Below are 112,385 nucleotides of genomic sequence, written 5' to 3'. Positions count from 1 at the left end.
GTTGAGCTGGTTGGCGGTGGTGCGCAGCACCTCGCCGGCGTAGCAGAGCCGCACGGGGCGCGGGGCGTTCTTCAGCCGGGTGGTGGCGATGCGGGCCGCCTGCGCCGTCATGTCGGCGCGCAGGCCCATCATGCGCTGGGAGATCGGGTCCATCAGCCGGAACACGCGCTCGGCGGTGGCGGCACCCGGACCCTGGAGCAGGCTGGTCTCGAATTCGATCAGCGGCGGCTTGACCCGCAGGTAGCCGTGGCCGATCGCCGTCGACATCATGCGGTCGATCAGCCGGGCCTCGTTGGCCGCGTTCGGGGCGAGGATGTCACGAAAGCCCGCCGGAAGCAGGGCGGTCTGGGCAAGATCCAGGACGGGATCGTCGGTCACGGGACGCAGATACCTTCGGGTCGTCTCAGTTCCACCGTCAGGTGGCGCCCTCTGTTAAAGGAAACGATCCGCCAGGGCAACGGGGGAGGCGGGATTCCGCCTCCCATGCATCTTTTATGCGCTGTTCCCTCTCCGGGAGGAGAGACGACGAGCGGCGGGCGCTCAGTCGACCCGCTTGCCGTCCTGGTAGCGGTACCAGCCGCGGCCGTAGCGGCGGCCGAGGCGGCCGGCGGCGTGGAGCTGCTTGATGGTCGGCCTTGTGTGCATCCGGTCGCCATAGGCGTCTTCCAGGATCTGGCTGACCTTCAGGGTCAGGTCGATGGTGATGTTGTCCATCAGCTCGAACGGGCCGACCGGGTGGCCGAGGCCGAGACGGCAGCCGGTGTCGATATCGGCCGGGGTGGCGGCCCCTTCCTCGACCAGGCGGATCGCCTCGTCCCACATGGCGAACAGGATGCGGTTGACCGCGAAGCCGACCACGTCCTTGACCTGGATCGGGGTCTTGCCCGGCAGCTCGACCATGGCGGTGGCGCGCTTCACCACCTCCGGATCGCTGTCCATGCCGCTGATCACTTCCACGAGCTTCATCCGGCTGACCGGGGAGAAGAAGTGCAGGCCGAGGAAATTGCCCTGGCGCTCTTCGGAGAAGTAGGAGGCCAGCACCGAGATCGAGATCGACGAGGTGTTCGACGCGATGATCGCGTCCTTCTTGCAGACCTTGTCGAGCTCCTTGTAGAGCGCGCCCTTGGCTTCCTGATCCTCGGTGATCGCCTCGATCACCAGGTCGCAGTCGCCATAGGTCGACACGTCGGTGAAGGTCTCGATATTGGCTAGCGCCCGGGGCTTGTCCTCCTCGGCGAAGAAGCCGCGGCCGATGCCGGAATCCAGCGTCTTCTCCAGCTTGGCCATTGCCTTGTCGACGTACTCCTGGCTGGCGTCCATCAGCCGGACCTTGACGTCGGCGAGCGCGAAGACCAGCGCGATTTCGGAACCCATCATGCCGGCGCCGCATACGCCGAGACGTTGGATGGTCATGGGATCGTCCTCCAGAACGGGTGAGCTATTGAGCGCTTGTATGTCCTAGAGCAAATTCACATTTGCTCTAAAGTTAATAGGTCAGAGGGCGATTCACGGATCAGACCGTTCCGATCTGATCCGATCGCACTCTAGAACCAGCTCTCTTGCACATCGACAAGCGTGGCGTCGAGAGATTGCAGCAGCCGGGCGCGCTGTTCGGCCCTAGGCAGCTCCCAGCGGGCGACGTAGCGGGCGGCGGCGAGCTTGCCCTGGGCGAAGTCGCCACCCTCCCGTGCGGCGGCCACCGCCTGGCGGGTCCAGATCCAGCCGAACACCGCCAGCCCGGCCAGATCCATATACGCCTCGGCATTGGCCAGCAGGTGGATCGGACCGATCTCCGGTGCGGCCTGGGTCAGCTCGCGGGTGGTGTCCACCAGCCAGTTGCGGGCGATGCGGGTGGCGTCTCGGATCTCGGCGGCTTCCGGGATTTCGGCGGCCTGGATGATCGCGTCGTCGATTTCCTGGATCACGGCAGAGAAGGCGGCCCCGTGATGGATCGACGCCTTGCGGCCCAGCAGGTCGATCGCCTGGATCGCGTTGGTGCCCTCGTGGATCGGGTTCAGCCGGTTGTCGCGATAGAACCGCTCGACCGGGAAGTCGCGGGTATAGCCGTAACCGCCGAAGATCTGGATCGCGTTGTGGTTCGCCACCAGCGCCTGGTCGGAGAACCAGGCCTTGATGATCGGCGTCAGGAAGTCGAGCAGCATGCCCTCGCGCCGGCGGATATCCGGGGCCGGGTCGTGGTTCATGCGGTCGATGCGCAGCGCCAGATCGAGCGCCAGCATCAGCCCACCCTCGGCCACCGCCTTCTGCTGCAGCAGCATCCGCTTCACGTCGGCATGCTCGATCAGGGGAAGCTGCGGCGTGGTCGGATCCTTATCGCCCGGATGGCGGCCCTGGGGCCGTTCGCGGGCATAGGCGAGGCTCTCCAGATAACCCTGATAGGCCAGCATGATGGCGCCGAAGGCCACGCCGACGCGCGCCTCGTTCATCATGTGGAACATCTGCAGCAGGCCCTTGTTCGGCTCGCCGACGATCCAGCCGATGCAGTCGTCCTCCTCGCCGAAGCTGAGCGCGGTGTTGACCGTGCCGCGATAGCCCATCTTGTGGTTCAGCCCGATCAGCCGCACCCCGTTCGGCGCCGCGGCCTTGCCGGCCTCGTCCAGCCGGTAGCGCGGCACGATGAACAGGCTCAGCCCCTTCACCCCGGCCGGTGCGCCCTCGATCCGGGCGAGCGTCATGTGGACGATGTTCTCGGAGATCTCGTGCTCGCCGCCCGAGGTCCACATCTTGGATCCTTTGATGGCATAGGTGCCGTCCTCGCGCAGCCGGGCGGTGGTGCGCACGTCGGACAGGGAGGAGCCGGCCTGCGGCTCGGACAGCGCCATGGTGCCGAGGAACCGTCCCTCCAGCATCGGCTGCATCCAGAGCCGCTGCTGCTCCTCCGAGCCGTGGGCGTGGATCAGGTTGGCGGCGGCGATCGTCAGGAACGGATAGGCGGCGGTCGGCACGTTGGCCGCCTTGAAATGGGCGAAGGCGGCCTGCTGGATGGTCCAGGGGAGCTGCATGCCGCCGCGGTCGGCATCGTGATGGGCGGCCATGAACCCGGCCTCGGCGAAGGCGCGGACCGCCTCGCCGATCTCCGGGATCAGCACGACCTTGCCGTTCTCCAGATAGGGCTCGTTGGCATCCGCCTTGGCGGCGTGCGGGCGGAACTTCTCCTCCGCGATGCGCCGGGCGGTCTCGATCACCGCCTCGAAGGTCTCGCGCCCGTGATCGGCGAAGCGCTCATAGCGGGTGAGCTGTTCGGCATCCAGGACCAGCCATAGGGCGAAGTCCAGGTCGCGCGGATCGATCAGGGGTGCTGCCATGGCTCAGGCCACCAGGAAGCCGCCGTCGACGGTCACCACCGTCCCGGTCATGTATTTGGACGCGTCGGAGGCGAGCAGCAGCAGGCCGCCGTCCAGATCCTCGGACTGGCCGAGCTGGCGCTGGGGGATGCCCTTGACCAGCTTCTCGCCGGCCGGGGTGTGGAAGAACTCGGTGTTGATCGGCGTCTCGATATAGCCCGGCGCCAGGGCGTTCACCCGCACGCCGACCCGCGCCAGCTCCAGGGCCATGGACTTGGTGAGCTGGATCAGCGCGGCCTTGGAGGTGCAGTAACCCGACAGGTGCCCGATCACGCTCTGGCCCAGCACGCTGGCGATGTTGATGATCGAACCGCCGTCGCCGCCCTCGCCGTGGCGGGCGGCCATCCGGCGCGCGGCCTCCTGGCCGGCCAGGAAACAGCCCTTCAGGTTGGTGTCGAGCACCGAGTCCCAGTCTTCCACCGTGACTTCCAGGAACGGCTTGGTGACCGCGATGCCGGCGTTGTTCACCAGGATGTCCACCACCCCGAGTTCGGCTTCCGTGGCGTCGAAGGCGGCGGAGACGGAGCCCGGGTCGGTCACGTCCATGGCGACGGCGGCGGCGGTGCCGCCGGCGGCCTCGATCTCGGCCTTCAGGGCTTCCAGCTTGCCGGTCTGACGGGCGGCCAGGGCCACCTTCGCGCCGGCCTCGGCCAGGGTCTTGGCGAAGCCGGCCCCCAGTCCCTGGCTCGCCCCGGTGACGAGGGCGGTCTTGCCGGTGAGGTCGAAACGGTTGGCCATGGACGGGCTCTCCTCGGTCGAAATGCTGGCCGACTCATAGCCGCCCCGCGATCGGCGCGCCACCCCACAACCGGACCGCGATCCCATCTGAGACAGCGAAAGCCCTGTGCGTTCATTTCTTGTTAACCGCGTGGCAAAGGCCACTGCCCCGCCCCCGCGGAAGGCGCAGAAGAACGCCGGATCTTGAGGGATCCAGGCGGGCGGGGAGCCGCCTCTTCGGCAGGGAAGAGGACATGGACATGCATATCAGCCACCAGGATGGCGGGGATTCCGAGGGACGGGCCGCGGGGTGCAGCCGTTTCGGTTATCTGTTCGAGGAGGCGGCCCGGTCGCCGGACTGCCTGCTGCCGGCCAGCGACGACACGGTCAACGCGCTGCTGGATCTCGGCGCCGCCATGGGCGACCCCGGTACCCGCACCGAGTCCGATATCCGCGCAGAGAGCGGCGTGCCGGCGATCATGACCTACTTCGCCCGGTTCATAGCCCACGACCTGGTCGCCCGGGTGGAGCGCGACAACGGTCCTGCTCCGCTCCCCGCGCGCCCGCAGGACGCGGTCTCGGACTGCACGCTGGTGCCGATGCCGCCGGCATCGCTGGTCGGCCGGATCGCGAATGCCCGGCAGCCCCGCTTCGACCTCGCCAGCGTCTACGGCGACGGCCCGAGCCTGGAGGCGGCCCCCGGCTGTCCCGAGCGCATCGGTGCCAGCGCCGACCGGCTGTATGACGGGCTGCGGCTGAAGGTGCGGTTCGACTGCGACGGGCTGCTCGACCTGCCCCGGGAGGTGGAAGGCATGGCCGAAGGCAGGGCGGTAGCCGGCGACGCCAGGAGCGACCGCTGCCTGATCCTGAGCCAGTTTCATGCGGCCTGGCTGCGGTTCAACAACGTGGTCTTCGAGAGCACCCACGGCTGTTCCGATCAGAGCCGGTGGAGCCAGACCCGCCGGCTGGTGCGCTGGACCTATCAGTATCTGGTGGCGAACGAGTTCCTGCCCGCGGCCTGCGATCCGCAGGTCCTGGCCGACATTCGCGCCAACGGTCCCCGCTTCTTCCGTCCGGATCCAGATGCCGTAACGCCGGCGATGCCGTTGGAGGCGGTGCTGGCGGCCATGCCCTTCTCCGAGTCGATGACCCGCCCGCTCTATCGGGTGAACGACCGGTCGAGCCTGACGGTCGACGAGATCCGCGATCCGGCGAGCGGTCTGCTCGGGTCCGACCGGCGGTTGAAGCCGGAGGCGGTGATCGCCTGGCGCAACTTTGTCGATCTGTCCCAGGACGGCGGTTGCGGCCCGCAGCGGGCGCGGACCATCGGCCCGCGGCTGACCCAGGGTCTCGCCCACGGCCTCGGCGGCCGTACCCCCGCGGTCCGGGCGATGACGGGCAATGCCCAGCGTCTGCTGGTCGAGGGGTATCTCAGCTGCCTGCCGACTGGTCAGGCCGTGGCCGCGGGCATGGGCCTTGCGCCGATGTCGGCGTCGCAGGTCGCGGGCGACGATCCGGTCCTGGCGCGGGCGGTTCGCGCCGGCGGTTTCGCCGCGCGCACGCCGCTCTGGTTCTATGTCCTGCGCGAGGCCGAACTGCACGCCGGCGGGCGCACCCTCGGCCCTGTCGGCAGCCGGCTGCTGGCGGAGACAATCGTCGGCCTGCTGCGGGCCGATCCCGGCAGCTACGTGAACCATCCAGGCAACCGGTCGATCACGGCTCGGGGGATCGAGATCACCTCAGGCTTCAACGCCACCACGATCGGCTCGCTAACCGATCTGGTGCGCTATGCCGGGCTGCGCCGCTGATCCGGTCCGGCGTCAGGAATTGGGGTGCGGTGCCGCCTGATTGTTGGCCGCCACGGCGGAGCCGTCCGACGCGTCGGGCGCCAGATCCTTCACGATCAGCGCGGTCTCTTCGGGCGTGCCGCAATTGGCGATGATCGTGGGGTAGGGGGCGTCCATCTCGGTCTCGATCGAGGAATCGATCTGGCGCTCGCAGGCCGCGCGGGACTGGAAGACCTCGGCGCGGGTGTCGAGCAGATCGCACTGGGTGCCCGCATCGGAGCAACCGAACATGCTGAGGATGATGAGAACCTTATCCATGTCGATAACCACCTTTCGGTCTGATAACGAGACCGGTGGGGGTGCGGTTCCATTCCTTCGGTCGTATCGTCGGGCGGTTCGGGAGTCTTTCCAGGGCGTTACCCGGCGCACACCGCAGTGCGGCATGACGGCATCGCTCCTTGATTTGGTCTCGGCGCCCGTCTAGTTTCCCGCACCCGCGAAATCCCGCGAGAGACGAGACATGCCCGACGGCGACAGGCCCGGCACTGCGCATCAGCCACGCACCGATTTTCAGTCCCTGATTCTGACGCTCCAAGCCTATTGGGCGAGCAAGGGCTGTGTGATCCTTCAGCCTTATGACATGGAAGTCGGGGCGGGTACGTCGCATCCGGCGACGACCCTGCGCTCGCTCGGTCCGGACGACGTATGGCGCACCGCCTATGTGCAGCCCTCGCGCCGCCCGACCGACGGCCGCTACGGCGAGAACCCGAACAGGCTGCAGCACTACTACCAGTTCCAGGTGATCGTGAAGCCGTCGCCGGTCGACAGCCAGGAACTCTATCTCGGCTCCCTGCGCGCCATCGGCCTCGATCCCATGGCCCACGACATCCGCTTCGTGGAGGACGACTGGGAGAACCCGACCCTCGGCGCCTGGGGACTCGGCTGGGAAGTCTGGTGCGACGGGATGGAAGTGTCCCAGTACACGTACTTCCAGCAGGTCGGCGGCATCGACTGCTCGCCGGTCAGCCTGGAGCTGACCTACGGCCTGGAACGCCTCGCCATGTACATCCAGGGCGTGGACGACGTGTACCATCTCGACTGGGACGGCATCCCGGAAGAGGAGGGCGGCAAGGTCTACGGCGACGTCTACAAGCAGGCGGAGCTGGAATTCTCGACCTACAATTTCGAATACGCCGATACCGACCAGCTCTTCCGGCGCTTCAAGGACTGCGAGGCCGAGTGCGCCAAGCTGCTCGAGGCGAACCTGCCGCTGCCGGCCTATGACCAGTGCCTGAAGGCCGGTCACTCCTTCAACCTGCTGGACGCCCGCGGCGTGATCAGCGTGACCGAGCGCCAGGCCTATATCGGCCGGGTGCGCACGCTGGCCAAGGGCTGCTGCGAGAAGTGGGTCGAGGTCAGCACCGCCTGGAAGGCGGATTGGGAAAAGAAGAAGGCGGAGGCCAAGCGCTCCGAGAAGAACCATGGCTGAACTGCTTCTGGAGCTGTTCTCCGAGGAGATCCCGGCGCGCATGCAGGCGCGCGCCGCCGAGGACCTCAAGGGGCTCGTCACCGGTAAGCTCAAGGCGGCTGGCCTGGAGTTTTCCAGCGCCGACGCCTATGTGACGCCGCGCCGGCTGACCCTGGTGGTCGACGGCCTGCCGGACAAGCAGCCCGATGTCAGCGAGGAGCGCCGCGGCCCGCGCGTGGACGCGCCGGAAAAGGCGATCCAGGGTTTCCTGGCCTCCACCGGCCTGACCCTCGACCAGTGCGAGAAGCGCGACACCGGCAAGGGCGAGTTCTGGTTCGTGGTGATCGAGAAGAAGGGCGAGGCGACCGCCGACGTCCTGCCGGAGATCATCCTGTCTTCGATCCGCGAGCTGCCCTGGCCGAAATCCATGCGCTGGGGCCGCAACACCTTCCGCTGGGTGCGCCCGCTGCACCACATCCTCGCCGTGTTCGACGGCGCGGTGCTGGACGGCGGCCTGGACCTGGGCGAGACCCAGCTCACCTTCACCGGCGAGACCCGGGGCCACCGCTTCCTGGCGCCGGACGCCGTCACCGTCGGCTCATTCCATGAGTACCGCACCGAGATCGGCGGCGCCTTCGTGATGCTGGACCGCGAGGACCGCAAGGAGACCATCCTGCGCGAGGCCAAGGCCCTGTGCGAGGCCGAAGGGCTGCTCCTGCGCGACGATCCGGGCCTGCTGGAAGAGGTCTGCGGCCTGGTCGAATGGCCGGTGCCGCTGATGGGCCGGATCGATGCCGAGTTCATGTCGGTGCCGCCGGAGGTGCTGGTCACCTCCATGCGCAGCCACCAGAAGTATTTCGCCGTCGAAACCAAGGACGGGAAGCTGGCCGACCGGTTCATCCTGGTCTCCAACATGGCGAGCGAGGAGACCCGCAACGCCAACATCACCGCCGGCAACGAGAAGGTCCTGCGCGCGCGGTTGAGCGACGCCAAGTTCTTCTGGGATCAGGACCGGGCGGTGAAACTGGCCGACCGGCGGGACGCCCTGCGCGACGTCAAATTCTATGACAAGCTCGGCACCATGGCCGACAAGGTCGAGCGTGTGGCGCAGCTCGCCGCCGAGATCGCGCCGATGGTCGGCGCCCATGCCGACACCGCCCGCCACGCCGCGACCCTGGCCAAGGCGGACCTGACCACGGGCATGGTCGGAGAGTTCCCCGAGCTGCAGGGCCTGATGGGCCGCTACTACGCGCTGGATGCCGGCGAGGACGTGCAGGTGGCCGACGCCATCGCCCAGCACTACTCGCCCGTCGGCCCGACCGACACCTGCCCGACCGCACCGGTCTCGGTCGCCGTCGCCATGGCCGACAAGATCGACACCCTGGTCGGTTTCTTCGCCATCGGCGAGACCCCGACCGGCTCCAAGGACCCGTTCGCCCTGCGCCGCGCCGCCCTCGGCGTGATCCGGCTGATCATCGAGAACGGGCTGCGTGTGCCTCTTGCAAGAGTTTTGGACGCTTCTCTAAGGATTTTTGTTGAAGCGATCCCAATCGAAACGGTCAGTGCTCTAACGAGTTCCGCACCCGCCGGATCACCTCACGACACGTTTCAACCTACCAATCGCTTTGGCGGCTTTACCTACGCTGTGGGACGAGATTTCATTCGCGACCGCGGATGTAGTGAGGCCGATTTCAACGCCGAGATGTTCGGGGATGAGGATGTGTTAGAGCGCATCCCTGCTCTGAAAAATGCTGCCCAACTTGTTGGCCTCTTATCGTCGAAGGCTGGGGGATACCGCGATGGTTTGGTGGGCAATCAGCCTAATGAGCTCGACGACGATGTAGAGAACTGTTGGGAAAACATGCGGGACTGGCGGGAGTGGCTTCAGTCTAAGCTCCTCGACTTCTTCGCCGACCGCCTGAAGGTCCACCTGCGCGAGCAGGGGGTGCGTCATGATCTGATCGCCGCCGTGTTCGAGCTGGGCGGCGAGGACGATCTGGTTCGTCTGTTGGCCCGGGTCCATGCGCTGAGCGACTTCCTCGCCACCGACGACGGGGCGAACCTGCTGGCCGGCTATCGCCGCGCCTCGAACATCCTGCGCGCCGAGGAGAAGAAGGACGGGCCGTTCTCCGCCTCCGATGCCGCCTTCGCCGACCGTATCGATCCGTCGATTCTCGCCCAGGCGGAGGAGACGACGCTGTATGATGCCGTGCGGGCGGCCGAGGCCGAGATCGGGAACCATTTGGCCGCTGAGGACTTTACCAGTGCAATGGCGTCCCTATCTCACCTACGGGGGCCGATCGACGCATTCTTTGATGCGGTCACGGTCAATGCCGATGACGCGGCACTGAGAACAAATCGCCTGCGCCTGCTCGACGCCGTCAGAATGGTGATGGGAAAGATCGCCGATTTCTCGCGGGTCGAAGGCTAGAGCAACAAGGAATCGGATGACGCCGTCCGATCCCGTGAGTTTGCTCTATCTGTAATAGGTCAGAGGACGATTGACGGTTCAGCTCGCTTTGATCTGAACCGCCCGTCTTCTAGAAGATCGAGGGAAAAGCAGCATGACACAGTGGGTCTACGGGTTCGGTGGCGGTTCGGCCGAGGGGCGCGCGGATATGCGCAACCTGCTGGGCGGCAAGGGCGCAAACCTGGCCGAAATGAGCTCCATCGGGCTGCCGGTGCCGCCGGGCTTCACGATCTCCACCGAGGTCTGCACCTACTATTACGATCACGGCGAGCAGTATCCCGACGATCTCTCCGACGCCGTCGACGTGGCGATCAAGAAGATCGAGGACGAGGTCGGCATGATGTTCGGCGATGCCGAGAACCCGCTGCTGGTCTCGGTGCGCTCCGGCGCCCGCGTCTCCATGCCGGGCATGATGGACACGGTCCTCAATCTCGGCCTCAACGACACCACGGTGGAAGGGCTGATCAAGCGCAGCAACGACGCGCGCTTCGCCTATGACAGCTACCGCCGCTTCATCCAGATGTATGCCGACGTCGTCATGGGCGTCGACCACGGCCATTTCGAGGAACTGCTGGAACTGGCGAAGGAGGAGAAGGGCGTCTCCCTCGACACCGAGCTCAGCGCCGACGACATGAAGAAGCTCGTCGACCAGTTCAAGGCCAAGGTGAAGGAGGAACTGGACGAGCCGTTCCCCGAGGATCCGCGCGACCAGCTCTGGGGTGCGATCACCGCCGTCTTCGGCTCCTGGCGCAACCAGCGGGCCAATGTCTACCGACGCCTGCACGCCATCCCGGAGAGCTGGGGCACGGCCGTGAACGTCCAGGCCATGGTGTTCGGCAACATGGGCGACGACTGCGCCACCGGCGTGGCCTTCACCCGGGATCCGTCGACCGGCGAGAACATGTTCTACGGCGAGTTCCTGGTGAACGCCCAGGGCGAGGACGTGGTCGCCGGCATCCGCACCCCGCAGAGCCTGACGGTCGCCGCAAAGCGCAAGCAGGGCTCCGACCTGCCAGCCATGGAAGAGGTCATGCCGGAGGTGTTCCAGCAGCTCGACGACGTGCGCATCAAGCTCGAGACGCACTATCGCGACATGCAGGACATCGAGTTCACCGTGCAGCAGAAGAAGCTGTACATGCTGCAGACCCGCAACGGGAAGCGTACGGTCCACGCCGCCCTGCAGATCGCCGTCGACATGTGCGAGGAGGGCCTGATCTCCGAGCGCGAGGCGGTGTCGCGCATCGAGCCCCAGGGCCTCGACCAGCTTCTGCACCCGACCCTCGATCCCGAGGCCGAGCGCAACGTCATCGCCAAGGGCCTGCCGGCCTCGCCGGGTGCCGCCTCGGGTAAGGTGGTGTTCTCCGCCGACAACGCCGAGGCCGCGGCCCGCGAGGGCGAGCGGGTGATTCTGGTCCGCATCGAGACCAGCCCCGAGGACATCCACGGCATGCACGCCGCGGAAGGCATCCTGACCACCCGCGGCGGCATGACCAGCCACGCGGCGGTCGTCGCCCGCGGCATGGGCCGTCCCTGCGTGTCGGGTGCCGGCAGCATCCGCGTCGACTACGCCAACAAGACGTTCTTCGTCGGCGGCACCGAGGTGAAGGCGGGCGACCGCATCACCATCGACGGCGGCACCGGCGAGGTCATGCTGGGCGAGGTCCCGACGATCCAGCCGGAACTTTCGGGCAACTTCGCCAAGGTCATGGAATGGGCCGACGCGGCGCGCCGCATGCGCATCCGCACCAATGCCGAGACCCCGGCCGACGCCCAGGTCGCCCGCGACTTCGGCGCCGAGGGCATCGGCCTGTGCCGCACCGAGCACATGTTCTTCGAGGGCGAGCGCATCGTCGCCATGCGCGAGATGATCGTCTCCACCACCGAGGCCGGCCGCCGCGCCGCCCTGGCCAAGCTGCTGCCGATGCAGCGCGACGACTTCATCGAGCTGTTCCGGATCATGGAGGGCCTGCCGGTCACCATCCGCCTGCTCGACCCGCCGCTGCACGAGTTCCTGCCGCATACGGAAGAGGAGATGGAGGAGGTCGCCAAGGCCGCCGGCGTCTCCGTGGAGACGGTGAAGCGCCGTGCGCTCGAGCTGACCGAGAGCAACCCGATGCTCGGCCATCGCGGCTGCCGTCTGGCGATCAGCTATCCCGAGATCTCCGAGATGCAGGCCCGGGCGATCTTCGAGGCGGCGACCGAGATCGCCAAGCGCGGCGAGGCGCCGCTGCCGGAGGTCATGATCCCGCTGGCCGCCACCGATGCCGAAGTCCGCATCATCAAGGCGATCATCGACCGGGTGGCCGAAGAGGTCGCCAAGGAAACCGGGATCAAGGTCGACTACCTGGTCGGCACCATGATCGAGCTGCCGCGCGCCGCGTTGCAGGCCGACAAGATCGCGGTGGAGGCGGAGTTCTTCAGCTTCGGGACCAACGACCTGACCCAGACCACGTACGGTCTGTCCCGCGACGATGCCGGCGCCTTCATCCACTTCTACGAGGAGAAGGGCATCATCGAGGTCGATCCGTTCGTCAGCCTGGACCAGCAGGGTGTCGGCGAACTGGTGAAGATCGCCGCCGAGCGCGGTCGCAAGACCCGTCCGAACATCAAGCTCGGCATCTGCGGCGAGCATGGCGGCGACCCGTCCTCCATCGCCTTCTGCGAGGAGGTCGGGCTGGACTATGTGAGCTGCTCGCCGTTCCGCGTGCCGATCGCCCGTCTGGCGGCGGCCCAGGCGACCATCGCCCAGGAGAAGGCGGCGGCCGAGTAGCAGCCGCCGAGTAGCGCGCGCCGGGTGAATAAGCGGATGGTCTGTGCCCGTGGTTCCGGTTAAACCGGTTCCATGGGCACGATCTCCTGCAATGTCGGGCTGAGCTTCACGGCCGATCCCGCCACCACCGCGCTGGTCGCCATCGACTTCCAGCGCGATTTCCTCGACCCCGGCGGCATGGTGGCCGCCCTGGGCGACGACATCGCGCCGATGCGCGCGATCATCCCCTACGCCGTGGCCCTGATCGCCGCGGCCCGGGCCGCCGGCCTGATGCTGGTCCATACCCGCGAGGGCTACGCCCCCGACCTCTCCGACATGCACGCCCTGAAGCGCGACCGAAAGGTGGCCGGCCGCGACGGCCCGCTCGGCCGCTTTCTCATCCGCGGTGAGCCCGGCCAGGACCACATCGCCGAATGCCGGGCCGCCGAGGGCGAGCTGGTGCTGGACAAGCCGGGCTTCGGCAGCTTCTACCGCACCGATCTGGAAGAGCGTCTGCGTGCCCGAGGGATTGAGGCGCTGATCCTGATGGGCGTGACCACCCAATGCTGCGTGGCCTCCACCCTGCGCGAGGCGGTGGACCGCGGGTTCCGCTGCCTGACGGTGGAGGACGCCTGTGCGGCGACCACGCCGGAACTGCACGCGGCGGCGATCTCGCTGATCTACGGCGAGAACAACCTGTTCGGTTGGGTCAGCGATACGCAGCGGGTGCTGGCGGGGCTGAGGGGGTAGTTGGCGGTTGACCCGATGTGCCACGGTCCTGGACAGCGCACCGGATCAGGTCCGGCACGCTTCCAGGAAATCGGTAAATCTTAAAAAGAACGACTTCCTGGACGCAGTCCCGGACTTGATCCGGGATGCGATCCAGGACCCTGACGCAGACGTCTCCCCCGCTCCGACCCCCGGCCGTCGAAAAAAGCGTTCTGGCCCTTCCATGACGCGGGCATACACCCCTGCGTCTACATCCTCGCCAGCCGGCGCAACGGCACTCTCTACATCGGCCTGACGTCCAACCTCGTCCGCCGCGTGCAGCAGCACCGCGAGAAGCTCATCCCCGGCTTCACGACCAAGTACGATGTGACGCGGCTGGTCTACTTCGAACCCTTCGAGACCCTCGAGGTCGCCCGCCTGCGGGAGAAGCGTCTGAAGGGCTGGCGCCGCGCCTGGAAGATCGCGCTGATCGAGGAGCGCAATCCGGACTGGCACGACCTCTGGTACGGATTGGTGAGTGGGGATGGGGCGGAGCACGGTCCTGGATAGCGTGCCGGATCAGGTCCGGCCCGCTTCCAGGAAGTCGGTTTATTTATCTCCAACCTTCATCGACTTCCTGGACGCCTCCCCGGACCTGATCCGGGGGGCGATCCAGGACCTTTATTCCGTCGGGTCCATCCGCTCCGGCCGTCCGCTCCGCAACCGAACTCCTGCGAGGCCAGTTCTACACAGTGTCGGCGCGACACCGGGCGCACAGTCTAAATCAACTGAAACACCCCGCCGCTCGCCTTGTAGCGCTGCAACGCCTCCAGGGTCCGCAGCACTGGCCTCGTGCGGTCTTCCGGCAGCGCATCCTGGGGGAAGAACCGGACGTCCAGGCTCTCGTGCCCATCGGCCCGCAGATCCCCGTCCCACTCGGTCGCGTGGAAGATCATGGAGAAGGCGTAGAGCACGTCGCCATGGGGGTACTCCACCCGATCCTCCACCGGATCGCTGGCGAAGCCCACCGGCACCAGGCTTCGGGCGGCGAGGCCGGTCTCCTCTTCCAGCTCCGCGCGGGCGGTGTCCTCGATCGTCTGACCCATCTCGGCCGAACCGGCAGGCCAGCCCCAGAGCTTGAAATCGCCGCGGCGGATCAGCAGCACCTCGCCGTCCGCGTTCTCGACGATCACCCGCGCGCCCGGCATCAGGACCGGGCGCGGGCCGATGATCTTGCGGAGTTGACCGAGATAGCTGTCGGTGAAGGATCCGCTCATGAAACCCCGGTGCGCCGGATCACATCACCGCGCCGATCTGCCACGGGATGAACTCGTTGTCGCCCATGCCCTGGGCCTCCGACTTGGTCGGCGACCCGGACGCCACGTCCAGCAGCCGGTCGAAGATCCGCTGGCCCATCTCCTCGATGGAGATGCCCTCGTCCAGCACCTCGCCGCAGTTGATGTCCATGTCGTCGGACATGCGGGTGTACATCGGCGTGTTGGTGGCGAGCTTCAGGGACGGTGCCGGCTTGCAGCCGTAGACCGAGCCGCGGCCGGTGGTGAAGGCGACGATGTTGGAGCCGCTGGCCACCTCGCCGGTGATCGAGCACGGGTCGTAGCCGGGGCTGTCCATGAAGACGAAACCCTTGGCGTCGATCGTCTCGCCGTATTTGTACACGCCGGTCAGGTTGGTGGTGCCGCCCTTGGCCGCCGCGCCCAGCGACTTCTCCAGGATGGTGGTCAGGCCGCCGCGCTTGTTGCCGGGGGAGGGGTTGTTGTTCATCTCGCCGCCGTTGCGCGCGGTGTAATCCTCCCACCACTTGATGCGCTCCACCAGCTTCTCGCCGACCTCGCGGCTGACCGCGCGGCGGGTGAGCAGGTGCTCCGCCCCGTAGATCTCCGGCGTCTCGGCCAGCACCGCGGTGCCGCCGTGACGGACCAGCAGGTTCGCCGCCTCGCCGAGGGCCGGGTTGGCGGTCATGCCGGAATAGGCGTCCGACCCGCCGCATTGTAGGGCCAGGGTCAGCTCGCTCGCCGGGCAGGTGCTGCGGCCGGCCTCGTTCGCCTTGGGCAGCATCTCCTTGATCATGCCCGCACCCCAGTCGACGGTCTTCCGCAGGCCGCCGGCATCCTGGATGTTCATCGTCTGGAAGCCGTCGCCCCGCTTGATGCCGTAGGCCTCAAGCAGAAAGTCGATCTGGTTGACCTCGCAGCCGAGCCCGACCATCAGCACGCCGGCGAAGTTCGGATGCCGCGCCATCCCCCACAAGACGCGCTGCAGATTGGCGTAGCCCTCGCCGTCTCCCGCCATGCCGCAGCCGGTGGAGTGGGTCAGCGCCACGACGCCGTCGACATTCGGATACTGCTCCAGGACCTGCGGGGTGATCGCCTCGGCGATGTATTTCGCCGCGGTGGCCGAGCAGTTCACGCTGGTCAGCACGCCGATATAGTTGCGGGTGCCGATGCGGCCGCTGTCGCGCTTGAAGCCCTGGAAGGTCGCCTGTTCGCTGTTGTTGAAATAGGCGGTCGGCTTCACGTCGGCGCCGAACGCGTAGTCGCGCTCGAAGTCCTTCATCTCGACGTTGTGCACATGGACATGGGCGCCGGGCTCGATCGCCTCGGTGGCGAAGCCGATGATCTGGTCGTACTTGCGGATCGGCTCGCCCGCCGCGATCGGCTGGGTGGCGATCTTGTGTCCGGCGGGGATTGCGGATTTCGTGGCCACGCCTTCGCCGGACAGCTCCACGCCGGGGGTCAGGTCGAATCGGGCGGTGATGACGTTGTCGGCCTTGCTCAGGCGCACGGTCAGGCGTTTGGCGTCCGAAGAGGCGGACATGGCGGGTTCTCCCTGGCGAAATCGATGGTCGTTTTTCGTTGGTCCGTCGCGGACGCGGCGAGCATAGCGCGGGCGGCGGCGGGCCGAAACGGGTGACATAAGTCCACACCTCAACCCTCCGCGTCATCCCGGCGAGACCCCGGGCTTGACCCGGGGCTCGGCCGGGACCCGGTCCAGGCGCCACGTGCAGGGTCCCGGTCGACCTCTGGATCGGGTCCAGAGGCCACCGGGATGACAAATTTGTATGTAATCAGCATGTAATTAAGTGCTACCGTCATCTACATGATCGATCCAGCCGCCACCCTCGCCCCCGAAGTCGCCGCGTTCCGCCAGTTCAGCCGGTTCTACACCGCCTATATCGGCGCCCTCGGACCGGATCATCAGGGCAGTGCCGTCTCGCTGACCGAGATGCGGGTGCTCTACGAGCTGGCCCATCGCGACGGCCCCACCGCCAAGGAGATCAGCGCCGACATCCGGGTCGATCCGGGCTATGTCAGCCGCCTGCTCAAGGGTTTCCGGGCCAAGGGCTGGGTGGCCACGACCCCGGACGCCGACGATGGACGGGTCCGGCGCCTGTCGCTGACCGAGGCCGGCCGGGCCGCCTTCACGCCGATGTACGACCGCGCCAATGTGGTGGCGGCAGAGGCGCTGGCCGAGCTGGCACCGGCCGACCGCGACCGGCTGCTATCGGCCATGGGCAGGATCCGCGCGATCCTCGATCCCCAGGCGGCCCCGGGCGAGCCCTATCTGCTGCGGCCGCACCGGCCGGGCGACATGGGCCAGGTGATCGCCGCCCATGGCCGGCTCTATGCCGCCGAATACGGGTTCGACATGAGCTTCGAGGCGCTGGTCGCCCGGATCGCCGCCGATTTCATCGACAAATTCGACCCGGCCCGCCATTGCTGCTGGATCGCCGAGCGTGACGGCGAGATGGTCGGCTCAGTCTTCGTGGTCGATGCGGACGAGACCACCGCCAAGCTGCGCATGCTGTTCGTGGACGAGCGGGCGCGCGGCCTCGGCATCGGCAAGCGGCTGACCGAGGAGGCGATGCGCTTCGCCCGCTCCACCGGCTATACCCGCATGACCCTGTGGACCAACGACATCCTCACCGCCGCCCGCGAGATCTACCGCAAGGCCGGGTTCGAGTGCGTCGCCGCCGAGCCGATGAACGCCTTCGGCGCGACCATGGTGGCCGAGACCTGGGAACGCGACCTGTGACGACCGCGCGATGAGCACGGGGCGTCCGCCCCTCGCGGTCATGACCGCGGCCTTCACGGGGGTGCAGGTCGGTCTCTCGATCGTCGCCAGTCGGGTGGCGGTCGACGATCTCGGGCCCACGGTGCTGGCGCTGTTCCGATACACTATAGGCGCCTCCATGATCCTGCCGTTGGCGGTGCATCTCGGCTGGCGCCGGATCCCGCTGCGCGATCTCTGGGTCATCGCCGCTCTCGGCATCGGCCAGTTCGGCATTCTGGTCGCCCTGCTGAATCTGGCGGTGGTGCATATCTCCGCCGGCCTGGGCAGCCTGATGTTCGCCACCATGCCGGTGCAGACGGTGCTGATCTCGGCTCTGCTCGGCCGTCAGGCGCTGACCTTGCGCCGGCTGGCCGGTGCCGTCCTGACCACCCTGGGGGTGGCGGCGGCGCTGAGCGACCGGCTGATCGGCGAGGCGGGAGGGGCGGGCTTGTGGATCGGCATCGCCGCCGCCCTGGCCAGCGCCTTCACCGGCGCGGTGTGCTCGGTGCTCTACCGGCCCTACCTGACCCGCTATCCCACGGTGCAGGTCAGCGGCCTCGCCATGGGGGCGTCGGTGCTGTTCCTGGCCGCACTGTCGCCCTTCGACGGTCCGCCGATCGGCTGGGACGCCCTGGGCGCCGCCCCCTGGGGGATCGTCGCCTTCATCGGCATCTTGAGCGGTATCGGCTACATCACCTGGCTGTATTCCCTGCGCGAGATGGCGGCGACCGAAGTCACCCTGTTCCTGGCGCTGGCGCCGATCACCGCGTCGGCCCTGGGTGCGCTGCTGCTGGACGAGACCCTGGGCCTCGGCCTGTTCGCCGGGCTGGCGCTGGTGATCCTGGGCATGCGGCTGGCACTGTCTCAAGCGTCCTCCTCTCCTTAACCGTCATCCCGGTGAGCTCCGGGTCGAGCCCGGAGCTCACCGGGATGACGTCGTTGGGAGTGGAAGGGAGGAGGGTGGCGGCCGCTTTTCCACGGGATGACGCGGAGGATCGGCGCGTCCTAGACTTCCGGGATAACTGCGCGCCCGTCCGGGAAAGCGCGGATCCATCCAGGAGGAAACGGATGTCCGATACGGATTTCACCGGTCAGGCTGTGCTCATCACCGGCGGGGCGAGCGGGATCGGCTTCGCCGCCGCCCAGGCCTTCGCCAAACGCGGCGCGCGGATCGCCATCGCCGACCTCAACCAGGACACCGCACAGGCCCAGGCGGCGACCCTCGGCGACGGCCATATCGGCCTCGGCGGCGACGTCTCCACCGAGGCGACGGCCGACCGGCTGGTCTCGAGCACCATGGACGCCTTCGGCCGGCTCGACGTGCTGATCAACTGTGCCGGCATGTCCGACACCTTTCTCGACACCATCGACCAGACCGCCGACCACTGGCAGCGGCTGATCGACGTGCACTTGACCGGCACCTTCGTCATGTCGAAGCGGGCCGCGCGGGAGATGATCGCCGCCGGGTATGGGGTGATCATCAACATCTCCTCCATCGCCGGCATCCTCGCCCTGCCGCGGCGCAACGCCTATACGGCGGCGAAGCACGGCATCGTCGGCCTGACCCGCAACCTTGCCTGCGAATGGGCGCAGAAGGGCCTCCGGGTCAACGCCATCGCCCCCGGCTATATCCGCACGCCGCTGGTCCAGAACCTGATCGACCAGGGAAAGATCGACGAGAAGAAGATCCGCCGCCGGACCCCGCTGGGCGAGATGCTGCCGCCGAGCGCCATCGCCGACGCCATGATCTTCCTCGCCTCGCCGCTCGCCCGCACGGTGACCGGGGTGAACCTGCCGGTGGATGGCGGCTACACGGTCTATGGCGGCATGGTCGATGCCGCCGAGATCGAGGAGTGAGGATGGCCGGCGAGACCCTGATCCCCGGCTTCCGGTTTCCCGAGGCCACCCTGTCCCGCGATCCGGCGGCCCAGGCGGAGGCGTTGAGCGCCTGCGCGCTCGATCCGGCCGTCTGGGCCGGGCAGACTGAGCCGACCCTGTGGGGCAATGACGGGTTCCGCGCCATGACGGCGGCGGGACAGGAGATCGACGGCTATATCCATGTTGAGCAGCGCCTGACCCTGTCCGGTGCGCTGGCCCTTGGCGAAGCGGTGCTGTTCTCCGGCGAGACCGTCTCGAACGAGGTGGTGCCGCGCGGCAGGCGCATCGTGCAGCGCTTCGAGGTCCGCCGGGCCGATCGCAGCCTGGCGGTGGTCTCGGAGCATATCCGCCTGCTGCCCGACCTGGAGAAGATGAAGGGGCGCTCGGGTGCGGCGTCCGCGCCGCCGGAGCCGGTGCCGGGCACGATCGTCGCCGAGAAGGTGATGCAGCCCCAGGACGTGGTCGCCTATTCAAAATCGGTCGGCAACGAGATCCATTTCGATCCGGAATTCGCCGCCCGCTACGGCTATCGCGCGCCGCTGGCCCAGGGGCTCATGACCATGACCTGGATGGCGGGGTATCTGGCGCAGCGCCTGCGGGCGGCGCCGATGGCGATCCTGATCGCCCAGTTCAAACGGCCGGTGTTCTGGGACGATCCGCTGACCCTGGTCGAGACCGCCGCGTCGGACCGCCGGCAGGCGCATCTCTGCGCGCTGAATGCCGAGGGCCGGGTGGCCTGCGACCTGCGGATGGAGGTGCTGTCCGGCTCAGCGTGAGCCGCGGGGCGGCGTCTCTTCGCCGAGGGCGAGGTCCTTGGGGACCTCCACACCGGTCAGATGGGCCATCAGGGTGCCGAAATCGGTCTCGATCTTCAGCGCCACCGGGATCGCCGGCCCGTCTCCCACCGGTTGCGCCACGTACACCACCCGGTCGCGGGCGGTCTTGCTGTATTTGTTGGGGGCCTTCCGGGCGCCGCCGAGCATCGCGTAGTCGATGCGGCAGCGCCGGGCTTCGCCGCTGAAGATCGAATAGCTGGTCGCCGGCAGGACTTCCGTGCCCCGGTCGCTGACCCGCAGGTCGTAGCGCCGGCGGCCGTCGAACACCGCGAATTCGCCGTCGCAGCTGCCGGTCCGGCTCATGGTCTGCGAGACCTGGGCGATGACGGTAAGCGGGTCGATGGTGCCCGCTTCCGCGTTCTCCGGCAGGGCGGTGACTTCCTCGGGATCGGGGGCCGGGTCGATCGCGGTCGAGATCACCTCGCCGTCGGGGCCGTAGGTCAGGATCACCGACCGGCGCTCGTCGCCTCGCCAGCCGAAATTGGTGTGCTTGTCCGGGACGGCGCGGTCGTTCTCGTACCGGCCGGCCGACCGGGTCTCCCCGCGCCAGCTGAAGAACACGTCCAGGATGCCGCGGGTCTGCGCATTGGCGGTGACCGCGTAGCGGCCGCGCTCCGGCGCGAATTCGGATTGCGCGCTGAGAATGTGCAACCCGCCGAAATAGACTTCGTAGGTCGCGCGCATCGGCCCGCCGGCGGCGACGGCCGGCGTGGCGCAGGTGATCAGGAGGGAGGCCAGAAGAAGGCGCTTCACGAATTTCTCCGGCGGCGACGTTAACCTTGTTTCTATAAAGATCGGTCGCAGCGGGCCGACGTCAATATCCCGCCGCACGTCTAAGGCTCTTCAGAAGATCGCCGCCGCCGTCTACATCTAGGACAGCGGACAGAGCAAGGCAGGCCGACCATGGGTGCGACGGACCCGACTGAGACCCCGGCGACCGGACCGATCCGCAGGCGGCACCGGCGGCGCACCAGGCCCGGATCGGCGCCGGGCACGCTGGTGGCAGATCCCGAGGCGCGGGGCTCCGCCGTCTCTGCCTTCGGCTATGGCGACGGCCAGTTCTTCGAGCGGCACGATCTATCTGTCGAGGATGTGGAAGCCCTCAAGGGCACGGTGCCGACCCTCTGGATCGACGTGACCGGCCTCGCCGATATCGGGCTCATCGAGCGGCTCGGCGCCCTGTTCGGGCTGCACGGACTGGCGTTGGAGGATGTGATCAACGTCCACCAGCGGCCCAAGCTCGAGGAATACGACGACCAGCTCTTCATCGTGACCCGCATGGCGCCGGAGACCCGCGGGGTGGAGACGCGGCAGATGGCCATGCTGCTGGGCGAGGGCTTCGTGCTGTCGTTTCGCGACGACCGGGCGGATTGCCTGGAGCTGGTGCGCGAGCGCCTGCGCCGGGAGAACGGCCGGATGCGCCAATACGGCGCCGGCTATCTCGCCTATGCGCTGATGGACGCGGTGATCGACGGGTATTTCCCGGCGGTCGAGATCCTGGGCGAGGACCTGGAGCATCTGGAGGAGGCGGTGACCCTGCATCCGCAGCAGGGGCAGATCCACGAGGTCTACCGCATCCGCCGGGACCTGCTCGACCTGCGCCGGTCGATCTGGCCGCATCGCGACCTGGTGAACGCTCTGATCCGCGACGACACCCCGCTGATCGACGGCCATACCCGGATCTTCCTGCGCGACTGCTACGACCACGTGGCGCAGCTCATGGACATCGTGGAGACCGAGCGCGAGATCGCCTCCAACCTGTCGGACGTCTACCACTCCAGCATGAACGCCCGGCTCAACGACATCATGAAGATGCTCACGCTGATCGCGACGATCTTCATGCCGCTGAGCTTCATCGCCAGCCTCTACGGCATGAACTTCGACCGGTCGGTCTCCGAATGGAACATGCCGGAGCTGGGTTGGCGGTACGGCTATCCCTACGCACTGGGGCTGATGGCGGTGTGTGGGCTGGGGATGCTCGTCTTCTTTCTGCGCAAGCACTGGATCAAGCCGCCGACGACCCGGCGCCGGCGGCGGAACCGCGACGGCGGTCCCTCGGGCGGCAGCGCCGGCTAGGCCGCGGACGGTCGGGCCGCCCGCCGGCCCGCTATCGGGCGCTTGAGCGAGACCCCGTTCGATGGCATGTATCGCGGCGCTGGCGGGGGCTCGATCAGACCCCGGTAATGGTGCGGCCCGCCCGCCAAGGTGCCGCTTCTCGTATTCGCAGGTCCTTCCATGCCCACTATCAATCGGCGTGACGTGGTTCAGGGTGCGGGTGCCGCGCTGCTGACCCTGCTCGCAAATCCTCATCTCGCCAAGGCCGCCGGCCCGACCCTGTCCTTCGGCCAGCCGTTCGAGTTCGGCTATGAGGCGCTGGTCGACCGCGCCCGCGACATGGCCGCCGCTCCCTATTCGGCGGCGCCGATCGTGGCGCCCGACGTGATCGAGGCGATCGACTACGACGCCCACGGCAAGCTGCGGTATCGGCCGGACGAGGCGGTGTTCGCCGACGGATCGGGAACCTACCCGGCCACCTTCTTCCATGTGGGCCGCTACTTCCCGCGCGGCGTGAAGGTCCACACCCTGCAGGACGGCTTCGCCCGGGTGGTGCGCTACAGCCCCGAGCTGTTCGATATGCCGGCGGACAGCGTCGCCAAGCAGCTTTCCGGCGACGTCGGCTTCGCCGGCTTCCGCTTCCAGGAGGCGCGGTCGCGCGACGACTGGAAGACTCAGGACTGGCTCGCCTTCCTCGGCGCCAGCTACTGGCGGGCGATCGGCGATCTCGGCCAGTACGGCCTGTCGGCCCGCGGCGTCGCCATCGACAGCGCCACCCCGGGCCCGGAGGAATTCCCGGAGTTCCGGGAGTTCTACCTGACCCCGGCGAAGGACAAGAACGACCCCAACGTCATCCTCGCCCTGCTGGACGGGCCGGGGATCACCGGCGCCTACAAGATCGCCGCGCGGCGTGGCAAGGGCGTGGTGATGGAGGTCGAGGCGCGGCTGTTCCTGCGCCGGGACATCGAGCGCCTGGGCATCGCCCCGCTGGTCTCCATGTACTGGTACAGCGAGACCAACGCGGACATCAGCAGCGACTGGCGGCCGGAGATCCACGATTCCGACGGTCTGGCGATCTGGACCGGCGGTGGCGAGCGGATCTGGCGCCCGCTGACCAACCCGCGCTTCCCGAACGTCTCCTCCTTCCTGGACGAGAATCCGAAAGGCTTCGGGCTGATGCAGCGCGACCGGAACTTCGAGCATTATCTCGACGGGGTGTACTACGACCGACGGCCGAGCCTGTGGATCGAGCCGCTGGGCGACTGGGGCCGGGGATCGGTTCAGCTCATGGAGCTGCGCACCGACGACGAGATCCACGACAATATCGGCGCCTTCTGGGTGCCCGAGGGTCCGGCGCGGGCCGGCAACAGCTACACGTTCAAGTACCGCCAGTACTGGCAGACCGACATGCCGACCCCGCCGCGTCCGACTGCCATCTGCGTGTCGACCCGCATCGGCCATGGCGGCCGGCCCGGTCAGAACCGCGCGGTCGACGCCCGCAAGTTCGTAGTGGAGTTCGACGGCTCCGCCCTGGCGGCGCTGAAGGACGGCGACGAGCCGGAGGCCGTGGTCGCGTCCTCCACCGGCAGGGTGGACGACGTATTCGCCGAGAAAGTTCCGGGCACGAAGAAGTGGCGGATCGTCTTCGATCTGTACCCGGCAGCCCCGGAGCCGGCGGAGCTGCGCGCCTTCCTGCGCACCGACGCGGGTGCGCTCACGGAGACGTGGCTCTACCGCTACGATCCGCTGCCGCGCTGATCGGGGGAGGGGAGTAAGCGGAAGTCGACGGTTGCCGCCCTATGGCGGTCGGCGATGGTTACTCCCCCCTTCATTCATCGTCTCCCCACCCTCGTGCCGGGACCTAGGGTGACGCGTGCTGGAGCGCGCGGTAGATAGATCCCGACTGCCGCATCGGCCCGCGGCCTCGGATCAGGCGGTAAGCCGGGAAAATCGCTCGACCGGAAATTTCAGCAGGGTAGACCGCGCTTACGCGGCGGGCAGGGAGACCAGTGTGTCGAAGGTGCGCCGGTCGCCCAGCACGCGCATCCGCTCCACTGGCCGCAGCCAGTCCAGCGCCTCCGCCCGGGTCCGGGCGTCCGCAACCTTGGCGGCGGCGGTGAGCATGTCCACGTCCGGACGGCCGCGGTCGCTCGGCCAGTGGTCGCCGGCCATGGCGAAATGCCGCTCGGCCAGGTCCGGATTCGCCAGCACCCGTTCCAGGGAGATCTCGGCCAGGTCGCCCTGGGCGGCGGACCGCTCGGCCTGGGAGGCGGTGACCAGGGGCGGGATCTCGCGCTCCTCCGGGATCACCAGCAGCCCCAGAGCGGCCAGCTTGCGGCCGAGCCAGGCGCTGCCGCTGCCCCAGGACAGCGGGATCGACAGGATCCAGCCGGCCAGCACCGGCGACAGCCAGGCCAGCACCGGCATGGACAGCGGCGCGATGGCCGCCACCACCACCAGCCCGATGGCGGTATGGCCGAGATGGAAGCGCGTCGCCTCGGCCAGCCCCATGGAGCCGTCGTCCCGGCGCTGCGGCCCCCAGCCGGAATCCGTGCCGCGCAGGATCGACCAGACGTGGCGCGACTGGATCAGCATCATGATCGGCGCGAACAGCGCCGACAGCAGAACCTCGAAGATCCAGCCGAACACCAGTCGTCTGGCGTCGCCGAAGCTCTTCACCACCGAGCGGTCGATCATGGCCCGCAGCAGGCCGATGATCTTCGGCACCAGCAGCGCGCCGATCGTCAGCACGAACAGCACGATCATCCGCTCGCTGTCGAACCGCGGCCAGGTCGGGAAGAGCTGGAACGCTTCGGTGAAATACTTCGGCCGCAGCAGGTAGGACTGCACCGTCAGTCCGACACCGACCAGGATCAGCGCCAGCCAGAGCGGCGAGGACAGGTAGCTCATCACCCCGTTCAGCAGGTGCATCCGGCTCGGCCAGCGCAGGCCGCGGGCGCCGATCACCGCCAGGTGCTGGATGTTGCCCTGGGCCCAGCGCCGGTCGCGCATGGCGAAGTCGAGCAGGGACGGCGGCGAGGATTCCCAGGAGCCGCCGATATTGGGCGCCATCTGCACCGCCCATCCGGCCCGGCGCAGCAGGGCGGCCTCGACGAAGTCGTGGCTCATGATCGTGCCGCCGAACGGCTTGCGGCCCGCCAGGCGCGGCAGGCCGCAGGCCTGGGCGAAGGCCTGGGTGCGGATGATCGCGTTATGGCCCCAGAAATTGCCGTCGTCGCCCTGCCAGGCGGCGACGCCGCGGGCGACGATCGGTCCGTAGATCCGGCCGGCGAACTGCTGCATCCGGGCGAACAGGCTGTCGCGGCCGATCAGCACGGGGACGGTCTGCACCAGCCCCAGGGCCGGGTCGGCGGTGATGCGGTCGCGCAGGGCGACGATGGACTGCGCCGTCATCAGGCTGTCGGCGTCGAGCACCAGCATGGTCTCGTAGCGTCCGCCCCAGCGGGTGACGAAGTCGTGAATGTTGCCCGACTTGCGGTCGGTGTTGCGCGCCCGATGGCGGTACCAGACCCGCATCGTGCCGCTCAGCCGGTCGCGCAGCCTGGCCACGGCGGCGGTCTCGACCACCCAGACCGCCGGGTCGGTGGTGTCGGACACGATGAAGATCTCGAAGCCGTCTGCCGCCCCGGCCCGGGCCAGGTCCTCGGCGATGGCGGCCAGCGCGCCGGTCGTCGCCGCCGGATCCTCGTTGTAGACCGGCATCACCAGGGCGCAGAGCCCGGGCTCCTCCATTGGAAGGGCCGTCCCGGACCCGGCGCTGGGCTGCAGCGAGGTGAACAGCCCGGCGAGGGCGGAGGTGGTGGACATGGAGATCCACCAGAAGGTCACGGTGAAGATGGCGACCAGCAGCGCCTGGAGCGCGGTGACCTCGCCGACCGCCACGGCCAGGGCCATCTGCCGGGTCGCCAGGGCGGTGAGCAGCAGGGCGCCGCCGAACACCACCAGCCGGGCGATCGCGGTCGCCATCCAGGGCCGGCCGCGGGTGCGGACCTGCGGCCGCACCGTGCGGCGGAAATTCTGCGTCGGCATGTCCAACGGCATGCCCGGCGGCATCGTCGGGTAATCCGCTGTGGCCAGCCGGGCGGTGTCTATGCGCTGGTCCATCTGTACAGCCAGGTCTCGCTCACGGGGCCGCTGTCTCCGACCAGCAACGCCCGCAATTCAACCAGCGACTCGTCGCCCGGGTCCACTTCAAAGCTCAGCCGGTAGGACCCGTCGACCGGATTGGGCCGGGTCGTGACGTTCAGGATGACGCCGTTGGACTGGCTGACCTCGGCATGGGGCATCCGCTCGGAGGCGGGGAGTCCGACGAAGTCGAGGACGAACAGCCGGCGGCGGCCGTCGCCGCCCCGACCGCCGCGGGTGGCGGCGACCCGGGCGAGGGGAACGTTGTCCGGCGGCGTGCTGCAGAAATGCATCCGGTAGGACAGGTCGGTGCGGGTGCCGGGCTCGAACGGAGCGCTCGGCCGCCAATAGGCGACGATGTTGTCGTTGGTCTCGGCTTCGGTCGGAATCTCGACCAGCACGACCGAGCCCGTCCCCCACTCGCCGACCGGTTCGACCCAGGTGGAGGGCCGCAGGTCGAACCGCGCGTCCATGTCCTGGAAGTCGGAGAACCGGCGGCTGCGCTGCACCAGCCCGAAACCGCGCGGGTTGGTGTCCAGAAAAGCGGAGAGCTGCAGCCGCGAGGGATTGGCCAGAGGGCGGAAGATCCGCTCGCCGTTGCCGGTGAGCATCTGCAGCCCGTCGGAATTGTGCACGGACGTGCGGAAGTCGTCGTAGCCGGCCCGGGAGGAGGAATCGTACAGGAACATCGACGTCAGCGGCCCGAGACCGATCTTGGTCACCTGGCGGCGCGGGAACAGCGCGGTGTCGACGTCGATCACCGTGGACTCGCCGGGGCGGATCTGGAAGCGGTAGGCGCCGGTGATTGACGGGCTGTCCATCAGGGCGAGCACGGTCATCGTGGAATCGCCCTGCACCGGCTTCATCAGCCAGAAGGCCGTGAAGTCGGGGAACTCCTCGCCTTCCGCGTCGGCGGTGGCGATCGCAAGGCCGCGGGCTGAGACGCCGTAGCGCTGGCCGGAGCCGACGGCCCTGAACCGTGTGCCGCCCTGGAACACGGCGAATTCGTCGATCCGGTCCGGCGCATTGAGCGGATAGCGCGCCCGGAACCCGGTGAAGGAGAGGCCCTCCGGCGCGCTCGGCGCGTTGACGCGGGGGCCGTAGTCGAACATCTCCGGCGCCAGGGCGACCGGATGGGTGCCGGTCTCGTTGACGTTGTAGATATCGACCGGCCGCATGAAGCGGAAGCCTGGATGGAACAGGTCGACCTCGAAGCCCAGTTCCTGGCCGATCCACAGGGCATGCTCCCGGCGGAACCGGATGTCCTGGTACTGCTCGTAGGAAAGCTCGGCGAGGTCGCCCGGGCCGGCGGCGGGACGGGCCTTGTAGTCCTGTCCGGCGAGAGTCTGCGCCTGGCCGACGACGTCCTCGAAGCTGGCCGGCGTGCCGGCGGGCCCCGTTTCGGATGCCCAGGCCGCGCGCATGGTCATCCCGTTGGAACTCGTCAGGGCGGCAGCGCTCCACAGCAGGCCACGCATCACTGAACGGCGGGATCGCCCGCTTGCTGCTTTCACCGATTCCACGCTCGTTGTCGACTGATCCTGGCGGATGACAGAGTGTCGAGGAAAAAACACGGGTGCCGGTCGGCTCCCGCTTCTTCCGGTGCCCGTCCCCTGGCGCCGCCGAATTGCGGCGTCAGATAGACACGAAAAACCCGCGTACTCAAGGGTGTACTACGCCGGTAGAGCCGGACCCACGGGTTCCGGCCTTCGGCGGTGCGACGAACCCTCCGGCACCCCGCACGTCGCCGGCCTCGCGCGTCTTCGATGCCGCGCCCGGATCATGCCGCCAGCCGCTTTCGAGCGTCGCGTTGCCAGCCGTCCTCGGTCCAGATCCGGGGCTGGATCTCGATCCGGCCCTCGGCGTCCACATCGATCACGTTGAAGGCGTTGGGCTCGCCGCGCAGGCGGGTGGAGATCGTCGTGCCGCCGTGCACCACCGTCATCGGGTGGCCGGGATCCGCTCCCTTCAGGTCGCGGATGAACGGCAGATGCAGGTGGCCGGCCAGCACCAGCCGGACCCGATGCCGCCGGAACAGGGCCAGCGCTTCGGTCGAGCGCCGCACCACCCTGTCCTGGAGACCGGGGTTGGGGGCGAGGAACGGGTGGTGGCCGACCACGATCGGCACCCGGCCTTTGGGCAGGGCGGCGAGCCGCCGGTCGATCCGGGCCAGCTGGCTGCGGCTGATCCGGCCGTCGGCCCAGTTCAGCCGCCATTGGGCGCGCCGCACGGTGTTGATGCCGACCACGGCGATCCGCTCGCCGACCCAGGTCGGCTCCAGCGCGTCACCGATATGCCGGCGCCAGCGGCGGTATGGGTCGATGAACCGCTCGAACGGCCGGTAGTAGTAGGGGATGTCGTGGTTGCCGGGCACGACGAAACACGGCGCCGAGAGCTCCGAGATGAATTCGGCGGCCTCGCGGAACTCCCGGTTCTTGGCGCGCAGGGTCAGGTCGCCGCTGATGATCACCAGGTCCGGCTTCTCCCGCTCGATCTCCGCCCGCAGGGGTTCGATCAGCCGCAGGTCGGTCTTGCCGAAATGCAGGTCGGACAGGTGGATGAGTCGGGTCATGCGGCCTCCGTGTCGTGTCGTTCCGGCCCGTCCTTCTTCCCTGCGGCGTCGTTGTCCGGCGTGGCGGTCGCCGCGCGGGTGGCTTCGCGCGCCCGCACGACCCGCAGGGCGCGGTGGCGGATCCTGTACTCGACCGGCAGGTCGAGCATCAGGATCTCGCCGTCGTTCAGCACGCGGACCTGCTTGCGGTCGCTGGTCACCGACGCCTCCCGCACCCGTTCGGAGGTCAGTTCCGGATCGGTGCGCCACCGCCCGATCATCGCCGCGGCGGCGAGCTTGAAGAGCTTGCCCGGCGACGGACTGCGCAGCGCGTAGAGGCCGAGATAACCGCTGTCCAGCTCGGTGCGCACGAACAGCCGGCCCGGCTCGTCCACATAGTCGCCGACCGCGACGGTCAGGTGGCGGGTGCGCAGGGTCCTCTTCTCGGGGTCGGAGATCGTGACCTCGATCGCCGGGTCGCGGTCCATGGTCTGGAAAAGGTGGGCAATCACCCGGGCCCAGCGCAGCGGGTTCAGCCGGCCGCGCCAGTGCTCGCGCTGGCGGGCGAGGCGCGAGGCGAAGCCGATCACCGAGCTGCACATGAATGAGTTGCCGTTGACCTCGCCGATATCGATCTCGACTTCCTCGCCGTCGCTCAGCACGGCGATCGCGCCGTCGATGTCCTGGGGGATGCCGAGATCCTGGGAGAGGTGATTGAGGGTGCCGGCCGGCAGGATGCCGAGGGTCTTGTCCGTGCCGGACATGCGGCGGGCGGCGGCGTTGACCGTGCCGTCGCCGCCGGCGACGATCACCAGCTGGGCCGGCGCGTTGAGCGCCTGCTCGACGAAATCGGCGAGCTGCGAGGGATCGCCGGTCAGCAGCTCGACCTCGATGCCGGTGTCCCGGATCTTGTCCGCGATATCCTGCGGCGTGATGTCCGCGTCCAGGAGGCTCCCGGCCTGCGGGTTCACGATCAGCGTGGCGGTGCGTGGCGGCATCGGGGTGCGAACTCTGGGTTGTGGCGGGCTTCCCCGTACAACGCCTCGCACAGCAGGTGGTTCCCCCGGCTGCGGTTCCAGTCCGTGAGACGTGACCGGATCGGCCCAGGCCTCAGCCTGTGGCAGTCCGGCCCTTCTCCTTGCGCGGCGGCGCGATCAGGCTTTCCGCCGGCACCTGCCATTCGGAGTGAAGCAACCACATGGCGGACTTGGACAGCTCCCGCGAGCCGTTCAGGATCTCGCTGGCGCGTGGCCGAGACTTCAGCAGGTCAGCGAGATCCGCCTGAGTGAAGCCCTTGGCCGCCATGGTGTGTCTGATGGCGCTCAGCGGGTCGGACGGAGAGATCGGAACATGCTTCTCCTCGTAAGCCTCGACCAGGGTCGTGAGAACGTCGAGTTCGTCCCCGTCCGGGGTATTGGCCTCCGCATCCATGAGGGCTTCGATCCGCGTCAGGGCAGCGGCATGATCGGCCTCGGTCTTGATCGGGCGGATGTCCATCCCTTTCTCCTTTCGACGTTCACACGGTGGTAACGTCAATATTGTCGTACTCGGCGTGGGTTCCGGCCCAGCGGATGTAGACCACCTGGTGCGGATAGTTGATCTTCACCACCAGCCGATACTTGTTGCCGTGAATGTTGAAGACCACCCGGTTGCCCGCGACGATGCTGGCATTGCGGTAAGCGGCCTTGACGTCCGCGGGCGTGGCCCAGTCGCACGTTCTGCCGTTCACCGCATTGAACCAGGCGGTCAGATCCGCTTCGGCATCGCGCCGGTTGGGTTGCGACCAAAAGGTCACGAGGGTCTGACGGGCGATGATTCTCACCCGGTGACTATAGTGGTTCCCAAAAGTGGAACAAAGCAAAATCTCCGATGAGAAACAGCCGTGAATCCTCGGAGATCGGCAGCCGTGCCGACCCGACCATCGCGATACCCGTCCGATTTTCGAAGAAATCTGGTGCCGGCAGCAGGACTTGAACCCGCGACCCCCTGATTACAAATCAGGTGCTCTACCAGCTGAGCTATGCCGGCACGCCTGCGTTTCTGCGCAGTTCCGAGCCTGACGTCAAGCGTCGCGTGGCAGCGTCATGGATGCGGATGTTCGCGCACCCAGTGCTCGGCGATGGCCTGGCGGCCGGTGACCCAAATGCCGCCCTTCTCCTGCACGTAGTCCAGCAGCCTGGCCAGACCCGCCGCCCGCGAGGGGTGGCCGATCAGGCGCAGGTGCAAGCCGCAGGACATCATCCGCGGGCTGTTCGCCCCTTCCTCCCACAGCATGTCGATCGCGTCCTTCACGAAGGTGAAGTAGTCGTCGCCGGTGGGGAAATGGTTGCGGGCGAACTTGCTGTCGTTGGTGGTCAGCGAATAGGGCACCACCAGATGCGGCCGGCCGGACACCTCGGTCCAGTAGGGCAGCTCGTCGGCATAGCTGTCGCTGTCGTAGAGGAAGCCGCCGTGCTCGACGACCAGGCGGCGGGTGTGCACGCTCGGACCGTGGCGGCAGTACCAGCCGGCCGGCCTGGCCCCGGTGGTGCGCTCCAGGCTCTCCACCGCGCGGGCGATGTGGGCGCGCTCCTCGTCCTCGCTGAGCTGGAAATGGTTCACCCAGCGCCAGCCGTGGCAGCAGATGTCCCAGCCGCTCTCGCGGATCGCGGCCGCCGCCTCGTCGTTGCGCTCCAGCGCCAGGGCGCAGGCGTTGACCGTCAGCGGCAGGTTGCGCTCGGTGAACAGCCGGTGCAGCCGCCAGAAGCCGACGCGGGTGCCGTATTCGAACATCGACTCCGCGGCCAGGTCGCGCGAGCCGGGACCGTTCGGGCTGTCCGGCGAGTCGGTCAGGCTCCCCTCGGAGAAGCCGTCGCCCTCGGGGATCGAGTATTCCGACCCCTCCTCGTAGTTCATGACGAAATTGATCGCCAGCCGCGCGCCGCCGGGCCAGTTGGCATGGGGCGGGGTGCGGCCGTAGCCGACCATGTCGCGGTCCAGATGCGGCTGGAAATTCGGGTCGTCCCGGTCGGGTCCGTTCCGGTCAGGAGCGCTCAAACGATCCTCGCTTCGGCCAGTTTGCGCTGCAGGTCGCGCAGCCGGGTGGCACGTTCGCCCTTTTGCTCCGCCCCGTCCAGATAGCTGGCGAGGAAATCCGGCCGCTTCATGAGCTGCTGCGCGGCGGCCCGGGCGCGGTCGGCGTTCTCGCCCTCGGTGAAAGCGCCTTCGCGGCACAGGTCGACCACCCGCATCAGCCGTTCGGCCGCCGAGCCGCTGCCGTCGTTCAGCTTCTCCAGCAGCCGCGAGCTGTCGAGCAGGGCGGTCTGCGCCTGTTCGACCTGGCGGGTCATGCGGCCCTTCGCCCGGTCGCCGAGCTGGGAGCCCTTCAGCGCCCGGTACAGCGCGCCCAGCGCCATGATCTGCTGCCGAAGCGACAGGCCTTCCGCCACCAGCTTGGCCTCGAGCTGCGGCTGGCCCATCAGGTCGGCGACGTACTGTTCCAGGTACTCCCGCGCGGTCTCGCCGAACACCTTGCTGTGCAGGGCCACGGCCCGCATCACCCGCTCGCCGACGCAGCGCGTTCCCTGCATCAGCATGTCGATGGTCTGGTCGGAGAGGGCCCGGCCCAGCCGGCGTTCCAGCGCCTCCTGGGTCACCTCGCCGCCGATCAGCGCGCCCTCGAAGACGAGGGTGTCGCGCAGCTCGACCACCGCCTGGATCTCCTCGGCGAGGGTCTTGGCCGTCATCTTGTCGGGGCCGGAGACCAGACGGACGATATGCGCGGCCAGGGCCGCCCGGGAATCGGGCATCGGGGCGCGGGTCATCAGCTTGTAGAACGGCACCGACAGGACCGCCTTGGGCGGCGCGTCGGTCGGCCGGGCGGTCCCGTTCAGCAGGGCCAGCAGGCTGGCCACCGCCTCGCCGGCGGTCGGCAGATCGCCGATGACCTCCGGGAGCACCTCCACCGGCCGCAGCAGCTCGCCCAGGAACCGGTCGATGCAGGCCAGCGCCTCCGGCGTGTCGGCGCTGGCGGCGATCTTCAGCAGGGTGTCGAGCTTGTCGGCCCAGCCCTTCTTGTCCGCCAGCCCGGCGGCAACCGAGCACAGGATGCGGAAGGTATGGGCGGGGCTGCTCTCGTCGCCCCGCCGGGCGAACAACGCGCCGGCGGTCTCCGGCGTCATCGGGGCCGGGTCGAGGGCCTCGACCTCCTCGGCCATGGCCGCCTTGGCCTGGTCGATGATGTCCCACAGCCGGCGGATCCGCTCGCTTACCGGCACGCTCATGCCGCGGACCTGCCAGCTCGCCGCCTTCTGGACCGCCTGCATGGCGCTGGTCCCGCTGTTCATCAGATCGGTCTGATGCCGCGGGGAGTACAGGATCTCGATCGCCGTCAGCTTACGGGGGCCGAGATAGGCGGCGCAGGCCCGGGTGATGGTTTCGCGAGCGTCGGGAGTGAACAGGTCTGCGGCTTCTTCGCAGATCGCTGATTTCGCGACCTCGATGTCCTCGCGCGGCGTGAACACCATGATTACTGGGACTCCTGCATATCCGGTCTGCTTGCTCGGTCCGCCGCGCGGAAAAGCTGTCGGAGTATGGCCTAAAAATCTTGGTTAAAGGTTAACCTGCCTTTCTGCCGGGGGCGACCGCGGCGTGATGCAGGGCGATCGCCGCCGCCGCCGACACGTTGAGCGAGCGGATCGGCGCCTTGGTCGGCAGGTGGACGAGTTGGTCGCAGGTCTCGCGGGTCAGGCGGCGCAGGCCGTCGCCCTCCGCCCCCATCACCAGCGCGGCCCGGCCGGACAGGTCGAGACTGTCGAGCGCGACCGGCCCCTCCTCGGCGAGGCCGACGCACCAGAACCCGGCCTCCTGGATGGTGCGCAGGGCGCGGGCGAGGTTGATCACCCGCACCAGCGGGGTGACGTCGAGCGCGCCGGACGCGGTCTTGGCCACCACGGCAGTGATCTGCGGGGTGTGCCGGTCCTGGACGACGACCGCATCGGCCCCGAAGGCCGCGGCGGAGCGCAGCACGGCGCCGAGATTGTGCGGATCGGTCACCTGGTCGAGCACCATCAGCAGGCTTTGGGGCCCGGCGGCGTCGAGCACGTCCTCCAGGGCGGTGTCCGGCAGCGGGTCGACCCGGGCGATCAGGCCCTGATGCACCGCGCCCTCGCCGACCAGGGTGGCGATCTCCTCCGCCGTGACGGTCCTGGGGTCGGGCAGGGCCCCGCACCGGGCCTCGGGCAGGGCGGCCAGGGTCTCGGCGAGATCGGCCGCCGCTTCCACGCTGCACATCAGCGCGCGGACATGCCGTCGCGGATTGGCCAGTGCTGCCGCCACCGCGTGCCTGCCGAACAGCAGAGTCGGGTCGAATGCCGTCCGATCCGACTCGCGGCCGGGGAGTGTTTGACCGCCGCCGGACCGCTCGCGGCCGGGGGCAGGGGATTTCGCCGCACGGGAGGGGCGGCCGCCGTATTTTCGTTTCGCCATGGCTATGCTACGGTTTTCCTCGGTTGGGAGACCACGAACCGCCTGGATTACCGGCGCGGTCATTTTTTGTCGCGTTCGTCGTTGACAAACGGTCGCGAATTAACATAGTTCGCACTCCCTCAGGAACGGGGCTTGCCGAAAGCGAGATTGCGATCCGATCCGATGGTGGGGTGGCCGAGTGGTTAAAGGCAGCAGACTGTAAATCTGCCCGCGTATGCGTACGTAGGTTCGAATCCTACCCCCACCACCACTTGCTGACCGGATCGCGACCGACCGACAAGGTTCTGAAGAGGGTTAGTTTTTCCGGCATCTCCTGGATGCCTCCACGATGCAGCCGACGGGAACGACGAGATGGCCAAGGAGAAATTCGCGCGGACTAAGCCGCACTGCAACATCGGCACGATCGGTCACGTCGACCACGGCAAGACGACGCTGACGGCGGCGATCACGAAGACGCTTGCAGAGTCCGGCGGTGCGACGTTCATGGCGTACGACGCCATCGACAAGGCGCCGGAAGAGAAGGCGCGCGGCATCACGATCTCGACGGCGCACGTTGAGTACGAGACGGCGAACCGTCACTACGCGCATGTGGACTGCCCGGGCCACGCCGACTACGTGAAGAACATGATCACGGGTGCGGCGCAGATGGACGGCGCGATCCTGGTGGTGTCGGCGGCCGACGGCCCGATGCCGCAGACGCGCGAGCACATCCTTCTGGCGCGCCAGGTCGGCGTTCCGGCGCTGGTCGTGTTCATGAACAAGGTCGACCAGGTCGACGACGAGGAGCTTCTGGAGCTGGTCGAGCTCGAGATCCGCGAGCTTCTGTCGTCCTACGAGTTCCCGGGCGACGACATTCCGATCACCAAGGGTTCGGCTCTGGCCGCGCTCGAGGACAGCAACGAGGAGATCGGCCGCAAGGCGATCCTCGCGCTGATGGAGACGGTCGACTCGTACATTCCGACCCCGGAGCGTCCGAAGAACCTGCCGTTCCTGATGCCGATCGAGGACGTGTTCTCGATCTCGGGCCGCGGCACGGTGGTGACCGGCCGTATCGAGCGCGGCATCGTGAAGGTGGGCGAGGAAATCGAGATCGTCGGCATCAAGACGACGGTGAAGACGACCTGCACCGGTGTGGAGATGTTCCGCAAGCTGCTGGACCAGGGCGAGGCGGGCGACAACGTTGGCGTTCTGCTGCGCGGCACCAAGCGCGAGGACGTGGAGCGCGGTCAGGTTCTGGCGAAGCCGGGCTCGATCACGCCGCACACGAAGTTCAAGGCCGAGGCGTACATCCTGACGAAGGAAGAGGGTGGCCGTCACACGCCGTTCTTCACCAACTACCGTCCGCAGTTCTACTTCCGCACGACGGACGTGACCGGGACGGTGACGCTGCCGGAAGGCACCGAGATGGTGATGCCGGGCGACAACATCGCGATGGACGTCGAGCTGATCGCGCCGATCGCCATGGATGACGGCCTGCGCTTCGCCATCCGCGAAGGCGGCCGCACCGTCGGCGCCGGCGTGGTGTCGAAGGTCATCGAGTAATCGGGGGTCATCGGGTAAGCGGAGGCGGGTAACGCTTTTGCAAGGTTAGGAGTGTAGCTCAACTGGTAGAGCACCGGTCTCCAAAACCGGGGGCTGGGGGTTCGAGCCCCTCCACTCCTGCCACTATATAAAGACGTTTCGCGGGCGGCGCCGTCGGGAAACCCGATGGGCGCCATCCGCATTCACGTGTTCGGAATTGGTGCCACAGCGTACCCCGGGGCTTTTCCCGGGACCGTGCGGCGGAGAGCAGAAGCGATGGCGAAGGTGAGTCCCGCCCAGTTCGTGCGTCAGGTGCGACAGGAAGTGTCGCGGGTCACGTGGGCGAGCCGCAAGGAGACGGCCGTGGCCACCCTGATGGTCTTCATCATGGTGTTGCTGGCCTCGGTGTTCTTCTTCGTGGTCGACCAGGTCCTGGCCTGGGGTGTGCAACTGGTACTGGGGCTCGGAGGCTGACATGGCGCAACGATGGTACGTGGTGCAGACCTATTCCGGCTTCGAGAAGAAGGTCGCCCAGTCGATCAACGAGCAGGTCGCCCAGCACGAGTTCGAGGATCTGATCACCGAAGTCCTGGTTCCGACCGAGGAAGTGATCGAGATGCGCCGGGGCGTGAAGGCGACCACCGAACGCAAGTTCTTCCCGGGCTACATCCTGGTCCGGATGGAGCTGACGGACGAGAGCTGGCATCTGGTCAAGTCGCAGCCGAAGGTGGCCGGGTTCGTGGGCGGCAAGAGCCGTCCGATCCCGATCACCGACGCCGAGGCGGACCGTCTGCTGAAGCAGGTCTCCGAGGGCGTGGACCGGCCGAAGCCGTCGATCACCTTCGAGATCGGCGAGCAGGTCCGGGTCTCCGACGGCCCGTTCGCGACGTTCAACGGCCTTGTCGAGGATGTCGACGAGGAGCGGGCGCGTCTGAAAGTTGCGGTGTCGATCTTCGGACGATCGACGCCGGTCGATCTGGAATTCACCCAGGTCGAGAAAACCTGAGCCCGTTCGGGTTCGATCCCGGGACACATGCCCGGGGCCGGAACGGCTCGTTTGTGGACGGCCTGTGGGAGATGACCGCGAAGCCCTGCGGCATCGCACCACGGACCGAAAAGAGGAAGGCAACAGATGGCTAAGAAGATCGTCGGCTATATCAAGCTGGAGATCCCGGCCGGAGCGGCGAACCCGTCTCCGCCGGTGGGTCCGGCTCTCGGTCAACGCGGACTCAACATCATGGAGTTCTGCAAGGCGTTCAACGCCGCGACCGAGAAGATGGAGAAGGGCATGCCGGTGCCGGTGGTGATCACCGCCTACGGCGACCGTACCTTCACCTTCATCACCAAGACCCCGCCGGTGTCCTATTTCCTGAAGAAGGCGTCGAAGGTGGCCAAGGGCTCCCCGACGCCGAACAAGGGCGCGGTCGGCAAGGTCACCCTGGCGCAGGTCAAGGAGATCGCCGAGCAGAAGATGCCGGATCTGAACGCCGTCGACATGGACGGTGCGGTTCAGATGATCAAGGGTTCCGCCCGTTCCATGGGCATCGAAGTGGTGGAGTGAGGCGATCATGGCAAAAACAGGTAAGCGTCTTCGCGCCGCGTACGGCGACCTCGACCGGACGGCCCTCTTCGGCATGGCCGAGGCCATCAAGCTCATCAAGGGCAAGGCCAGCGCCAAGTTCGACGAGACCGTCGAGATCTCGATGAACCTGGGCGTCGACCCGCGTCACTCCGACCAGATGGTCCGCGGCGTCGTCTCGCTGCCGCACGGCACCGGCAAGGACGTGCGCGTCGCCGTCTTCGCCAAGGACGCCAAGGCGGACGAGGCCCGTGCGGCCGGTGCCGAGGTGGTCGGGGCCGAGGATCTGATGGAAGAGATCCAGAATGGCCGGATGGACTTCGACCGCGTGATCGCGACCCCGGACATGATGGCCGTCGTCGGCCGTCTCGGTAAGGTGCTGGGCCCGCGCGGCCTGATGCCGAACCCGAAGCTGGGCACCGTGACCCCGAACGTGGCCGACGCCGTCGCCGCCGCGAAGGCCGGTCAGGTCGAGTTCCGCGTCGAGAAGGCCGGCATCGTCCATGCCGGCATCGGCAAGGCGAGCTTCTCCGAGGATCAGCTGGTCGAGAACGCCACGGCGTTCGTCGATGCGATCCAGAAGGCGAAGCCGACCGGGGCGAAGGGCCACTACATCAAGCGCGTGTCGGTCAGCTCGACCATGGGTCCGGGCATCAAGATCGACACGGCGGCTCTGGGTTCCGCGCCGGCCGCCTAACGCGGCCGCGCTCAAGAGATCGACGGTCCGCGGTCAGCCGCGGGCCGGCGTGAGGGGCGGGAGAGATCCCGTTCCGACCTGTCCGAGACTACGGGCGGCCGCGGCGGAGCGATCCGGAGGGGCCTTAAATTCCGCCCGTACAGACGGGAGCGCCAACGGATACCGGCCCAGCCGGCGATGTTGGACTTCTGGGACAGGCGAACAGGGGCGGCACGAAAGTGTCGTCTTCGTGCAACCGGACCGACGGGCCATGTTCGAAACAGAACGACGGCGCATCGGTTCCAATTGCGGAGATAAGAGGTGAACCGAACCGAAAAGGCCGAGTTGGTCGACTCTCTTCGCACGACGTTCGAAGGCTCCGAAGTCGTCGTCATCACCCATCAGACGGGTCTGACGGTGTCCGAGGTCGAAGGTCTTCGTTCCAACGTCCGTGCGGCCGGGGCCGGCTACAAGGTCACGAAGAATCGGCTCGCCCGTCTTGCTCTGCAGGGCACGCGCTACGAGAACCTGAGCGACCTCTTCACGGGTCCGACGTCGGTGACGACGTCGACCGACCCGGTGGCGGCGGCGAAGGTGATCGTTGAGTTCGCCAATAAGAACGACAAGGTCACCATCGTCGGTGGCGGCCTGGGCGAACGGAAACTCAACATCGATGAGATCAAGGCTCTGGCCAAGACCCCGTCGATCGACGAGTCGCGTGCCAAGCTTGTGGGTCTCCTTCAGACCCCGGCGTCTCGGATGGTTGGTGTGCTTGCCGCACCGGCCGGCCAGATCGCGCGGGTGCTCAAGGCCCACAGCGAGCAGTCGGAGTGAGGGCGGACGAACCGCTCTGTCAACAGAAGTACCAACGTGGAGTGAATTGAAATGGCTGATCTTGCCAAGCTGGTCGACGACCTGTCCGCTCTGACCGTCCTCGAGGCGGCCGAGCTGTCGAAGATGCTCGAGGAGAAGTGGGGCGTGTCCGCCGCTGCTCCGGTCGCGGTCGCCGCGGCTGCTGGTGGTGGCGATGCCGCCCCGGCCGCTGAGGAGAAGACCGAGTTCGACGTGATCCTTGCCTCCGCCGGGGACAAGAAGATCAACGTGATTAAGGAAGTCCGTGCCATCACCGGCCTGGGCCTCAAGGAGGCCAAGGACCTGGTCGAAGGCGCTCCGAAGCCCGTCAAGGAAGGTGCTTCCAAGGAAGAGGCCGAGGAGCTGAAGAAGAAGCTGGAGGAGGCTGGCGCCACCGTCGAGCTGAAGTAATTGAGCTCGATTTCCAGCTAAGGTTCGGGGAGGGAGCGGCGCGCCTGCGTGTCCGCTCCCGACCCGTTTCCTCTTCTCGGCCCGGGGCCGGGCGCCGATTTTCCGGCGCGCCGACCCCGGGCCGAGGCGAGGACCGCCCACCGAAAGACGCGCCGCAGGACCCCGATCAGGGTCTCCCTGCCGGGCGCGCCGAGGTAGGGGTCACCGTTTCGCCCAACGGACAATCCTAAGGTCCGCGGGTCACACGCGAGGTCGAGGTCGCAAGATGGCAGTTTCCGCAGTCGGATCCTTCACCGGTCGTAAGCGCGTTCGCCGGAGCTTTGGTCGCATCCCCGAAGTCGCTCCGATGCCGAACCTCATCGAGGTTCAGAAGAGCTCCTACGACGCCTTTCTGCAGATGGGCATCACCGGGGAAGCCCGGGGCGATGTCGGCCTGCAGGAAGTCTTCAAGTCGGTGTTCCCGATCCGCGACTTCTCCGAGCGCTCCATGCTCGAGTTCGTGCGCTACGAGCTCGAGGAGCCGAAATACGACGTCGAGGAGTGCCAGCAGCGCGGCCTGACCTTCGCCGCGCCGCTGAAGGTCACCCTGCGTCTGGTGGTCTGGGACGTGGACGAGGAGACCGGCTCCAAGTCCATCAAGGACATCAAGGAGCAGGACGTCTACATGGGCGACATGCCCCTGATGACGGCCAACGGCACCTTCGTGGTCAACGGCACCGAGCGCGTCATCGTCAGCCAGATGCACCGCTCGCCGGGCGTCTTCTTCGACCATGACAAGGGCAAGACCCACAGCTCGGGCAAGTACCTGTTCGCCGCCCGGGTGATCCCGTACCGCGGCTCCTGGCTCGACTTCGAGTTCGACGCCAAGGACATCGCCTACGTGCGTATCGACCGTCGCCGCAAGCTCCCGGCGACGACGCTCCTGCTCGCCCTGCTCTCCGACCAGAGCGAGGCCTACATCAAGGCGTGCCACGCCAACGGCGACGACGTGCAGCGCGACAAGGTCGTGGGCATGAGCGCCGAGGACATTCTTGGCACCTTCTACGACAAGGTCACCTACACCCGCGAAGGCGACGGCTGGCGTCTGCCGTTCGACGCCGACCGGATGAAGGGCGCGAAGCTCACCGACGACCTGGTCGACGCCGATACCGGCGAAGTGGTGGCCAAGGCCGGCGACAAGATCACGCCGCGCACCTCGCGCAAGCTGCTCGAGGGCGGCCTGAAGGACATGTTCGTCACCAGCGAGCAGCTGATCGGCCAGTATGTCGGTTCCGACCTGATCGACGAGACGACCGGTCTGGTCCATTGCGACGCCGGCGAGGAAGTCACCGCAGACCTGCTGGAGACCCTGGCCTCCATCGGCGTGACCGAGCTGCCGATCCTGGCGATCGACCACATGAACATCGGCGCCTACATGCGCAACACCCTGGCGCTCGACAAGAACGCCACCCGGGAAGAGGCGCTGGTCGACATCTACCGGGTCATGCGCCCGGGCGAGCCGCCGACCCTCGAGACCGCCGAGGCTCTGTTCGCCGGCCTGTTCTTCGACAGCGAGCGCTACGATCTGTCGGCCGTCGGCCGGGTGAAGATGAACGCGCGTCTCGGCCTGGAGACCCACGATCAGCTCCGCGTGCTCCGCAAGGAGGACATCCTGGCCATCCTCAAGGTCCTGGTCGACCTGAAGGACGGCAAGGGCGAGATCGACGACATCGACCACCTCGGCAACCGCCGCGTCCGGTCGGTCGGCGAGCTCATGGAGAACCAGTACCGCGTCGGCCTGCTGCGCATGGAGCGGGCGATCCGCGAGCGCATGAGCTCCGTCGACATCGACACCGTGATGCCGCACGACCTGATCAATGCCAAGCCGGCGGCGGCGGCGGTGCGCGAGTTCTTCGGTTCCTCGCAGCTCTCGCAGTTCATGGACCAGACCAACCCGCTGTCGGAGATCACCCACAAGCGTCGTCTCTCGGCGCTTGGCCCGGGCGGTCTGACCCGCGAGCGTGCCGGCTTCGAAGTCCGTGACGTGCACCCGACCCACTACGGCCGGATCTGCCCGATCGAGACGCCGGAAGGCCCGAACATCGGCCTGATCAACTCCCTGGCCACCTACGCCCGTGTCAACCAGTACGGCTTCATCGAGACGCCGTACCGCAAGGTGACGGACGGCACGGTGACCAACGAGGTGCGCTACATCTCCGCCATGGAGGAAGGCCGCTACACCATCGCCCAGGCGAACGCGCCGATCGACGCGAACGGCAAGTTCGAAGAGGAGCTGGTTCCGGTCCGCCGTCGTGGCGACTTCGGTCTGGCGCGTCCGGAAGACATCGACATGCTCGACGTCTCGCCGAAGCAGCTGGTGTCCGTCGCCGCGGCGCTCATCCCGTTCCTGGAGAACGATGACGCCAACCGCGCGCTGATGGGCTCGAACATGCAGCGTCAGGCGGTTCCGCTGATCCAGGCCGAGGCGCCGTATGTCGGTACCGGCATGGAAGCGACCGTGGCCCGCGACAGCGGCGTCGCCATCGCCGCCAAGCGGTCCGGCGTGGTCGACCAGGTCGATGCCCAGCGTATCGTTATCCGGGCGAACGAGGACCTGGAAGGCACGGCGTCGAACGTCGACATCTACCGTCTGCTGAAGTTCCAGCGCTCCAACCAGAACACCTGTATCACCCAGCGGCCGCTCGTGGCGGTGGGCGACGTGGTCAGCCGCGGCGACATCATCGCCGACGGTCCGTCCACCGAACTCGGTGAGCTGGCGCTCGGCAAGAACGTGCTCGTCGCGTTCATGCCGTGGAACGGCTACAACTTCGAGGACTCGATCCTGATCTCCGAACGCATCGTCCGCGACGACGTGTTCACCTCGATCCATATCGAGGAATTTGAGATCATGGCCCGCGATACCAAGCTGGGTCAGGAAGAGATCACCCGGGACATCCCGAACGTCGGCGAAGAGGCTCTGAAGAACCTCGACGAGGCGGGCATCGTCTATATCGGTGCCGAGGTGAACCCGAGCGACATCCTGGTCGGCAAGGTCACGCCGAAGGGCGAGTCGCCGATGACGCCGGAAGAGAAGCTTCTCCGCGCGATCTTCGGCGAGAAGGCCTCCGACGTCCGCGACACCTCGCTGAAGGTCCCGCCGGGCGTGACCGGCACGGTCGTCGAGGTGCGGGTGTTCTCGCGCCGCGGCGTCGACAAGGACGAGCGTAGCCAGGCCATCGAGCGCTCGGAGATCGAGCGTCTCGCCAAGGACCGCGACGACGAGCGCGCGATCCTGGAGCGTGGCTTCTTCGACCGTCTGAAGGAACTTCTGATGGGCAAGACCGCCACCGGCGGTCCGAAGGGCTTCAAGGGCGGCGTCGCGCTGTCCGAGGAGATCTTCGCCCAGTACACCCCGGGCCAGTGGCGCCAGTTCGTCGTCGATGACGACAAGCTGATGGACTACCTGGAGGGCCTGAAGGAGCACTTCGACAAGTCGATCGAGCAGCTCAAGGACCGGTTCGACAACAAGGTCGACAAGCTGCAGCGCGGCGACGAGCTGCCGCCGGGCGTCATGAAGATGGTCAAGGTCTTCGTCGCGGTGAAGCGCAAGCTGCAGCCGGGCGACAAGATGGCCGGCCGTCACGGTAACAAGGGCGTCATCTCCAAGATCAACCCGATCGAGGACATGCCCTATCTGGACGACGGCACCGCCGTCGACATCGTGCTGAACCCGCTGGGCGTGCCGTCGCGCATGAACGTCGGGCAGATCCTGGAGACCCACCTCGGGTGGGCGGCGGCCGGTCTTGGCCGTCAGATCCGCGAGATGCTCGAGAACATGGGCAAGGACGCCCGCGCGGCCGACCTGCGCGAGAAGCTCAAGGGCATCTATTCCGACGACGAATACAGTCAGAAGATCGATCCGTTGCAGGACAACGAGATCGTCGAGATGTCCCGCAACCTGCGCCGCGGCGTTCCCTTTGCGACGCCGGTTTTTGACGGTGCCCGTGAAGAGGACATCGTCGGAATGCTGGAGCGTGCCGGTCTGCAGTCCAGCGGTCAGGTCGACCTCTGGGACGGCCGGACGGGCGAGCAGTTCGACCGACGGGTGACAGTGGGCTATATTTACATGCTCAAGCTGCACCACCTGGTGGACGACAAGATCCATGCGCGCTCCATCGGCCCGTACAGCCTGGTCACCCAGCAGCCGCTGGGCGGTAAGGCGCAGTTCGGCGGTCAGCGCTTCGGTGAGATGGAGGTCTGGGCCCTTGAAGCCTACGGCGCCGCCTACACCTTGCAGGAGATGCTGACGGTGAAGTCCGACGACGTGTCCGGTCGTACCAAGGTCTACGAGGCGATCGTCCGTGGCGACGACAACTTCGAGGCCGGTATTCCGGAATCCTTCAACGTTCTGGTGAAGGAACTGCGTTCGCTCGGACTGAACGTCGAGCTGAACCAGGAGGAGTACTGACGCCGGCGGCGGCCGCGAAGGCGGCCGCATCGGTGTAGTTGCCGGCCTACAGGCCCCCGCGGATAGCGTCCCGGGGGCCGGGCCGGTCTGAAGGTCCGGGGACGCCCGGATCCGCAAACAGCGCCAGTGGCGCGAGGAGTGCTTCGATGAACGAGTTGGTGAACATCTTCGGTCAGCCGAGCGGCCCGCAGAGCTTCGACAATATCCAGATCTCGATCGCGAGCCCGGATCGCGTGAAGTCGTGGTCGTTCGGCGAGATCAAGAAGCCGGAGACCATCAACTACCGGACCTTCAAGCCGGAGCGCGACGGTCTGTTCTGCGCCCGGATCTTCGGTCCGATCAAGGATTACGAGTGCTTGTGCGGCAAGTACAAGCGCATGAAGTACCGCGGCATCATCTGCGAGAAGTGCGGCGTCGAAGTCACGCTCTCCAAGGTCCGCCGCGAGCGCATGGGCCATATCGACCTGGCCTCGCCGGTCGCCCATATCTGGTTCCTGAAGTCCCTGCCGAGCCGCATCGGTCTGCTGCTCGACATGACCCTGAAGGACCTGGAGCGGGTTCTGTACTTCGAGAACTTCGTGGTCACCGACCCGCTGCTCTCGCCGCTGAAGGAGAAGCAGCTCCTCAGCGAGGAGGAGTACTACCAGGCGCAGGACGATTACGGCGAGGACGCCTTCGTCGCCCAGATCGGCGCCGAGGCCCTGAAGACCATGCTGTCCCGCCTCGACATGGAAGTCGAGCAGGAGACCGTGCGCGTGGAGTTGCGGGAAACCGGCTCGGAAGCCAAGCGCAAGAAGCTGGTCAAGCGTCTGAAGATCATCGAGGCGTTCCAGGAGTCCAACTCCCGTCCGGAATGGATGATCCTGGACGTGGTGCCGGTCATTCCGCCGGAACTGCGCCCGCTCGTCCCGCTGGACGGCGGCCGCTTCGCGACCTCCGACCTGAACGACCTGTACCGCCGGGTGATCAACCGGAACAACCGCCTGAAGCGCCTGATGGAGCTTCGCGCGCCGGACATCATCGTGCGCAACGAGAAGCGCATGCTGCAGGAGGCCGTCGACGCGCTGTTCGACAACGGCCGCCGCGGCCGCGTCATCACCGGCGCCAATAAGCGTCCGCTGAAGTCCCTCAGCGACATGCTGAAGGGTAAGCAGGGCCGCTTCCGTCAGAACCTGCTCGGCAAGCGCGTCGACTACTCCGGCCGGTCGGTCATCGTGGTCGGTCCGGACCTGATGCTGCACCAGTGCGGCCTGCCGAAGAAGATGGCGCTGGAGCTGTTCAAGCCGTTCATCTACTCCAAGCTCGAGCTCTACGGCATGGCGAGCACGATCAAGGCCGCCAAGCGCATGGTCGAGAAGGAGCGTCCCGAAGTGTGGGACATCCTGGAAGAGGTGATCCGCGAGCACCCGGTCATGCTGAACCGGGCGCCGACCCTGCACCGTCTCGGCATTCAGGCGTTCGAGCCGAAGCTGGTCGAGGGCAAGGCGATCCAGCTGCACCCGCTGGTCTGCACGGCCTTCAACGCCGACTTCGACGGCGACCAGATGGCGGTCCACGTGCCGCTGTCGCTGGAAGCCCAGCTCGAAGCCCGCGTGCTCATGATGTCGACCAACAACATCCTGAGCCCGGCCAACGGCAAGCCGATCATCGTGCCGTCCCAGGACATCGTTCTGGGCCTGTACTACCTGACCATGGAGCGGAACAACCAGCCGGGCGAGGGCATGGCCTTCGCCGATCCGGCCGAGGTGGATCACGCGGTCGATACCGGTGTCGTCAACCTGCACACCAAGGTGAAGGCCCGCGTCACGACCTATGACGAGAACGGCGAGAAGGTGACCAAGCGCGTGGAAACCACGCCGGGCCGCCTGAAGCTGGCTCTGCTGCTCCCCGACAATCCGAAGCTGCGCTTCGAGATGATCAATCGCCTGATGACGAAGAAGGAAGTCTCCAACGTCATCGACATGGTGTACCGCCACTGCGGCCAGAAGGAGACGGTGATCTTCGCCGACCGCCTGATGGGCCTCGGCTTCGGTCACGCCTGCCGCGCGGGCATCTCGTTCGGCAAGGACGACCTGGTCATCCCCGAGGCCAAGCAGGGCCTCGTCGATCAGGCGAACGAGGAGGTCAAGCAGTTCGAGCAGCAGTATCTCGACGGCCTGATCACCCAGGGCGAGAAGTACAACAAGGTCGTCGACGTCTGGTCGCGCTGCACCGATCAGGTGGCCGAAGAGATGATGGCGGTCATTAAGGAAGACGACGGCATCAACCCGGTGAACGCCGTGTGGATGATGGCGCATTCCGGTGCCCGTGGTTCCGCCGCCCAGATCAAGCAGCTCGCCGGTATGCGCGGCCTCATGGCCAAGCCGTCGGGCGAGATCATCGAGACGCCGATCATCTCGAACTTCAAGGAAGGCCTGACCGTGCTCGAGTACTTCAACTCGACCCACGGTGCCCGTAAGGGTCTGGCCGACACGGCGCTCAAGACCGCGAACTCGGGGTACCTGACCCGCCGTCTGGTCGACGTGGCCCAGGACTGCATCATCACCGAAGTCGATTGCGGCACCGAGCGCGGCCTGACCGTGCGCGCCGTGATCGACGGCGGCGAGGTGATCGAGAATCTCGGCGACCGTATCCTCGGCCGCACCACCCTGGAGGACGTCCTCGACCCGCTCAGCGGCGACGTGGTCGTCAAGAAGGGCGAGATCATCGACGAGGCCCTGGTCGAGGCGGTCGAACGCGCCGGCATCGACTCGGTGCTGATCCGCTCGGTCCTGACCTGCAAGACCCATCCGGGCGTCTGCGCGGCCTGCTACGGCCGTGACCTGGCGCGCGGGACGCCGGTGAATATCGGCGAGGCGGTCGGCGTCATCGCCGCCCAGTCCATCGGCGAGCCGGGCACCCAGCTCACCATGCGGACGTTCCACATCGGCGGCGCCGCCCAGCGCGGTGCCGAGCAGTCCACCGTCGAGGCGTCGATCGGCGCTCAGGTGAAGCTGCACAACCGTAACGTCGTCACCAACTCCGACGGCGTGCTGGTGGTCATGAGCCGGAACACCGAGATCATCCTGGCCGACGAGCAGGGCCGCGAGCGCGCACGCCACCGCGTGCCGTACGGGGCCAAGCTCCTGGTCGACGACGGCGTCATGGTCGAGCCGGGCCAGAAGATGGCCGAGTGGGATCCGTACACCATTCCGATCATCACCGAGCGGGAAGGTATCGCCCACTACGTCGATCTCGTGGACGGCCTGTCCATGCGCGAGGTCACCGACGAGGCGACGGGTATCTCGTCCCGCGTCGTGGTCGACTGGAAGCAGCAGCCGCGCGGCAACGATCTGAAGCCGCGTGTCACCCTGCGTGACGAGGCCGGCGAGGTGGTACAGCTCGCCAACGGCCTGGAGGCCCGCTACTTCATGTCGGTCGACGCCATCCTGTCGGTCGAGAACGGCGCCCAGGTGAAGGCGGGCGACGTGCTGGCGCGTATCCCGCGCGAGTCGTCGAAGACCCGCGACATCACCGGTGGTCTGCCGCGCGTGGCCGAGCTGTTCGAGGCACGGCGTCCGAAGGACTTCGCGGTCATCGCGGAGGCCGACGGCCGGGTCGAGTTCGGCAAGGACTACAAGACCAAGCGTCGGGTCGTCGTCCGTCCGGTCGAGGAGGGCGCGGACCCGATCGAATACATGATCCCGAAGGGCAAGCACTTGGCGGTGCACGAGGGCGACTTCGTGCAGAAGGGTGACATGCTGCTCGACGGGGCGCGCGTCCCGCACGACATCCTGAACATCATGGGCGTCGAGGCGCTGGCCGACTATCTCATCAACGAGATCCAGGAGGTCTACCGTCTGCAGGGCGTGAAGATTAACGACAAGCACATCGAGGTGATCGTTCGCCAGATGCTGCAGAAGGTCGAAGTGATGGAGGCCGGCGACACCACGCTGCTGCTCGGCGAGACCATCGACCGCGACGAGTACGAGGAGGCCAACGAGAAGGCCCTGGCGGAGAACCTCCGTCCGGCCGTGGCCAAGCCGGTGCTCCAGGGCATCACCAAGGCGTCGCTGCAGACCAAGTCGTTCATCTCCGCCGCGTCGTTCCAGGAGACCACCCGCGTCCTCACCGAGGCGGCGGTTTCCGGCAAGCACGACAGCCTCGACGGTCTCAAGGAGAACGTCATCGTCGGCCGCCTGATCCCGGCCGGTACGGGCAGCGTGATGAATCGCCTGCGCCGAGTCGCCGCCGATCGCGACCGTGCGCTGGCCCCGGCCGCTCCGGCGGCCCCCGCGGACGACGCAGCCAAGCTGCCGGCCGAGGGCGAGGTGACCGCCGCCGAGTAAGTCCGGCCGCGGTCTCTGGGAAAGAAAATTGGGTATTCCGGGAGCTTTGGTTCCCGGAATACCCGAAATCGACGACCAAATCGGTCCAATTAGGCGGGCCGATAATCCGCTTGACCCCTGAAGGGCGCATCAATAGTATCCGCGCACTTTGAAACGGGGGCCCAGCTGTTCCCCCGGGTGTGCCGCCGCTGGCGGTTTAGGCCCGGGAGACTTGAACGCGGTCACCGCGCGAAGAGTCGAATATGAGAAGCGTCCGGCGGGTCCCGTCTTGTGGCGCATGGTTCAAACGAACCGCCCCCATGGGATTCCCCGTGGAGGGGTTCGTGTTTGTGGTTAAGAGGGTCGACGCATGCCGACGATCAATCAGCTGATCCGCCAGGGTCGTAAGGTTCCGGTAGCACGGAACAAGGTTCCCGCCCTGCAGGCGTGCCCGCAGAAGCGCGGCGTGTGCACGCGTGTGTACACGACCACCCCGAAGAAGCCGAACTCCGCCCTGCGTAAGGTCGCCCGCGTGCGCCTGACCAACGGGTACGAGGTCATCAGCTACATTCCGGGTGAAGGCCATAACCTTCAGGAGCACTCGGTGGTCATGATCCGCGGCGGTCGCGTCAAGGACTTGCCGGGTGTGCGCTATCACATCATCCGCGGCACGCTCGATACCCAGGGCGTGAAGGACCGTCGCCAGCGTCGTTCGAAGTACGGCGCCAAGCGCCCGAAGTAAGGAGTATTAGGAATGTCGCGTCGCCACCGCGCGGAAAAGCGTCCGGTTCTGCCGGATGCCAAGTTTGGGGACCAGGTCGTCTCCAAGTTCATGAGCTGCCTGATGTACGACGGCAAGCGCTCGGTCGCCGAGGGCATCGTTTACGGTGCGTTCGACGTCCTGCAGAAGCGTGCCGGCGGTGAGCCGGTCCGGACCTTCCATGAGGCCCTGGACAATGTGAAGCCGCATGTCGAGGTCCGCTCCCGCCGCGTCGGTGGTGCCACCTATCAGGTCCCGGTCGAGGTTCGCCCCGAGCGCGCCCAGGCCCTGGCCATCCGGTGGCTGATCGACGCCGCGCGCAAGCGCTCCGAGAAGACGATGGTCCAGCGGCTCTCCGGTGAGCTGCAGGACGCGGCCCAGAACCGCGGCACCGCGGTCAAGAAGCGGGAAGACACCCACCGCATGGCCGACGCCAACAAGGCGTTTTCTCACTACCGCTGGTAACAGCTACTGGCATCTGGGGACGGGCTGGCGTATAGACCGGCCCGTTCCTTATTACATATAGCGGCCGTGACCCTAGCGGCCGGAACCTCAAATCGACGAGGACGCGAGTCATGCCCCGCACTCATCCGCTCGAAATGTATCGCAATATCGGCATCATGGCGCACATTGATGCCGGCAAGACGACGACGACCGAGCGTATCCTGTACTACACCGGCCGGTCCTACAAGATCGGCGAAGTCCACGATGGCAACGCCACCATGGACTGGATGGAGCAGGAGCAGGAGCGCGGCATCACCATCACGTCCGCCGCGACCACGTGCTTCTGGCGCGACTACCGCATCAACATCATCGACACCCCGGGCCACGTCGACTTCACCATTGAGGTCGAGCGCTCCCTGCGCGTGCTGGACGGCGCTGTCACGGTGTTCGACAGCGTCGCCGGCGTCGAGCCGCAGTCCGAGACCGTGTGGCGCCAGGCCGACAAGTACGGCGTGCCGCGCATCTGCTTCGTGAACAAGATGGACCGCATTGGCGCCGACTTCTTCCGCTGCGTGCGGATGATGGTCGACCGTCTCGGCGCCACGCCGATGGTCATGCAGCTGCCGATCGGCGTCGAGTCCGATTTCGTCGGTCTCGTCGATCTGGTGACCATGAAGGCCACCCGCTGGCTGGACGAGTCGCTGGGCGCGCAGTTCGAGATCGAGGACATCCCGGCCGACATGATGGACCAGGCGACGGAATACCGTCAGAAGCTGGTCGAGCTGGCCGTCGAGATGGACGACGCCGCGATGGAGAAGTACCTCGAGGGCGAAGAGCCGTCCGAGGAGGTCCTTCGCGCCTGCATCCGCAAGGGTGTGATGATCAGCGCGTTCGTCCCCGTGTTCCTGGGCTCGGCCTTCAAGAACAAGGGCGTGCAGCCGCTGCTCGACGCCGTTGTCGACTACCTGCCGTCCCCGACCGACGTCGAGGCCATCAAGGGCGTCTCCGTCGACGGCGAGACCGAGATGAAGCGCCGGTCGTCCGACGACGAGCCGTTCGCGGCCCTGGCGTTCAAGATCATGAACGACCCGTTCGTCGGCTCTCTGACCTTCGTGCGCGTCTACTCCGGCGTCCTGGAGACCGGTTCGGCGGTGCTGAACACGGTGAAGGACAACCGCGAGCGCGTCGGCCGTATGCTGCTGATGCACTCCAACAACCGTGAAGACGTCAAGGAAGCGCGCGCCGGCGACATCGTCGCCATCGCGGGCCTGAAGAACACCACCACGGGCGACACCCTGTGCGATCCGCTGAAGCCGGTCATCCTGGAGCGTATGGAGTTCCCGGATCCCGTCATCGAGGTTGCCGTCGAGCCGAAGACCAAGAGCGACCAGGAGAAGATGGGCGTCGCCCTGAACCGCCTCGCCGCCGAGGACCCGTCCTTCCGCGTCACGTCGGACCCGGAGAGCGGCCAGACCGTGATCAAGGGCATGGGCGAGCTCCATCTCGAGATCCTGGTCGACCGCATGCGGCGCGAGTTCAAGGTCGACGCCAATGTCGGCGCCCCGCAGGTCGCCTACCGCGAGTCGATCACCAAGACCGCCGAGGTCGATTACACCCACAAGAAGCAGACCGGTGGCTCGGGCCAGTTCGCCCGCGTGAAGCTGACCTTCTCTCCGCAGGAGCGCGGCGAGGGCTTCGTGTTCGAGAACACCATCGTCGGTGGCTCGGTGCCGCGCGAATACATCCCGGGCGTCGAGAAGGGCCTGAAGTCGGCCCTGGACACCGGCGTGCTCGCCGGCTTCCCGGTGGTCGACGTGAAGGTCATGCTGACCGACGGTGCCTACCATGACGTGGACTCCAGCGTGCTGGCGTTCGAAATCGCGTCCCGCGCGGCGTTCAAGGAAGGCATTGCCAAGGCCGGTCCGGTTCTGCTGGAGCCGATCATGAAGGTTGAGGTTGTGACGCCCGACGACTACATGGGCGACATCATCGGCGACCTGAACAGCCGCCGTGGCCAGGTGAGCGGCATGGATCAGCGCGGCAACGCCCGCGTCGTCGATGCCATGGTGCCGCTGGCCAACATGTTCGGTTACGTGAATACCCTGCGCTCCATGAGCCAGGGCCGGGCGCAGTACACCATGCAGTTCGACCACTACGAGCCTGTTCCGCAGGCGGTCGCGGACGAGGTGCGGGCGAAGATGGCCTGACCGGCCACGCCCGCACGCAGTCACTAGCCCATAACGTCACCCCCTTTTTCGTACGGAGCATATTGGGATGGCCAAGGAGAAATTCGCGCGGACTAAGCCGCACTGCAACATCGGCACGATCGGTCACGTCGACCACGGCAAGACGACGCTGACGGCGGCGATCACGAAGACGCTTGCAGAGTCCGGCGGTGCGACGTTCATGGCGTACGACGCCATCGACAAGGCGCCGGAAGAGAAGGCGCGCGGCATCACGATCTCGACGGCGCACGTTGAGTACGAGACGGCGAACCGTCACTACGCGCATGTGGACTGCCCGGGCCACGCCGACTACGTGAAGAACATGATCACGGGTGCGGCGCAGATGGACGGCGCGATCCTGGTGGTGTCGGCGGCCGACGGCCCGATGCCGCAGACGCGCGAGCACATCCTTCTGGCGCGCCAGGTCGGCGTTCCGGCGCTGGTCGTGTTCATGAACAAGGTCGACCAGGTCGACGACGAGGAGCTTCTGGAGCTGGTCGAGCTCGAGATCCGCGAGCTTCTGTCGTCCTACGAGTTCCCGGGCGACGACATTCCGATCACCAAGGGTTCGGCTCTGGCCGCGCTCGAGGACAGCAACGAGGAGATCGGCCGCAAGGCGATCCTCGCGCTGATGGAGACGGTCGACTCGTACATTCCGACCCCGGAGCGTCCGAAGAACCTGCCGTTCCTGATGCCGATCGAGGACGTGTTCTCGATCTCGGGCCGCGGCACGGTGGTGACCGGCCGTATCGAGCGCGGCATCGTGAAGGTGGGCGAGGAAATCGAGATCGTCGGCATCAAGACGACGGTGAAGACGACCTGCACCGGTGTGGAGATGTTCCGCAAGCTGCTGGACCAGGGCGAGGCGGGCGACAACGTCGGCGTTCTGCTGCGCGGCACCAAGCGCGAGGACGTGGAGCGCGGTCAGGTTCTGGCGAAGCCGGGCTCGATCACGCCGCACACGAAGTTTAAGGCCGAGGCGTACATCCTGACGAAGGAAGAGGGTGGCCGTCACACGCCGTTCTTCACCAACTACCGTCCGCAGTTCTACTTCCGTACGACGGACGTGACCGGGACGGTGACGCTGCCGGAAGGCACCGAGATGGTGATGCCGGGCGACAACATCGCGATGGACGTCGAACTGATCGCGCCGATCGCCATGGATGACGGCCTGCGCTTCGCCATCCGCGAAGGCGGCCGTACCGTCGGCGCCGGCGTGGTGTCGAAGGTCATCGAGTAAATCCTCACCCTTCGGTGAGACCGGACGGGAGCGCTTCGGCGCTCCCGTTTGCGTTTGTAGCCCCGGCTGACGCCGCCGGACGGCGCGTGGTGACCTGGACCCTCGGCCGGCCGGCGGCCGGGCTCCATGGCCTCTGTATGACCCGGGATGGCCGAGCCGGCGGCGGGCTCGACGGCGGGCTCGCCGCGGCGCCGGTCTCCGAGACGGGGGAGACTCCATACGGGCGGGAGACTCGCCGCCGATGCGCACACCGTGCGGCCTGGTACCAAGATCGGGTGTCGGGCCGGCTGCCGCACCCCATATCCTGATCGATTACGCGGACGGCACCGGCAGCGGTCGAAGCGGATAGATCCCGGTGCAATTCGCGTAAGGTTCTTGCGGGTTTCCGGGTCGGCGGGGGAACCGCCACAAAACTGAAATTCGCACTTGACGACCGGCGCACCCATCAATAGGTTCCGCCCACCTTTGGGGACTGGCTGTGACCAAAACCGCTCGGTTCGGGTCAGACGCAGTCTCAAGTTTTTAAGACACCAATCCCCAAAAGGCCGAAGGCGGAAGCGCAGAGTTATTGCGCATCCGCATTTTTTTCTGTGCGGTGCCCGGTTATCCGGTGAGCGCGCGGTAATAACGGCCGGTTGGCCAACGAGGTTGAGAGTAGCGGAAAGATGGACAGTCAAAACATCCGCATCCGCCTGAAGGCGTTCGATCACCGGGTCCTCGACCAGTCGACCGGTGAAATCGTGAACACCGCCAAGCGCACAGGTGCGCGTGTGCGGGGTCCCATTCCGCTGCCGACCCGGATTGAACGGTTCACCGTTCTGCGGGGTCCGCACGTTGACAAGAAGAGCCGGGAACAGTTCGAGATCCGTACCCATAAGCGGGTTCTCGACATCGTTGACCCGACCCCGCAGACCGTGGACGCGCTGATGAAGCTCGACCTGGCCTCCGGTGTCGACGTCGAGATCAAGCTCTGAGGGGACGGGAACGATGCGTTCAGGATTGATCGCTCAGAAGGTCGGGATGACCCGCGTGTTCACCGAAGAAGGTGCGCACGTTCCGGTCACCGTGCTGAAAGTCGACAGCTGTCAGGTTGTCGCTCAGCGGACCCAGGAGAGGGACGGCTACACCGCGGTGCAGCTTGGCGCCGGTGTGCGCAAGGTGAAACGCACGACGCAGCCGATGCGCGGCCACTTCGCCAAGGCGAAGGTCGAGCCGAAGCGCAAGGTCGTCGAGTTCCGGGTGGCCGACGACGCGCTGATCGAGGTGGGGGCCGAGCTGTCGGCCGACCATTTCATCGCCGGGCAGAAGGTCGATGTGACGGGTACGTCCATCGGTAAGGGCTTCGCCGGTGTCATGAAGCGCCACAATTTCGGTGGTCTGCGGGCTTCGCACGGCGTGTCGCTGTCGCACCGCTCGCACGGTTCCACCGGTAACAACCAGGATCCGGGCCGCGTCTTCAAAGGTAAGAAGATGGCCGGTCACATGGGTGACGAGCGCGTCACCACCCAGAACCTGACGGTCGTCGCCACCGATCCGGCGCGCGGTCTGATCCTCGTGCGTGGCTCCGTGCCGGGCTCCGAGGGCGGTTGGGTGATGATCCGCGACGCCGTCAAGGCGGGCATGCCGGAAGGCGCGCCGTATCCGGCCGCGCTGAAGGCTGCCGGTGCCGACGAGGCCGCGAACGAGGAGGAGGCTGGTGCCGCCCTGCTCGAGCAGGCTTCCGAAGCGATGGGCGATGCCGCCGATCCGACCTTGGCCGAGGGCGCTGCGGTGCCGGACGCGCCGGCGGAAGACGACGCCGAGAAGAAGGACTGAGGTCATGAAGATTGACGTCACAAACCTCGACGCGGAGAAGACCGGCGAGATCGATCTCGACGAGTCGATCTTCGGTCTCGACCCGCGCCAGGACATCCTGGCCCGCATGGTGAACTGGCAGCTCGCCAAGCGCCGCAGCGGCAACCACAAGGTCAAGACGATCTCCGAGATCTCGGGGACGACCAAGAAGCCGTTCCGTCAGAAGGGTACCGGCCGTGCGCGTGCCGGCTCCCTGCGCGCCACCCAGTATCGTGGCGGTCAGACGGTTCACGGTCCGGTGGTCCGCGATCACTCGCACGACCTGACCAAGAAGTTCCGCAAGCTCGGTCTGAAGACCGCGCTGTCGGCGAAGGCCAAGGCCGGCCAGCTGATCATCATCGACGAGGCGTCCGCCGCCGAGCCGAAGACGAAGGCGCTGGCCGAGAAGTTCAAGAAGCTCGGCTGGTCCTCGGTCCTGGTGATCGACGGCGATGCCGTGAACGAGAACTTCGCGCGGGCCGCGCGCAACATTCCTCTGGTGGATCTGCTGCCGCAGCAGGGCGCCAACGTCTACGACATTCTCCGCCGCGACACTCTGGTCCTGACCAAGGGTGCGGTTGAGCAGCTGGAGGCGCGCCTGAAATGAGCATCCGTCCTTACAAGCCGAAGGCGGGCAAGGTCAGCGACGAGCGGGCCTACGAACTGATCCGCCGACCGATCGTGACCGAGAAGTCGACCCGTGGGTCCGAGTTCGGCCAGGTGACCTTCGAGGTCCCGGTCAACGCGGCGAAGCCGGAGATCAAGCAGGCCATCGAGCGTCTGTTCGACGTGAAGGTGACCGCGGTCAATACGCTTCTGGTCAAAGGCAAGACCAAGCGGTTCCGGGGCCGTCCGGGCCGTCGTTCCGACTATAAGAAGGCCGTCGTCACGCTCGCCGAGGGCCAGACGATCGACCTGATGGCGGGGGTGTGAACCCATGGCTTTGAAGTCCTTTAATCCGACGACCCCGTCGCAGCGCCAGCTGGTCATCGTTGACCGCTCCGAGCTGTGGTCCGGTAAGCCGGTCAAGAAGCTCACCGAAGGTCTGACCAAGAAGGCCGGCCGCAACAACACCGGGCGCATCACCACGCGCCGCCGGGGCGGCGGTCACAAGCGGACCTACCGGATCGTCGACTTCAAGCGTCGGAAGTTCGACGTCGTCGGCACCGTGGAGCGTCTCGAGTACGATCCGAACCGGACCGCGTTCATCGCCCTCATCACCTATGAGGACGGCGATCAGGCCTACATTCTGGCGCCGCAGCGCCTCGGCGTCGGCGACAAGGTCGTCGCCGGCGAGCGGGTCGATGTGAAGCCGGGCAATGCGATGCCGCTGCGCAGCATTCCGGTCGGCACGATCGTGCACAACGTCGAGATGAAGCCGGAGAAGGGTGGGCAGCTGGCCCGTTCCGCCGGCACCTACGTCCAGATCGTCGGCCGTGACTCCGGTTACGCCCTGCTCCGTCTGGCCTCCGGCGAAGTCCGCATGGTGCGCTCCGAGTGCATGGCGACCGTCGGTGCGGTGTCGAACCCGGACCAGCAGAACATCAACATCGGCAAGGCCGGCCGCAATCGGTGGCTGGGCAAGCGTCCGGCCGTGCGCGGCGTCGCGATGAACCCGGTCGATCACCCCCATGGCGGTGGTGAAGGTCGGACCTCGGGCGGTCGTCATCCGGTTACCCCGTGGGGCAAGCCGACCAAGGGCAAGAAGACGCGCAACAACAAGGCGACCGATAAGCTCATCGTTCGCCGGCGCCGGAAGTAAGGAGAAGTTCGGTGGCTCGATCCGTTTGGAAGGGACCGTTCGTCGACGGCTACCTGATGAAGAAGGCCGAAAAGTCGCGCGAGTCCGGTCGCAACGAGGTCATCAAGACCTGGTCGCGCCGTTCGACGATCATGCCGCAGTTCGTCGGCCTGACCTTCGGCGTGCACAACGGCCAGAAATTCGTTCCGGTTCTCGTGAGCGAGAACATGGTCGGGCACAAGTTTGGCGAGTTCTCGCCGACGCGTACCTATTACGGCCACATGGCCGACAAGAAGTCGCGTCGCTGAGGCTGAGAGGAGCAGGCAATGGGCAAGCAGGCTGCCGAACGGCAACTTGACGATACTGAAGCGAAGGCTGTGCTGCGCAATCTGCGCATCAGCCCGCAGAAGCTGAATCTGGTCGCCCAAATGATCCGCGGGCAGCGGGCCGACAAGGCGCTGGCCACTCTGGCCTTCTCGAAGCGCCGGATCGCTCGCGACGTAAAGAAGCTGCTGGAGTCGGCGATCGCGAACGCCGAGAACAACCACCAGCTCGATGTCGACCGGCTCTTCGTCAAGGAGGCCTATGTCGGCAAGAGCATCGTGATGAAGCGCTTCCGTCCGCGCGCCCGGGGTCGGGTGGGCAAGATCGTGAAGCCGTTCTCCCACATCACCGTGGTGGTGCGCGAGCGCGAGGAGCAGGACTGATGGGTAATAAGGTCAATCCGATCGGGCTGCGGCTCGGCATCAACCGCACCTGGGACTCGCGCTGGTTCGCGGGCAAGGGCTATGCCGACCTGCTGCACCAGGACATCAAGCTGCGCCAGTACCTGACCAAGCGTCTGCGTCAGGCCGGTGTGAGCCGCATCGTCATCGAGCGTCCGGCCAAGCGCGCCCGCATCACCATCTACTCGGCGCGTCCGGGCGTGGTGATCGGCAAGAAGGGCACGGATATCGAGAAGCTCCGTCAGGACCTCTCGAAGATGACCAACACCGACGTGGCGCTGAACATCGTCGAGATCCGCAAGCCGGAAATCGACGCGCAGCTCGTCGCCGAGAACATCGCCCAGCAGCTGGAGCGCCGCGTGGCATTCCGCCGGGCCATGAAGCGGGCCGTTCAGTCCGCCATGCGCCTGGGTGCCCTGGGGATCCGGATCAACTGCGGCGGCCGTCTGGGTGGCGCTGAAATCGCGCGGACCGAGTGGTACCGCGAGGGCCGGGTGCCGCTGCACACGCTGCGCGCCGAGATCGATTACGGCGAGGCGACCGGTTTCACCACCTACGGCACCTGCGGTGTCAAGGTGTGGGTGTTCAAGGGCGAGGTGCTTGCCCACGATCCGATGGCGCAGGACAAGCGCCTGGCCGAGCAGCAGCCGGGTTCCGGCGGCGGCGATCGTCGCTAACCGTCCGCTGAGAGGAGAAGACAATGCTGTCCCCGAAGCGCACAAAGTTCCGTAAGGCCCATAAGGGCCGCATCCATGGCCTGGCCAAGGGTGGGACGGCGCTGAACTTCGGCGCCTACGGTTTGAAGGCGACCACGCCCGCGCGTGTCACCGCCCGCCAGATCGAGGCTGCCCGTCGTGCGATCACCCGACACATCCGCCGCGCCGGTCGCGTGTGGATCCGGATTTTCCCGGATGTGCCGGTGTCGAGCAAGCCGGCCGAGGTCCGCATGGGTAAGGGTAAGGGCTCTCCGGAGTTCTGGGTCTGCCGTGTGAAGCCGGGCCGTATCATGTTCGAACTGGATGGTGTTCCGAAGGATCTGGCCGAGGAGGCGTTCCGCCTCGCTGCCATGAAGCTTCCGGTCGACACCCGGTTCGTGACCCGTCTGGGCGAGTGAGTCGGAGGAGTTAAAGATGGCAAACAAGATTGCCGAGGATCTCCGGACGAAGTCGCCGGACCAGTTGAAGGATCAGCTGCTGCAGCTGCGTAAGGAGGCGTTCAATCTGCGCTTCCAGCGGGCGAACGGACAGCTCGAGAACTCCGATCGGATGCGTCAGGTTCGGCGCGAGATCGCGACAGTTAAGACGATCATGGGCGAGAAGGCCCGCGCCGGGGCTTCGGCCTGAAGTACCGGTCAAGGGGTTAGGAGAAAGCAATGCCGAGGCGTGTTCTTCAGGGCACCGTCGTCAGCGACAAGGGCGACAAGACGGTGGTCGTGAACGTCCAGCGGCGGGTCATGCATCCGCTCTACAAGAAGTTCATCACCCGCTCCAAGCGGTTCTCGGCTCACGACCCTGAGAACCGGTTCAAGCAGGGCGACATGGTGCGCATCATCGAGTGCGCACCGGTTTCGAAAAACAAGCGGTTCGCGGTCGTCTACGACGACGCCGCGGCCGGCGCGTGACCCGGACCTAGGAGGACAGGTCATGATTCAGATGCAGACGAACCTCGACGTCGCGGACAATTCCGGCGCTCGGCGGGTGCAGTGCATCAAGGTGCTCGGCGGCTCGAAGCGCAAGGTCGCTTCGGTCGGCGATGTCATCGTGGTGTCCGTGAAGGAAGCGATTCCCCGGGGCCGCGTGAAGAAGGGTGACGTCCATCGCGCCGTCATCGTTCGCACGGCCAAGGAAATTCGCCGTCAGGACGGTACCGCGATCCGGTTCGATACCAACGCCGCCGTGCTGATCAACAAGCAGGGCGAGCCGATCGGTACGCGTATCTTCGGCCCGGTGACCCGTGAACTGCGTGCGAAGAAGTTCATGAAGATCATTTCGCTCGCTCCGGAGGTGTTGTGATGGCCGCGCGCGTTAAGAAGGGCGACCGGGTGATCGTCACCACCGGCCGCGACAAGGGCAAGCAGGGCGAAGTCCTGCGTGTGATCCCGTCGGAAAACCGCGTGGTCGTGCAGGGCGTGAACATGATCAAGCGCCATACGCGTCCGAGCCAGACCACCCAGGGTGGCATCGTGGAGCGCGAGGCGTCGATGGATCTGTCCAACGTGATGCACGTGGATCCGAAATCCGGCGAAGCGACCCGCATTCGTTTCGAAGAGCGCGACGGCAAGAAGGTTCGTGTCGCGAAGCGCTCCGGCGAGACGATCGACGCTGACTCGGCGGCGAGGTAAGGCAAGATGGCTCGATTGTACGAAGAATACACCAAGTCGATCCGCCCGGACCTGCAGTCCGCGTTCGGCTACTCCAACGTCCACGAGGTTCCGGCGATCGACAAGATCGTGCTGAACATGGGCGTCGGCGAGGCGGTGAGCGACAGCAAGAAGATCCAGGCTGCACTCGACGAGATGACCCGGATCGCCGGCCAGAAGCCGGTCGTGACCCGCGCCAAGAAGTCGATCGCCGGCTTCAAGCTGCGCGAGGGCATGCCGATCGGCGTCAAGGTGACCCTGCGCCGCGAGCGGATGTACGAGTTTCTGGATCGCCTGGTGAACATCGCGCTCCCGCGGGTGCGTGACTTCCGTGGGTTGAACCCGAAGAGCTTTGACGGCCGTGGCAACTATTCCATGGGCATCAAGGAGCAGATCGTGTTTCCGGAAATCGACTACGACAAGGTCGACAACATCCGGGGCATGGACATCATCGTGGTGACCACGGCGAAGACGGACGACGAAGCGCGCGAACTGCTCAAGCGCTTCCAGTTTCCGTTCGTCAATTGATCGAGGTCGGAGGACGACATGGCTAAGAAGAGCGCTGTTGAAAAGAACAACGCCCGTCGCAAGCTGCAGAGCCAGCAGGCCGCCAAGCGCGCGCGCCTGAAGGCGACTGCGATGGACCGGTCGCTGCCGATCGAGGAACGTTTTGCTGCGCAGCTCAAGATGCAGCAGCTTCCGAAGAACGGTGCGAAGGAACGCATTCGCAACCGTTGCGAACTCACCGGACGCCCGCGCGGCGTCTATCGCAAGTTCAAGCTTTCGCGGATCGCGCTGCGGGATCTCGGCTCTACGGGCCAGATTCCGGGCCTGGTCAAGTCGAGCTGGTAAGAGGGAGGTCGGCAAATGTCGATGAGCGATCCTCTCGGGGATATGCTGACCCGCATCCGCAACGGTCAGAGCGCACGTAAGTCGGTCGTCGTCAGCCCGGCGTCGCGTCTGCGGGCGAATGTGCTCGAGGTTCTGCAGCGCGAGGGCTACATCCGCGGTTTTTCGCAGGATGACGTCCGTGCCGGTGTGGCGGAAATCAAGATCGAGTTGAAGTATTCCGAAGGCGAGCCGGTGATCAAGGAGATCAAGCGTGTCTCCACGCCGGGCCGTCGGGTGTACTCCAAGATCAAGGACCTTCCGCGCGTCTACAACGGTCTCGGGATTGCGATCCTGTCGACCCCGCGCGGTGTCATGTCCGACAACGAGGCCCGTGCGGCCAATGTCGGCGGCGAAGTCCTGTGTCAGGTATTCTGATCGGAGGCGATGATGTCACGTGTCGGTAAATATCCGGTCTCCATTCCGGACGGTGTGACGGTCGAGATCGCCAATGACGAGATCAAGGCGAAGGGCAAGCTCGGTGAGCTGTCCGCGCCGATCTCGCCGGAGGTCGACGTCGTCTACGAGGATAACGTCGTCAAGGTCACGCCGAAGCGCGAGTCCAAGAAGGCGCGCGCCATGTGGGGCACCACCCGGGCGCTGGTGAGCAATCTCGTCACCGGTGTCTCGACGGGCTTCACGGTCAATCTCGAGATCAACGGTGTGGGTTATCGCGCCGCGATTGAGGGCAAAGACCTGGTGCTGGCTCTCGGGTTCAGCCATCCGGTCCGGTTCCCGATCCCCGAGGGGATCACGATGAACTGCGAGCGCCCCACGGCGATCTCCATCAGCGGTTCGGACAAGCAGCGCGTCGGTCAGCTTGCTGCCGAAATCCGCGCGTTCCGTCCGCCGGAGCCGTTCAAGGGCAAGGGCGTCAAGTACGCGAACGAGATTATCCTTCGTAAGGAAGGTAAGAAGAAGTAGGAGTTCGGCGATGCTTTCGTCCAAGGATCTGTTCAAGCGCCGCCAGATGCGCAGCCGTGCGCAGCTTCGTCGCAAAGCGGCCGGTCGCCCGCGTTTGTCGGTCTTCCGGTCGTCCAAGAATATCTACGCCCAGGTCATCGACGATATCGATGGCGTCACGCTCGCGGCGGCTTCGTCGCTCGACAAGGAGCTCAAGGGCTCGCTGAAGACCGGTGCCGACAAGGCAGCGGCCGAGGCGGTCGGCAAGCTCGTGGCGGCACGTGCCATCGAGAAGGGGCTCAGCGACGTGGTGTTCGACCGCGGCGGCTATATCTATCACGGTCGGGTGAAGGCGCTTGCTGATGCGGCGCGCGAAGCCGGCCTGAAGTTCTAAGAGGGGCCAAGACATGGCACGTCAGGACAGGCAGGACCGCAACCAGGGTCGGGATCGCGAAGACAGCGATCTGATCGAGAAGCTGGTCGGCATCAACCGCGTGGCCAAGGTGGTCAAGGGCGGTCGGCGCTTCGGTTTCGCGGCGATCGTGATCGTGGGTGACCAGCGTGGCCGCGTCGGCCACGGCGCCGGCAAGGCGCGCGAGGTTCCGGAAGCGATCCGCAAGGCCACCGAGCAGGCCAAGCGCTCCATGATCCGGGTGCCGCTGCGTGAGGGTCGTACCCTTCACCACGACATCAGCGGTCGTTTCGGCGCGGGTCGCGTGACCCTGCGGGCGGCTCCGGCCGGTACCGGCATCATCGCCGGCGGTCCGATGCGCGCCATCTTCGAGGCGCTCGGCGTGCAGGACGTGGTGGCGAAGTCGATCGGCACCTCGAACCCGCACAACATGATCAAGGCGACCTTCGAGGCGCTGCGCAACGTCCACGCGCCGCGCTCCATCGCCGCCAAGCGCGGCAAGAAGGTTGCGGAGATCTTCGGTCGCGACAGCCAGGGCGACGCGGCGGAAGCCGCCAGCGCTGAGTAATCGGGAGACTGATGATGGCGAAGAATGCGACTGTCACCGTGCGTCAGGTCAGTAGCGGCCTGGGCCGGAAGAAGGATCAGATCGCGACGCTGACGGGCCTCGGCCTGGGCAAGCTGAACCGCGAGCGTACGCTCGAGGACACGCCGGCCGTGCGTGGCATGATCCACAAGGTTAAGCACCTGGTCGAGGTCGTCGACCAGGCGTAATTCACCGGACGCGCGGCCCGGGGCTCGACCCCGATCCTGGCCGCCCCGGATGCGCAGACGAGGACTGAACGATGCGATTGAACGAGCTGAAAGACAACGACGGCGCGACCAAGGCGCGCAAGCGCATCGGCCGCGGTACCGGGTCGGGCACGGGCAAGACCAGCGGCATGGGCCACAAGGGTCAGAAAGCGCGCAGCGGTGTTGCCATCAACGGCTTCGAAGGCGGCCAGATGCCGATCTATCGGCGCCTGCCGAAGCGCGGCTTCAACAACAAGATTTTCGCCAAGCGTTTCGACGCGGTGAATGTTGGCCGCGTTCAGGCCGCGATCGACGCCGGCAAGATCGACGCCTCCAAGGTGATCGACGAGGCGGCGCTGAAGGCGGCCGGTCTCGCCGACAACGCCAAGGACGGCGTCCGGCTGTTGGCCAAGGGCGAGCTGACCTCCAAGGTCGAGGTGAGCGTCGCCGCCGCGTCGAAGGCTGCGGTTGCCGCCATCGAGAAGGCGGGCGGTTCCATCACCACGCGCATCGCCCAGAAGGCGGAAGAGACGGCGGCCTAAGCTGCCGGTCTGTGTGCCCGGTCCCGGCCGATGCCGGGTGCCGGGCTAAGCCTCAGACGCTAGGACGAAGTCATGGCCACTGGTGCCGACCAACTCGCCTCGCAGATGAACCTTGGGGCCTTCTCCAAGGCCACCGAGCTCAAGAAGCGCATCTGGTTCACGCTGGGTGCGCTCATCGTCTATCGGCTCGGCACCTACATTCCGGTGCCCGGGATCGATCCCGGAGTCCTGAACGAGATCTTCCAGCAGACCCAGGGCGGTGTGCTGGACATCTTCAACATGTTCTCCGGCGGCGCTCTCGGCCGCATGACGATCTTCGCGCTGAACATCATGCCGTACATCTCGGCTGCGATCATCATGCAGCTGATGACGGCGGTGAGCCCGAACCTTGAGGCCCTCAAGAAGGAGGGCGAGGTCGGCCGCAAGAAGATCAACCAGTACACCCGCTACCTGACGGTCGTTCTGGCGTCGTTCCAGGCCTATGGCATCGCCGTGGGGCTGGAGTCGCTGCCGGGACCGGGCGGGACGACGGCGGTCATCGATCCGGGCGCATTCTTCCGCGCGACCACGGTGATCACTCTGGTCGGCGGTACGATCTTCCTGATGTGGCTGGGCGAGCAGATTACCGCCCGCGGCATCGGCAACGGCATCTCGCTGATCATCTTCTCCGGCATCGTCGCCAACCTGCCGTCGGCCCTGGCCAGCCTGTTCGAGCTCGGCCGCACCGGCGCGCTGCCGGCGATCGTCATCCCGCTGCTGCTGGTGATGGCCGTCGCGGTGATCGCCTTCATCTGCTTCATCGAGCGGTCGCAGCGCCGGATCCTGGTGCAGTATCCCAAGCGCCAGGTCGGCAACCGCATGACCGGCGGCGAGAGCTCGCATCTGCCGCTGAAGATCAACGTCTCCGGCGTCATTCCGCCGATCTTCGCCAGCTCGCTGCTGCTGATGCCGATCACCGTGGCCAGCTTCTCGGCCGGCGGCGGCGGCCCGGAGTGGCTGACCCAGATCACGGTGCTGCTCGGCCACGGCCAGCCGCTCTACATCGCGATGTACGTGGCGCTGATCGTGTTCTTCGCCTTCTTCTACACCGCGATCGTGTTCAATCCGCAGGAGACGGCCGAGAACCTGCGCAAGTACGGCGGCTTCGTGCCCGGCATCCGCCCCGGCAAGAACACCGCCGACTACCTGGATTTCGTGCTGACCCGCCTGACCGTGATCGGTGCCGCCTACCTGGCCTTCGTCTGCGTGCTGCCGGAGATCCTGATCAGCCAGCTTGCCGTGCCGTTCTACTTCGGCGGCACCAGCCTGCTGATCGTCGTGACGGTGACCATGGACACGGTCACCCAAATTCAGTCCCATCTGCTGGCCCACCAGTACGAAGGGCTGATCAAGAAATCGAAGATCCGGGGGAGACGCGGATGAACCTGATCCTGTTGGGCCCGCCAGGCGCGGGCAAGGGCACCCAGGCGAAACGCCTCGAAGAGAAGTTCGGCGTCAAACAGCTCTCGACCGGCGATATGCTCCGGGCGGCGGTGGCCTCGGGGTCCGAGATCGGGCAGGAAGCCAAGGCTGTCATGGATGCCGGGCAGCTCGTCTCCGACGACATCATCGTCCGCATGATCTCCGAGCGGGTCGACGAGCCCGACTGCAGCAAGGGTTTCATCCTCGACGGTTTCCCGCGCAACGTCTCCCAGGCCAAGGCCCTGGACGAGATGCTGGCGGAGAAGGGCCTGAAGATCGATCACGTGATCGAGTTCAAGGTCGACGAGGAGCGGATGATCGACCGCATCCTGAAGCGCGCGGCCGAGGAAGGCCGCAGCGACGACAACGAGGACACCCTGCGCAAGCGCATGGACGTGTATCGCGACCAGACGGCGCCGATCATCCCGCACTACCGGGAGAAGGGCGCGCTGAAGACCGTCGACGGCATGAAGCCGATGGACGACGTGACGGCGGATCTGGAGAAGATTCTGGCCGCCTGAGGCGGCGGATGATAGAGCCGCCCCGGCGGCAGAGGTTGCAGCCGTCCGACAGGACGGAGACTGAGTGAACCCGGCGGGCCGCGTAGGGGCGGATCTTCGGGTTTGGGACATTGACTTCGGACCGTGCGTGACTATAATCCGCGCCCCTGATTAGCGGATTTTCTTGCGCGGGCCGACGAGGAGCCAAAAGGCTCCTTGTGCGGGGCGCGTTTGGTGTTTTAAACGCCCCGAACTTGAGTGAGGAGAACAGGCGTGGCGCGCATCGCTGGTGTGAACATCCCGACGCAAAAACGCGTCGTTGTCGCGTTGACCTACATTCACGGCATCGGGCATACGACCGCCCAGAAGCTGTGCGCGCAGGTCGGCATCCCCGCGGAGCGGCGGGTTCATGAGATGACCGAGGACGAGCTGTCCCGGCTGCGCGAGACCATCGACACCGATCTGGTGGTCGAAGGCGATCTGCGCCGCCAGACCTCGATGAGCATTAAGCGGCTGATGGATCTCGGCTGCTATCGCGGGCTGCGTCACCGTAAGGGCCTTCCGGTCCGCGGTCAGCGTACCCACACGAACGCCCGGACCCGCAAGGGCCCCGCTAAGGCGATCGCCGGTAAGAAGAAGTAACGACCCAGCAGCGACACCCGTCGGCACGCCAGCTTTGGCGGGTCGTCGCCGGGTCGTATCAGGAGACGGAAGACGATGGCAAAGCAACCGACGCAAGGGCGTGTTCGCCGCCGCGAAAAGAAGAACATCACCTCGGGCGTCGCGCATGTGAACGCGTCGTTCAACAACACCATGATCACCATTACCGATGCCCAGGGCAATGCCATTTCCTGGTCGTCGGCCGGTCACATGGGCTTCAAGGGCTCGCGCAAGTCGACCCCGTATGCGGCTCAGGTCGCGGCCGAGGATGCCGGTCGCAAGGCGGCCGAGCACGGCATGAAGACCCTGGACGTCGAAGTCTGCGGTCCGGGTTCGGGTCGCGAGTCGGCCCTGCGCGCGCTGCAGTCGGTCGGCTTCCAGGTGATGTCGATCCGCGACGTGACGCCGATCCCGCACAACGGGTGCCGTCCGCGCAAGCGCCGCCGGGTCTAAACGCGCCTTTCGAGGCGCCGGGGTTCCGAATATCCGGGATCCGAAGAATACGAGCCCCGTCGGCCGCCACCGGACCTGGTCCGGTAGCCCGACGGGATCGCCGTTCTAGAAGAAGGGTTGAGCCGTGATCCAAAAGAACTGGCAGACGTTGATTAAGCCGAACAAGCTCGATGTCCAGGCGGGCTACGACCCCAAGCGCAAGGCGACCATCGTTGCCGAGCCGCTGGAGCGTGGGTTCGGCCTGACGCTCGGCAACGCGCTGCGCCGCGTCCTGCTGTCGTCCCTCCAGGGCGCCGCGGTGACCGCGATCCAGATCGACGGCGTGCTGCACGAGTTCTCCAGCGTGCCGGGCGTCCGTGAGGACGTGACCGACATCGTGCTGAACATCAAGGCCGTCGCCATCCGCATGCATGGCGAAGGCCCGAAGAAGATGCGCCTGAAGGCCGAAGGCCCGGGCGAGGTGACCGCCGGTCAGATCGAGACCGTGTCGGACATCGAGATCATGAACCCGGATCACGTGATCTGCACGCTGGACCGCGACGCCACCCTGTCGATGGAACTGACCGTGGAGACCGGCAAGGGCTACGTGCCGGCCTCGGCCAACCGTCCTGAAGACGCGCCGATCGGCCTGATCCCGGTCGACGCCATCTTCAGCCCGGTGCGCCAGGTCGCCTACAAGGTGGAGAATACCCGCGTCGGCCAGGTCACGGACTACGACAAGCTGTCGATCACCGTCGAGACCGACGGCTCGCTGACCCCGGATGACTCGGTGGCCTATGCCGCCCGCATCCTGCAGGACCAGCTGCAGCTGTTCATCAATTTCGAGGAGCCGACCCAGCGCGGCGCCGAGGAAGAGACCCACGATCTGCCGTTCAACAAGAATCTGCTGCGCAAGGTCGACGAGCTGGAGCTCTCGGTCCGCTCGGCGAACTGCCTGAAGAACGACAACATCGTCTATATCGGCGATCTGGTGCAGAAGACCGAGCCGGAGATGCTCCGGACCCCGAACTTCGGCCGCAAGTCGCTGAACGAGATCAAGGAAGTGCTGGCCTCGATGGGGCTGTCGCTCGGTATGGAAATCACCAATTGGCCGCCGGAAAATATCGAGGAACTGGCCAAGCGTCTGGAAGAGCCGTTCTAAGGCGCGTCCTTAGAACCCAGGCGAGAACGAGGAGATCGAGAGATGCGTCACGGCAATAGCGGCCGCAAGCTCCACCGCACGTCGGCCCACCGCAAGGCCCTGTTCAAGAACATGGCGGCGGCGCTGATCAAGCACGAGCAGATCGTCACCACCCTGCCGAAGGCCAAGGAACTGCGCCCGGTCGTGGAGAAGATCATCACCCTGGCCAAGCGCGGCGACCTGCATGCCCGCCGTCTGGTGATGAGCCGTCTCAACGACGACGCCATGACCCGCAAGCTGTTCGACGTGCTGGCCGAGCGCTACAAGGAGCGTCAGGGCGGCTACACCCGCGTGCTGAAGGCGGGCTTCCGCTACGGCGATGCGGCCCCGATGGCGGTGATCGAACTGGTCGACCGCGACGAGGACGCCCGCGGCCAGGATTCCGGCCCGGTCCAGAACGCCGACCAGGACGAGTACGGCACGGCGATGCCGGCGGCGATCTGATCGCCCGTCCCCAGCGGACAGCCATACACGAGACGACAGGGGCGGCCTTCGGGCCGCCCTTTTCCGTTTGCGCCGGGTTTCCGATCGTCCGCCAGAACGGGAAAGATCCGCCGTTCCCGGCCCGGTTGGCGGTAAATGTTTTTCTGCCGGCAGCGAATGATGTGCGTAAAGCCGGGCACAATTCTTATATGAATATCTGACGCTTTTTTCTTTCTAATGCGATCGTTTCAGGAGCCTTGGATGCGAATTCATATCGGCTGCAACATGGTCTTCGATTTTCCGCAGCAGACGCCGCTGATCGCCTTGCTGAACGTGCATTACTCCCGGGCCGGCGATCTCGAGCAGCCGGACTACCTGACCACGATGCCGGCCGTGCCGGTCACCGGCTATCGGGACGGCTTCGGCAACTGGTGCAGCCGTCTCGTCGCTCCGCCGGGCCGGTTCAGCCTGGGCACCGACGCGGTCGTGCGGGATACGGGGCTTCCCGACGAGCTCGACCTCAACGGCTTCCAGCACCAGGTGCAGGACCTGCCGGGGGAGGTGCTGACCTATCTCCTGGGAAGTCGCTACTGCGACACCGACGTGCTGTCGGACGAGGCGTGGCGGCTGTTCGGGCATACGCCGCTGGGCGGCGCGCGGGTGCAGGCGATCTGCGACTTCGTCCATAACCATATCGAGTTCGGCTACGCCTACTCGCGCTCGACCCGGACCGCCTCGGAGGCCTATCGGGGAGGCAAGGGGGTGTGCCGCGACTTCACCCATCTGGCGATCGCCTTCTGCCGCTGCCTCAACATCCCGGCTCGGTACTGCACCGGCTATCTGAGCGATATCGGCGTGCCGCCGCCGCATGGGGCGCCGGACTTCGCGGCCTGGATGGAAGTGTATCTGGGCGGGCGATGGACGGCCTTCGATCCGCGCAACAACGCGCCCCATCGCGGGCGCATCCTGATGGCCCAGGGCCGCGACGCCGCCGATGTGCCGCTCACCCATATCTTCGGTCCGGGCACTCTGGCGGAGTTCCGGGTCTGGACGGCGGAGATCTGACGGGTCGGTCCGGTCGGAGCGGGAGATTGTAAGTACCGCGCCGCGGGCCATATCCGGGATGCGCAGCATTTTCTTTAAAGCACGAGACTCCGGCCGAGGCCGCGGCAGCACAAAGCCGCGTTTCCTCGAGTTCCACCATGGCCGGGGGCTTCATTAGGATCGGGACCAGGATGACGACGAGCCGCACGGTCAAGCAGACGGTCACCTTCCGCCATCCATTCCGGCTTGCCGGCCTGGACGACGCCCTGCCCGCCGGGGAGTACCTGACGGAGACCGACGAAGAGCGGCTGGAGGGGCTGTCCTTCCCCGCTTACCGCAAGCTCCGGGTGCTGATCCACATGCCGCAGCGCGCGACTCGGCCGGGCGTGACCGAGACCGTCTGGATCGACCCGATCGAGTTGGAGGAGGCGCTGGCGCGGGACGCCGCGGCGGATGACGGGCCGCGCGGGGCCACCCCGTGAGCGCGGGAACTGTTACGGCGCTTGCGACGGACAACGGCGTGGCTTGCAACCCTGGTCTCGGCCCGGTGCCCGCCGAGCGGACCAGCGAGCCGATCCTGCTGACCGCCCTGCGCCTGTCCACCTATAGCGGTCAGGCGCACCTGACGAATGCCAGCGGCTTCTTCTTCCAGCGTGGCGACCGGCTGTACCTAGTGACAAGCCGCCACGTCCTGCGGGACGCGGTGAGCGGCCACAATCCCAGCCGTATCCTGATCGAGCTGCACACGGACGGCGACAACCTCGCCGCCTCCACCGGCTTCTCCATCCCGCTCTACCGCGACGGCCAACCGCTGTGGCGCGACGGTATCGACGGCGGCGGACGGGTGGACGTGGCGGCCATCGCCATCGACCGGGACGCCCTGCCGGAGACCCTGGCCTATCGCGCCTTCACGCCGGAGCATCTGGTGCGCGCCGGCGATCTGGTCGAGATCGGCTGCACGCTGATGGTCGTGGGGTTCCCGCTGGGCTTTCACGACACGCTCCACCACATGCCGGTGGTCAGGCGCGCGGCCCTGGCCTCGTCCTTCGGCTTGCGGTTCCAGGGGCAGGGCTATTTCCTCACCGACGCGCGCACCCATCGCGGGACCAGTGGCGCGCCGGTGGTGATGCCGGTGGACAGGCTGCAGGGCGAGCGAAGCGCCGCCCTGGGGGACGTCCCCTGGCTGCTGCTGGGGATCCATTCCTCCCGCCTCGACCTCGGCTCGCGCGACCTGGAACAGGACGAGGCGCTGGGGCTGAACTGCACCTGGTACGCCGATATCCTGCTCACCCTGACCGAGACCTGACGACGAAGGGCGGCCCTGGGGCCGCCCTCTTTGTGTCGATGATGGGTAATGCGGGCCCGCCCACTCAATCCGGGCCGCGGGCCTCCACCAGGGCGCCGGGGCGCGGCTTCAGGAAACGCTGGATCGCATAGGCGCCGACGGCGATCGCCACGCCGACCGCATCCGTCATCAGCCCGCCCTCGATCATGAACAGGGCGGCTGCCAGCAGAGCGATCCTCAGATACCAGACGGAGCGTCCCCCCAGGAACCAACCCTGTACGGCGGAGGACAGCAGGAAAACGCCGACCACCGCGGTCACCAGGGCGCGGGCGATCTCGACCGTGCCGCCGTCCATCAGCAGCGCGCCGTTGTAGAAGAACATGAACGGCACGATGAAGGCCGCGATGCCCAGCTTGAACGAGGCCACCGAGGTCTCCATCGCGTTGGCCCCGGAAATGCCGGCCGCCGCGTAGGAGGCCAGCGCCACCGGCGGGGTGATGGCGGAGACCACGGCGAAGTAGAACACGAAGAAATGCGCCGTGAGCTGGTTGATCCCGAGCTCCACCAGGCCGGGCGCCACCACCGAGGCGGCGACCGCATAGGCGGCCGTCGTCGGCATGCCCATCCCCAGCAGGATCGAGATGCACATGGCGAAGACCAGCGCCAGGAGCTGGGAGGTGTCGGCCAGGTCGAGCAGCAGGTTGGAGAACCGGGCGCCCACGCCGGTCAGCGAGATCACGCCGACGATGATGCCGGCACAGGCGCAGACCACGATGATCTGGATCGACATGAAGCCGGCCAGCTCGAAGGCCTTGGCGACGGCGCGCGGCCCCATGCGGCTCGGCGTCAGCCAGCTCACCACCGCCGCCGAGACGATTGCCAGGGTGCCGGCCCGGATCACCGAGTAGCCCAGGAACAGGGCGACGATCAGGATGATGATCGGCAGGAACAGGTAGACCCGGCGGATCATGGTGGAGAAGCGCGGCAGCTCGTCCTCGCCCATGCCCCGCATGCCGAGCTTGGCGGCCTCGAAATCGACCATGAAGTAGATCGACACGAAGTACAGGATCGCCGGGATCACCGCGGCGAGCGCGATCTCGGCATAGGGGATGCCGGTGATCTCGGCCATGATGAAGGCGCCCGCACCCATGATCGGCGGCATGATCTGACCGCCCGTGGAGGCCGCCGCCTCGACCGCGCCGGCGGTCTTGCGGTGATAGCCGACCTTCTTCATCAGCGGGATGGTGAGCGAGCCCGTGGCCACCACGTTGCCGGCCGAGGTGCCGTTGATCATGCCCATCAGGCCAGAAGCGAAGATCGCCACCTTGGCCGGACCGCCGCGGGCCCGTCCGGCCACGGCGAAGGCGAAGTTGACGAAGTAGTCGCCGACCTTGGAGGCCTGCAGGAACGCGGCGAAGACGATGAACAGGATGATGTAGGTCGAGGACACCGCCGTGGTCGGGCCGAGGATGCCGGCGTCGGTATAGACCTGGCTGAAGAAACGGGTCCACTCGATCGACGGCGACTTCAGGAAGCCCGGCAAGTGCGTGCCAGCGAAGACATAGACCAGGAACACGGCGGAGATCACCACCAGCGCCATGCCGGCGACCCGGCGGGTCAGCTCCAGGATCAGCATCGTGCCGGCCAGGGCGGCGAGCGAGATGCCGATCGGCGCGAAGGGCGTGCCGGTCGAGTTCCGCATCAGCGTGCCGTAGATCACGATCAGATAGGCGGCCACCGCGAAGCCGCAGACCGCCAGCACCGCGTCGGGAGCGGCGAAGCCGTCGCGGCGACGGCGGTGCACCCAGGACAGCACGATCGCGCCGGCCGTGGCGGCGATCAGCGGCGCGCCGTAGAGCCAGGTCTCGTTGAACTTGATGCGGGGGTCGATGCCGTTCCACATGGCCCCGTTGGCGATCTCCACGGCGAAGGACAGGGCGACGCCGAGGGAGAACAGCGCCGGCGCCATCAGCACCAGCGACAGCCAGCCCAGGCTCCGGGTCTCCGCGCTCTCGCTGTCGGGGAACCGGGTGCCGGAGAAGATCAGGAAACCGATGGCCAGCGCGCCGGCCACATGGACGATCCGGAAGTTCCAGGTCTCCATCGGGAAGGTCGGCAGGAAGGGAATGTCGACCGCGCCGCCGGTCATGGCGGAGATCGAGGTGCCGTTCAGCGCCAGCACGTGGAAAGCGGCGTAGAGGGCGCTGAGGGCGGCGATCAGGGTCGCGCTGCGCCCGTCGAACATCCGCCGGTTGGCCTCCACCGGTTCTTCGTCGACACCCGCCGCGATGACGGGCTCGTCGCTCTCGCGGGCGGCCTGCCCGTTTGGCGTCTCATGGCTCATGGTCGTTTCTTTCCCGCAGTCCCTCGCGCCGCTTGCGCGCTCCCGCGCCTGTGGCGCCGCCTATACTAACGGACCGCGCCCCGAAGGACGCGGTCCGCGTTTGCCGTCTGAACGGCGGTCTTTCGTCCGGCCGATCAGCCGCCGTGGATCAGCGAGGCCGGGATGTTGGCGCCGTTCTCGTTGAACCAGCGGGCCGCGCCCGGGTGCCACGGCATGAACGTGTTCTTGTCCCAGTTGGCGGGGACGGTAGCGGTGGCCGCCTTGTGGATGCCGACCATGCGGGCATTGTCCGACATCACGACCTTGGTCGCCTCATAGACGAAGGATTCCGGCAGGTCGCAGTTGGCGATGGCGAAGTTCCACATGGAGACCGAGCGCGCTGGGCCGGTCAGGGTGGTGTAGGTGCCGGCCTTGATCTCGAAGGCGGAGACCGGGAAGGCGTCGATGATCTTCTTCTGCTCTTCCTCGGTGAACTCGATCACGTTGATCTCGGTCTGCACCTCGAGCTGGCTGACGGCCGGAACCGGCACGCCGGCGGCGAAGGCGATCACGTCGAGCAGGTTGTCCTGGAGCTGGCCGCCCAGGTCCGACCAGCCGCCGTTGCGCCGGTCGAAGGAGACGCCGAGGGTCTCCAGCATCTTCGGAAAATAGGTGTCCGAGGTGGAGCCGGCCGGACCGAAGCCGATCTTGGCGCCGGACGGGATGTCGGAGATCTTGTTGATGCCCGAGGACTTCAGCGTCGTGATCGAGAACGGCGTCTGGTACATCGGGAACATCGCGCAGGCATTGGTCATCTGCAGGCCCGGGGCGATGGCGTTCTGGCCTTCCATGGACTCACGGGCCGGGCCCATGGTCGTCATGCCGAAGGCGGCGTCGCCGGTATGAACCAGCGCCATGTTCTGCATCGGGCCGCCGGTGACTTCCGCACCGCCGGAGAGCCCGAGTTGATCGGCCACCAGGTTTGCCCATCCGGAGCCGTAGGCGAAATAGGTGCCGCCCTGGGAGGCGGTGGCGACCGTGAAGCTGGACGGCCAGCCGGCGCGGTCCTGGGCGTTCACGATCGAGGGGGCAAGCGCGAGCGCGGCAATCGCGCCAAGCAGAGCGAAGCGTTTCATCCGGGATCCTTCATGTTTTCGTTAAATCGGGTCGCCCTGATTTCGTTCTAAAATTATGGGCCACAGGGACATAGGGGGACGCGCGGTATGTGACAAGTCGCCGCCGGGGCGCGAGGCCGCATTATTTCCCACTGTCTCGTCGCCGGCCGAGCTGCCGCCCGGACGGGTGGGGACGACAGGGCCGCCGCCGGGCGGGGCGGCCCCGAGGTCAGTGAAGAGTTCTCGCCGCCCGTTCCGGGGCGAGCGGGGTATGCGCGGCCCCGATGCACAGCAGGAAGCGCTCGCGGCTTTCCGCGGTGAAGCGCGGCGAGCGGTGCAGCAGCGGGGCGGCGGCCGAGGCCCGCTGGGTCGGATGGAGCAGGCCCTTGACCAGCCCGACCTCGAACCGCCCCAGGGCCAGATCGCAGCGCCAGGTCTCCGGGTCGTCGCCTGCCCGCCCGAATTCCGTGCCGTCGCCCCGATAGGTGCACAGCAGGCGGGTTGTGACCCGGTCGATGTGGGGTTTGCGGCAGGCGTCGTGGTCGATCCGCTCGAGCCTGATCGACAGCCACTCGCTCTGCTCCACGTGGCTGTACAGCATGGCCAGGAGAACGATGTCGGCGACCAGCAGGTGCCGGGCGACGCTGGGGCCGATCCCGGCGGACTCGAACGCCGCGACCGCGGCCGGCTCGACGGCACCCAGAGGCGCGCTGAACCGGACATGGGGCAGCGTTCCGTCGGCGAGCCCGTCGAGCCAGGCCGGCAGCGCCTGCGGCAGGGTCCGGTCCCAGCGCACCAGATCGACGCCCGCGCGGTGGATCAGGCTCAGGTCGTCCGGGCTGCGGGCGGTCAGCACGCCGTCCGGTCGCAGAGACGCGCCCGTGGGCGCCGGCTGGGGGAGGGGGCCCGCCGTCATGCCGCCTGCCCCCGCTCCCAGGCCGGGAACGGATCGCTCCGGCCGCGCCAGGCCTCGGCATCGAAGGCTTCGTCGTCCGACCGTCCGACCAGGCAGGCCTCCAGCTCGGATCGGATCGCCGCCTCGTCCATGTCCTGGCCGATGAAGACAATCTCCTGCCGGCGGTCGGCATGCACCGGGTGCCATAGGCCCTCCACATGGCTGACCCAGGCCGGATCCTGCGGCCAGCGCGATTTCGGCACGCTGCACCACCAGTGGCCGAGCCGCTCGGTGCGGACCAGGGCGCCGGCCTGGCTGATCTCGCCGACCCAGTCGGGCCGGGTGGCCAGCCAGAAATGCCCTTTCGCCCGGATCACGCCCGGCCAGGTCCGCGCGATGAAGGCGGCCAGGGCCATCGGCTCGAACGGCCGCCGCGCGCGGAAGACGAAGTTGGTCACCCCGTATTCCTCGGTCTCCGGCACGTGCTCGCCGAAGCCGTAGAGCTCCTTGAACCACAGCGGATGGCTCTGCGCCTTCTCCAGGTCGAAGCGGCCGGTGTCGAGCACCCGGTCCAGGGCCACGCGGCTCTGGCTGGTCTCGACCAGGTCGGCATCGGGATTGAGCGCCTTGATGATGGCCACGGCCGTGTCGCGCTGCTCGGCGGTGGCGGTGTCCAGCTTGTTCAGGACGATGACGTCGGCGAACTCGATCTGCTCGACCAGCAGGTCCACGAGGCTGCGGTCGTCCTGGGCGCCCGCGGTCTCGCCCCGGTCCCGCAGGAAGTCGGTGGAGCCGTAATCCTTCAGCAGGTTCACCGCATCGACCACGGTCACCATGGTGTCGAGACGGGCCACATCCGACAGGCTCTGGCCGGCCTCGTCGCGGAAGTCGAAGGTGGTGGCGACCGGCAATGGCTCGGAAATGCCGGTGGATTCGATCAGCAGATAGTCGAACCGGCCTTCCTGGGCGAGGCGTCGGACCTCCGCCAGGAGATCGTCGCGCAGGGTGCAGCAGATGCAGCCGTTCGACATCTCGACCAGCGCTTCCTGGGTGCGGCTGAGATCGGCACCGCCGGCGCGGACCAGGTCGGCGTCGATGTTGACCTCGCTCATGTCGTTGACGATCACGGCGACGCGCTTGCCGGCGCGGTTGTTGAGCACATGGTTCAGCAGCGTGGTCTTGCCGGCGCCGAGAAAGCCGGACAGGACCGTGACCGGCAGTTTTGCTTGATGGTTTGCTTGCATGACGTCCTTCGCTTCCGGAATGGGCGTAAGAGCGCACGGCGCCGGCGGGGTGCCGATCGTCCTGGGTGCGATGATTAGTAATGTTATAACATAACATTTAAGGGGAGCAAGAATCCCCGGCGGCGCCGCGCGGGCCACCGGGAGCCCGCGGGTCATCGGGAGGCCGGCAGATGCATCGCGTGCGGGAACCCGCGCGCGCTGTGTGCGTTGCGTCGGTATCGCCGCCCGGCGGGCACCAGGCTTCGGCCCGGATTCCGCCCGTCTAGTCCGCCTGTCTCGTTGCCCGCAGGGTTTGCCGCCATGCCGTCGTCACCCGCAGACCCTCCATACGCTCTTCCGCGCCGCCCCACCCCGTTCCCGCGCGCCGGGGGCCCGCGATGAGCAGGTCGGCGTTGCGCGCCGGGGGGCTGGCCGCCGGGCTGACCGGGCTCGCCGGGTGCAGCGGCACGCAATCGGTGCTCGATCCCGCCGGGGTCGATGCCGAGGTGCTGGCCGATCTGTTCTGGGTGCTGCTGGCGGGTGCGGTGGTGCTCTGGATCCTGCTGAACGGCGCCTTCTTCTACGTCACCCGGATGAGCGCCCGCCGTCATTCCCAAAGGGTGGGCGAGGCGCTGATCATCGGTGCCGGAATCGCCTTTCCGACAATCGTGCTCGCCGTTCTGCTGTCCTACGGCCTGTCGATCATGCCGGACCAGCGCGCGCCCGGCGACGGTCTGACGGTGCGGGTCACCGGCGAGCAGTGGTGGTGGCGGGTCGAATACCTGCCGGAGGACGGCGAGCCCGTGGTCTCGGCCAACGAGCTGCGCCTGCCGGTGGGCGCGCGTACCGAGATCAAACTGGGCGCGGCCAAGGTCATCCACTCGTTCTGGGTCCCGAACCTGGCCGGCAAGATGGACATGTTCCCCGGCCGCGAGACCCGCATGGCGGTCGAGCCGACCCGCACCGGCGAGTTCCGCGGCCAATGCGCCGAGTTCTGCGGCACCAGCCACGCACTGATGGCGTTCAGCGTGGTCGTGATGCAGCCGGACGATTTCGCCGCCTGGCTGGAGAGCGAGCGCGCGGACGCCGCCGAGCCGGCGGATGCCTCGGCCGCCCGCGGCCGCGAGGTGTTCCTGGCCGAGGGGTGCGGCGCCTGCCACACGGTGCGCGGCACACCCGCCGTGGGCACCCTGGGCCCGGACCTGACCCATGTGGGCGGAAGGCGGACCATCGCCGCAGGCACCCTGCCGGCGACCGCCGAGGCCTTCGGCCAGTGGCTCGCCAACACCGACCATATCAAGCCGGACGTCCGGATGCCGACCTACCGCGACCTGGCGGCGCAGGATCTGGCGGATCTGGCGCAGTATCTGAAGGGGCTCCCCTGATGACCGACGCACCTGATCGGCAGGGCCGCAACCAAGGCGGCCGGCATGAACCGAGCGATGCGGCCGCCGCCCATGGCGACGCGTATCCGCCGACCCCGGCCATGCTCGACGCGCCGATCGACCCGGACTTTGCCAAGGCCTCGGAGGAGCGGCTGCGCGAGACCTGGAAGACGCCGAAAGGCTGGCGCTACTGGTCGGCGGTGAACAATTCGGAGGTCGGCACCTGGTACTCGCTGACCGCCTTCTTCTTCATGCTCTGCGCCGGGGTGCTGGCGCTGCTGATCCGTGTGCAGCTCGCCGTGCCGGACAACGACTTCCTCCCGGCGGACACGTTCAACCAGTTCTTCACCATGCACGGCTCGGCGATGATGTTCCTGTTCGCCGTGCCGATGTTCGAGGCGATCTCCATCCTGCTGCTGCCGGCCTTTCTCGGCGCGCGGGACATGCCGTTCCCGCGGCTGTCGGCCTATGGCTACTGGTGCTTTCTCATCGGCGGGATCTTCGTGCTCGGCTCGGTGCTGTTCGGCGTGGGGCCGAGTTCCGGCTGGTTCATGTATCCGCCGCTGGCCACCAAGAGCGAAGGGGTCGGCGCGGACATCTGGCTGCTCGGCCTGTCCTTCATCGAGGTCGCCTCCATCGCCGCCGCGGTCGAGCTGATCGTCGGCGTTCTCAAATGCCGGCCGCCGGGGATGCGGATCAACCTGATGCCGCTCTACGCCTGGTACGTGCTGGTGGTCGGCGGGATGATCCTGTTCGCCTTCCCGCCGCTGATCGCCGGCGACTTCCTGTTCGAGCTGGAGCGCAGCTTCGACTGGCCGTTCTTCGATCCGGAGCGCGGCGGCGACCCCATGCTGTGGCAGCACCTGTTCTGGATCTTCGGCCATCCGGAGGTCTACATCATCTTCCTGCCGTCGATCGCCATCGCCGCCATGGTGGTGCCGACGGCGGCCCAGCGGCCGATCTTCGGCTATTCCTGGATCGTGCTCTCGGCCGTGGGGACCGGCTTCCTGTCCTTCGGGCTGTGGGCCCATCACATGTTCACCACCGGCCTGCCGGCCCTGTCGCTCGGCTTCTTCTCCGCCGCGTCGGAAGCGGTGGTGATCCCGACCGGCGTCCAGATCTTCGCCTTCCTCGCCACCCTGATGGTCGGAAGGGTGACCTGGAGCGTGCCGATGCTCTACATCGCCGGGTCGCTGGCGATCTTCACCGCGGGCGGGCTGACCGGGGTGATGCTGGCGCTGGCGCCGATGGACTGGCAGGTGCACGACACCTATTTCATCGTCGCCCATCTGCACTACACGATCTTCGGTGGGATGGTGTTCCCGGTGATGGCCGGGGTCTATTACTTCTATCCCTTCTTCACCAAGAAGCAGATGTCGCCCCGGCTCGGGCGCCTGGCCTTCTGGCTGGCCTTCGTCGGCTTCAACGTCACCTTCATGCCGATGCATTTCAGCGGGCTGATGGGGATGCCGCGCCGGGTCTACACCTATCCGGGCGATATCGGCTGGGACCTGCCGAACCTGATCTCGACGGTGGGCGCCTTCGTCGTCGCCGCCGGGTTCCTGGTCTTCGCCTGGGACCTGGTCCGGCCGAAGGGGCGCCAGCCCTATACGGCGCGCAATCCGTGGAACGCCGGCACCCTGGAATGGGCGCACGACATTCCCGACCAGGGCTGGGGCGCGCGCTCGATCCCGTATATCGAGAGCCGCTACCCCCTGTGGGACCAGCCCAAGCTGGTCGAGCGGATGGATGCCGGGCGCTACTACCTGGCCGATGCCGCCGAGGGCAAGCGCGAGACTCTGGTGACCACGGTGCTCGACGCGGTGCCGGTGCAGTGCCTGCGCGTCGGCGGGCCGACCTGGATTACCCATCTGGCGGCGGCGTTCACCGGCGGGGCGTTCATCTTCCCGACCTTCCACTGGTATCCGCCGGCCATCGTCTGCGGCGTGCTGGCGATTGCCTGCGTGATCTGGTGGCTGTGGACCGGCACCGCCAGGCCGCCGGAGAAGACCGAGAAGGAGATCGGCCTCGGCCTGACCGTGCCGATCTACGTCTCCGGCCCGGCCGCCCCCGGCTGGTGGGGCATGTGGATCACCATGCTGGCCGACGCCACCGCCTTCGCCAGCCTGATCTTCGGCTTCTTCTACTTCTGGACCTCCAGCGACAGCTTCCCGCCGGAGGGGGCGAGCCATGTGGCGCGCGGCTGGGTCTGGGCCGGAGCGATCGCGCTGACCGCGTCCTGGGCGCTGACAAGGGGGGCGCGGGTCGTCAACCGGGCCGGGCGGGCCGGCCTCGCCCGCCTGGCGCTGGCCGCTGCCGCCGGGCTGACGGCGGCCGGGGCAGCGGCGATGCTGTGGTCGGCCCACACCGCCGGGCTCGACCCGACCTCCCATGTCTATCCGGCGACGGTCTGGGCGGTGCTGGTCTGGGTCGCGGTACACGTGTCGGCCGGCTGCATCATGCAGCTCTACTGCCTGGCCGGCAGCCTGTTCGGCAAGCTGACGCCGGACTACGACGCCGACCTGTGGAACGTCTCGCTGTACTGGAACTTCATGGTCGCCAGCGTCCTGGTGGCGGCGGCGGTGGTCGACCTGCTGCCGAGGATGGTCTGAGATGGCGCGGCAGCCGGAGGAAAAGACCGAGCTGAAGATCTTCTCCGAGGAGCAGAGCAGCCTGTTTCTGATCGCCCTCGGGCCCACGATCTGGGCGCTGCATTTCATCGTCTGCTATGCGGCGACGGCGGTGGTCTGCGCCAAGCTTCCCGACCTGGCAGGGGAGGGCTGGCTGCTGCGGGCGCTGATCGGCGGGGCGACGACGGTAGCGCTCGCCGGGATCGCCTGGATCGCCTGGCGGTCCTGGCGGCAGTGGGACTTCATGGATGACGGCGACTACGTGCACCACCGGCCGGTGACCGAGCACCGCCACGAGTTCCTGGGCCATGCCTCGTTCCTGCTGGCCTGCCTGTCCTTCGTCGGTGTGCTCTACGTGGCGCTGCCGGCGGTGTTCGTCGAGGGGTGCGTGTGATGCGGCGGATGACGCTGTCCTCGCTGTCCCTCGCCGCCGGGCTTCTCGTCTGCGCGCTCGCCTGGTTCGCCCCGCAGGTCGCCTGGCCCTGGTCCTTCGCCGACCACATGGCCCGGCACATCGCCGTGGTCGCCGTCGCCGCGCCGCTGGTCGCCGTTGCCCTTGCCGACAGCCGGGGGGCGCGGCGGGTCTCGCCGATGCTGGCGGTGATCGTCGAGTTCGTCGCCGTCTGGGGCTGGCATGTGCCGGCGGCCCATGTGGCGGCGCAGACCTCGCCCCTCTGGTTCGCCCTGGAGCAGGCTTCCTATCTCGGATCCGGGGTGCTGGTCTGGGTGGCGGTGCTGCGGCCCACCCTGTCGCTCGGCGGGCCGGTGGGGCTGCTGCTGACCTCCATGCACATGACCCTGCTCGGCGCGCTGCTGATGGTCGGCAGCCGCGCGATCTACCCGTCCGAGATCTGCGGCGGGGCGGCCGACCAGCAGGTGGGCGGCATGATCATGCTCGCCGTCGGCACGCCGATCTATCTGATCGCGGGCCTGGTGCTGGTCGCCCGCACCCTGCTCGCCGACACACCGCGCAAGGTGGCCCGATCATGAGACGCTTCCTGCTCCACACCGCGATCCTCGCCGGCATCGCCGGGGTCTGCGGCGCGCTCGTCGTCGGGTTCGGCCTGTTCGACGTCTCGGCGCGCAAGGGCCACCTGCCGGGCGTCTCCTGGGTGCTGCACACGGCCTTCCGCAACGCGGTCGAGCTGCGCGCGCCCTCGGCCGAGGCGGTGCCCGACCTGTCCGACCCGGATCTGGTCGCCCTCGGCGCCCGGCATTACGACGGCGCCTGCCGGGTCTGCCACGCCGCACCGGGCGAGGCGCGCACGGCCACGGTCCGCGCCATGCTGCCGGCTCCGCCGCCGATCCGCGAGGCCGTCGCCGACTGGGAGCCGCAGCACCTGTTCGCGATCGTCAAGCACGGGGTGAAGATGAGCGGCATGCCGGCCTGGCCGACCGACCGGCGCGACGACGACGTCTGGCCGGTGGTCGCCTTCCTGACCCGGGTGCCGGACATGACCCTGGCGCAATACGAAGATCTGGTGGCGGCCCCGGAGAGAACGGAGCAGGGGGACGATACGACCGTGGCCTATTGCGCGTCCTGCCACGGGGCCGATGGGCGGGGCCGGGACAACGCCCATATCCCCCGGCTCGACCTGCTGAGCGAGGCTTATATCGCCGCCACCCTGGCCGCCTACCGGTCCGGCGCGCGGGAGAGCGGGATCATGCGCCACGCCGCCTCGACCCTGGACGACACGGACGACGCCCGGCTCGCCCGGCTGTTCGCCCGGCAGGACGGCGAGACGGCGCCGCAGCCGGCCCCGGCCGTCGACGCGGATCTGGTCGCCCGCGGCCGCAGTCTCGCCACCGGTGCGTCCCCGGCCTCGACCAAAGTGCCGGCCTGCGCCGCCTGTCACGGTCCGTGGCCGCAGCGGCTGTCGGCGGATTTCCCCCGCCTGTCGGGCCAGCCGGAGCCCTATCTGCGCCGCCAGCTCGAACTGTGGCGCGCCGAAGAGCGCGGCGGCACGGCGCGCGCCCCGTTGATGCACGAGGCGGCCCGGGCGCTGGAGGATGCGGATATCCGCGCGCTGGCCGCGTTCTACGCCGCCCAGCCGCCGGAGTGAGGCAGCGCCGGAGTGAGGCAGGGCCGGAGTGTGAGGCTGCGCTGAAGCGGAGCGGGTCAGAGCGGTCCGGGTTAGCCCGCTGCCTTTTCCAGTCGGTTCACGAGTTTGCGCGACAGGCCGACCGGCTCCGGTAGGGAGAGGTCCGACCACTGCCGCTCCAGGGCCCCCTCCAGCGGGAAGGCCTGGGCGGATTTCAGCGTGCCGAGCTCGTCCCAGGACACCGGCACGGCCGCCGGTGCCCCCTCGCGTGCCCGCAGGGAGAACGGGGCGACGGCGGTGGCGCCGCGCTGGTTGCGCAGCCAGTCGATGAAGATCCGGCCCTTGCGCTTGGCCTTCGACATCTCGGCCACGTAGCGCTTCGGCTCCTCCCCGGCGATCAGGGTGGCGAAGATCCGGGCATAGAGCTTCACCGTCTCCCATTCCGCCACCCGGCGCAGCGGCACGACCAGATGCACGCCCTTGCCGCCGGTGACCATCGGCCAGCAGGGCAGGCCGAGGTCGTCCAGCCGGTCGCGCAGGTCGGTGGCGGCCCGCTTCACGTCGGCGAAACCCAGCCCCTCGTCGGGGTCCAGGTCGAAGACCATGCGGTCCGGGCGTTCCAGCCGGTCGCGCTTCGATCCCCAGATGTGGAATTCCAGCGTGCCCATCTGCGCCGCGCCGACCAGTCCGGCGGCGTCGGTCGCGTACATGTAGAGCGCGTCGTCGCCGTCCTTCTCCTCGATCTCCACGGTCGTCAGCGCGTCGGGGAAGCCGGTGCCCGCGTGTTTCTGAAAGAACCGCTCGCCGTCCAGGCCGGTGGGCAGCCGGACCAGGGAGAGCGGCCGGTCGGCGCAGGTCTCCAGCATCCGGTCGGCGACCGCCGCGTAGTAGTCGGCGACCTGCCGCTTGGTGATCTTGGCCTTGGGGTAGACCACCCGGTCGGGGTGGCTGACGGAGATCCCGGCGATCTCGACCCGACCGTCGTCCGGCATGGTGTCTCCTCCAAGTTTCACGGCGGCGGCGGGCTTGTCCTCGCGCAGGCCCTCGAACACGGCGTGGCGGACCCGTCCGTCGGCGGTCAGTTCGGAATAGGTGACCTCGGCCACGAGTTTGGGGGTGATCCACCGCACCCCTCGCGCATCGGCCGCCGGCACCTCCACCGGGGCGGTCTTGCGCGCCAGCGGCTTCATGGTAGCCGCCAGATCCGCCATCGTCGGCTCGTCGAACCCGGTGCCGACCTTGCCCACATAGGTCAGGTCGCCGTTCTCGTAGGCACCGAGCACGAGCGAGGCGAAGGGCCGCCCCTGCTTGTCGCTCTCCTGCCAGCCGACGACCACGAACTCGTCGCGCCGGGTGCATTTGACCTTGATCCAGTCGCGGCCCCGGCCGGCGCGGTAGCGGGCGTCCCGGCGCTTGGCGATCAGGCCCTCGCCGCGGGCGTCGCACACCGCCGCGAAGACCGCGCCGGCATTCTCCTCGATCACCGGGCTGAGCTGGACGGCACCCAGGGGCGGGACGTCGGCGAAGATCTCCTCCAGGGCGGCGCGCCGTTCGGTGAGCGGCTTGGCGGTGAGGTCGGTGCCGTCGCGCTCCAGCAGGTCGAAGGCGTAGTAGGTGAAGGGTCCGCCGGCCTTGATCGCCTTCTGCAGGTCGGAGAAGCCGCTCATCCCGGCACCGGCGACGATCTCGCCGTCGATCAGCGCGCTGTCGCAGTCGAGGGCGGCGAGCGCCGGCACCAGGGGCTCGAACTTGTCGGTCCAGTCATGGCCGTTGCGGGTGTAGATCTTCGGTCCCGCCTTCCCCAGGGCGATCAGGGCGCGATAGCCGTCGAATTTCAGCTCGTGCCACCAGTCGTCCCCGTCGACCAGCCGGTCGCCCAGGGTGGCGAGCTGCAGCTTGCGGAAGCGCGGGCGGGTCTTGGCCCGCTCGACACAGGGCAGGGCGTCCGCGTCCTTGGCGATCTCCTGGAACGTCCGGTTGGTTGAGACACTGCGCCGGTAGCGCCGCACCGGGTCCCGCTCGCCGGCCGCCTCGTCCTCCTCCTTGATCAGCAGCCAGTTCTCGCGGCCCTTATCGCCCGGCTTCTTGCCGCCCATGCGCACCAGATGCCACCCGCCGGTCAGGCGCCGGCCGTGCAGGGCGAGGTGGATGTGGCCCTTCTTCAGTCCCTTCTCCAGCGGCTCCAGCGGGCGCCAGTGGCCGATGTCCCACAGCATCACCGTGCCGGCGCCGTAATTGCCCTTGGGGATCGCGCCTTCGAAGCCGAGATAGGAGACTGGGTGATCCTCGGTGCGCACCGCCAGCCGCTTCTGATCGGTCTGGAAGGACGGACCCTTGGTGACCGCCCAGCTCAGCAGCACGCCCTTCCATTCCAGACGCAGGTCGAAATGGGTGCGGGTGGCGTCGTGCTTCTGCATGGAATAGCGCAGGGCCAGCCCGGCCGGATCGCCGGCCTCCCGCGGCTCCGGCGTGCGGGTGAAGTCGCGCTTCTCGAAATAGGTCTCCAGCCGCTCGGTCGGATCGGCGGAGGCGTCGGGTGTGGAGCGTGAGGCGGCCATCGCTCGGCCTCCGTTCAGGACGCTTTGCGGCTCGGGCTGGAGCCGGATTTGGACTTCTTCGCGGAGGATTTACCTGAGGATTTGGCCGGTGCTTTGGTGCTGCGCTTCCGCGAGCCGCCGCTGTCCGCCAGGCTCTTCTTCAAGGCCGACATCAGGTCGATGACATTGTCGCCGCCGGTACTCCCGCCACTGGACTTGCCGCCCTTGGCGATCGGCGTCTTGCCCTTGGCCTTGCGGTCGATGAGCTTGCGGAGTTCCGTCGAATAGCGGTCCTTGAAGGCGCCGGCGTCGAACTTCTCGCTCTTCGAGGCGATCAGGTCGCGCGCCACCTTCAGCAGGTCCTCCTCGGCGGAGGAAGAGTCCAGCTCGGCGAAGAAGGAGTCCGTCTTCCGGATCTCCTCCTCGTAATGCAGGGTCTCCAGCAGCAGGCCGTTGCCGCAGTTCTTCACCGCGACCAGGTATTCCCGGCCGCGGAGGGTCATCTGGCCGATGCCGATCTTCTCGGATTCCTTCAGGGCGTCGCGGAGCACCCGGAAGGCGTCCTCGGACAGCTCGTCCTGGGGCACGACGTAGTAGGGCTTGTCGAAATAGATCGGGTCGATCTCGCAGGCGCCGACGAACTGCACCAGCTCGACGGTCTTGCGGCTCTCCAGCTTGATCTCGTCCAGCTCTTCCTGGGTGACCGGGATGAACTCGTCCTCGACCTCGTAGCCCTTGATGATCTCGTCGGTATCGACCGGACCGATGCCGGGGACGGTCTTCTCGTAGCGGATCCGTTCGCCGCTCGGTTCATGGAACTGGCGCAGGCTGATGCGGGCGCGGCGGTCGGTGGCGGAATAGAGCTCGACCGGAATGGAGACGAGCGACAGCCGCAACTGACCTTTCCAGATGGCACGGGCGGAGATGGGCATCGGGATCCTCGTCGATCGGGCGTGGTGCCGGGGTCCGCGCCGCAACGGCGGGTCCCACACAGACAAACGCCCGCCGGGATCGGCGGTTCCGCGGCGAGTCGCGCGACGGAGTCCGAAAGGAAAGGCCGTCAGGCGTCCGCCAGATCCAGAAACGTTGCGACCTGCATCAGGTCCATGTCGTCCGGATGGGCCAGCACCAGGCCGCGCAGGTCGTCGGCGATGAGGTCGGCGGCGGCGTGGTCGCCCCGGTCGCGATGGGTCAGAACCAGATTGGCCGAGGCCTTGGCGTGGGCGAGGCAGATGGAGGGGTCGTCGTCATGGGCCACCGACAGCCCCGACAGCTCGCCGTAGAGCAGGGTGGCGGTGCCGGTTTCGCCCGCCTCGCACAGGTCGGTGATCAGGTTGAACGCGGCGTCGGCCAGCCGGCGGCGGACCGGCGCCCCGGCCTCCGGGAGCTGCGACAGGGCGGACAGGTCGTCGTAATGGCGGCGGGCCAGGGCCAGCTCGCCGCGCGTGCCGAGCCCGGTGACGAAGGCGAACAGGCCTTCGGCCGCCAGATCGACCAGATCGGGATCGACCGGCGCCCGGCGGGCGACCTCGATCAGCGCCGCCAGCTCCGGCAGGCCGCCGCCATCGGGGGTGCGCCGGCCGGTCCGCGGATCGGGATCGGACCCGGTCTCGGCCCGCCGCGCGGCATGGGCGACCCGGTTGAACAGGCCGCGGCCGCGCTGCTGGCGCACCGGCAGGATCTCCGGCTGGGCGGCCTCCAGGCGGGCGAGATCGGCCAGCGCCCGGTCGGCCTCCGCTGGGGCGTCGGCCTCCAGCGCCAGGGCGACGAGGTTGGCCGCGCCCTTGGCATGGGCACAGGCGACGTTGGGGTCGCCGCCGCGCGCCAGGCTGATCGCCACGACGGTGCGGTAGGTGTCGAGCGCCCGGTGGAAGCCGGTCTGCCGGGCCTCGGCCAGCATCAGGTCGACCGAAGCCTCGGCCAGGGCGCGGTGGGGCAGGGGGTCGTCCTCGTCGCGCAGGGACAGGGTGGCGAGGAACAGGTGGGCGTCGCGCACGATGGCGATATCGCCGACCCGGCGGCCGATCGCCAGGAACCGGGTGGCGCCGCAGACCGCGACCCGCATCATGCCCTCGGCATGGGGGTGGCCGTCGGCCATCGCGCGCAGAAAATCGAAGGCGTCCCGCGCAGCGGCGGGGTCGGTGGGGGTGCGGGAATGATCGGCGATCGCCTCGGCGGCGCAGCGGGCTGCCTCCAGCGGTCCCGTCCCGGGGTTCCGTCCCCGAGGTGTCGGCGCGTCGGTCATCGCGCGCCTCCTTTTTTCCTGTCGCGGGGGCCAGGGTCAACATGCCCTCTGGCACGGTCGGCTGGACTCCCTAGATTGGGAAGCCTAACACAGCTGCCCGGGGCCACAACCGACCTGCACGGGCTGGAGATCCGACAATGAAGCGTCTGAACGCCGCTTGGCGCGCCGTCTGGCTGATACTGGCCGTTTGTATGGTTCAGAATCCCGCCGCCGCGCAAACCAATGTCGTGCCCCAGAATCGCGGCGAGATCAGTCTGACCTTCGCGCCCCTGGTCAAGGAGGTCGGCCCGGCGGTGGTCAACGTCTACACCCGCACCGTGCTGTCCGAGCGCCGCGGCGTGTCGCCGCTGTTCGACGATCCGTTCTTCAAGCGCTTCTTCGGCGATCTGCTCCCGTCCCTGCCGCAGCGGCGGCGCGAGGCGAACTCGCTCGGCTCCGGCGTGATCGTCGATGCCGACGGCACGGTGGTGACCAACAACCACGTCATCCAGGGTGCGGACGAGATCACCGTCGTGCTCAACGACCGGCGCGAGTTCAAGGCGCGGCTGGTGCTGGCCGACCCGGATACCGACCTCGCGGTGCTGGCGATCGAGGGGGTGCGCGAGCCGCTGCCCTATGTGCAGATCCACGACAGCGACGAGCTGGAGGTCGGCGATCTGGTATTGGCGATCGGCAACCCGTTCGGGGTCGGCCAGACCGTGACCATGGGCATCGTCTCGGCCCTGGCGCGCACCAATGTCGGCATCACCGACTACAGCTTCTTCATTCAGACCGACGCCTCGATCAACCCGGGCAACTCGGGCGGCGCGCTGATCGGCACCGACGGCCGGCTGGTCGGCATCAACACCGCGATCTTCTCCAACCGCCAGGCGGGCAGCCCCGGCGGCTCGGTCGGCATCGGCTTCGCGGTGCCCTCCAACATGGTGGCGACGGTGCTGCGCGCGGCCCGCGACGGCGGCGTGGTGCGCCCCTGGCTCGGCGCCCGGACCCAGACCGTCACCGCCGACCTGGCCGACAGCCTGGGCATGAAGCGGCCGGTGGGCGCTCTGGTCAACGACCTGTATCCCGGCGGTCCGGCGGAGAAGGCGGGCCTGCGCTCCGGCGACGTGATCGTCGCGGTCGACGGCCGCGAGGTGATCGACAGCGGCGCCCTGCGCTACCGGGTGGCCACCCGCGCGCCCGGCGAGGACGTGACCATCAAGATCCTGCGCGGCGGCCGGGAGCGCGACCTCTCCCTGGCCATGGTGCCGCCGGCCGAGGATCCGCCGGCCCAGGTCACCGACGTGTCGGGCCGCAACCCGTTCTCCGGCAGCCGGGTCGCCAATCTCTCCCCCGCCCTGGCGGTGGAAGAGGGCTTCGACGAGATGGCCCGCGGCGTCGTGGTGCTCGGGATTAAGCGCGGCACCGCCGCCGACCAGATCGGCGTGCGCCGGGGCGACATCGTCGTGCGCATCAACGGCCTGGACATCGACAGCGTCGCCACCTTCAACGAGGCGGTGGCCAGTGCGCGCGGCGGCTGGGAACTGGCGATCAAGCGGGACGGCAAGGTACTGACCACCCGGGTCCAGGGTTAGGTCACCCATGAGCCTGTTCGAGACCCAAGCCCCGCGACCGCTCGCCGACCGGCTGCGCCCGGAACGGCTGGAGGACGTGGTCGGCCAGGACCACCTGCTCGGCCCCGAAGGGCCGATCGGGCGGATGCTGGCCAAGGGGCGGCTGGCCTCGATGATCCTGTGGGGCCCGCCGGGCTGCGGGAAGACCACCATCGCCCGGCTGCTGTCGGAGAAGGCGGGGCTTGAATTCATGCCGCTCTCGGCGGTGTTTTCCGGCGTGGCGGACCTGAAGAAGGCATTCGAACAGGCCCGCGGCCTGCGCGCCTCGGGCAAGGGCACCCTGCTGTTCGTGGACGAGATCCACCGCTTCAACCGCGCCCAGCAGGACGGCTTCCTGCCGGTGGTCGAGGACGGCACCGTCACCCTGGTCGGCGCCACCACCGAGAACCCCAGCTTCGAGCTGAATGCGGCGCTGCTGTCCCGCGCCCAGGTCTTCGTGCTGCGTCGGCTGGACGATGCGGCCCTGGACCGGCTGCTCGACCGGGCGGCGGAGGAGGAGGGGCGGCCGCTGCCGGTGACCGAGGACGGCCGGGCCACCCTACGCGCCATGGCCGACGGCGACGGCCGCTTCCTGCTGAACATGGCCGAGGAGGTCTTCGAGCTCTCGCCGCACCAGCCGCTCGATTCCGCCGGTGTGGCCGCCGGCGTGAACCGCCGCGCCCCGGTCTACGACAAGAACCGGGAAGAGCATTACAACCTGATCAGCGCGCTGCATAAGTCGATGCGCGGCTCCGACCCGGACGCGGCCCTGTACTGGCTGGCCCGGATGCTCGCCGGCGGCGAGGACCCGGCCTATATCCTGCGCCGGCTGACCCGCTTCGCGGTGGAGGATGTGGGCATGGCCGATCCGACCGCCGTCACCACCGCCATCGCCTGCTGGGAGACGTACGACCGTCTGGGCTCGCCGGAGGGGGATCTGGCGATCAGCCAGCTCGTCATCCACCTGGCCACCGCGCCCAAGTCGAATGCCGGCTACAAGGCCCATGGGGCGGCCAAGCGGGCGGCCAAGCAGACCGGTTCGCTGATGCCGCCGGCCCATATCCTCAACGCGCCGACCAAGCTGATGAAGGAACTGGGCTACGGCGCAGGCTACGCCTACGACCATGACGCCGAGGACGGGTTCTCCGGTCAGGACTACTTCCCCGAGGGCATGGCGCGGCAGCGGTTCTACAACCCGGTGGAGCGCGGCTTCGAGCGCGAGATCCGCAAGCGGGTCGACTATTTCGACAAGCTGCGCGGCAAGCGCCGGCAGTCGCAGGGCACGGCCCCCGCCGACACCCAGGACACGCCGGACGAGGACGCATGACGGCCGTCCCGGCCTTCGACCGCTTCTACGGGATCGACTGGTCGGGCTCCAAGGCGCGGCGCCTGCCGGGGCTTCGGGTGGCGGAATGCGCGCCGGGCACGGCGGCGCCGAACCTGCTCGACGGCCCGCAGTCGGGCGGGCTGTGGCGGCGACTGGACGTGCTGGCGCTGCTGGAGCGCGAGATCGCGGCGGGGACGCGGGTGCTGGCCGGGTTCGACTTCGCCTTCGCCTATGCCCATGCCGATCGCGGTGCCTATTTCCCGGAGACCGGCCCGGACCCGTCCGATATCCGCGCGCTCTGGGCCTTCGTGGAGGATCTCGCGGGCGAGACCGAGGATCTCTATGCGGGGTCGGTCTATGCTCCGGGCTCGCCGGTCGCCGACCATTACCTGTCGCCGCTGGGGCGGGGCTCGCTCTATGCCTACCGGCAGCGCCGGGCCGAGCAGGCCTGCGCCGGCGTCACCACGCCGCATCCGGTGTTCAAGTGCATCGGTGCCGCCAATGTGGGTACCGGCTCGGTGGCGGGGATGCGGCTGCTGCACCGGATCGCCGACCGCGCCGCCGTCTGGCCTTTCGCCGCACCGGGCCCGGTTACGCTGGTGGAGGTGTTCCCCCGCCGATATTTCATCGCGGCCGGGCAGGACCCAAGGGCGTGGCGGGAGCGGGCGACGGTCGACGCCACCCTCGCCGGATACGGCAGCGCGGCCTATAGTGGTCCCGTCCTGGATACCGAGGACAAGGCCGATGCGGTGGTCGCCGCCGCGGCGCTGCGGGCGCTGTCGGAGGACCCGGCGGTCTGGTCCGCGCCCGGGCGGGAGCCGGCCTCTCGGTTGGAAGGCTGGATATTCGGCGTCACCTGAGATAAGCCCGCGCTCATGAAGATGCTTCTCGCTGTGGCCCTGGGCGGCGCCGTCGGGGCCGTCCTGCGGTATAAGGCCGTCGGATGGATCGCGCACCTGATGGGGCACGGTTTTCCCTGGGGCACCCTGGCGGTCAACGTGATCGGCTCGTTCGCCATGGGCGCGCTGGTCGAGTTGGGCGCGCTGAAGCTGAACCTGTCGGGCGAGATGCGGGCGTTTCTCGCGGTCGGCCTGCTCGGCGCCTTCACGACGTTCTCCACCTTCTCGCTGGACGTGGCGACGCTTTGGGAACGCGGCGCGGTCATGTCGACCGGCGCTTACATTGCGGGCTCGGTGGCTCTGTCGATCCTGGCATTGTTCGCCGGCCTCGCCCTCGTTCGAACGGTGGTAGCATGAGTGCCTATGTCGAAACCCGCACCGTCGATGCCGACGAGGCGGAACAGCGGCTGGACCGCTGGTTCAAGCGGCATTTCCCCGCCGTCACCCACGGCCAGCTTTCCAAGCTGCTGCGCACCGGACAGATCCGCATCGACGGCAAGCGCGCGAAATCGAACCAGCGGCTGGAGGCCGGGCAGCAGATCCGCATCCCGCCCCTGGGCGATGCCCAGCCGCATCTGCAGTTCGCCAAGCCGGCCCGGCGCGACAGCGAGACCGGGGCGGACCTGATCGAGGCGGTCATCTACCGCGACGACGACATGATCGCGATCAACAAGCCCGCGGGCCTTGCGGTGCAGGGCGGCTCGGGGACCACCAAGCATATCGACGGCGCGCTCGACAGCCTGCGCTTCGGCTACAGCGAGCGGCCGCGGCTGGTGCACCGGCTGGACAAGGACACCTCCGGCGTTCTGATCCTGGCCCGTACCCAGCGGGCCGCCCGGCGGCTGACCCATGCGTTCCGGGCAAAGTCGGCGCTGAAGATCTACTGGGCGCTGGTGGTGGGCGAGCCGAAGCCGACCAACGGCCAGATCGAGCTGCCGATCGCCAAGCTCCCGGGCAAGCTCGGCGAGAAGATGGCCGTCGACCACGAGAACGGTCAGTCGGCCGTCACCCGCTACGTCACCCTGGAGAAGCTCGGCCGCCGCGCCGCGCTGGTCGCCCTGTCGCCGGTGACCGGCCGCACCCACCAGCTTCGCGTCCATATGGAGGCCATCGGCACCCCGATCCTGGGCGACGGCAAGTATGGTGCTGCGGAGGCGTTCCTGCAGGGCGAGGGGATCAGCCGCAAGCTGCACCTGCACGCCCGCGCCATCCGCATCCCCGACGAGGACGGCGTTCCGATCGAGATCATCGCGCCGCTGCAGGACCACATGATCCGCTCCTTCGACTTCTTCGGCCTGGAGCCGGAGCTGGACGGGTCGCCGTTCGAGCCCTTCGAGGAGTAACCGTGCCCGGCCTGAAGCTCTGCGCCTTCGACCTCGACGGCACCCTGGTCGACAGCCAGCACCGCATCGTCGCCTCCATGACCGCCGCCTTCGCGACGGAGGGGCAGGTGGCGCCGACCCCGGACAGCGTGCGCCAGGTGGTGGGATTGCCGCTGGACGTGGCGATCCGACGGCTGGCGCCGGGCGTCGGCGGCCTGCAGGTCGAGCGGCTGGTGGAAGCCTATCGCGACGCCTATTTCGACCCGCGCCACGACGGCGAGGCGCCGGAGCCGCTGTTTCCGGGCACCCGCCAGATGCTCGACGCCATGGAGGCGGAGGGCTGGCTGCTCGCCATCGTCACCGGCAAAAGCCGGCGCGGACTGCTCCACGTGCTGGACGCCCACGGCATCCGCCGGCGCTTCGTGTCGCTGAAATCCGCCGATGACGGGCCGGGCAAGCCGAACCCGACCCTGCTGCTGGAGGCCATTGCCGAGGCCGGCTGCGAGCGCCGCCGCACGGTCATGGTCGGCGATACCAGCTTCGACATGGAGACGGCGGTCAACGCCAAGGTCGCCGGGGCCATCGGGGTTTCCTGGGGCTATCACGATGCGCTTCGGCTTCAGGCGGCCGGATCGGTTATCATCCTGGACAGGTTCGACCAGCTCCCGTCCGTGGCGGCCGAGCTGATCGCGCCGCAACCGGAGGACTGACCCCATGCGCTGGCTCCACATTCTGGCCGGTCTCGTCGGTGTCCTGGCGATCGCCGTCATCGGCCTGGTGATCTTCGTCGCGACCCTCGACCTGAACAGCTACAAGGCTGAGATCGAGGCGGCGGTGCGCGAGGCGACCGGCCGCGATCTGACCATCGAGGGCGATCTCGACCTCGCCTGGACGCCGCGCCCGACGCTCACCACCGAGACCGTGCATTTCGCCAACGCCTCCTGGGGCAGCCGGCCCGACATGGCGACAATCGGTCGCCTGGAGGTCGCGGTGGACGTGGTGCCGCTGCTTTCGGGGACCCTGGACGTGCAGCGGGTCGCCCTGGCCGATGTCGACCTGCTGCTGGAGCGGGACGCGACGGGGGCGGCGAACTGGCAGCTCGGTGGGGACTCGTCCGGCGGCGGCGCCGAGACGGTGCCACTGCTGCGCAGCGTCGACCTGGTCGATGTGATGGTGCGCTGGAAGCCCTCGCCCGATGCCGAGACCCAGACCGTGCGGATCAGCCGGCTCACCCTGGAGGGGGAGGACGGCAACACGCCCCTGGACGTGAGCCTGGAAGCCGATGTGAACGGCGACCCGATCGCGTTCGACGGCACCCTGCCGGCCCTGTCGGAGGCCCTGCGGCCCGGGGCGACCCTGCCGGTGGACGTGACCGGATCCGTCGGCGGCCGCGATGTCGCGCTGGCGGCCAACCTGCATTACGCGGTGGCGAAGGATGGGGCGCTGTCCTCGATCGAGGCCGACAGGCTGTCGCTGACCGCGGACGGGATCACCGTGACCGGCTCCGCGTCCCTGGCCCTGGACGGCCCGCGTCCGAAGCTGGTGGCCGATCTGAAGAGCGATACCATCGCCCTGCCCGAAGGCGGGGACGGCGGCGGCGACGGGCTGGAGGCACCGCTGCCCTTCGACCTGCTGACGCTGATTGACGCGCAGGTCAAGTTTTCGGCCGCGGAAATTTCGCGAAACCCCCTGATTCTGTCCAATCTGTCCACTACCGCCACCCTGACCGACGGCACCCTGCGCCTCGATCCGCTCGACGCCACGGTCTCCGACGGCGCGATCAGCGCCAAGCTGATGGTGGTCGCCTCCGACACGGTGCCGGCCCAGGCGCTGAAGGCGACCTGGCGCGGTGCGGATTTCGGCAAGCTCGCCCACACCCTCCACGGCTCCGACACCCTGGATGCCAGGGGCGACGCGGCGGTCGACCTGTCGGCCTCCGGCACCAGCATCCGCGACATGATCGCCAGCCTCGCCGGCACCGCCTGGATCACCTCCCGGGACGGTCACATCGCCAACGAGGACTGGGAACTGATCGCCGAAGACCTCGCCACCAACTTCCTGCCCTTCCTGGAAGGGGCGGGGCGCGGCACCCTGAAATGCGCCGTCGGCCGCTGGACCCTCAAGCGCGGTGTGGCGGAGACGGTGGTGATGATGGTCGACAGCGACCGGGTCACCGTCGGCGGCCAGGGCACGATCGACCTCGCCCGCGAGACCCTCGACATGCGCCTGATGCCGAACCCGAAGGATGCGAGCCTGGTCAGCCTTGCCACGCCGGTCATGATTACCGGCCCGATCGCGAACCCGCAGATCGCACCCGACCCGCTGGCGGTCGCCAAGGGGGTGGGCTCGGTGGTCGGCGCGGCCGCCCTGGCCGGCCCGCTGGCATTGATGCTGCCCTTCGTGTCCTCGGGATCGACCGAGCCGGCCTGCGCCGAAGCGATCGCCGTCGCCCAGGGCTCCAAGCCGATGCCGAGCGCCGGCAGCGCGGGGTCGAACGAACAGGAGAACAAGCCGGGCGGCATCAAGGGCCTGTTCGACAGCCTGCGCAAAGCCGTGGAATAGCCGCCCCGCGAACCGACACAGGAAAGACGCGACCCGCATGAAACGCTTCTACAAGTCCGTCGCCGTGACCGATGCGGATGACGGCGCCTTTCTCGTCACCCTGGACGGCCGCAACCTGAGCTCCCCGGCCAAGCGCCCGCTGCGGCTGCCGACCCGCGGCGTGGCCGAGGCGGTGGCCGAGGAATGGGAGACCCAGAAGGAGGAGATCGATCCCTCCTCCATGGCGATGATGAGTTTCGCCGCCACCGTCACCGACCGGGTCACGCCCCAGCGCGAGCATGTGGTCGACGAGATCGCCGGATTCGGCGGTTCAGACCTCCTGTGCTTCCTGGCCGAGGGGCCCGACGAGCTGGTCGGCCGGCAGGTCAGTCAGTGGACCCCTTGGCGCGAGCGGGCGGAGAAACGTCTGGCCATGCGTCTTGCGGTGACCGCCGGGGTCATGCCGGTGCGGCAGCCGCCGGAGGCGCTGGCCGCCTTCCGTGCGGCCGTGGACGCGGTGGACGACTGGCGTCTGGCGCCGCTTCATACCGCCACCTCGATAACCGGATCGCTGGTTCTGGCGCTGGCCTTCCTCGACGGCGCCCTCGCGGCGCTGGAGGCGTTCGACCTCTCGCAGATCGACGAGGCGTTCCAGGTGGAGAAATGGGGCCAGGACCGGGAGGCCGAACTGCGCCGCCGCAACCTGCTGGCCGAGATGAAGGCGGCCGAGCGCTTCAAGATGCTGTTGGACGCCTGAGCGGGCGCACAATATGAATTCCCGGTCACATAGACCGGCGAATTGCTCTAGGATCGCCGGCCGAACGACTGTGGGAAACGCATAAGGGGCATCGACGATGCAGGACATCATCCACCGTCTCGAAGAGATGCGGGAGCAGGCCAGGGCCGGTGGCGGCGAGAAGCGGGTCGCCGCCCAGCATGCCAAGGGCAAGCTGAGCGCGCGGGAGCGCATCGACCTGTTGCTCGATCCCGGCTCCTTCGAGGAGTGGGACATGTTCGTCGAGCATCGCTCGACCGATTTCGGCATGGCCGACCAGAAGGTGCGCGGCGACGGCGTCGTCACCGGCTGGGGCACGGTGAACGGCCGTCTGATCTTCGTGTTCAGCCAGGACTTCACGGTGTTCGGCGGCTCCCTGTCGGAAGCCCATGCCGAGAAGATCTGCAAGGTCATGGACCAGGCGATGAAGGTCGGCGCCCCGGTCATCGGCCTGAACGACAGCGGCGGCGCGCGCATCCAGGAAGGCGTCGCCTCCCTCGGCGGCTATGCCGAAGTGTTCCAGCGCAACGTGCTCGCCTCGGGCGTGGTGCCACAGATCTCCATGATCATGGGCCCCTGCGCCGGCGGTGCCGTCTACTCCCCGGCGATGACTGACTTCATTTTCATGGTGAAGGACAGCTCCTACATGTTCGTCACCGGCCCGGACGTGGTGAAGACCGTCACCCACGAGACGGTGACCCACGAGGAACTGGGCGGGGCGGTCACCCACACCACCAAGTCCGGCGTCGCCGACCTCGCCTTCGACAACGACGTTGAGGCCCTGCTGAACCTGCGCCGCTTCATCGACTTCCTGCCGTCCTCTAACCGCGAGCAGCCGCCGGTGCGGCCGACCGCGGACGAGGCGGACCGTCCGGAATACTCGCTGGACAGCCTGGTCCCGGCGAACCCGAACAAGCCCTACGACATGAAGGAGCTGATCCATAAGGTCGTGGACGAGGGCGACTTCTTCGAGATCCAGCCGGGCTATGCCGGCAACATCCTGATCGGCTTCGCCCGCATGCAGGGCTCGACCGTCGGCATCGTCGCCAACCAGCCGATGGTCCTGGCCGGCTGCCTCGACATCGAGAGTGCCAAGAAGGCCGGCCGCTTCGTGCGGTTCTGCGACTGCTTCAACATCCCCATCGTGACCTTCGTCGACGTGCCGGGCTTCCTGCCGGGGACCGCCCAGGAATTCGGCGGCATCATCAAGCACGGCGCCAAGCTGCTCTTCGCCTATGCCGAGGCGACGGTGCCGAAGGTGACGGTCATCACCCGCAAAGCCTATGGCGGCGCCTATGACGTCATGAGCTCCAAGCACCTGCGCGGCGACGTGAACTACGCCTGGCCGACGGCGGAGATCGCGGTCATGGGGCCGAAGGGCGCGGTGGAGATCATCTTCCGCGGCGATCTCGGCGACGAGGCGAAGATCGAGGCCCGCACCGAGGAATACCGCGAGCGCTTCGCCAACCCGTTCGTGGCGGCCAGCCGGGGCTATCTCGACGACATCATCCGCCCGCACAACACGCGCCGCCGGATCTGCCGGGCGCTGGCCATGCTGCGCGACAAGCAGCTCAGCAACCCGTGGAAGAAGCACGACAACATTCCACTGTGATTGCCGCCCGCCGGGCCTCTTAGGACTTAAGAGTAGGGAAGAACGCCAGATGTTCTCGAAAATCCTCATCGCCAACCGCGGCGAGATTGCGTGCCGGATCATCCGCACCGCCAAGCGGATGGGCATCAAGACGGTCGCCGTCTATTCCGACGCCGATGCGGACGGCAAGCATGTGCGCATGGCCGACGAGGCGGTGCGGCTCGGCCCGCCGCCCTCGGCCGAGAGCTACCTGCTGATCGACAAGATTGTGGAAGCCTGCAAGGAGACCGGGGCGGAGGCAGTCCATCCCGGCTTCGGATTCCTGTCCGAGCGGGCAGCCTTCTGCGAGGCGCTGGAGAAGGCCGGCATCACCTTCATCGGCCCGGGCGTGAAGGCGATCGAGGCGATGGGCGACAAGATCACCTCGAAGAAGATCGCCAAGGAGGCCGGGGTCAGCACGGTCCCCGGCTATGTCGGGCTGATCGAGGGGCCGGACCATGCCGCCGAGATCGCCGACGAGATCGGCTATCCGGTGATGATCAAGGCCACCGCCGGCGGCGGCGGCAAGGGCATGCGCATCGCCAATTCCAAGGACGAGCTGAAGGACGGCGTGCGCTCGGCCATGAACGAGGCGCGCTCCTCCTTCGGCGACGACCGGGTGTTCATCGAGAAGTTCGTCACCGAGCCGCGCCATATCGAGATCCAGGTGCTGGCCGACAGCCATGGCAACGTGATCCATCTGGGCGAGCGCGAATGCTCCATCCAGCGCCGCCACCAGAAGGTCATCGAGGAGGCGCCGAGCCCGTTCATCGACGCCGAGACCCGGGCGAAGATGGGCGAACAGGCCTGCGCGCTGGCCCGCCAGGTCGGCTATGTCTCCGCCGGTACGGTCGAGTTCATCGCCGATGCCGACAAGAACTTCTACTTCCTGGAAATGAACACGCGCCTGCAGGTCGAACACCCGGTCACCGAGATGGTCACCGGCCTCGATCTGGTGGAGCAGATGATCCGGGTCGCCTATGGCGAGAAGCTGCCGCTGACCCAGGACGAGGTGAAGATGGACGGCTGGGCCATCGAGGCCCGCGTCTATGCCGAGGATCCGTTCCGCGGCTTCCTGCCGTCCATCGGCCGGCTCACCCGTTACGACCCGCCGCTGGACGTGGACGGCATCCGGGTCGATGACGGCGTGGAGGAGGGGTCGGAGATCTCCATGTTCTACGACCCGATGATCGCCAAGCTGATCGCCTATGGCGAGACCCGGGATCAGGCGGCCGATCGCATGGAAGAGGCGCTGAACCGCTACCGGATCCGCGGCGTCGGCCACAACATCCCGTTCCTGTCGGCGACCATCGCCATGGACCGGTTCCGCAAGGGCAACATCACCACCAACTTCATCGCCGAGGAATTCCCCGACGGCTTCGAAGGGGCGGCGATCGGCGACTACGAACGCGGCGCGATGCAGGCCCTGGCGGTCGCCTTCGCCCGCGACGATGCCGAGCGGAGCCTGCGGATCAGCGGCCAGGTCGCCAACCGCGGCAAGTCCGAGATCGCAACGGTCTGGACCGTGCGCGAGGTCCGCGAGAACACCAAGGTGGAGATCCGCCCGGTGGAGGACGGCTACGACGCCGTCGTCGCCGGCCAGCGCTACGCCGTCCGCGGGGCGCTCGACGCCACCATCGCGGTGTTCGACGGCAACGTGAACGGCGAGCCGTTCCCGGTGCAGATCGACCGCGACGGCATCTACCGCGAGCTGTCCTTCGGCGGCTGCTCCATGCGGGTGCTGGTGGTGCCGCCGCGGGTGGCCGACGCGCTGGACAAGATGCCGGCCAAGGAAGCGGCCGACACCTCCAAGCTGCTGGTCTCGCCGATGCCGGGCCTGCTGGTCTCCATCGCCGTGTCCGAAGGCGACCCGGTAAAGGCGGGGCAGGAGATCTGCGTGGTGGAAGCCATGAAGATGGAGAACGTGCTGCGCGCCGAGAAGGACGGCACGGTGGCCAAGGTCCATGCCAGCGCCGGCGCCAGCCTCGCGGTCGATCAGACCATCGTCGAGTTCGAATAAAACGGGAGGACCGCATGGCCGAGACCCGACACCTGACCGTCACCGGCCGGGTGCAGGGCGTGGCCTACCGCGCCTGGACCGTCGGCACCGCCAAGGAACTCGGCCTCGCCGGCTGGGTCCGCAACCGGCGGGACGGCTCGGTCGAGATCGCCGTCCGCGGCGAGCCGGAGGAACTGGACGCCCTGGCCGAGCGCTGCCGGCGCGGGCCGCCGATGGCGCTGGTAGAGAACGTGGCGGTGACGGCGGTGGAGGACGACCCCGATCTCGGGCCGTCCTTCGTGCAGGTGGCGACCGAGTAGGGATTCATTCCCGAACAGATCCGACTTCCCCAATATTTTCCCGACTTCCTGGAGGCGCGCAGCGTCATTCAGGACCATGAGCGGACGTCGGGGTCACGGTCCTGGACAGCGCCTGTGGCGCTTCCAGGAAGTCGGAGAGGGGAGTTTGGTAGCGATTCGACCCCGGTGACCCGGAACCCCCACGACCCATCGCCGTGCAATCCCTGAGCCGCCCGCACCGGGCTGACGGATCGGGTGCCGCGCCGTATCGTTCTCCCAGAGACGACGCGAGGAGGCCGCGATGACGCCCATCGATCCCCCGTCCCATCGGCAATGGACCGAGCGGCTGCGCTGGTTCGACGACCGGCTGCGCCGCGCCGGCGGCGACCGGCCGCTTCAGGTCGATGCCCAGACCGAAGCCATCCTCACCGAGCTGCGCCGGGTCTTCGCCGCCGGGGCCTGGGTGACCGCCGTGATCCTCGCCCAGACCGCCATCGACAGCGACGTGGCCGACCAGGTGGGCCACGACGACTGGGAGGCCGAGGAGGCGGACGTGGCGGTCGGCATGGGATATGGCGGCGGCGGGCTGCACCTGAACACGGTCCGGTTCGGCCGCGACTACGTCTGGCTGCGGGACAAGCGCAACGGCTACATCCACAACGACGACCGCCTTCCGGCGATCACCGCGCGCGAAATTGCTTTGGAGTCCGCGCGCATGGAGCAGGAGGCCCGCAAGGCGGTCGACCTCATGGCCGACGCCCTGGCCGGGGCGGCTTAGGCTTGGCCGAGGACAGCGCAGGCCGCACGGCACGCTGCGGCTGCGGCGCACTGTCGGTGCGGGTGACTGGCGAGCCTCTGGAGGTCTACGCCTGTTCCTGCCTCAACTGCCAGCGCGAGACCGGGGGTGTCTTCACCTACACGGCGAGCTATCTCGACGCCGCCGCGATCGTGACCGGACAGGCCCGGCTCTGGCGGCGGATCGTTCCGTCTGGGCGGTGGATCGAAACCAGCTTCTGCCCTACCTGCGGCACCCAGGTTTTCCAGATCTCCGAACTTCAGCCCGGCGTGATCTGCATCGCCGTGGGCTGCTTCGCGGATCCGGCTTTTCCGGCACCGCGGACGCTTTACTTCGGCAGGAGTTGCCACCGATGGCTGGTGTTGCCGGAGGAGATGCGACGGCTGGCGACGCAGCCGGATTAAGTGCCTCCAACTCCTTCATACCCGTCATCCCGGTGGACCCCGGACGTGATCCGGAGGCCGACCGGGACCGAGAAACTGGCGCCCGTCACTGGGTCCCGGCCGCCCTCCGGGTCAGGCCCGGAGGACGCCGGGATGACGGTTGAATGTGATGTGGGAGAATGGCCTTACCCCCGTGGCGGCATGGGGACGCTGTCGCCGCCATCGGCATAGGCCGGGGCGCCGTCCAGGTCGTAGTAGTCGCCCTTCTCGGCGGTGAAGATATGAGCGGCGATCCGGAGTTCACCGTCGCAGCCGTCGTCCAGGGACCCCGCGGCGACCGACATCTTCTCCCCGCCGTCCATGCGGAAGAAGATCGAGCACCCGCAGGTCTTGCAGAAGCCGCGCCGGCTCTTCGGCCCAGACCGGTACCAGCCGAGATCCCGGCTCTCGGTCAGTTCGAAATGCTCGTTCCAGACGTCGAACGAGGGCAGGAAATGCCCCGTCATCCGCCGGCACTCGCGGCAGTGGCAGGCAACGATCTGCTTGATCGGGCCGGTGATCTTGTAGCGCACACCGCCGCACATGCAGCCGCCGGTACGCACCGGATGGTCAGCCATCAGACGTCCTCCCCATCTTTTGGATCGGCAGAGTGCCAGGGTGGGTCGTGGGTGAAAAGTTCTTTTTTTGTTCTGTTTGTTACCCTTCGCGGCTGGCGCGCCCCTTCGACACGTCGCTGCGCTCCTGCTCAGGGAGAGGTCGTTTTATTAAAGCAATGACCTCGCCCTGAGCGGCGACCGGAGGGAGCGTGTCGAAGGGCCGGCTCCCTACGGCCGTCCCCCCGCCACGCGGATATTGGCGCCGGCCGTATAGCCCGCCTTGTCGCTCATCAGCCAGACGATCGCCTCGGCGATCTCCTCCGGCTCGCCGAGGCGGCCCATGGGGATACGGCCCTTATTCGCGGCCGCCGCCTCCTCGGTGACCATGTCGGTGGCGGTCATGCCGGGCGAGACCGCGTTGACCCGGATGCCCTCGCCGGCGACCTCCTGGCTCAGGCCGATATGCAGCGAGTTCACCGCGCCCTTCGAGATCGCGTACATCACCTGGGATCCCGGGTTGCCGATATAGGCGGAGCCGGAGGACACGTTCACGATCGCCCCGCCTTTGCCGCCGTATTTGGTGGACATGCGTTTGACCGCCTCGCGGCAGCTGAGAATGCAGCCGACCACATTGGTCTTCAGCACCCGGTCGATATCGGCGGGTTTCAGGGCGTCGACCCGGCCGACCGGGCCGATGATGCCGGCGGAGTTCACCAGCCCGTCGATCGGGCCGAGGTCCTTTTCCACCGCGGCGAACATCGCCACCACCTGGGCTTCGTCGCCCACATCGGCCTGAACCGTCATGGCCCGGCGGCGCGGATATCGGCGGCGACCCTTTCGGCGGCCTCCGCATTGCCGGCATAGTTGACGGCCACGTCCCAGCCGTCGCGGGCGAGCAGGCGGCAGGTCGCGGCGCCGATGCCGCGCGATCCGCCGGTAACGAGGGCGATTTTCGCCATTGTGTTTCCTCCCTTTGATTGTGCGGGGAGGATAGGACGTGCGCCCGGTTCAGGCCAGATGCCCGCTCTTCACGTAGAGCAGGGCGCCGCCGGGGGAGGTCGCGGTATGGCGCGAGCCGGCCGGGTAGCGCACCCAGGTACCGGCCGGATGGACGCCGTGCTCGTCTTCCACCGACCCTTCCAGGACGAAGACCTCCTCCCCGCCCGCATGGACATGCTCCGGCGTCGCTGCGCCCGGCGCGAAGCGGGCCAGCCGGATATGCTCCGGGTGGCCGTCCTCCCGGTACAGGTCCTGCACCTCGATTCCCGCTGCCAGACCTGGCCGCCAGGCACCTGTGGTCGTATCCACCGTGATCTGCCGCCGCGCGCCCGGGTATTGCCGCAGCTTCACGAACAGGATGCATCCGTCCTTGGAGCGCGGGGCGTGCTCGAAGCCTTCCGGGTTCAGCAGAAAGGTGCCGGCCGGATAATCGCCGTGTTCGTCCGAGAACACGCCGTCCAGCACCAGGATCTCCTCGCCGTCCGGGTGCGGATGGCTGTGGAACCGGCTGCCGGGTTCGTAGCGCACGACCGAGGTGACGCGGCTCGCCTCCTTATCCCCGGCGAGGTCGAGACGCTTGCGAAAGACGCTGGGACTGGGGCTCACCTGCCACTCGACCCGGTTGGTGTCGATGCGCGCGAACACCGACAGGTCGCTGTTCAGACCGTCCGCCGCGGCGCTCATCGGAACAGATTCCCGAATGCGCCCTTGCGGCGCTTCGCCAGGAACTGCTGGTGGTAGTCCTCGGCCCGCCAGAAGGTGCCCGTCCTGGCGATCTCGGTGGCGACCGGCACGCCATGAGCCGCGAGCCTCTCCTTCACCGCACGGGCGGTCGCCTCCTGCTCGTCATCCTCGACGAACACGGCAGAGCGGTACTGGATGCCGATATCTGGCCCCTGGCGGTTGACCTGGGTGGGATCGTGGATGTCGAAGAACACCTCCAGCAACTCCTCGTACGTCACCTTCGCCGGGTCGTACTCCACCTCGACCACCTCCGCATGGCCGGTATTGCCGCTGCAGACCTCCTCGTAGGTCGGGTTCTCCTTCGTGCCGCCGGCATAGCCGACGGCCGCGCCGGTTACGCCCGGTACCTTGCGGAACTGCTCCTCCGGACTCCAGAAACATCCGGCTCCGAAAATCGCCTTCGCCATGCTGTCCTCCTCGCGCGCCGTGAGAGGGGCGCGCCTTCCAGAGATGTATATCGACGGGCCGACCGTCCAGGCCGGCGGCTACTCCCGCTCCGCCTCGGCCGCCCGCTCCTCGCGCCACTTCAATGCGGCGCGCAGGCCGTCGGACCGGGCGATCTCGAGAAAGCGATGCTTGGTGGCCATGCCCTCGCCCTCGATCAGCATGTCCACCTCCAGGGCGGATTCCAGCGCCGTGCCCATCCCCATGAGTTCGTAGGTCCGGTTCACCGCCCGCTTGGTCTCGCGGATCAGGGTGCGGTCCATGGCGGCCATGCGCCGGGCCAGGGTCAGCGCGACCTCCACGTCCTGGCCGACCGGCACGATGCGGTTGATCAGCCCCATCTCCTTGGCCTCGGCGGCCGGAATGTCGTCGAGGCCGAGCAGGATGATCTCCTTCGCCCGCTTCGGGCCGACCACCCAGGGCAGGATCATGGTGACGATGCCGGCGCCGAACTTCACCTCCGGCTCGCCGAAGATCGCGTCCTCCGCCGCCACGGTGATGTCGCAGGCCATGGTCAGCTCGCAGGCGCCGGCCAGGGCCGGGCCGTGCACGGCGGCGATCGTCGGCTTGCTCATGTGCCAGAACCGCATGGTGCAGTCGAAGTCCCGGCGCAGCACCGGCCGCCACTCGGCCACGCCCTTCGGCGTGTTGCGCGCCTGAGCCTGCAGGTCGAAGCCGGAGGAGAAGGCCTTGCCCGCGCCGGTGACCACGACCGCGCCGACCTCCTCGTCCGCCTCCGCCTTGTCGCAGGCCGCCTCCAGCGCCTTCAGCATGTCCTGATCCATGGCGTTCAGGCGCTCGGGCCGGTTCAGGGTGATCAGGGCGACCTTGCCCCGGCGCTCGTAGAGAACGGTGTCGGTCATGGCTTTGGCTTGTCCGTTTGCATTGGGCGGGTGAGGATGAGGGTATGACCATGATCTCTTTCTGTCTGCCCCGCCGATGACCGTCTTCGCCGACACCCTGTTCGCCGCGATGGCGGCCCATGGCGACGCGCCCGCCATCGAACGGGCGGGCGCCGTCCTGAGCCACGGCGAGTTGTGCCGCCGGGCGGAGACCCGGGCGTTGGAACTGATGGGGGAGGGCGTGGGAGCCTTCCGGCCGCAGCCGGTGCTGGTCGACAACAGCCCGATCGATCTCGTCGAGCTGCTGGCGGTGTATCGCGCCAACGGCGTGGCGGTGCCGATCCATCGGGCCACTCCGCGCTCTCGGATCGAGGAGCTGGTGGCCCGGCTGGTGCCGGATCCGATGCTCCATGGCGCCTCCACCATCGTCTTCACCTCCGGAACGACGGGTGCGCCGAAGGCGGCGGTCCTGTCGGCCGAGCGGCAGGCGGCGAAGCTGGAGATGATCCGGCGCGAGACCGGCTGGCAGGACGGGCGGCGGACCCTGCTGGCGCTGCAGCTGACCTTCAGCTTCGGCCAGTGGGTGACCTGGCTGACCCTGTTGTCCGGCGGCACGCTGGTGTTTCCCGAGAAGCTCTCCGTCGAGGCGGTCGCCGGCGTTCTGGCGCGTCAGGACGTCGACCGGCTGCCCGCCGTCCCGACCCTGCTGCGCGGGCTGCTCGACCGTCCGGAGACGGCCGCCCTGGCGGGATGGAACGGCACGGTGATGGCCGGTGGAGAAGTCCTGCCCGCCGGGCTCGGCGGCAAGATCCGAGGCGCCTGGCCCGGGGCCGGGATCGGCGACATCTATGGGCTGACGGAAACCGGGACCTGCGACTTCTTCGTCGATCCCCCGGAGTATGACGCGGCAAGCGGATCGCTCGGTCGTCCGGGCGGCGATATCGACATTCGCATCGCCGAGGACGGTGAACTGCGGATCCGGTCGCCCTACGGCATGGTGGGGTATCTGCGGGACCCGGAGCGGACGGCGGACGCCTTCGACGGCGACGGCTATTTCCGGACCGGCGATCTGGCCGAGAGGCGCGACGATGGACGGGTGATCCTGGTCGGCCGGGCGAAGGACCTGATCAATCGCGGCGGCATGAAGGTCGCTCCGCTCGAGGTGGAGGCGGTGCTGGCCTCCCATCCGGATGTGGCGGGCGCCCTGGTGGCCGGTGTCCCGGATCCGCAGTCGGGCGAGGCGGTGATTGCCGTCATCACCGCGGCACCGGGCCGCGAGCCGGAACCGGCCGACATCCTCGCCTGGGCGGGGGAGCGGCTCGAACGCTACAAGCTGCCGTCCCGTCTCAAGGTCGTGGCCGCCCTGCCGACAGGGGCGACGGGCAAGGGCGACCGCGGCGCCGTCGGCCGTCTGTTCATCGAGTCTGTGTGAGGCTACCGCGGGGCGTCAGGGAGCGACTTCCGGCGGGCGCGGCGGGACCGGCGTCTGTTTCATCGCGTTGCGGCGCACCGTGTAGAAGGTGGAGGCGATGATGAACACGGCGCCGACCACCGTGTAGATCGTCGGAACCTCGCTGAACATCATGAACCCGAGCCCGGCGGAGGCCAGCAGGCGCACGTACTCGACGGGCGCGATGGCCGCCGCCTCGCCGTTGGAATAGGCCTTGATGTTGACGAACTGGGCCAGCGACATCACCCCGCCGATCACGGCCGTCAGCGCCAGATCCTCCCAACTCGGCCAGACCCAGAGATACCAGGCGGGTCCGGCCAGGATGACCGTCAGGCAGACCGACTGGTAGGCGATGATGGTCGCCGGCCGTTCGGTGCGCGCCAGCATCCGCAGGCAGATCATGATCATCGCCACGAAGAAGGCCGAGAGTAGGGCGAGCAGCGCATATTCGTTCAGCCCAGAGGGCGAGGGATGGGCGACGATGACGACGCCGACGAAACCGACCGCCGTCGCGGTCCACCGCCGCCAGCCGACGATCTCGTGCAGGATGACGACGGCGAGCATGGTCGTGAACAGGGTCCGCGAGAAGCTGATCGCCGTCGCTTCGGCGAGCGGCAGATGGACCAGCGCGGTGAACCCGGTCGTCATCGCGATCGCCGACAGCCCGACCCGGAGCATGTGCAGGCCCAGCCGCTCGGTCCGGAACACCGCCGGAAAGCCTTTGATGATCGCCGGCGAGACGACGAGGATGACGAAGGCCTGGCGCAGGAATAGGATCTCCACCACCGGCAGACGCTGGCCGACGAATTTGATCAGCGCGCCCATGACGGCGAAGACCAGCCCCGCGGCGAACAGCCAGATCGATCCCCGCACATTGCCGGACAGACCGTCCCACCACGCCCGGAAGCGAACAAGCGGGGTTGTGAGCGCCGGCGATGTACCGCTTTCGGCACTTTGAGGACTGTCGGAAGGAGGGGGCATATCGCTAAGCTTTGGGGATTGGAAAAACAGTATCAACTAAACGGGAGAGGGAGCCAATGCGCAGTGTTGACGGAATGGTGGCGTGGATCACCGGGGCGGGGACCGGGATCGGCGAGGCGACGGCGCGGCGGCTGGCCGGCGACGGCATGACGGTTGTGCTCAGCGGCCGTCGCGAGGAGCCGCTGCAGACCCTGGCGGAGGCGATCCGGTCCGACGGCGGCAAGGCCCAGGTCATCGCGCTGGACATCACCGACCGGGCCGCGGTTCTGGAAGCCGGCAAGCGCATCGACGCCGATCACGGGCGGCTCGACCTCCAGTTCAACAATGCGGGCATGAACGTGACCCAACGCACCTGGCGCGAGGCGGCGGCCGACCCGTCGCTGCTGGACGGCTGGGACGATGTGATCGATGCCAACGTCAAGGGCGTCTATAACGGCGTCGCGGCCGCCCTGCCGATCATGCTGCGGCAGAAGGACGGGGTGATCGCGACCACCTCCTCCTGGGCCGGGCGGTTCTATTCCGAGGTGGCCGGGGTGGCCTATGGCGCGTCGAAGCACGCGGTCATGTCGTTGAGCTTCCTGATCCAGCGCGAGCACGGCAATGATGGCATCCGCGCCACGGCAATCTGTCCGGGCGAGGTGCGCACGCCGATCCTGGACCGTCGGCCGAAGAAGCTCACCGCCGAAGAACTGAAGCAGGTGATCCAGCCGGAGGACGTGGCCGACGTGGTCGCCTTCCTGGCGGCGCTGAGCCCGGGCGCGTGCCTGAACGAGATCCTGATGAGCCCGACCTTCGACCGGCATAAGGCGTGAAACCAGCCTAGCCGGTTTCACGTCCCGGCGGAGGCCGGGACCATTTCTCCATATCCCCCTCCCACACTCCCCGGATTTATTCCGGGGCGAGGCCGAGACCTTGCGTGGTGTACGACAGCCTCGGCACGGCATCGGGCCTTGCCCCGGAATAAGTCCGGGGAGTGGGAGGAGGCTGAAGGTCCCTCCGAGATTCCCCAACTTCCGCCGCCCCCGAGGCGGATGCTACCGTTCGGAGATCCGCTCAACCGACCCGAAGAAGAGGTCGCTTCGCTCAGGGAGAACCGTCGATGGTCAATCTCGGCCTGTTCATGATGCCGCTGCACCCGCCGGCGCGCGATCTGACCACCGTGATCGAGGAGAACCGCGAGCTCGTCCTGCTGGGCGACCGGCTCGGCTTCTCCGAGGCCTGGATGGGCGAGCACTACACCTCCACCGGCGAGCCGATCCCCTCGCCGCTGATCTTCAACGCCTCGCTGATCGCCGAGACCAAACAGATCAAGTTCGGTACCGGCGTCGTCTCCCTGCCGCAGCAGCATCCGGTGGTGGTCGCCTGCCACGCGGCCCTGTTCGACCATCTCTCCAAGGGCCGCTTCCTGTTCGGCATCGGTTCCGGCGGGCTGTCGAGCGACTGGGAGGTGTTCGGCAATCTCGACGGCCGCAAGCGCGCCATGGCGATGATCGAGTCCATCGACCTGATCATGAAGATCTGGACCGAGGACCCGCCCTTCACCCACGAGGGCGAGCACGTCCGGACCTCGCTGACCGACCGGATCCTGCCGGAGATGGGCATCGGCCGCTTCATCAGGCCCTACCAGCAGCCGCATCCGCCGATCGCGGTATCGGTGCGCGGCGCCAATTCGATGACCGCGAATTTCGCCGGCCAGCGCGGCTGGTGTCTGCTGTCCGGGAACTTCGTCCCGGCCGCCGACATCGCCACCCACTGGCCGTCCTATGTCGCCGGGGCCGAGCAGGCGGGACGCCGGCCGGACCCATCGGTCTGGCGGGTCGGCCGCAGCGTGCTGATCACCGACAGCGATGCCGAGGCGCAGGAGATCCTTGACGATCCCGAGGGCACCTTCACCTGGTACTACACCTACCTGAACGCCCAGGGGAAACTCGCGGGCGGGGATTTCAACACCGATATCGACTGGGCTGCCGCCAAGGCCGAAGCCATGGTCAAGGCCAAGGACCTGGTGATCGCCGGCACCGCCTCCACCGTGCTCGACCGGCTGATCGCCTTCCGCGATCAGGTCGGCGATTTCGGCACCCTCATGCTGACCGGCCACGACATGGAGGGTGCGCTGCCCCTGTGGCGCCGGTCCTTCACCACCCTGGCCGAGAGCGTCTGGCCGAAACTCTCCGCCTATATGGCCGACAAACGGATGTCGGCCGCCGCCGAGTAGCCACCACCGAGTAAACCGACCGAACAGGATCTCCCATGCCCGACAGTGCCGCCGAAGAGCGTCTCACCAACTCGCCGATCGAAGCCGCCTATCGCGAGAAGACGCCGGGTTCGGCGGCCCTGGCAGCCGAGGCGCGCGAGCTGTTCCCCAGCGGGATCACCCACGACGCCCGGTACCTGAAGCCCTACGGCCTCTATGTCGACAGGGCGTCCGGGCCGATCAAATGGGATGTGGACGGCAACGACTATGTCGACTTCTTCGGCGGTCACGGGGCGCTGCTGCTCGGTCATGCCGATCCGCGGGTGACGGCTGCCACCCAGGAGGCGGTCGCCGAAAGCACCCAGTTCGCCGCCGGCCAGCGCCGGGAGATCGCCTGGGCCAAGGCGGTAAAACGGCTCTATCCGGCGGTGGAGCGGGTGCGCTTCACCTCGTCGGGGACCGAGGCGACCCTGATGGGGCTGCGGCTCGCCCGCGACTTCACCGGCAGGAACAAGATCATCCGCTTCCGCACCCATTTCCACGGCTGGCATGACCACATGACCCACGGGGTCGCCTCGCATTTCGACGGGCGTTCGACCCCCGGCGTGCTGGGCGGCGTCACCAATGCGGTGGTGCTGGTCGATCCCAACGAGCCGGAGCAGCTCAAGCGGGTTCTGGCCGAGGACAAGGACATCGCCGCCGCGATCATCGAGCCGATCGGCGGCAGCACCGGCTACACGCCGCTGGCGCCCGGCTTCCTGGCGATGCTGCGCGAGGAGACGGAAAAGCACGGTGTGCTGCTGATCCTGGACGAGGTGGTCACCGGCTTCCGCGTGGCACCCGGTGGGGCGACGGAGGCTTTCGGGATCACCCCCGATCTGACCTCCTGGGCGAAGATCCTGGCCGGCGGCATGCCGGGCGGCGCCATCGGCGGCCGCCAGGATATCCTGGACGCCCTGGATTTCGACGCCGCCGCCGCGAAGGGCCGCGACAAGATCGGCCATCCCGGCACCTTCAACGCCAACCCGGTCTCCGCCGCCGCCGGCACCGCCGCGCTGACGATCATCGCCGAGGGCGATGCCTGTGCGAAGGCGAACGAGACCGGTGCCGCCCTGCGCGCGGCGCTGAACCGGGTGATCGCCGACAAGGGCGTGCCCTGGGCGGTCTACGGCGACTTCTCGATCTTCCACCTGTTCGTCCAGGACGGCCACCCCGTGGCGGATCCGTTCGCCTTCGATCCGCTGGCGCTGCCGTCGGTGGCGATGAAGGACCGGCCCAAGGAGCTGATACGCCTGCTGCGTCTGGCGATGCTGGTGAACGGCGTCGACCTCAACCCGGCCTGCGGCGGTCTGGTCTCCGCCACCCACGGCACGGCCGAGGTTGAACGGGCCGCCGAGGCGCTGTCCGCCTCCATCGACATGCTGCGCCGCGCCGGCCAGATCTGATGGCGCCTAGATGACCCTCGCCTCCGGGAGCGGCGATGGGGCCGGCCGGGCGTCCGGTCCGCTGTCCCTCATCGCCGACCCCACCTTCCGAAAGCTCTGGACCATCGGCGTGCTGATGGGCGCGATGCGCTGGCTGGAAATGCTGGCGGTCGGCGTGTGGGCCTATGCGGAGACCGGGTCGGCGGTGATGACTGCCGTGATGACCATGCTGCGGATGGCGCCGATGGCCCTGTTCGGCTCGGTCACCGGGGTCATCGCCGACCGGCTCGACCGCAAGCTGCTGCTGATCGGCTCGCTGTCGCTGATGGCGGCGACGGCCGGCCTGCTGGCGCTGTCCGCCTGGGCCGGGACGCTGACCCTGTGGCAGGTCGGGATCGGTGCCTTTCTGTCGGGGCTCGGCTGGTCGACGGATTTCCCGGTGCGCCGCACCATCCTGGGCGAGTCGGTCGGGACCGCGCGGCTGGGGGCGGCGATGGCCATGGACAGCGCGTCGAACAACGCCACCCGCATGGTCGGGCCGATCGCCGGCGGCGGGCTCTACGCCACCATCGGAATGCAGGGAATTTTCACTGTTTCCGGCACGATCTTCGCAATCTCGGTGCTCTTGGCGGTGCTGGTCGTCTACCGCCCGGCGGCGAAGGAGCCGCGGCCCTTCGCGCTGTTCTCGGAGATCCGCGACGGCTTCGCCTATCTGCGCCGCTCCCGCGCCCTGGTCGGCCATCTCGGCGTGACCGTGATCGTCAATCTCTTCGCCTTCCCCTACGCCGCCATGATCCCGGTGGTCGGCAAGGAGACCTTCGGCGCCGATGCGGTCTGGACCGGGCTGATGCTCTCGGTCGAGGGAGCGGGCGCCTTCGCCGGGGCGATGACCGTCGCCTTCCTCGCCGCACCGGAGCGGTTCCGGCGGATCTATCTGTTGGGGTCGTGCCTGTTCATCTTCTGCGTCTTCTTGTTCTCTCTGCAGACTGACTATGGGGTCGCCCTGGCGGTTCTGGTCGTAGGCGGGGTCGGGATCTCCGGATTCGCCTCCATGCAGAGTGCGATCATGTTCTCCGAAGCCCCGCCGGAGATCCGCTCCCGGCTGATGGGCATCCTGTCGGTCTGCATCGGCGCCGGGCCCCTCGGCGTGTTGCATGTGGGCTGGCTGGCCGACTGGCTGGGCGGGTCCATGGCGCTGACGGTGATCTCGCTGGAGGGGCTGGCGGCGATGGCGCTGCTGGTCTTCTTCGTACCGGAGTTGAGGCGTTGACTTCCGTCTCCGGTCTCGCTTCGATCGGCCCATGAACAGCTCTCCTGCGGCAGATCCCGCCGCCGAACTCGCCCGTATCGAAGCCCTGTCCCGCGTGATCCGCACCCCCTGCGGATCCGGCAGCATGGTGTGGCGCGAATGGGGGCAGGGGGAACCGCTGATCCTGCTGCATGGCGGCTTCGGGTCGTGGAACCACTGGGTCCGCAATGTCGAGTTCCTGGCGCAGCACTACCGGGTCATCGCCGCCGACATGCCGGGGCAGGGCGACAGCGACGACCCGGACCATCCCTACGATGCCGACAGCCTGGCCGCCATTGTGGCCGACGGCGTGCGCCAGGTGGTGCCGGGCGACGACCCGCTGCGGATGATGTGCTTCTCCTTCGGCTCGATCATCGGCGGCGTGGTCGCCTCGACCCTGGGCGATCGGGTGCTGAGCTATACCGGCGTCGGGGCCGCCGGGATGGGCGACCGGGGGCCGGCGACCCGACAGATGATCCGCATCACGCCCGACATGCCGGAAGAGGAGCAGACCCGCCTGCGCCGGCACAATCTCGGCATCCTGATGTTCGCCGACGAGGGCAAGATCGACGCGCTCGCCGACCACATCCAGGAGGTCAACATGGCGCGCAACCGCATCCGCTCGCGCCCGATCTCGCTGAGCGACCGGCTGGCCCGGACGTTCCCGCTGATCAAGGGGCGGATCAACCTGATCTGGGGCAGCGAGGACGTCACCGCGGTCGGCTTCTTCGAACCGCGCCATGCCGCCCTGAAGGCAATCCAGCCCGAGGCCGGCATCGTCATGCGCGACGGTGTGGGCCACTGGGTGCAATACGAGGACGCTGACTGGTTCAACCCGGTGGCGCTCGACGTCATCGGCCGGACCTGAACGCAACAAGGGCGGCTCGAGAGCCGCCCCTGTCGTTTGCGGTGTCCGTTCGGATCAGCCGATCAGGCCGCCATCCTCGCGCTTGATGGCGATGACGCAGGAGCGTGGGACCGAGCCCTCTCCGCCGGGGAAGCTGCTGCCACCCTTCTCGCCCGGATGCTGGACGCCGACGAAGACCGTGCGGCGGTCGGCGCTCCAGGTGATGCCGGTGATCTCGCACTCCTTCGGGCCGACCAGGAAGCGGCGGATCTCGCCGGTCTCCGGATCGCCGATCAGCATCTGGTTGTTGCCCATGCCGGCGAAGTCGCCCTCGTTCTTGTAGCTGCCGTCCGTCTGGATCCAGAGCAGGCCGGTGCTGTCGAAGGCGAGGCCGTCGGGCGAGTTGAACATGTTGTCGGCGGTCACGTTGGCCGAGCCGGCGTAGGCGTCCTTATGGACGGTCGGGTTGCCGGCCAGCACGAACAGGTTCCAGGTGAAACCGGCGGCGGTGTGGTCCCCGCCCTCCGGCATCCAGCGGACGATCTGGCCGTAGTTGTTCTTCTCGCGCGGGTTCGGACCGTTGGCCGGGGTCGCGTCGCCGCCGGCATTCGGCTTCACGCCGCGGTTCTTGTTGTTGGTCAGGCAGCAGTAGACTTCGGCCTTCTTCGGATTGGCCGAGACCCATTCC

107 protein-coding genes, 3 tRNA genes and 4 pseudogenes (2 of these 114 cut by a window edge) are annotated in these 112,385 nt (G+C 67.5%); 82 read left to right on the top strand and 32 right to left on the bottom strand.

Going from position 1 to position 112,385, the window contains the following annotated elements; all coding sequences use genetic code 11:
* The 4 genes from T8K17_RS25040 to T8K17_RS25025 form a co-directional block, all read right to left on the bottom strand.
* Window positions 1–378 carry the 5' portion of an ATP phosphoribosyltransferase regulatory subunit gene (locus tag T8K17_RS25040; protein ID WP_322332431.1) on the bottom strand. 783 nt of this gene lie to the left of the window's left edge, so 378 of the gene's 1,161 nt are visible here — the first part of the coding sequence; the start codon lies at window positions 376–378; the stop codon falls past the left edge of the window.
* Window positions 379–540: 162 nt separating this feature from the next.
* Complete coding sequence (locus T8K17_RS25035) at window positions 541–1,413, bottom strand: 3-hydroxyacyl-CoA dehydrogenase family protein (RefSeq protein WP_028795299.1); 873 nt, start codon at window positions 1,411–1,413, stop codon at window positions 541–543.
* Between the two features lie 131 nt (window positions 1,414–1,544).
* Window positions 1,545–3,326 (bottom strand): acyl-CoA dehydrogenase, encoded by a 1,782-nt coding sequence (locus T8K17_RS25030; protein WP_322332430.1) that lies wholly within the window; start codon window positions 3,324–3,326, stop codon window positions 1,545–1,547.
* A 3-nt stretch (window positions 3,327–3,329) separates the two neighbouring features.
* Entirely contained in the window at window positions 3,330–4,103 is a 774-nt protein-coding gene (locus T8K17_RS25025; protein WP_322332429.1) for a glucose 1-dehydrogenase, read from the bottom strand.
* A 233-nt stretch (window positions 4,104–4,336) separates the two neighbouring features.
* Between T8K17_RS25025 and T8K17_RS25020 the strand changes: the two genes are divergently transcribed.
* Window positions 4,337–5,890 (top strand): peroxidase family protein, encoded by a 1,554-nt coding sequence (locus T8K17_RS25020; protein WP_322332428.1) that lies wholly within the window; start codon window positions 4,337–4,339, stop codon window positions 5,888–5,890.
* 12 nt (window positions 5,891–5,902) lie between these two features.
* On the opposite strand, the gene T8K17_RS25015 is transcribed toward T8K17_RS25020, so the two are convergent.
* Window positions 5,903–6,187, bottom strand: coding sequence for a hypothetical protein (locus T8K17_RS25015; protein WP_322332427.1), 285 nt, complete (start codon window positions 6,185–6,187; stop codon window positions 5,903–5,905).
* Window positions 6,188–6,389: 202 nt separating this feature from the next.
* Between T8K17_RS25015 and T8K17_RS25010 the strand changes: the two genes are divergently transcribed.
* The 6 genes and pseudogenes from T8K17_RS25010 (at window position 6,390) to T8K17_RS24985 (ending at window position 13,834) form a co-directional block, all read left to right on the top strand.
* Window positions 6,390–7,358, top strand: coding sequence for a glycine--tRNA ligase subunit alpha (locus T8K17_RS25010; protein WP_322332426.1), 969 nt, complete (start codon window positions 6,390–6,392; stop codon window positions 7,356–7,358).
* Window positions 7,351–8,862: pseudogene (gene glyS / locus T8K17_RS25005) on the top strand (glycine--tRNA ligase subunit beta); the annotation flags it as partial. The gene T8K17_RS25010 and the pseudogene glyS, both read left to right, overlap by 8 nt.
* 255 nt (window positions 8,863–9,117) lie before the next feature.
* Window positions 9,118–9,768 (top strand): annotated as a pseudogene (locus tag T8K17_RS25000) (DALR anticodon-binding domain-containing protein); the annotation flags it as partial.
* Window positions 9,769–9,901: 133 nt separating this feature from the next.
* The gene (gene ppdK, locus T8K17_RS24995; protein WP_322332425.1) at window positions 9,902–12,577 is read left to right on the top strand and encodes a pyruvate, phosphate dikinase; all 2,676 of its coding nucleotides are present in this window, start codon (window positions 9,902–9,904) and stop codon (window positions 12,575–12,577) included.
* A gap of 72 nt (window positions 12,578–12,649) precedes the next feature.
* Window positions 12,650–13,306, top strand: a complete 657-nt coding sequence (locus T8K17_RS24990; RefSeq protein ID WP_322332424.1) for an isochorismatase family cysteine hydrolase — start codon at window positions 12,650–12,652, stop codon at window positions 13,304–13,306.
* A gap of 213 nt (window positions 13,307–13,519) precedes the next feature.
* Window positions 13,520–13,834 (top strand): GIY-YIG nuclease family protein, encoded by a 315-nt coding sequence (locus tag T8K17_RS24985; RefSeq protein ID WP_322335001.1) that lies wholly within the window; start codon window positions 13,520–13,522, stop codon window positions 13,832–13,834.
* 209 nt (window positions 13,835–14,043) lie between these two features.
* Here the strand turns inward: T8K17_RS24985 and T8K17_RS24980 are convergent, their stop codons facing one another.
* Together T8K17_RS24980 and T8K17_RS24975 are read right to left on the bottom strand one after the other, a co-directional pair.
* Window positions 14,044–14,541 (bottom strand): NUDIX domain-containing protein, encoded by a 498-nt coding sequence (locus T8K17_RS24980; RefSeq protein WP_322332423.1) that lies wholly within the window; start codon window positions 14,539–14,541, stop codon window positions 14,044–14,046.
* Between the two features lie 19 nt (window positions 14,542–14,560).
* Entirely contained in the window at window positions 14,561–16,099 is a 1,539-nt protein-coding gene (locus T8K17_RS24975; protein ID WP_322332422.1) for an altronate dehydratase family protein, read from the bottom strand.
* Window positions 16,100–16,381: 282 nt separating this feature from the next.
* On the opposite strand from T8K17_RS24975, the gene T8K17_RS24970 reads away from it, so the two are divergent.
* From T8K17_RS24970 to T8K17_RS24955, 4 genes are all read left to right on the top strand, one after another.
* Window positions 16,382–17,317 carry a helix-turn-helix domain-containing GNAT family N-acetyltransferase gene (locus T8K17_RS24970; protein WP_322332421.1) on the top strand — a complete coding sequence of 312 codons (936 nt, stop codon included), beginning with the start codon at window positions 16,382–16,384 and terminating at the stop codon, window positions 17,315–17,317.
* A gap of 10 nt (window positions 17,318–17,327) precedes the next feature.
* Entirely contained in the window at window positions 17,328–18,221 is an 894-nt protein-coding gene (locus tag T8K17_RS24965) for a DMT family transporter (protein WP_322332420.1), read from the top strand.
* A gap of 182 nt (window positions 18,222–18,403) precedes the next feature.
* A complete protein-coding gene (locus tag T8K17_RS24960) occupies window positions 18,404–19,192 on the top strand; it encodes an SDR family oxidoreductase (protein WP_322332419.1) in 789 nt (262 codons plus the stop codon).
* 2 nt (window positions 19,193–19,194) lie between these two features.
* The gene (locus T8K17_RS24955) at window positions 19,195–19,989 is read left to right on the top strand and encodes a MaoC family dehydratase (protein ID WP_322332418.1); all 795 of its coding nucleotides are present in this window, start codon (window positions 19,195–19,197) and stop codon (window positions 19,987–19,989) included.
* Here the strand turns inward: T8K17_RS24955 and T8K17_RS24950 are convergent.
* Window positions 19,981–20,802, bottom strand: coding sequence for a DUF3108 domain-containing protein (locus T8K17_RS24950; protein WP_322332417.1), 822 nt, complete (start codon window positions 20,800–20,802; stop codon window positions 19,981–19,983). The two genes, T8K17_RS24955 and T8K17_RS24950, sit on opposite strands and share 9 nt — an antisense overlap.
* A 150-nt stretch (window positions 20,803–20,952) precedes the next feature.
* On the opposite strand from T8K17_RS24950, the gene corA reads away from it, so the two are divergent.
* Together corA and T8K17_RS24940 are read left to right on the top strand one after the other, a co-directional pair.
* Window positions 20,953–22,125 carry a magnesium/cobalt transporter CorA gene (gene corA, locus T8K17_RS24945; RefSeq protein ID WP_322332416.1) on the top strand — a complete coding sequence of 391 codons (1,173 nt, stop codon included), beginning with the start codon at window positions 20,953–20,955 and terminating at the stop codon, window positions 22,123–22,125.
* Window positions 22,126–22,284: 159 nt separating this feature from the next.
* Complete coding sequence (locus tag T8K17_RS24940; RefSeq protein WP_322332415.1) at window positions 22,285–23,862, top strand: glucan biosynthesis protein D; 1,578 nt, start codon at window positions 22,285–22,287, stop codon at window positions 23,860–23,862.
* A 228-nt stretch (window positions 23,863–24,090) separates the two neighbouring features.
* Here T8K17_RS24940 and mdoH read toward each other — a convergent pair whose 3' ends face one another.
* The 10 genes from mdoH to rlmB form a co-directional block, all read right to left on the bottom strand.
* Window positions 24,091–26,229 carry a glucans biosynthesis glucosyltransferase MdoH gene (gene mdoH, locus T8K17_RS24935; RefSeq protein ID WP_322332414.1) on the bottom strand — a complete coding sequence of 713 codons (2,139 nt, stop codon included), beginning with the start codon at window positions 26,227–26,229 and terminating at the stop codon, window positions 24,091–24,093.
* Window positions 26,214–27,680, bottom strand: coding sequence for a glucan biosynthesis protein (locus T8K17_RS24930; RefSeq protein ID WP_322332413.1), 1,467 nt, complete (start codon window positions 27,678–27,680; stop codon window positions 26,214–26,216). Before T8K17_RS24930 ends, mdoH begins: the two co-directional genes overlap by 16 nt.
* 350 nt (window positions 27,681–28,030) lie before the next feature.
* On the bottom strand, window positions 28,031–28,822 hold the full coding sequence (locus T8K17_RS24925) for a metallophosphoesterase (RefSeq protein ID WP_322332412.1): 792 nt from the start codon (window positions 28,820–28,822) through the stop codon (window positions 28,031–28,033).
* Complete coding sequence (locus T8K17_RS24920; RefSeq protein WP_322332411.1) at window positions 28,819–29,799, bottom strand: diacylglycerol/lipid kinase family protein; 981 nt, start codon at window positions 29,797–29,799, stop codon at window positions 28,819–28,821. Before T8K17_RS24920 ends, T8K17_RS24925 begins: the two co-directional genes overlap by 4 nt.
* 112 nt (window positions 29,800–29,911) lie before the next feature.
* Window positions 29,912–30,298, bottom strand: coding sequence for an XRE family transcriptional regulator (locus T8K17_RS24915; protein ID WP_322332410.1), 387 nt, complete (start codon window positions 30,296–30,298; stop codon window positions 29,912–29,914).
* A gap of 19 nt (window positions 30,299–30,317) precedes the next feature.
* Entirely contained in the window at window positions 30,318–30,623 is a 306-nt protein-coding gene (locus tag T8K17_RS24910) for a type II toxin-antitoxin system HigB family toxin (protein WP_322332409.1), read from the bottom strand.
* A 130-nt stretch (window positions 30,624–30,753) separates the two neighbouring features.
* Window positions 30,754–30,829: transfer RNA gene (locus tag T8K17_RS24905), tRNA-Thr, on the bottom strand.
* A 54-nt stretch (window positions 30,830–30,883) separates the two neighbouring features.
* A complete protein-coding gene (locus tag T8K17_RS24900; protein ID WP_322332408.1) occupies window positions 30,884–31,837 on the bottom strand; it encodes an allantoinase PuuE in 954 nt (317 codons plus the stop codon).
* Window positions 31,834–33,306: a hypothetical protein gene (locus T8K17_RS24895; RefSeq protein ID WP_322332407.1), complete on the bottom strand. Its 1,473-nt coding sequence runs from the start codon at window positions 33,304–33,306 to the stop codon at window positions 31,834–31,836. Before T8K17_RS24895 ends, T8K17_RS24900 begins: the two co-directional genes overlap by 4 nt.
* Window positions 33,307–33,397: 91 nt before the next feature.
* Complete coding sequence (gene rlmB / locus T8K17_RS24890) at window positions 33,398–34,267, bottom strand: 23S rRNA (guanosine(2251)-2'-O)-methyltransferase RlmB (RefSeq protein WP_322332406.1); 870 nt, start codon at window positions 34,265–34,267, stop codon at window positions 33,398–33,400.
* A gap of 164 nt (window positions 34,268–34,431) precedes the next feature.
* Between rlmB and T8K17_RS24885 the strand changes: the two genes are divergently transcribed.
* From T8K17_RS24885 to T8K17_RS24665, 45 genes and pseudogenes are all read left to right on the top strand, one after another.
* Window positions 34,432–34,517, top strand: a tRNA-Tyr gene (locus T8K17_RS24885).
* Window positions 34,518–34,618: 101 nt separating this feature from the next.
* Window positions 34,619–35,809 carry an elongation factor Tu gene (tuf, locus tag T8K17_RS24880; RefSeq protein ID WP_322332397.1) on the top strand — a complete coding sequence of 397 codons (1,191 nt, stop codon included), beginning with the start codon at window positions 34,619–34,621 and terminating at the stop codon, window positions 35,807–35,809.
* Window positions 35,810–35,856: 47 nt separating this feature from the next.
* Window positions 35,857–35,932: transfer RNA gene (locus T8K17_RS24875), tRNA-Trp, on the top strand.
* Between the two features lie 132 nt (window positions 35,933–36,064).
* On the top strand, window positions 36,065–36,262 hold the full coding sequence (secE, locus tag T8K17_RS24870) for a preprotein translocase subunit SecE (protein ID WP_028795271.1): 198 nt from the start codon (window positions 36,065–36,067) through the stop codon (window positions 36,260–36,262).
* 1 nt (window position 36,263) lies between these two features.
* Window positions 36,264–36,794, top strand: coding sequence for a transcription termination/antitermination protein NusG (gene nusG / locus T8K17_RS24865; RefSeq protein WP_322332405.1), 531 nt, complete (start codon window positions 36,264–36,266; stop codon window positions 36,792–36,794).
* A gap of 126 nt (window positions 36,795–36,920) precedes the next feature.
* Entirely contained in the window at window positions 36,921–37,349 is a 429-nt protein-coding gene (rplK, locus tag T8K17_RS24860; protein WP_322332404.1) for a 50S ribosomal protein L11, read from the top strand.
* A 7-nt stretch (window positions 37,350–37,356) separates the two neighbouring features.
* The gene (rplA, locus tag T8K17_RS24855) at window positions 37,357–38,064 is read left to right on the top strand and encodes a 50S ribosomal protein L1 (RefSeq protein ID WP_322332403.1); all 708 of its coding nucleotides are present in this window, start codon (window positions 37,357–37,359) and stop codon (window positions 38,062–38,064) included.
* A 300-nt stretch (window positions 38,065–38,364) separates the two neighbouring features.
* Entirely contained in the window at window positions 38,365–38,877 is a 513-nt protein-coding gene (gene rplJ / locus T8K17_RS24850; RefSeq protein WP_322332402.1) for a 50S ribosomal protein L10, read from the top strand.
* Between the two features lie 51 nt (window positions 38,878–38,928).
* Window positions 38,929–39,306, top strand: coding sequence for a 50S ribosomal protein L7/L12 (gene rplL / locus T8K17_RS24845; RefSeq protein WP_322332401.1), 378 nt, complete (start codon window positions 38,929–38,931; stop codon window positions 39,304–39,306).
* Window positions 39,307–39,571: 265 nt separating this feature from the next.
* Window positions 39,572–43,753: a DNA-directed RNA polymerase subunit beta gene (rpoB, locus tag T8K17_RS24840; RefSeq protein ID WP_322332400.1), complete on the top strand. Its 4,182-nt coding sequence runs from the start codon at window positions 39,572–39,574 to the stop codon at window positions 43,751–43,753.
* Window positions 43,754–43,899: 146 nt separating this feature from the next.
* The gene (rpoC, locus tag T8K17_RS24835) at window positions 43,900–48,081 is read left to right on the top strand and encodes a DNA-directed RNA polymerase subunit beta' (protein ID WP_322332399.1); all 4,182 of its coding nucleotides are present in this window, start codon (window positions 43,900–43,902) and stop codon (window positions 48,079–48,081) included.
* A gap of 349 nt (window positions 48,082–48,430) precedes the next feature.
* Complete coding sequence (rpsL, locus tag T8K17_RS24830) at window positions 48,431–48,802, top strand: 30S ribosomal protein S12 (RefSeq protein WP_028795263.1); 372 nt, start codon at window positions 48,431–48,433, stop codon at window positions 48,800–48,802.
* A 12-nt stretch (window positions 48,803–48,814) separates the two neighbouring features.
* The gene (rpsG, locus tag T8K17_RS24825) at window positions 48,815–49,285 is read left to right on the top strand and encodes a 30S ribosomal protein S7 (RefSeq protein ID WP_028795262.1); all 471 of its coding nucleotides are present in this window, start codon (window positions 48,815–48,817) and stop codon (window positions 49,283–49,285) included.
* Between the two features lie 110 nt (window positions 49,286–49,395).
* A complete protein-coding gene (gene fusA, locus T8K17_RS24820; protein WP_322332398.1) occupies window positions 49,396–51,471 on the top strand; it encodes an elongation factor G in 2,076 nt (691 codons plus the stop codon).
* Window positions 51,472–51,538: 67 nt separating this feature from the next.
* Window positions 51,539–52,729, top strand: coding sequence for an elongation factor Tu (gene tuf, locus T8K17_RS24815; protein ID WP_322332397.1), 1,191 nt, complete (start codon window positions 51,539–51,541; stop codon window positions 52,727–52,729).
* A gap of 665 nt (window positions 52,730–53,394) precedes the next feature.
* Window positions 53,395–53,703 carry a 30S ribosomal protein S10 gene (gene rpsJ, locus T8K17_RS24810; protein WP_028795259.1) on the top strand — a complete coding sequence of 103 codons (309 nt, stop codon included), beginning with the start codon at window positions 53,395–53,397 and terminating at the stop codon, window positions 53,701–53,703.
* A 13-nt stretch (window positions 53,704–53,716) separates the two neighbouring features.
* A pseudogene (rplC, locus tag T8K17_RS24805) lies at window positions 53,717–54,403 on the top strand (50S ribosomal protein L3); the annotation flags it as partial.
* Between the two features lie 145 nt (window positions 54,404–54,548).
* A complete protein-coding gene (gene rplD, locus T8K17_RS24800; RefSeq protein WP_322332396.1) occupies window positions 54,549–55,169 on the top strand; it encodes a 50S ribosomal protein L4 in 621 nt (206 codons plus the stop codon).
* Window positions 55,166–55,495, top strand: coding sequence for a 50S ribosomal protein L23 (locus T8K17_RS24795; RefSeq protein ID WP_051244947.1), 330 nt, complete (start codon window positions 55,166–55,168; stop codon window positions 55,493–55,495). The genes rplD and T8K17_RS24795 overlap by 4 nt, the downstream gene beginning before the upstream one ends.
* A gap of 4 nt (window positions 55,496–55,499) precedes the next feature.
* Entirely contained in the window at window positions 55,500–56,324 is an 825-nt protein-coding gene (rplB, locus tag T8K17_RS24790; RefSeq protein WP_322332395.1) for a 50S ribosomal protein L2, read from the top strand.
* 11 nt (window positions 56,325–56,335) lie between these two features.
* On the top strand, window positions 56,336–56,611 hold the full coding sequence (gene rpsS, locus T8K17_RS24785; RefSeq protein WP_322332394.1) for a 30S ribosomal protein S19: 276 nt from the start codon (window positions 56,336–56,338) through the stop codon (window positions 56,609–56,611).
* Window positions 56,612–56,629: 18 nt separating this feature from the next.
* A complete protein-coding gene (gene rplV, locus T8K17_RS24780; RefSeq protein WP_322332393.1) occupies window positions 56,630–57,010 on the top strand; it encodes a 50S ribosomal protein L22 in 381 nt (126 codons plus the stop codon).
* The gene (gene rpsC / locus T8K17_RS24775) at window positions 57,010–57,705 is read left to right on the top strand and encodes a 30S ribosomal protein S3 (RefSeq protein WP_322332392.1); all 696 of its coding nucleotides are present in this window, start codon (window positions 57,010–57,012) and stop codon (window positions 57,703–57,705) included. Before rplV ends, rpsC begins: the two co-directional genes overlap by 1 nt.
* 23 nt (window positions 57,706–57,728) lie before the next feature.
* The gene (gene rplP, locus T8K17_RS24770) at window positions 57,729–58,142 is read left to right on the top strand and encodes a 50S ribosomal protein L16 (RefSeq protein ID WP_028795251.1); all 414 of its coding nucleotides are present in this window, start codon (window positions 57,729–57,731) and stop codon (window positions 58,140–58,142) included.
* A 16-nt stretch (window positions 58,143–58,158) separates the two neighbouring features.
* Complete coding sequence (gene rpmC / locus T8K17_RS24765; RefSeq protein ID WP_322332391.1) at window positions 58,159–58,371, top strand: 50S ribosomal protein L29; 213 nt, start codon at window positions 58,159–58,161, stop codon at window positions 58,369–58,371.
* Between the two features lie 29 nt (window positions 58,372–58,400).
* A complete protein-coding gene (gene rpsQ / locus T8K17_RS24760; protein WP_322332390.1) occupies window positions 58,401–58,649 on the top strand; it encodes a 30S ribosomal protein S17 in 249 nt (82 codons plus the stop codon).
* Between the two features lie 22 nt (window positions 58,650–58,671).
* Window positions 58,672–59,040 (top strand): 50S ribosomal protein L14, encoded by a 369-nt coding sequence (gene rplN / locus T8K17_RS24755; RefSeq protein ID WP_322332389.1) that lies wholly within the window; start codon window positions 58,672–58,674, stop codon window positions 59,038–59,040.
* A complete protein-coding gene (rplX, locus tag T8K17_RS24750) occupies window positions 59,037–59,369 on the top strand; it encodes a 50S ribosomal protein L24 (protein ID WP_322332388.1) in 333 nt (110 codons plus the stop codon). Before rplN ends, rplX begins: the two co-directional genes overlap by 4 nt.
* A 6-nt stretch (window positions 59,370–59,375) precedes the next feature.
* A complete protein-coding gene (rplE, locus tag T8K17_RS24745) occupies window positions 59,376–59,915 on the top strand; it encodes a 50S ribosomal protein L5 (protein WP_322332387.1) in 540 nt (179 codons plus the stop codon).
* 18 nt (window positions 59,916–59,933) lie between these two features.
* Window positions 59,934–60,239 carry a 30S ribosomal protein S14 gene (rpsN, locus tag T8K17_RS24740; RefSeq protein ID WP_028795245.1) on the top strand — a complete coding sequence of 102 codons (306 nt, stop codon included), beginning with the start codon at window positions 59,934–59,936 and terminating at the stop codon, window positions 60,237–60,239.
* A gap of 15 nt (window positions 60,240–60,254) precedes the next feature.
* Window positions 60,255–60,653, top strand: coding sequence for a 30S ribosomal protein S8 (gene rpsH / locus T8K17_RS24735; protein ID WP_322332386.1), 399 nt, complete (start codon window positions 60,255–60,257; stop codon window positions 60,651–60,653).
* 12 nt (window positions 60,654–60,665) lie between these two features.
* Window positions 60,666–61,199 (top strand): 50S ribosomal protein L6, encoded by a 534-nt coding sequence (rplF, locus tag T8K17_RS24730; RefSeq protein ID WP_322335000.1) that lies wholly within the window; start codon window positions 60,666–60,668, stop codon window positions 61,197–61,199.
* 10 nt (window positions 61,200–61,209) lie between these two features.
* The gene (gene rplR, locus T8K17_RS24725; protein ID WP_322332385.1) at window positions 61,210–61,572 is read left to right on the top strand and encodes a 50S ribosomal protein L18; all 363 of its coding nucleotides are present in this window, start codon (window positions 61,210–61,212) and stop codon (window positions 61,570–61,572) included.
* A 13-nt stretch (window positions 61,573–61,585) separates the two neighbouring features.
* Window positions 61,586–62,158, top strand: a complete 573-nt coding sequence (gene rpsE, locus T8K17_RS24720) for a 30S ribosomal protein S5 (protein ID WP_028795241.1) — start codon at window positions 61,586–61,588, stop codon at window positions 62,156–62,158.
* A gap of 14 nt (window positions 62,159–62,172) precedes the next feature.
* A complete protein-coding gene (rpmD, locus tag T8K17_RS24715; protein ID WP_416153158.1) occupies window positions 62,173–62,364 on the top strand; it encodes a 50S ribosomal protein L30 in 192 nt (63 codons plus the stop codon).
* 71 nt (window positions 62,365–62,435) lie between these two features.
* Complete coding sequence (gene rplO, locus T8K17_RS24710) at window positions 62,436–62,924, top strand: 50S ribosomal protein L15 (protein WP_322332383.1); 489 nt, start codon at window positions 62,436–62,438, stop codon at window positions 62,922–62,924.
* A gap of 72 nt (window positions 62,925–62,996) precedes the next feature.
* Entirely contained in the window at window positions 62,997–64,346 is a 1,350-nt protein-coding gene (gene secY / locus T8K17_RS24705) for a preprotein translocase subunit SecY (RefSeq protein ID WP_322332382.1), read from the top strand.
* A complete protein-coding gene (locus T8K17_RS24700; RefSeq protein WP_322332381.1) occupies window positions 64,343–64,906 on the top strand; it encodes an adenylate kinase in 564 nt (187 codons plus the stop codon). The genes secY and T8K17_RS24700 overlap by 4 nt, the downstream gene beginning before the upstream one ends.
* A 252-nt stretch (window positions 64,907–65,158) precedes the next feature.
* On the top strand, window positions 65,159–65,527 hold the full coding sequence (rpsM, locus tag T8K17_RS24695; protein ID WP_322332380.1) for a 30S ribosomal protein S13: 369 nt from the start codon (window positions 65,159–65,161) through the stop codon (window positions 65,525–65,527).
* Between the two features lie 75 nt (window positions 65,528–65,602).
* Entirely contained in the window at window positions 65,603–65,998 is a 396-nt protein-coding gene (rpsK, locus tag T8K17_RS24690) for a 30S ribosomal protein S11 (protein WP_322332379.1), read from the top strand.
* Between the two features lie 124 nt (window positions 65,999–66,122).
* Window positions 66,123–67,139, top strand: coding sequence for a DNA-directed RNA polymerase subunit alpha (locus T8K17_RS24685; RefSeq protein WP_322332378.1), 1,017 nt, complete (start codon window positions 66,123–66,125; stop codon window positions 67,137–67,139).
* A gap of 42 nt (window positions 67,140–67,181) precedes the next feature.
* Window positions 67,182–67,622, top strand: a complete 441-nt coding sequence (rplQ, locus tag T8K17_RS24680) for a 50S ribosomal protein L17 (RefSeq protein ID WP_322332377.1) — start codon at window positions 67,182–67,184, stop codon at window positions 67,620–67,622.
* A 240-nt stretch (window positions 67,623–67,862) separates the two neighbouring features.
* On the top strand, window positions 67,863–68,666 hold the full coding sequence (locus T8K17_RS24675) for a transglutaminase family protein (protein WP_322332376.1): 804 nt from the start codon (window positions 67,863–67,865) through the stop codon (window positions 68,664–68,666).
* Between the two features lie 170 nt (window positions 68,667–68,836).
* Window positions 68,837–69,127, top strand: coding sequence for a hypothetical protein (locus T8K17_RS24670; protein WP_322332375.1), 291 nt, complete (start codon window positions 68,837–68,839; stop codon window positions 69,125–69,127).
* 38 nt (window positions 69,128–69,165) lie between these two features.
* Entirely contained in the window at window positions 69,166–69,951 is a 786-nt protein-coding gene (locus T8K17_RS24665; protein ID WP_322332374.1) for a serine protease, read from the top strand.
* Window positions 69,952–70,015: 64 nt separating this feature from the next.
* On the opposite strand, the gene T8K17_RS24660 is transcribed toward T8K17_RS24665, so the two are convergent.
* From T8K17_RS24660 to zigA, 4 genes are all read right to left on the bottom strand, one after another.
* Window positions 70,016–72,274, bottom strand: coding sequence for a TRAP transporter permease (locus T8K17_RS24660; protein ID WP_322332373.1), 2,259 nt, complete (start codon window positions 72,272–72,274; stop codon window positions 70,016–70,018).
* Between the two features lie 134 nt (window positions 72,275–72,408).
* A complete protein-coding gene (locus T8K17_RS24655) occupies window positions 72,409–73,389 on the bottom strand; it encodes a TAXI family TRAP transporter solute-binding subunit (RefSeq protein ID WP_322332372.1) in 981 nt (326 codons plus the stop codon).
* A 208-nt stretch (window positions 73,390–73,597) separates the two neighbouring features.
* The gene (locus T8K17_RS24650) at window positions 73,598–74,284 is read right to left on the bottom strand and encodes a DUF1826 domain-containing protein (RefSeq protein WP_322332371.1); all 687 of its coding nucleotides are present in this window, start codon (window positions 74,282–74,284) and stop codon (window positions 73,598–73,600) included.
* Window positions 74,281–75,507 (bottom strand): zinc metallochaperone GTPase ZigA, encoded by a 1,227-nt coding sequence (gene zigA, locus T8K17_RS24645; protein WP_322332370.1) that lies wholly within the window; start codon window positions 75,505–75,507, stop codon window positions 74,281–74,283. Before zigA ends, T8K17_RS24650 begins: the two co-directional genes overlap by 4 nt.
* 377 nt (window positions 75,508–75,884) lie before the next feature.
* On the opposite strand from zigA, the gene coxB reads away from it, so the two are divergent.
* The 5 genes from coxB to T8K17_RS24620 are packed head-to-tail and all read left to right on the top strand — an operon-like array spanning window position 75,885 to window position 81,564.
* Window positions 75,885–76,871, top strand: coding sequence for a cytochrome c oxidase subunit II (coxB, locus tag T8K17_RS24640; RefSeq protein ID WP_322332369.1), 987 nt, complete (start codon window positions 75,885–75,887; stop codon window positions 76,869–76,871).
* Complete coding sequence (gene ctaD, locus T8K17_RS24635) at window positions 76,871–79,483, top strand: cytochrome c oxidase subunit I (protein ID WP_322332368.1); 2,613 nt, start codon at window positions 76,871–76,873, stop codon at window positions 79,481–79,483. The genes coxB and ctaD overlap by 1 nt, the downstream gene beginning before the upstream one ends.
* A gap of 1 nt (window position 79,484) precedes the next feature.
* The gene (locus tag T8K17_RS24630) at window positions 79,485–79,895 is read left to right on the top strand and encodes a hypothetical protein (protein ID WP_322332367.1); all 411 of its coding nucleotides are present in this window, start codon (window positions 79,485–79,487) and stop codon (window positions 79,893–79,895) included.
* A gap of 8 nt (window positions 79,896–79,903) precedes the next feature.
* On the top strand, window positions 79,904–80,491 hold the full coding sequence (locus tag T8K17_RS24625; RefSeq protein ID WP_322332366.1) for a cytochrome c oxidase assembly protein: 588 nt from the start codon (window positions 79,904–79,906) through the stop codon (window positions 80,489–80,491).
* Window positions 80,488–81,564 (top strand): c-type cytochrome, encoded by a 1,077-nt coding sequence (locus T8K17_RS24620; protein ID WP_322332365.1) that lies wholly within the window; start codon window positions 80,488–80,490, stop codon window positions 81,562–81,564. The genes T8K17_RS24625 and T8K17_RS24620 overlap by 4 nt, the downstream gene beginning before the upstream one ends.
* A 71-nt stretch (window positions 81,565–81,635) precedes the next feature.
* Here T8K17_RS24620 and ligD read toward each other — a convergent pair whose 3' ends face one another.
* From ligD to T8K17_RS24605, 3 genes are all read right to left on the bottom strand, one after another.
* Window positions 81,636–84,101 (bottom strand): DNA ligase D, encoded by a 2,466-nt coding sequence (gene ligD, locus T8K17_RS24615; RefSeq protein WP_322332364.1) that lies wholly within the window; start codon window positions 84,099–84,101, stop codon window positions 81,636–81,638.
* A 14-nt stretch (window positions 84,102–84,115) separates the two neighbouring features.
* Window positions 84,116–85,012 carry a Ku protein gene (locus T8K17_RS24610; protein ID WP_322332363.1) on the bottom strand — a complete coding sequence of 299 codons (897 nt, stop codon included), beginning with the start codon at window positions 85,010–85,012 and terminating at the stop codon, window positions 84,116–84,118.
* A gap of 128 nt (window positions 85,013–85,140) precedes the next feature.
* Window positions 85,141–86,325, bottom strand: coding sequence for a hypothetical protein (locus tag T8K17_RS24605; protein WP_322332362.1), 1,185 nt, complete (start codon window positions 86,323–86,325; stop codon window positions 85,141–85,143).
* 227 nt (window positions 86,326–86,552) lie between these two features.
* Here T8K17_RS24605 and T8K17_RS24600 point away from each other — a divergent pair, with 227 nt between their 5' ends.
* The 13 genes from T8K17_RS24600 (at window position 86,553) to T8K17_RS24540 (ending at window position 99,909) form a co-directional block, all read left to right on the top strand.
* Window positions 86,553–87,899 carry a DegQ family serine endoprotease gene (locus T8K17_RS24600; protein ID WP_322332361.1) on the top strand — a complete coding sequence of 449 codons (1,347 nt, stop codon included), beginning with the start codon at window positions 86,553–86,555 and terminating at the stop codon, window positions 87,897–87,899.
* A gap of 7 nt (window positions 87,900–87,906) precedes the next feature.
* Complete coding sequence (locus tag T8K17_RS24595; protein ID WP_322332360.1) at window positions 87,907–89,244, top strand: replication-associated recombination protein A; 1,338 nt, start codon at window positions 87,907–87,909, stop codon at window positions 89,242–89,244.
* Window positions 89,241–90,104, top strand: coding sequence for a hypothetical protein (locus T8K17_RS24590; RefSeq protein ID WP_322332359.1), 864 nt, complete (start codon window positions 89,241–89,243; stop codon window positions 90,102–90,104). Before T8K17_RS24595 ends, T8K17_RS24590 begins: the two co-directional genes overlap by 4 nt.
* 15 nt (window positions 90,105–90,119) lie before the next feature.
* The gene (crcB, locus tag T8K17_RS24585; protein ID WP_322332358.1) at window positions 90,120–90,500 is read left to right on the top strand and encodes a fluoride efflux transporter CrcB; all 381 of its coding nucleotides are present in this window, start codon (window positions 90,120–90,122) and stop codon (window positions 90,498–90,500) included.
* The gene (locus T8K17_RS24580; protein ID WP_322332357.1) at window positions 90,497–91,486 is read left to right on the top strand and encodes an RluA family pseudouridine synthase; all 990 of its coding nucleotides are present in this window, start codon (window positions 90,497–90,499) and stop codon (window positions 91,484–91,486) included. Before crcB ends, T8K17_RS24580 begins: the two co-directional genes overlap by 4 nt.
* A 2-nt stretch (window positions 91,487–91,488) precedes the next feature.
* Complete coding sequence (locus T8K17_RS24575) at window positions 91,489–92,175, top strand: HAD-IA family hydrolase (RefSeq protein ID WP_322332356.1); 687 nt, start codon at window positions 91,489–91,491, stop codon at window positions 92,173–92,175.
* Window positions 92,176–92,179: 4 nt separating this feature from the next.
* The gene (locus T8K17_RS24570) at window positions 92,180–94,027 is read left to right on the top strand and encodes an AsmA family protein (RefSeq protein ID WP_322332355.1); all 1,848 of its coding nucleotides are present in this window, start codon (window positions 92,180–92,182) and stop codon (window positions 94,025–94,027) included.
* A 37-nt stretch (window positions 94,028–94,064) separates the two neighbouring features.
* Complete coding sequence (locus T8K17_RS24565) at window positions 94,065–94,763, top strand: ATP12 family chaperone protein (RefSeq protein ID WP_322332354.1); 699 nt, start codon at window positions 94,065–94,067, stop codon at window positions 94,761–94,763.
* 97 nt (window positions 94,764–94,860) lie between these two features.
* On the top strand, window positions 94,861–96,393 hold the full coding sequence (locus T8K17_RS24560; RefSeq protein ID WP_322332353.1) for an acyl-CoA carboxylase subunit beta: 1,533 nt from the start codon (window positions 94,861–94,863) through the stop codon (window positions 96,391–96,393).
* A gap of 49 nt (window positions 96,394–96,442) precedes the next feature.
* On the top strand, window positions 96,443–98,431 hold the full coding sequence (locus T8K17_RS24555; RefSeq protein ID WP_322332352.1) for an acetyl/propionyl/methylcrotonyl-CoA carboxylase subunit alpha: 1,989 nt from the start codon (window positions 96,443–96,445) through the stop codon (window positions 98,429–98,431).
* A 14-nt stretch (window positions 98,432–98,445) separates the two neighbouring features.
* Window positions 98,446–98,730 carry an acylphosphatase gene (locus T8K17_RS24550; RefSeq protein WP_322332351.1) on the top strand — a complete coding sequence of 95 codons (285 nt, stop codon included), beginning with the start codon at window positions 98,446–98,448 and terminating at the stop codon, window positions 98,728–98,730.
* Between the two features lie 280 nt (window positions 98,731–99,010).
* Window positions 99,011–99,487, top strand: a complete 477-nt coding sequence (locus T8K17_RS24545; RefSeq protein ID WP_322332350.1) for a hypothetical protein — start codon at window positions 99,011–99,013, stop codon at window positions 99,485–99,487.
* 2 nt (window positions 99,488–99,489) lie between these two features.
* A complete protein-coding gene (locus tag T8K17_RS24540) occupies window positions 99,490–99,909 on the top strand; it encodes a GFA family protein (RefSeq protein ID WP_322332349.1) in 420 nt (139 codons plus the stop codon).
* A 164-nt stretch (window positions 99,910–100,073) separates the two neighbouring features.
* Here the strand turns inward: T8K17_RS24540 and T8K17_RS24535 are convergent, their stop codons facing one another.
* From T8K17_RS24535 to T8K17_RS24515, 5 genes and pseudogenes are all read right to left on the bottom strand, one after another.
* Complete coding sequence (locus tag T8K17_RS24535; RefSeq protein ID WP_322332348.1) at window positions 100,074–100,505, bottom strand: GFA family protein; 432 nt, start codon at window positions 100,503–100,505, stop codon at window positions 100,074–100,076.
* A 207-nt stretch (window positions 100,506–100,712) separates the two neighbouring features.
* Window positions 100,713–101,443 (bottom strand): annotated as a pseudogene (locus tag T8K17_RS24530) (SDR family oxidoreductase).
* A 49-nt stretch (window positions 101,444–101,492) separates the two neighbouring features.
* Window positions 101,493–102,167, bottom strand: a complete 675-nt coding sequence (locus T8K17_RS24525) for a cupin domain-containing protein (protein ID WP_322332347.1) — start codon at window positions 102,165–102,167, stop codon at window positions 101,493–101,495.
* On the bottom strand, window positions 102,164–102,634 hold the full coding sequence (gene msrA / locus T8K17_RS24520; RefSeq protein WP_322332346.1) for a peptide-methionine (S)-S-oxide reductase MsrA: 471 nt from the start codon (window positions 102,632–102,634) through the stop codon (window positions 102,164–102,166). Before msrA ends, T8K17_RS24525 begins: the two co-directional genes overlap by 4 nt.
* A gap of 78 nt (window positions 102,635–102,712) precedes the next feature.
* Window positions 102,713–103,534 (bottom strand): enoyl-CoA hydratase/isomerase family protein, encoded by an 822-nt coding sequence (locus T8K17_RS24515; RefSeq protein ID WP_322332345.1) that lies wholly within the window; start codon window positions 103,532–103,534, stop codon window positions 102,713–102,715.
* A gap of 76 nt (window positions 103,535–103,610) precedes the next feature.
* Here T8K17_RS24515 and T8K17_RS24510 point away from each other — a divergent pair, with 76 nt between their 5' ends.
* A complete protein-coding gene (locus tag T8K17_RS24510) occupies window positions 103,611–104,945 on the top strand; it encodes a fatty acid--CoA ligase family protein (RefSeq protein WP_322332344.1) in 1,335 nt (444 codons plus the stop codon).
* A 15-nt stretch (window positions 104,946–104,960) separates the two neighbouring features.
* On the opposite strand, the gene T8K17_RS24505 is transcribed toward T8K17_RS24510, so the two are convergent.
* Window positions 104,961–105,836, bottom strand: a complete 876-nt coding sequence (locus T8K17_RS24505; protein WP_322332343.1) for a DMT family transporter — start codon at window positions 105,834–105,836, stop codon at window positions 104,961–104,963.
* Window positions 105,837–106,000: 164 nt separating this feature from the next.
* Between T8K17_RS24505 and T8K17_RS24500 the strand changes: the two genes are divergently transcribed.
* The 5 genes from T8K17_RS24500 (at window position 106,001) to T8K17_RS24480 (ending at window position 111,718) form a co-directional block, all read left to right on the top strand.
* The gene (locus T8K17_RS24500; protein ID WP_322332342.1) at window positions 106,001–106,756 is read left to right on the top strand and encodes an SDR family oxidoreductase; all 756 of its coding nucleotides are present in this window, start codon (window positions 106,001–106,003) and stop codon (window positions 106,754–106,756) included.
* A gap of 287 nt (window positions 106,757–107,043) precedes the next feature.
* Entirely contained in the window at window positions 107,044–108,159 is a 1,116-nt protein-coding gene (locus T8K17_RS24495; protein ID WP_322332341.1) for an LLM class flavin-dependent oxidoreductase, read from the top strand.
* A gap of 35 nt (window positions 108,160–108,194) precedes the next feature.
* Entirely contained in the window at window positions 108,195–109,583 is a 1,389-nt protein-coding gene (locus T8K17_RS24490) for an aspartate aminotransferase family protein (RefSeq protein ID WP_322332340.1), read from the top strand.
* A 10-nt stretch (window positions 109,584–109,593) separates the two neighbouring features.
* Complete coding sequence (locus tag T8K17_RS24485) at window positions 109,594–110,832, top strand: MFS transporter (protein WP_322332339.1); 1,239 nt, start codon at window positions 109,594–109,596, stop codon at window positions 110,830–110,832.
* 31 nt (window positions 110,833–110,863) lie between these two features.
* Window positions 110,864–111,718 carry an alpha/beta fold hydrolase gene (locus T8K17_RS24480; protein ID WP_322332338.1) on the top strand — a complete coding sequence of 285 codons (855 nt, stop codon included), beginning with the start codon at window positions 110,864–110,866 and terminating at the stop codon, window positions 111,716–111,718.
* 54 nt (window positions 111,719–111,772) lie between these two features.
* Here T8K17_RS24480 and T8K17_RS24475 read toward each other — a convergent pair whose 3' ends face one another.
* Window positions 111,773–112,385, bottom strand: partial view of a PhoX family phosphatase gene (locus T8K17_RS24475; RefSeq protein ID WP_322332337.1) — the 3' portion only. Its footprint extends 1,298 nt past the window's final position; the window shows 613 of its 1,911 coding nt (coding positions 1,299–1,911); the start codon falls outside the window, past its right edge; it ends in the stop codon at window positions 111,773–111,775.

Origin of the sequence: Thalassobaculum sp. OXR-137 (assembly GCF_034377285.1) — a bacterium.
GTDB lineage: Bacteria > Pseudomonadota > Alphaproteobacteria > Thalassobaculales > Thalassobaculaceae > Thalassobaculum.
Note: the sequence above shows the minus strand (reverse complement) of the source record. Positions and strands in the feature narration are given on the sequence as shown.

Excerpts from the sequence above, each read along its gene's own strand:
- T8K17_RS25035 (WP_028795299.1), bottom strand. The coding sequence starts at position 1,413 with ATGACCATCCAACGTCTCGGCGTATGCGGCGCCGGCATGATGGGTTCC.
- T8K17_RS25030 (WP_322332430.1), bottom strand. The coding sequence starts at position 3,326 with ATGGCAGCACCCCTGATCGATCCGCGCGACCTGGACTTCGCCCTATGG.
- T8K17_RS25025 (WP_322332429.1), bottom strand. The coding sequence starts at position 4,103 with ATGGCCAACCGTTTCGACCTCACCGGCAAGACCGCCCTCGTCACCGGG.
- T8K17_RS25020 (WP_322332428.1), top strand. The coding sequence starts at position 4,337 with ATGGACATGCATATCAGCCACCAGGATGGCGGGGATTCCGAGGGACGG.
- T8K17_RS25015 (WP_322332427.1), bottom strand. The coding sequence starts at position 6,187 with ATGGATAAGGTTCTCATCATCCTCAGCATGTTCGGTTGCTCCGATGCG.
- T8K17_RS25010 (WP_322332426.1), top strand. The coding sequence starts at position 6,390 with ATGCCCGACGGCGACAGGCCCGGCACTGCGCATCAGCCACGCACCGAT.
- ppdK (WP_322332425.1), top strand. The coding sequence starts at position 9,902 with ATGACACAGTGGGTCTACGGGTTCGGTGGCGGTTCGGCCGAGGGGCGC.
- T8K17_RS24990 (WP_322332424.1), top strand. The coding sequence starts at position 12,650 with ATGGGCACGATCTCCTGCAATGTCGGGCTGAGCTTCACGGCCGATCCC.
- T8K17_RS24980 (WP_322332423.1), bottom strand. The coding sequence starts at position 14,541 with ATGAGCGGATCCTTCACCGACAGCTATCTCGGTCAACTCCGCAAGATC.
- T8K17_RS24975 (WP_322332422.1), bottom strand. The coding sequence starts at position 16,099 with ATGTCCGCCTCTTCGGACGCCAAACGCCTGACCGTGCGCCTGAGCAAG.
- T8K17_RS24970 (WP_322332421.1), top strand. The coding sequence starts at position 16,382 with ATGATCGATCCAGCCGCCACCCTCGCCCCCGAAGTCGCCGCGTTCCGC.
- T8K17_RS24965 (WP_322332420.1), top strand. The coding sequence starts at position 17,328 with ATGAGCACGGGGCGTCCGCCCCTCGCGGTCATGACCGCGGCCTTCACG.
- T8K17_RS24960 (WP_322332419.1), top strand. The coding sequence starts at position 18,404 with ATGTCCGATACGGATTTCACCGGTCAGGCTGTGCTCATCACCGGCGGG.
- T8K17_RS24955 (WP_322332418.1), top strand. The coding sequence starts at position 19,195 with ATGGCCGGCGAGACCCTGATCCCCGGCTTCCGGTTTCCCGAGGCCACC.
- corA (WP_322332416.1), top strand. The coding sequence starts at position 20,953 with ATGGGTGCGACGGACCCGACTGAGACCCCGGCGACCGGACCGATCCGC.
- T8K17_RS24940 (WP_322332415.1), top strand. The coding sequence starts at position 22,285 with ATGCCCACTATCAATCGGCGTGACGTGGTTCAGGGTGCGGGTGCCGCG.
- mdoH (WP_322332414.1), bottom strand. The coding sequence starts at position 26,229 with ATGGACCAGCGCATAGACACCGCCCGGCTGGCCACAGCGGATTACCCG.
- T8K17_RS24930 (WP_322332413.1), bottom strand. The coding sequence starts at position 27,680 with ATGACCATGCGCGCGGCCTGGGCATCCGAAACGGGGCCCGCCGGCACG.
- T8K17_RS24925 (WP_322332412.1), bottom strand. The coding sequence starts at position 28,822 with ATGACCCGACTCATCCACCTGTCCGACCTGCATTTCGGCAAGACCGAC.
- T8K17_RS24920 (WP_322332411.1), bottom strand. The coding sequence starts at position 29,799 with ATGCCGCCACGCACCGCCACGCTGATCGTGAACCCGCAGGCCGGGAGC.
- T8K17_RS24915 (WP_322332410.1), bottom strand. The coding sequence starts at position 30,298 with ATGGACATCCGCCCGATCAAGACCGAGGCCGATCATGCCGCTGCCCTG.
- T8K17_RS24895 (WP_322332407.1), bottom strand. The coding sequence starts at position 33,306 with ATGGTGTTCACGCCGCGCGAGGACATCGAGGTCGCGAAATCAGCGATC.
- rlmB (WP_322332406.1), bottom strand. The coding sequence starts at position 34,267 with ATGGCGAAACGAAAATACGGCGGCCGCCCCTCCCGTGCGGCGAAATCC.
- tuf (WP_322332397.1), top strand. The coding sequence starts at position 34,619 with ATGGCCAAGGAGAAATTCGCGCGGACTAAGCCGCACTGCAACATCGGC.
- secE (WP_028795271.1), top strand. The coding sequence starts at position 36,065 with ATGGCGAAGGTGAGTCCCGCCCAGTTCGTGCGTCAGGTGCGACAGGAA.
- nusG (WP_322332405.1), top strand. The coding sequence starts at position 36,264 with ATGGCGCAACGATGGTACGTGGTGCAGACCTATTCCGGCTTCGAGAAG.
- rplK (WP_322332404.1), top strand. The coding sequence starts at position 36,921 with ATGGCTAAGAAGATCGTCGGCTATATCAAGCTGGAGATCCCGGCCGGA.
- rplA (WP_322332403.1), top strand. The coding sequence starts at position 37,357 with ATGGCAAAAACAGGTAAGCGTCTTCGCGCCGCGTACGGCGACCTCGAC.
- rplL (WP_322332401.1), top strand. The coding sequence starts at position 38,929 with ATGGCTGATCTTGCCAAGCTGGTCGACGACCTGTCCGCTCTGACCGTC.
- rpoB (WP_322332400.1), top strand. The coding sequence starts at position 39,572 with ATGGCAGTTTCCGCAGTCGGATCCTTCACCGGTCGTAAGCGCGTTCGC.
- rpoC (WP_322332399.1), top strand. The coding sequence starts at position 43,900 with ATGAACGAGTTGGTGAACATCTTCGGTCAGCCGAGCGGCCCGCAGAGC.
- rpsL (WP_028795263.1), top strand. The coding sequence starts at position 48,431 with ATGCCGACGATCAATCAGCTGATCCGCCAGGGTCGTAAGGTTCCGGTA.
- rpsG (WP_028795262.1), top strand. The coding sequence starts at position 48,815 with ATGTCGCGTCGCCACCGCGCGGAAAAGCGTCCGGTTCTGCCGGATGCC.
- fusA (WP_322332398.1), top strand. The coding sequence starts at position 49,396 with ATGCCCCGCACTCATCCGCTCGAAATGTATCGCAATATCGGCATCATG.
- tuf (WP_322332397.1), top strand. The coding sequence starts at position 51,539 with ATGGCCAAGGAGAAATTCGCGCGGACTAAGCCGCACTGCAACATCGGC.
- rpsJ (WP_028795259.1), top strand. The coding sequence starts at position 53,395 with ATGGACAGTCAAAACATCCGCATCCGCCTGAAGGCGTTCGATCACCGG.
- rplD (WP_322332396.1), top strand. The coding sequence starts at position 54,549 with ATGAAGATTGACGTCACAAACCTCGACGCGGAGAAGACCGGCGAGATC.
- T8K17_RS24795 (WP_051244947.1), top strand. The coding sequence starts at position 55,166 with ATGAGCATCCGTCCTTACAAGCCGAAGGCGGGCAAGGTCAGCGACGAG.
- rplB (WP_322332395.1), top strand. The coding sequence starts at position 55,500 with ATGGCTTTGAAGTCCTTTAATCCGACGACCCCGTCGCAGCGCCAGCTG.
- rplV (WP_322332393.1), top strand. The coding sequence starts at position 56,630 with ATGGGCAAGCAGGCTGCCGAACGGCAACTTGACGATACTGAAGCGAAG.
- rpsC (WP_322332392.1), top strand. The coding sequence starts at position 57,010 with ATGGGTAATAAGGTCAATCCGATCGGGCTGCGGCTCGGCATCAACCGC.
- rplP (WP_028795251.1), top strand. The coding sequence starts at position 57,729 with ATGCTGTCCCCGAAGCGCACAAAGTTCCGTAAGGCCCATAAGGGCCGC.
- rpmC (WP_322332391.1), top strand. The coding sequence starts at position 58,159 with ATGGCAAACAAGATTGCCGAGGATCTCCGGACGAAGTCGCCGGACCAG.
- rpsQ (WP_322332390.1), top strand. The coding sequence starts at position 58,401 with ATGCCGAGGCGTGTTCTTCAGGGCACCGTCGTCAGCGACAAGGGCGAC.
- rplN (WP_322332389.1), top strand. The coding sequence starts at position 58,672 with ATGATTCAGATGCAGACGAACCTCGACGTCGCGGACAATTCCGGCGCT.
- rplE (WP_322332387.1), top strand. The coding sequence starts at position 59,376 with ATGGCTCGATTGTACGAAGAATACACCAAGTCGATCCGCCCGGACCTG.
- rpsN (WP_028795245.1), top strand. The coding sequence starts at position 59,934 with ATGGCTAAGAAGAGCGCTGTTGAAAAGAACAACGCCCGTCGCAAGCTG.
- rpsH (WP_322332386.1), top strand. The coding sequence starts at position 60,255 with ATGTCGATGAGCGATCCTCTCGGGGATATGCTGACCCGCATCCGCAAC.
- rplF (WP_322335000.1), top strand. The coding sequence starts at position 60,666 with ATGTCACGTGTCGGTAAATATCCGGTCTCCATTCCGGACGGTGTGACG.
- rplR (WP_322332385.1), top strand. The coding sequence starts at position 61,210 with ATGCTTTCGTCCAAGGATCTGTTCAAGCGCCGCCAGATGCGCAGCCGT.
- rpsE (WP_028795241.1), top strand. The coding sequence starts at position 61,586 with ATGGCACGTCAGGACAGGCAGGACCGCAACCAGGGTCGGGATCGCGAA.
- rpmD (WP_416153158.1), top strand. The coding sequence starts at position 62,173 with ATGGCGAAGAATGCGACTGTCACCGTGCGTCAGGTCAGTAGCGGCCTG.
- rplO (WP_322332383.1), top strand. The coding sequence starts at position 62,436 with ATGCGATTGAACGAGCTGAAAGACAACGACGGCGCGACCAAGGCGCGC.
- secY (WP_322332382.1), top strand. The coding sequence starts at position 62,997 with ATGGCCACTGGTGCCGACCAACTCGCCTCGCAGATGAACCTTGGGGCC.
- T8K17_RS24700 (WP_322332381.1), top strand. The coding sequence starts at position 64,343 with ATGAACCTGATCCTGTTGGGCCCGCCAGGCGCGGGCAAGGGCACCCAG.
- rpsK (WP_322332379.1), top strand. The coding sequence starts at position 65,603 with ATGGCAAAGCAACCGACGCAAGGGCGTGTTCGCCGCCGCGAAAAGAAG.
- rplQ (WP_322332377.1), top strand. The coding sequence starts at position 67,182 with ATGCGTCACGGCAATAGCGGCCGCAAGCTCCACCGCACGTCGGCCCAC.
- T8K17_RS24675 (WP_322332376.1), top strand. The coding sequence starts at position 67,863 with ATGCGAATTCATATCGGCTGCAACATGGTCTTCGATTTTCCGCAGCAG.
- T8K17_RS24670 (WP_322332375.1), top strand. The coding sequence starts at position 68,837 with ATGACGACGAGCCGCACGGTCAAGCAGACGGTCACCTTCCGCCATCCA.
- T8K17_RS24660 (WP_322332373.1), bottom strand. The coding sequence starts at position 72,274 with ATGAGCCATGAGACGCCAAACGGGCAGGCCGCCCGCGAGAGCGACGAG.
- T8K17_RS24655 (WP_322332372.1), bottom strand. The coding sequence starts at position 73,389 with ATGAAACGCTTCGCTCTGCTTGGCGCGATTGCCGCGCTCGCGCTTGCC.
- T8K17_RS24650 (WP_322332371.1), bottom strand. The coding sequence starts at position 74,284 with ATGACGGCGGGCCCCCTCCCCCAGCCGGCGCCCACGGGCGCGTCTCTG.
- zigA (WP_322332370.1), bottom strand. The coding sequence starts at position 75,507 with ATGCAAGCAAACCATCAAGCAAAACTGCCGGTCACGGTCCTGTCCGGC.
- coxB (WP_322332369.1), top strand. The coding sequence starts at position 75,885 with ATGAGCAGGTCGGCGTTGCGCGCCGGGGGGCTGGCCGCCGGGCTGACC.
- ctaD (WP_322332368.1), top strand. The coding sequence starts at position 76,871 with ATGACCGACGCACCTGATCGGCAGGGCCGCAACCAAGGCGGCCGGCAT.
- T8K17_RS24630 (WP_322332367.1), top strand. The coding sequence starts at position 79,485 with ATGGCGCGGCAGCCGGAGGAAAAGACCGAGCTGAAGATCTTCTCCGAG.
- T8K17_RS24625 (WP_322332366.1), top strand. The coding sequence starts at position 79,904 with ATGACGCTGTCCTCGCTGTCCCTCGCCGCCGGGCTTCTCGTCTGCGCG.
- T8K17_RS24620 (WP_322332365.1), top strand. The coding sequence starts at position 80,488 with ATGAGACGCTTCCTGCTCCACACCGCGATCCTCGCCGGCATCGCCGGG.
- ligD (WP_322332364.1), bottom strand. The coding sequence starts at position 84,101 with ATGGCCGCCTCACGCTCCACACCCGACGCCTCCGCCGATCCGACCGAG.
- T8K17_RS24610 (WP_322332363.1), bottom strand. The coding sequence starts at position 85,012 with ATGCCCATCTCCGCCCGTGCCATCTGGAAAGGTCAGTTGCGGCTGTCG.
- T8K17_RS24605 (WP_322332362.1), bottom strand. The coding sequence starts at position 86,325 with ATGACCGACGCGCCGACACCTCGGGGACGGAACCCCGGGACGGGACCG.
- T8K17_RS24595 (WP_322332360.1), top strand. The coding sequence starts at position 87,907 with ATGAGCCTGTTCGAGACCCAAGCCCCGCGACCGCTCGCCGACCGGCTG.
- T8K17_RS24590 (WP_322332359.1), top strand. The coding sequence starts at position 89,241 with ATGACGGCCGTCCCGGCCTTCGACCGCTTCTACGGGATCGACTGGTCG.
- crcB (WP_322332358.1), top strand. The coding sequence starts at position 90,120 with ATGAAGATGCTTCTCGCTGTGGCCCTGGGCGGCGCCGTCGGGGCCGTC.
- T8K17_RS24580 (WP_322332357.1), top strand. The coding sequence starts at position 90,497 with ATGAGTGCCTATGTCGAAACCCGCACCGTCGATGCCGACGAGGCGGAA.
- T8K17_RS24570 (WP_322332355.1), top strand. The coding sequence starts at position 92,180 with ATGCGCTGGCTCCACATTCTGGCCGGTCTCGTCGGTGTCCTGGCGATC.
- T8K17_RS24565 (WP_322332354.1), top strand. The coding sequence starts at position 94,065 with ATGAAACGCTTCTACAAGTCCGTCGCCGTGACCGATGCGGATGACGGC.
- T8K17_RS24560 (WP_322332353.1), top strand. The coding sequence starts at position 94,861 with ATGCAGGACATCATCCACCGTCTCGAAGAGATGCGGGAGCAGGCCAGG.
- T8K17_RS24555 (WP_322332352.1), top strand. The coding sequence starts at position 96,443 with ATGTTCTCGAAAATCCTCATCGCCAACCGCGGCGAGATTGCGTGCCGG.
- T8K17_RS24550 (WP_322332351.1), top strand. The coding sequence starts at position 98,446 with ATGGCCGAGACCCGACACCTGACCGTCACCGGCCGGGTGCAGGGCGTG.
- T8K17_RS24545 (WP_322332350.1), top strand. The coding sequence starts at position 99,011 with ATGACGCCCATCGATCCCCCGTCCCATCGGCAATGGACCGAGCGGCTG.
- T8K17_RS24535 (WP_322332348.1), bottom strand. The coding sequence starts at position 100,505 with ATGGCTGACCATCCGGTGCGTACCGGCGGCTGCATGTGCGGCGGTGTG.
- T8K17_RS24525 (WP_322332347.1), bottom strand. The coding sequence starts at position 102,167 with ATGAGCGCCGCGGCGGACGGTCTGAACAGCGACCTGTCGGTGTTCGCG.
- msrA (WP_322332346.1), bottom strand. The coding sequence starts at position 102,634 with ATGGCGAAGGCGATTTTCGGAGCCGGATGTTTCTGGAGTCCGGAGGAG.
- T8K17_RS24515 (WP_322332345.1), bottom strand. The coding sequence starts at position 103,534 with ATGACCGACACCGTTCTCTACGAGCGCCGGGGCAAGGTCGCCCTGATC.
- T8K17_RS24510 (WP_322332344.1), top strand. The coding sequence starts at position 103,611 with ATGACCGTCTTCGCCGACACCCTGTTCGCCGCGATGGCGGCCCATGGC.
- T8K17_RS24500 (WP_322332342.1), top strand. The coding sequence starts at position 106,001 with ATGCGCAGTGTTGACGGAATGGTGGCGTGGATCACCGGGGCGGGGACC.
- T8K17_RS24495 (WP_322332341.1), top strand. The coding sequence starts at position 107,044 with ATGGTCAATCTCGGCCTGTTCATGATGCCGCTGCACCCGCCGGCGCGC.
- T8K17_RS24490 (WP_322332340.1), top strand. The coding sequence starts at position 108,195 with ATGCCCGACAGTGCCGCCGAAGAGCGTCTCACCAACTCGCCGATCGAA.
- T8K17_RS24485 (WP_322332339.1), top strand. The coding sequence starts at position 109,594 with ATGACCCTCGCCTCCGGGAGCGGCGATGGGGCCGGCCGGGCGTCCGGT.
- T8K17_RS24480 (WP_322332338.1), top strand. The coding sequence starts at position 110,864 with ATGAACAGCTCTCCTGCGGCAGATCCCGCCGCCGAACTCGCCCGTATC.